The organism is Methanosarcina sp. KYL-1 (genome assembly GCF_024372725.1).
In the GTDB taxonomy this organism is placed as follows: Archaea; Halobacteriota; Methanosarcinia; order Methanosarcinales; family Methanosarcinaceae; genus Methanosarcina.
In genome coordinates, this window is record NZ_VOUA01000001.1 from 285,817 (window position 1) to 399,584 (window position 113,768).

The 113,768-nt window shown below is 45.8% G+C and carries 114 protein-coding genes, 1 tRNA gene and 2 pseudogenes (1 of these 117 running past the window's edge); 41 read left to right on the forward strand and 76 right to left on the reverse strand.

Features of this window, described 5'->3' with window-relative positions:
• The 9 genes from FTO70_RS01345 to FTO70_RS01385 all read left to right on the forward strand — a co-directional run.
• Positions 1–145 carry the 3' portion of a V-type ATP synthase subunit K gene (locus tag FTO70_RS01345; protein WP_255333892.1) on the forward strand. 107 nt of this gene lie to the left of the window's left edge, so the window shows 145 of its 252 coding nt (coding positions 108–252); its start codon lies off the left edge, out of view; the stop codon is at positions 143–145.
• 201 nt (positions 146–346) lie between these two features.
• On the forward strand, positions 347–898 hold the full coding sequence (locus tag FTO70_RS01350; protein WP_255333893.1) for a V-type ATP synthase subunit E: 552 nt from the start codon (positions 347–349) through the stop codon (positions 896–898).
• A gap of 6 nt (positions 899–904) precedes the next feature.
• A complete protein-coding gene (locus FTO70_RS01355; protein ID WP_255333894.1) occupies positions 905–1,984 on the forward strand; it encodes a V-type ATP synthase subunit C in 1,080 nt (359 codons plus the stop codon).
• The gene (locus tag FTO70_RS01360) at positions 1,984–2,289 is read left to right on the forward strand and encodes a V-type ATP synthase subunit F (RefSeq protein WP_255333895.1); all 306 of its coding nucleotides are present in this window, start codon (positions 1,984–1,986) and stop codon (positions 2,287–2,289) included. Before FTO70_RS01355 ends, FTO70_RS01360 begins: the two co-directional genes overlap by 1 nt.
• Positions 2,280–4,016, forward strand: coding sequence for an ATP synthase subunit A (locus FTO70_RS01365; RefSeq protein WP_255333896.1), 1,737 nt, complete (start codon positions 2,280–2,282; stop codon positions 4,014–4,016). The genes FTO70_RS01360 and FTO70_RS01365 overlap by 10 nt, the downstream gene beginning before the upstream one ends.
• 2 nt (positions 4,017–4,018) lie before the next feature.
• The gene (locus FTO70_RS01370) at positions 4,019–5,401 is read left to right on the forward strand and encodes an ATP synthase subunit B (RefSeq protein ID WP_255333897.1); all 1,383 of its coding nucleotides are present in this window, start codon (positions 4,019–4,021) and stop codon (positions 5,399–5,401) included.
• A 5-nt stretch (positions 5,402–5,406) separates the two neighbouring features.
• A complete protein-coding gene (locus FTO70_RS01375) occupies positions 5,407–6,030 on the forward strand; it encodes a V-type ATP synthase subunit D (RefSeq protein ID WP_255333898.1) in 624 nt (207 codons plus the stop codon).
• A 317-nt stretch (positions 6,031–6,347) separates the two neighbouring features.
• Positions 6,348–8,648, forward strand: a complete 2,301-nt coding sequence (hypF, locus tag FTO70_RS01380) for a carbamoyltransferase HypF (RefSeq protein WP_255333899.1) — start codon at positions 6,348–6,350, stop codon at positions 8,646–8,648.
• 63 nt (positions 8,649–8,711) lie between these two features.
• Positions 8,712–9,167: a DUF1699 family protein gene (locus FTO70_RS01385; RefSeq protein WP_255333900.1), complete on the forward strand. Its 456-nt coding sequence runs from the start codon at positions 8,712–8,714 to the stop codon at positions 9,165–9,167.
• Between the two features lie 32 nt (positions 9,168–9,199).
• Here the strand turns inward: FTO70_RS01385 and FTO70_RS01390 are convergent, their stop codons facing one another.
• On the reverse strand, positions 9,200–10,945 hold the full coding sequence (locus tag FTO70_RS01390) for a chromosome segregation ATPase (protein WP_255333901.1): 1,746 nt from the start codon (positions 10,943–10,945) through the stop codon (positions 9,200–9,202).
• 859 nt (positions 10,946–11,804) lie between these two features.
• Between FTO70_RS01390 and FTO70_RS01395 the strand changes: the two genes are divergently transcribed.
• The 4 genes from FTO70_RS01395 (at position 11,805) to FTO70_RS01410 (ending at position 17,576) form a co-directional block, all read left to right on the forward strand.
• Positions 11,805–12,599: a corrinoid protein gene (locus FTO70_RS01395; RefSeq protein ID WP_255333902.1), complete on the forward strand. Its 795-nt coding sequence runs from the start codon at positions 11,805–11,807 to the stop codon at positions 12,597–12,599.
• A 90-nt stretch (positions 12,600–12,689) separates the two neighbouring features.
• On the forward strand, positions 12,690–13,724 hold the full coding sequence (locus tag FTO70_RS01400) for a uroporphyrinogen decarboxylase family protein (protein ID WP_255333903.1): 1,035 nt from the start codon (positions 12,690–12,692) through the stop codon (positions 13,722–13,724).
• Positions 13,725–13,890: 166 nt separating this feature from the next.
• Positions 13,891–15,255: an MFS transporter gene (locus FTO70_RS01405; protein WP_255333904.1), complete on the forward strand. Its 1,365-nt coding sequence runs from the start codon at positions 13,891–13,893 to the stop codon at positions 15,253–15,255.
• Positions 15,256–16,721: 1,466 nt separating this feature from the next.
• Entirely contained in the window at positions 16,722–17,576 is an 855-nt protein-coding gene (locus FTO70_RS01410; RefSeq protein WP_255333905.1) for a winged helix-turn-helix domain-containing protein, read from the forward strand.
• A 99-nt stretch (positions 17,577–17,675) separates the two neighbouring features.
• Here FTO70_RS01410 and FTO70_RS01415 read toward each other — a convergent pair whose 3' ends face one another.
• Positions 17,676–18,101, reverse strand: a complete 426-nt coding sequence (locus FTO70_RS01415) for a hypothetical protein (protein ID WP_255333906.1) — start codon at positions 18,099–18,101, stop codon at positions 17,676–17,678.
• Between the two features lie 914 nt (positions 18,102–19,015).
• Between FTO70_RS01415 and FTO70_RS01420 the strand changes: the two genes are divergently transcribed.
• Complete coding sequence (locus FTO70_RS01420; protein WP_255333907.1) at positions 19,016–19,204, forward strand: hypothetical protein; 189 nt, start codon at positions 19,016–19,018, stop codon at positions 19,202–19,204.
• 28 nt (positions 19,205–19,232) lie between these two features.
• Here FTO70_RS01420 and FTO70_RS01425 read toward each other — a convergent pair whose 3' ends face one another.
• From FTO70_RS01425 to FTO70_RS01435, 3 genes are all read right to left on the reverse strand, one after another.
• Positions 19,233–19,451: a hypothetical protein gene (locus FTO70_RS01425; RefSeq protein ID WP_255333908.1), complete on the reverse strand. Its 219-nt coding sequence runs from the start codon at positions 19,449–19,451 to the stop codon at positions 19,233–19,235.
• 140 nt (positions 19,452–19,591) lie between these two features.
• Positions 19,592–20,461: a mechanosensitive ion channel family protein gene (locus tag FTO70_RS01430; protein ID WP_255333909.1), complete on the reverse strand. Its 870-nt coding sequence runs from the start codon at positions 20,459–20,461 to the stop codon at positions 19,592–19,594.
• The gene (locus FTO70_RS01435) at positions 20,462–21,469 is read right to left on the reverse strand and encodes a hypothetical protein (RefSeq protein ID WP_255333910.1); all 1,008 of its coding nucleotides are present in this window, start codon (positions 21,467–21,469) and stop codon (positions 20,462–20,464) included. It lies immediately after the preceding gene.
• A gap of 728 nt (positions 21,470–22,197) precedes the next feature.
• Between FTO70_RS01435 and FTO70_RS01440 the strand changes: the two genes are divergently transcribed.
• On the forward strand, positions 22,198–22,563 hold the full coding sequence (locus FTO70_RS01440; protein ID WP_255333911.1) for a DUF1699 family protein: 366 nt from the start codon (positions 22,198–22,200) through the stop codon (positions 22,561–22,563).
• A 216-nt stretch (positions 22,564–22,779) separates the two neighbouring features.
• Here the strand turns inward: FTO70_RS01440 and FTO70_RS01445 are convergent, their stop codons facing one another.
• A complete protein-coding gene (locus FTO70_RS01445; protein WP_255333912.1) occupies positions 22,780–23,673 on the reverse strand; it encodes a DHH family phosphoesterase in 894 nt (297 codons plus the stop codon).
• 375 nt (positions 23,674–24,048) lie between these two features.
• On the opposite strand from FTO70_RS01445, the gene FTO70_RS01450 reads away from it, so the two are divergent.
• Positions 24,049–24,414 (forward strand): hypothetical protein, encoded by a 366-nt coding sequence (locus FTO70_RS01450; RefSeq protein WP_255333913.1) that lies wholly within the window; start codon positions 24,049–24,051, stop codon positions 24,412–24,414.
• Positions 24,415–24,853: 439 nt separating this feature from the next.
• Here FTO70_RS01450 and FTO70_RS01455 read toward each other — a convergent pair.
• The 3 genes from FTO70_RS01455 to FTO70_RS01465 form a co-directional block, all read right to left on the reverse strand.
• A tRNA-Thr gene (locus FTO70_RS01455) sits at positions 24,854–24,925 on the reverse strand.
• A 187-nt stretch (positions 24,926–25,112) separates the two neighbouring features.
• Complete coding sequence (locus FTO70_RS01460) at positions 25,113–25,625, reverse strand: chorismate pyruvate-lyase family protein (RefSeq protein ID WP_255333914.1); 513 nt, start codon at positions 25,623–25,625, stop codon at positions 25,113–25,115.
• A gap of 68 nt (positions 25,626–25,693) precedes the next feature.
• Positions 25,694–26,008, reverse strand: coding sequence for a DUF5611 family protein (locus FTO70_RS01465; RefSeq protein ID WP_255333915.1), 315 nt, complete (start codon positions 26,006–26,008; stop codon positions 25,694–25,696).
• Positions 26,009–26,309: 301 nt separating this feature from the next.
• Between FTO70_RS01465 and FTO70_RS01470 the strand changes: the two genes are divergently transcribed.
• Positions 26,310–26,711, forward strand: coding sequence for a pyridoxamine 5'-phosphate oxidase family protein (locus tag FTO70_RS01470; protein ID WP_255333916.1), 402 nt, complete (start codon positions 26,310–26,312; stop codon positions 26,709–26,711).
• A gap of 153 nt (positions 26,712–26,864) precedes the next feature.
• On the opposite strand, the gene FTO70_RS01475 is transcribed toward FTO70_RS01470, so the two are convergent.
• From FTO70_RS01475 to FTO70_RS01500, 6 genes are read right to left on the reverse strand one after another with little or no spacing between them, the layout of a single operon-like run.
• Positions 26,865–28,307, reverse strand: coding sequence for an ATP-binding protein (locus FTO70_RS01475; RefSeq protein ID WP_255333917.1), 1,443 nt, complete (start codon positions 28,305–28,307; stop codon positions 26,865–26,867).
• Positions 28,308–28,315: 8 nt separating this feature from the next.
• Complete coding sequence (locus FTO70_RS01480; protein WP_255333918.1) at positions 28,316–28,888, reverse strand: SpoIIE family protein phosphatase; 573 nt, start codon at positions 28,886–28,888, stop codon at positions 28,316–28,318.
• Entirely contained in the window at positions 28,885–29,175 is a 291-nt protein-coding gene (locus FTO70_RS01485) for a hypothetical protein (protein ID WP_255333919.1), read from the reverse strand. The genes FTO70_RS01480 and FTO70_RS01485 overlap by 4 nt, the downstream gene beginning before the upstream one ends.
• Before the next feature lie 8 nt (positions 29,176–29,183).
• Positions 29,184–29,585, reverse strand: coding sequence for an anti-sigma regulatory factor (locus FTO70_RS01490; RefSeq protein WP_255333920.1), 402 nt, complete (start codon positions 29,583–29,585; stop codon positions 29,184–29,186).
• Positions 29,578–29,943, reverse strand: coding sequence for an STAS domain-containing protein (locus FTO70_RS01495; protein ID WP_255333921.1), 366 nt, complete (start codon positions 29,941–29,943; stop codon positions 29,578–29,580). Before FTO70_RS01495 ends, FTO70_RS01490 begins: the two co-directional genes overlap by 8 nt.
• A gap of 5 nt (positions 29,944–29,948) precedes the next feature.
• Entirely contained in the window at positions 29,949–30,743 is a 795-nt protein-coding gene (locus FTO70_RS01500) for a PAS domain-containing protein (RefSeq protein ID WP_255333922.1), read from the reverse strand.
• 382 nt (positions 30,744–31,125) lie between these two features.
• Between FTO70_RS01500 and FTO70_RS01505 the strand changes: the two genes are divergently transcribed.
• Positions 31,126–31,431 (forward strand): hypothetical protein, encoded by a 306-nt coding sequence (locus tag FTO70_RS01505; RefSeq protein WP_255333923.1) that lies wholly within the window; start codon positions 31,126–31,128, stop codon positions 31,429–31,431.
• Positions 31,432–31,626: 195 nt separating this feature from the next.
• On the opposite strand, the gene FTO70_RS01510 is transcribed toward FTO70_RS01505, so the two are convergent.
• Positions 31,627–32,607: a methanogenesis marker 2 protein gene (locus tag FTO70_RS01510; protein ID WP_255333924.1), complete on the reverse strand. Its 981-nt coding sequence runs from the start codon at positions 32,605–32,607 to the stop codon at positions 31,627–31,629.
• A 286-nt stretch (positions 32,608–32,893) separates the two neighbouring features.
• Between FTO70_RS01510 and FTO70_RS01515 the strand changes: the two genes are divergently transcribed.
• Entirely contained in the window at positions 32,894–33,070 is a 177-nt protein-coding gene (locus FTO70_RS01515; protein ID WP_255334033.1) for a 4Fe-4S binding protein, read from the forward strand.
• A 221-nt stretch (positions 33,071–33,291) separates the two neighbouring features.
• Here FTO70_RS01515 and nifB read toward each other — a convergent pair whose 3' ends face one another.
• The 3 genes from nifB to FTO70_RS01530 all read right to left on the reverse strand — a co-directional run bounded on the left by nifB (position 33,292) and on the right by FTO70_RS01530 (position 35,914).
• Positions 33,292–34,269 (reverse strand): nitrogenase cofactor biosynthesis protein NifB, encoded by a 978-nt coding sequence (gene nifB / locus FTO70_RS01520; RefSeq protein WP_255333925.1) that lies wholly within the window; start codon positions 34,267–34,269, stop codon positions 33,292–33,294.
• Between the two features lie 328 nt (positions 34,270–34,597).
• Entirely contained in the window at positions 34,598–34,945 is a 348-nt protein-coding gene (gene queD / locus FTO70_RS01525; protein ID WP_255333926.1) for a 6-carboxytetrahydropterin synthase QueD, read from the reverse strand.
• Between the two features lie 81 nt (positions 34,946–35,026).
• Positions 35,027–35,914 (reverse strand): 7-carboxy-7-deazaguanine synthase QueE, encoded by an 888-nt coding sequence (locus FTO70_RS01530; protein ID WP_369694311.1) that lies wholly within the window; start codon positions 35,912–35,914, stop codon positions 35,027–35,029.
• Here FTO70_RS01530 and FTO70_RS17995 point away from each other — a divergent pair.
• Complete coding sequence (locus FTO70_RS17995) at positions 35,823–36,011, forward strand: hypothetical protein (protein WP_369694312.1); 189 nt, start codon at positions 35,823–35,825, stop codon at positions 36,009–36,011. The two genes, FTO70_RS01530 and FTO70_RS17995, sit on opposite strands and share 92 nt — an antisense overlap.
• On the opposite strand, the gene FTO70_RS01535 is transcribed toward FTO70_RS17995, so the two are convergent.
• The 3 genes from FTO70_RS01535 to FTO70_RS01545 form a co-directional block, all read right to left on the reverse strand.
• Entirely contained in the window at positions 35,945–36,505 is a 561-nt protein-coding gene (locus FTO70_RS01535; protein WP_255333928.1) for a DUF366 family protein, read from the reverse strand. The genes FTO70_RS17995 and FTO70_RS01535 overlap by 67 nt on opposite strands.
• Positions 36,506–36,607: 102 nt before the next feature.
• The gene (gene queC, locus FTO70_RS01540; RefSeq protein ID WP_255333929.1) at positions 36,608–37,303 is read right to left on the reverse strand and encodes a 7-cyano-7-deazaguanine synthase QueC; all 696 of its coding nucleotides are present in this window, start codon (positions 37,301–37,303) and stop codon (positions 36,608–36,610) included.
• A gap of 80 nt (positions 37,304–37,383) precedes the next feature.
• Positions 37,384–37,605 carry a hypothetical protein gene (locus tag FTO70_RS01545; RefSeq protein WP_255333930.1) on the reverse strand — a complete coding sequence of 74 codons (222 nt, stop codon included), beginning with the start codon at positions 37,603–37,605 and terminating at the stop codon, positions 37,384–37,386.
• Positions 37,606–37,651: 46 nt separating this feature from the next.
• On the opposite strand from FTO70_RS01545, the gene FTO70_RS01550 reads away from it, so the two are divergent.
• Together FTO70_RS01550 and FTO70_RS01555 are read left to right on the forward strand one after the other, a co-directional pair.
• Positions 37,652–38,152 carry a metallophosphoesterase gene (locus FTO70_RS01550; protein ID WP_255333931.1) on the forward strand — a complete coding sequence of 167 codons (501 nt, stop codon included), beginning with the start codon at positions 37,652–37,654 and terminating at the stop codon, positions 38,150–38,152.
• 223 nt (positions 38,153–38,375) lie between these two features.
• Positions 38,376–38,789 (forward strand): putative zinc-binding protein, encoded by a 414-nt coding sequence (locus FTO70_RS01555; RefSeq protein WP_255333932.1) that lies wholly within the window; start codon positions 38,376–38,378, stop codon positions 38,787–38,789.
• Positions 38,790–38,921: 132 nt separating this feature from the next.
• Here the strand turns inward: FTO70_RS01555 and FTO70_RS01560 are convergent, their stop codons facing one another.
• On the reverse strand, positions 38,922–39,623 hold the full coding sequence (locus tag FTO70_RS01560; RefSeq protein WP_255333933.1) for a metallophosphoesterase: 702 nt from the start codon (positions 39,621–39,623) through the stop codon (positions 38,922–38,924).
• A gap of 935 nt (positions 39,624–40,558) precedes the next feature.
• Between FTO70_RS01560 and FTO70_RS01565 the strand changes: the two genes are divergently transcribed.
• A complete protein-coding gene (locus FTO70_RS01565) occupies positions 40,559–41,905 on the forward strand; it encodes a monomethylamine:corrinoid methyltransferase (protein WP_255333934.1) in 1,347 nt (448 codons plus the stop codon).
• 83 nt (positions 41,906–41,988) lie between these two features.
• Here the strand turns inward: FTO70_RS01565 and hemL are convergent, their stop codons facing one another.
• Entirely contained in the window at positions 41,989–43,257 is a 1,269-nt protein-coding gene (gene hemL / locus FTO70_RS01570; protein WP_255333935.1) for a glutamate-1-semialdehyde 2,1-aminomutase, read from the reverse strand.
• Positions 43,258–43,682: 425 nt separating this feature from the next.
• Here hemL and mtbC point away from each other — a divergent pair, with 425 nt between their 5' ends.
• From mtbC to FTO70_RS01590, 4 genes and pseudogenes are all read left to right on the forward strand, one after another.
• A complete protein-coding gene (mtbC, locus tag FTO70_RS01575; RefSeq protein WP_255333936.1) occupies positions 43,683–44,330 on the forward strand; it encodes a dimethylamine corrinoid protein MtbC in 648 nt (215 codons plus the stop codon).
• Positions 44,331–44,342: 12 nt separating this feature from the next.
• A pseudogene (mtbB, locus tag FTO70_RS01580) lies at positions 44,343–45,746 on the forward strand ([dimethylamine--corrinoid protein] Co-methyltransferase).
• A gap of 291 nt (positions 45,747–46,037) precedes the next feature.
• Positions 46,038–47,498 (forward strand): annotated as a pseudogene (gene mttB, locus FTO70_RS01585) ([trimethylamine--corrinoid protein] Co-methyltransferase).
• 12 nt (positions 47,499–47,510) lie between these two features.
• Positions 47,511–48,161, forward strand: a complete 651-nt coding sequence (locus FTO70_RS01590) for a B12-binding domain-containing protein (RefSeq protein ID WP_255333937.1) — start codon at positions 47,511–47,513, stop codon at positions 48,159–48,161.
• A 207-nt stretch (positions 48,162–48,368) separates the two neighbouring features.
• On the opposite strand, the gene FTO70_RS01595 is transcribed toward FTO70_RS01590, so the two are convergent.
• On the reverse strand, positions 48,369–48,725 hold the full coding sequence (locus FTO70_RS01595) for a helix-turn-helix domain-containing protein (protein WP_255333938.1): 357 nt from the start codon (positions 48,723–48,725) through the stop codon (positions 48,369–48,371).
• Positions 48,726–48,866: 141 nt separating this feature from the next.
• Between FTO70_RS01595 and FTO70_RS01600 the strand changes: the two genes are divergently transcribed.
• Positions 48,867–49,199, forward strand: a complete 333-nt coding sequence (locus tag FTO70_RS01600; RefSeq protein WP_255333939.1) for a CGGC domain-containing protein — start codon at positions 48,867–48,869, stop codon at positions 49,197–49,199.
• Between the two features lie 537 nt (positions 49,200–49,736).
• Here FTO70_RS01600 and FTO70_RS01605 read toward each other — a convergent pair.
• The 9 genes from FTO70_RS01605 to FTO70_RS01645 form a co-directional block, all read right to left on the reverse strand.
• Entirely contained in the window at positions 49,737–51,842 is a 2,106-nt protein-coding gene (locus tag FTO70_RS01605) for an S-layer protein domain-containing protein (protein WP_255333940.1), read from the reverse strand.
• Between the two features lie 509 nt (positions 51,843–52,351).
• The gene (locus tag FTO70_RS01610) at positions 52,352–52,624 is read right to left on the reverse strand and encodes a hypothetical protein (protein ID WP_255333941.1); all 273 of its coding nucleotides are present in this window, start codon (positions 52,622–52,624) and stop codon (positions 52,352–52,354) included.
• Positions 52,625–52,658: 34 nt separating this feature from the next.
• Positions 52,659–53,693, reverse strand: a complete 1,035-nt coding sequence (locus FTO70_RS01615; protein WP_255333942.1) for a DMT family transporter — start codon at positions 53,691–53,693, stop codon at positions 52,659–52,661.
• Between the two features lie 683 nt (positions 53,694–54,376).
• The gene (locus tag FTO70_RS01620; protein ID WP_255333943.1) at positions 54,377–55,891 is read right to left on the reverse strand and encodes an APC family permease; all 1,515 of its coding nucleotides are present in this window, start codon (positions 55,889–55,891) and stop codon (positions 54,377–54,379) included.
• Between the two features lie 286 nt (positions 55,892–56,177).
• On the reverse strand, positions 56,178–56,300 hold the full coding sequence (locus FTO70_RS01625; RefSeq protein WP_255333944.1) for a hypothetical protein: 123 nt from the start codon (positions 56,298–56,300) through the stop codon (positions 56,178–56,180).
• A 12-nt stretch (positions 56,301–56,312) separates the two neighbouring features.
• Complete coding sequence (locus FTO70_RS01630) at positions 56,313–56,606, reverse strand: hypothetical protein (RefSeq protein WP_255333945.1); 294 nt, start codon at positions 56,604–56,606, stop codon at positions 56,313–56,315.
• 2 nt (positions 56,607–56,608) lie between these two features.
• Positions 56,609–57,736, reverse strand: a complete 1,128-nt coding sequence (locus tag FTO70_RS01635; protein WP_255333946.1) for a DMT family transporter — start codon at positions 57,734–57,736, stop codon at positions 56,609–56,611.
• An 840-nt stretch (positions 57,737–58,576) separates the two neighbouring features.
• Positions 58,577–59,959, reverse strand: a complete 1,383-nt coding sequence (locus FTO70_RS01640; RefSeq protein ID WP_255333947.1) for a monomethylamine:corrinoid methyltransferase — start codon at positions 59,957–59,959, stop codon at positions 58,577–58,579.
• Between the two features lie 23 nt (positions 59,960–59,982).
• Positions 59,983–60,627, reverse strand: coding sequence for a B12-binding domain-containing protein (locus FTO70_RS01645; protein ID WP_255333948.1), 645 nt, complete (start codon positions 60,625–60,627; stop codon positions 59,983–59,985).
• A 408-nt stretch (positions 60,628–61,035) separates the two neighbouring features.
• Between FTO70_RS01645 and FTO70_RS01650 the strand changes: the two genes are divergently transcribed.
• Positions 61,036–62,391, forward strand: a complete 1,356-nt coding sequence (locus FTO70_RS01650) for a monomethylamine:corrinoid methyltransferase (protein ID WP_255333949.1) — start codon at positions 61,036–61,038, stop codon at positions 62,389–62,391.
• Between the two features lie 262 nt (positions 62,392–62,653).
• Here the strand turns inward: FTO70_RS01650 and FTO70_RS01655 are convergent, their stop codons facing one another.
• On the reverse strand, positions 62,654–64,585 hold the full coding sequence (locus FTO70_RS01655; protein WP_255333950.1) for a hydantoinase/oxoprolinase family protein: 1,932 nt from the start codon (positions 64,583–64,585) through the stop codon (positions 62,654–62,656).
• A gap of 348 nt (positions 64,586–64,933) precedes the next feature.
• Here FTO70_RS01655 and FTO70_RS01660 point away from each other — a divergent pair, with 348 nt between their 5' ends.
• The gene (locus FTO70_RS01660) at positions 64,934–65,635 is read left to right on the forward strand and encodes a class I SAM-dependent methyltransferase (RefSeq protein ID WP_255333951.1); all 702 of its coding nucleotides are present in this window, start codon (positions 64,934–64,936) and stop codon (positions 65,633–65,635) included.
• A 181-nt stretch (positions 65,636–65,816) separates the two neighbouring features.
• On the opposite strand, the gene FTO70_RS01665 is transcribed toward FTO70_RS01660, so the two are convergent.
• From FTO70_RS01665 to FTO70_RS01685, 5 genes are all read right to left on the reverse strand, one after another.
• Positions 65,817–67,565 carry a DEAD/DEAH box helicase gene (locus FTO70_RS01665; protein ID WP_255333952.1) on the reverse strand — a complete coding sequence of 583 codons (1,749 nt, stop codon included), beginning with the start codon at positions 67,563–67,565 and terminating at the stop codon, positions 65,817–65,819.
• A gap of 738 nt (positions 67,566–68,303) precedes the next feature.
• Entirely contained in the window at positions 68,304–68,453 is a 150-nt protein-coding gene (locus FTO70_RS01670; protein ID WP_255333953.1) for a hypothetical protein, read from the reverse strand.
• Between the two features lie 441 nt (positions 68,454–68,894).
• Complete coding sequence (locus FTO70_RS01675) at positions 68,895–70,817, reverse strand: hydantoinase/oxoprolinase family protein (protein WP_255333954.1); 1,923 nt, start codon at positions 70,815–70,817, stop codon at positions 68,895–68,897.
• Positions 70,818–71,274: 457 nt separating this feature from the next.
• Entirely contained in the window at positions 71,275–71,703 is a 429-nt protein-coding gene (locus FTO70_RS01680; protein WP_255333955.1) for a hypothetical protein, read from the reverse strand.
• Between the two features lie 154 nt (positions 71,704–71,857).
• A complete protein-coding gene (locus FTO70_RS01685) occupies positions 71,858–72,655 on the reverse strand; it encodes a DUF1638 domain-containing protein (protein ID WP_255333956.1) in 798 nt (265 codons plus the stop codon).
• Between the two features lie 341 nt (positions 72,656–72,996).
• Here FTO70_RS01685 and FTO70_RS01690 point away from each other — a divergent pair, with 341 nt between their 5' ends.
• A complete protein-coding gene (locus tag FTO70_RS01690) occupies positions 72,997–73,539 on the forward strand; it encodes a GNAT family N-acetyltransferase (protein WP_255333957.1) in 543 nt (180 codons plus the stop codon).
• An 89-nt stretch (positions 73,540–73,628) separates the two neighbouring features.
• On the opposite strand, the gene FTO70_RS01695 is transcribed toward FTO70_RS01690, so the two are convergent.
• Positions 73,629–73,937, reverse strand: a complete 309-nt coding sequence (locus FTO70_RS01695; protein ID WP_255333958.1) for a 4Fe-4S binding protein — start codon at positions 73,935–73,937, stop codon at positions 73,629–73,631.
• 268 nt (positions 73,938–74,205) lie between these two features.
• Here FTO70_RS01695 and FTO70_RS01700 point away from each other — a divergent pair, with 268 nt between their 5' ends.
• Both FTO70_RS01700 and FTO70_RS01705 read left to right on the forward strand, forming a co-directional pair.
• A complete protein-coding gene (locus tag FTO70_RS01700) occupies positions 74,206–74,358 on the forward strand; it encodes a hypothetical protein (RefSeq protein ID WP_255333959.1) in 153 nt (50 codons plus the stop codon).
• Positions 74,359–74,569: 211 nt separating this feature from the next.
• Entirely contained in the window at positions 74,570–74,911 is a 342-nt protein-coding gene (locus tag FTO70_RS01705; protein WP_255333960.1) for a carboxymuconolactone decarboxylase family protein, read from the forward strand.
• 43 nt (positions 74,912–74,954) lie between these two features.
• Here the strand turns inward: FTO70_RS01705 and FTO70_RS01710 are convergent, their stop codons facing one another.
• On the reverse strand, positions 74,955–75,314 hold the full coding sequence (locus FTO70_RS01710) for a helix-turn-helix transcriptional regulator (protein WP_255333961.1): 360 nt from the start codon (positions 75,312–75,314) through the stop codon (positions 74,955–74,957).
• Between the two features lie 140 nt (positions 75,315–75,454).
• Positions 75,455–75,775: a hypothetical protein gene (locus tag FTO70_RS01715; protein WP_255333962.1), complete on the reverse strand. Its 321-nt coding sequence runs from the start codon at positions 75,773–75,775 to the stop codon at positions 75,455–75,457.
• A gap of 304 nt (positions 75,776–76,079) precedes the next feature.
• On the opposite strand from FTO70_RS01715, the gene FTO70_RS01720 reads away from it, so the two are divergent.
• A complete protein-coding gene (locus tag FTO70_RS01720) occupies positions 76,080–76,466 on the forward strand; it encodes a carboxymuconolactone decarboxylase family protein (protein WP_255333963.1) in 387 nt (128 codons plus the stop codon).
• Positions 76,467–76,571: 105 nt separating this feature from the next.
• Here the strand turns inward: FTO70_RS01720 and arsB are convergent, their stop codons facing one another.
• From arsB to FTO70_RS01745, 5 genes are all read right to left on the reverse strand, one after another.
• Complete coding sequence (arsB, locus tag FTO70_RS01725) at positions 76,572–77,624, reverse strand: ACR3 family arsenite efflux transporter (RefSeq protein WP_255333964.1); 1,053 nt, start codon at positions 77,622–77,624, stop codon at positions 76,572–76,574.
• A complete protein-coding gene (locus FTO70_RS01730; RefSeq protein WP_255333965.1) occupies positions 77,625–78,635 on the reverse strand; it encodes a universal stress protein in 1,011 nt (336 codons plus the stop codon).
• 159 nt (positions 78,636–78,794) lie between these two features.
• Positions 78,795–79,115, reverse strand: coding sequence for a hypothetical protein (locus FTO70_RS01735; protein ID WP_255333966.1), 321 nt, complete (start codon positions 79,113–79,115; stop codon positions 78,795–78,797).
• A gap of 174 nt (positions 79,116–79,289) precedes the next feature.
• Positions 79,290–79,520, reverse strand: a complete 231-nt coding sequence (locus FTO70_RS01740) for a thioredoxin family protein (protein ID WP_255333967.1) — start codon at positions 79,518–79,520, stop codon at positions 79,290–79,292.
• Positions 79,521–79,724: 204 nt separating this feature from the next.
• Complete coding sequence (locus FTO70_RS01745; protein WP_255333968.1) at positions 79,725–80,696, reverse strand: permease; 972 nt, start codon at positions 80,694–80,696, stop codon at positions 79,725–79,727.
• Between the two features lie 162 nt (positions 80,697–80,858).
• Here FTO70_RS01745 and FTO70_RS18000 point away from each other — a divergent pair, with 162 nt between their 5' ends.
• A complete protein-coding gene (locus FTO70_RS18000; protein WP_369694313.1) occupies positions 80,859–80,939 on the forward strand; it encodes a hypothetical protein in 81 nt (26 codons plus the stop codon).
• 239 nt (positions 80,940–81,178) lie between these two features.
• Here the strand turns inward: FTO70_RS18000 and FTO70_RS01755 are convergent, their stop codons facing one another.
• The 4 genes from FTO70_RS01755 to FTO70_RS01770 form a co-directional block, all read right to left on the reverse strand.
• A complete protein-coding gene (locus FTO70_RS01755) occupies positions 81,179–81,439 on the reverse strand; it encodes a helix-turn-helix transcriptional regulator (protein ID WP_255333970.1) in 261 nt (86 codons plus the stop codon).
• 202 nt (positions 81,440–81,641) lie between these two features.
• A complete protein-coding gene (locus FTO70_RS01760; protein ID WP_255333971.1) occupies positions 81,642–82,025 on the reverse strand; it encodes a putative zinc-binding protein in 384 nt (127 codons plus the stop codon).
• 79 nt (positions 82,026–82,104) lie between these two features.
• The gene (locus tag FTO70_RS01765; RefSeq protein ID WP_255333972.1) at positions 82,105–82,338 is read right to left on the reverse strand and encodes a thioredoxin family protein; all 234 of its coding nucleotides are present in this window, start codon (positions 82,336–82,338) and stop codon (positions 82,105–82,107) included.
• An 84-nt stretch (positions 82,339–82,422) separates the two neighbouring features.
• Entirely contained in the window at positions 82,423–83,484 is a 1,062-nt protein-coding gene (locus tag FTO70_RS01770) for a permease (RefSeq protein ID WP_255333973.1), read from the reverse strand.
• Between the two features lie 392 nt (positions 83,485–83,876).
• Here FTO70_RS01770 and FTO70_RS01775 point away from each other — a divergent pair, with 392 nt between their 5' ends.
• The 4 genes from FTO70_RS01775 to FTO70_RS01790 all read left to right on the forward strand — a co-directional run bounded on the left by FTO70_RS01775 (position 83,877) and on the right by FTO70_RS01790 (position 85,971).
• On the forward strand, positions 83,877–84,182 hold the full coding sequence (locus FTO70_RS01775; RefSeq protein ID WP_255333974.1) for a hypothetical protein: 306 nt from the start codon (positions 83,877–83,879) through the stop codon (positions 84,180–84,182).
• A 117-nt stretch (positions 84,183–84,299) separates the two neighbouring features.
• Positions 84,300–84,461 (forward strand): hypothetical protein, encoded by a 162-nt coding sequence (locus tag FTO70_RS01780; protein WP_255333975.1) that lies wholly within the window; start codon positions 84,300–84,302, stop codon positions 84,459–84,461.
• 27 nt (positions 84,462–84,488) lie between these two features.
• The gene (locus FTO70_RS01785) at positions 84,489–84,878 is read left to right on the forward strand and encodes a metalloregulator ArsR/SmtB family transcription factor (protein WP_255333976.1); all 390 of its coding nucleotides are present in this window, start codon (positions 84,489–84,491) and stop codon (positions 84,876–84,878) included.
• A 193-nt stretch (positions 84,879–85,071) separates the two neighbouring features.
• Entirely contained in the window at positions 85,072–85,971 is a 900-nt protein-coding gene (locus tag FTO70_RS01790; RefSeq protein WP_255333977.1) for a permease, read from the forward strand.
• A 183-nt stretch (positions 85,972–86,154) separates the two neighbouring features.
• Here the strand turns inward: FTO70_RS01790 and FTO70_RS01795 are convergent, their stop codons facing one another.
• The 10 genes from FTO70_RS01795 to FTO70_RS01840 form a co-directional block, all read right to left on the reverse strand.
• Complete coding sequence (locus tag FTO70_RS01795; RefSeq protein ID WP_255333978.1) at positions 86,155–86,439, reverse strand: hypothetical protein; 285 nt, start codon at positions 86,437–86,439, stop codon at positions 86,155–86,157.
• Positions 86,440–86,552: 113 nt separating this feature from the next.
• Positions 86,553–86,915, reverse strand: a complete 363-nt coding sequence (locus FTO70_RS01800; RefSeq protein WP_255333979.1) for a DsrH/TusB family sulfur relay protein — start codon at positions 86,913–86,915, stop codon at positions 86,553–86,555.
• Positions 86,916–86,945: 30 nt separating this feature from the next.
• Positions 86,946–87,290, reverse strand: a complete 345-nt coding sequence (locus FTO70_RS01805; RefSeq protein ID WP_255333980.1) for a DsrE family protein — start codon at positions 87,288–87,290, stop codon at positions 86,946–86,948.
• Positions 87,291–87,324: 34 nt separating this feature from the next.
• Positions 87,325–87,705, reverse strand: a complete 381-nt coding sequence (locus tag FTO70_RS01810) for a DsrE/DsrF/TusD sulfur relay family protein (protein WP_255333981.1) — start codon at positions 87,703–87,705, stop codon at positions 87,325–87,327.
• 37 nt (positions 87,706–87,742) lie between these two features.
• Positions 87,743–88,540 (reverse strand): (Fe-S)-binding protein, encoded by a 798-nt coding sequence (locus FTO70_RS01815; RefSeq protein ID WP_255333982.1) that lies wholly within the window; start codon positions 88,538–88,540, stop codon positions 87,743–87,745.
• Positions 88,541–88,691: 151 nt separating this feature from the next.
• Entirely contained in the window at positions 88,692–89,489 is a 798-nt protein-coding gene (locus tag FTO70_RS01820; protein WP_255333983.1) for a (Fe-S)-binding protein, read from the reverse strand.
• 379 nt (positions 89,490–89,868) lie between these two features.
• Positions 89,869–91,086, reverse strand: coding sequence for an ammonium transporter (locus FTO70_RS01825; RefSeq protein ID WP_255333984.1), 1,218 nt, complete (start codon positions 91,084–91,086; stop codon positions 89,869–89,871).
• Between the two features lie 546 nt (positions 91,087–91,632).
• The gene (locus FTO70_RS01830) at positions 91,633–92,847 is read right to left on the reverse strand and encodes an ammonium transporter (RefSeq protein WP_255333985.1); all 1,215 of its coding nucleotides are present in this window, start codon (positions 92,845–92,847) and stop codon (positions 91,633–91,635) included.
• Between the two features lie 307 nt (positions 92,848–93,154).
• Positions 93,155–94,348 (reverse strand): ammonium transporter, encoded by a 1,194-nt coding sequence (locus tag FTO70_RS01835; RefSeq protein ID WP_255333986.1) that lies wholly within the window; start codon positions 94,346–94,348, stop codon positions 93,155–93,157.
• A gap of 11 nt (positions 94,349–94,359) precedes the next feature.
• Positions 94,360–94,704 carry a P-II family nitrogen regulator gene (locus FTO70_RS01840; protein WP_255333987.1) on the reverse strand — a complete coding sequence of 115 codons (345 nt, stop codon included), beginning with the start codon at positions 94,702–94,704 and terminating at the stop codon, positions 94,360–94,362.
• Positions 94,705–94,872: 168 nt separating this feature from the next.
• Between FTO70_RS01840 and FTO70_RS01845 the strand changes: the two genes are divergently transcribed.
• Positions 94,873–95,754, forward strand: coding sequence for a class I SAM-dependent methyltransferase (locus tag FTO70_RS01845; RefSeq protein ID WP_255333988.1), 882 nt, complete (start codon positions 94,873–94,875; stop codon positions 95,752–95,754).
• A 308-nt stretch (positions 95,755–96,062) separates the two neighbouring features.
• Here the strand turns inward: FTO70_RS01845 and FTO70_RS01850 are convergent, their stop codons facing one another.
• The 10 genes from FTO70_RS01850 to nifH all read right to left on the reverse strand — a co-directional run bounded on the left by FTO70_RS01850 (position 96,063) and on the right by nifH (position 106,884).
• Positions 96,063–97,193, reverse strand: a complete 1,131-nt coding sequence (locus FTO70_RS01850; RefSeq protein ID WP_255333989.1) for an ABC transporter ATP-binding protein — start codon at positions 97,191–97,193, stop codon at positions 96,063–96,065.
• Between the two features lie 32 nt (positions 97,194–97,225).
• The gene (gene modB / locus FTO70_RS01855) at positions 97,226–97,891 is read right to left on the reverse strand and encodes a molybdate ABC transporter permease subunit (protein ID WP_255333990.1); all 666 of its coding nucleotides are present in this window, start codon (positions 97,889–97,891) and stop codon (positions 97,226–97,228) included.
• A 188-nt stretch (positions 97,892–98,079) separates the two neighbouring features.
• Positions 98,080–98,895, reverse strand: a complete 816-nt coding sequence (gene modA, locus FTO70_RS01860; RefSeq protein WP_255333991.1) for a molybdate ABC transporter substrate-binding protein — start codon at positions 98,893–98,895, stop codon at positions 98,080–98,082.
• 168 nt (positions 98,896–99,063) lie between these two features.
• Positions 99,064–100,650, reverse strand: coding sequence for a nitrogenase component 1 (locus tag FTO70_RS01865; protein WP_255333992.1), 1,587 nt, complete (start codon positions 100,648–100,650; stop codon positions 99,064–99,066).
• A 12-nt stretch (positions 100,651–100,662) separates the two neighbouring features.
• Positions 100,663–102,186: a nitrogenase iron-molybdenum cofactor biosynthesis protein NifE gene (gene nifE, locus FTO70_RS01870; protein ID WP_255333993.1), complete on the reverse strand. Its 1,524-nt coding sequence runs from the start codon at positions 102,184–102,186 to the stop codon at positions 100,663–100,665.
• Positions 102,187–102,328: 142 nt separating this feature from the next.
• Positions 102,329–103,699, reverse strand: coding sequence for a nitrogenase molybdenum-iron protein subunit beta (gene nifK / locus FTO70_RS01875; protein ID WP_255333994.1), 1,371 nt, complete (start codon positions 103,697–103,699; stop codon positions 102,329–102,331).
• Positions 103,700–103,712: 13 nt separating this feature from the next.
• Positions 103,713–105,311, reverse strand: coding sequence for a nitrogenase molybdenum-iron protein alpha chain (gene nifD, locus FTO70_RS01880; protein WP_255333995.1), 1,599 nt, complete (start codon positions 105,309–105,311; stop codon positions 103,713–103,715).
• 2 nt (positions 105,312–105,313) lie between these two features.
• Positions 105,314–105,691: a P-II family nitrogen regulator gene (locus FTO70_RS01885; RefSeq protein WP_255333996.1), complete on the reverse strand. Its 378-nt coding sequence runs from the start codon at positions 105,689–105,691 to the stop codon at positions 105,314–105,316.
• A 27-nt stretch (positions 105,692–105,718) separates the two neighbouring features.
• Positions 105,719–106,036: a P-II family nitrogen regulator gene (locus FTO70_RS01890; protein ID WP_255334034.1), complete on the reverse strand. Its 318-nt coding sequence runs from the start codon at positions 106,034–106,036 to the stop codon at positions 105,719–105,721.
• Between the two features lie 26 nt (positions 106,037–106,062).
• The gene (nifH, locus tag FTO70_RS01895; RefSeq protein WP_255333997.1) at positions 106,063–106,884 is read right to left on the reverse strand and encodes a nitrogenase iron protein; all 822 of its coding nucleotides are present in this window, start codon (positions 106,882–106,884) and stop codon (positions 106,063–106,065) included.
• A gap of 281 nt (positions 106,885–107,165) precedes the next feature.
• On the opposite strand from nifH, the gene FTO70_RS01900 reads away from it, so the two are divergent.
• The gene (locus FTO70_RS01900; protein ID WP_255333998.1) at positions 107,166–108,353 is read left to right on the forward strand and encodes a geranylgeranyl reductase family protein; all 1,188 of its coding nucleotides are present in this window, start codon (positions 107,166–107,168) and stop codon (positions 108,351–108,353) included.
• 219 nt (positions 108,354–108,572) lie between these two features.
• Here the strand turns inward: FTO70_RS01900 and FTO70_RS01905 are convergent, their stop codons facing one another.
• From FTO70_RS01905 to FTO70_RS01920, 4 genes are all read right to left on the reverse strand, one after another.
• The gene (locus tag FTO70_RS01905) at positions 108,573–109,178 is read right to left on the reverse strand and encodes an HNH endonuclease (protein ID WP_255333999.1); all 606 of its coding nucleotides are present in this window, start codon (positions 109,176–109,178) and stop codon (positions 108,573–108,575) included.
• The gene (locus FTO70_RS01910; RefSeq protein ID WP_255334000.1) at positions 109,178–111,124 is read right to left on the reverse strand and encodes an AAA family ATPase; all 1,947 of its coding nucleotides are present in this window, start codon (positions 111,122–111,124) and stop codon (positions 109,178–109,180) included. Before FTO70_RS01910 ends, FTO70_RS01905 begins: the two co-directional genes overlap by 1 nt.
• 12 nt (positions 111,125–111,136) lie before the next feature.
• Entirely contained in the window at positions 111,137–112,024 is an 888-nt protein-coding gene (locus FTO70_RS01915; RefSeq protein WP_255334001.1) for a site-specific DNA-methyltransferase, read from the reverse strand.
• Between the two features lie 846 nt (positions 112,025–112,870).
• Positions 112,871–113,206: a tetratricopeptide repeat protein gene (locus tag FTO70_RS01920; protein ID WP_255334002.1), complete on the reverse strand. Its 336-nt coding sequence runs from the start codon at positions 113,204–113,206 to the stop codon at positions 112,871–112,873.
• Positions 113,207–113,768 lie beyond the last annotated feature (562 nt).

Below are 113,768 nucleotides of genomic sequence, written 5' to 3' on the forward strand. Positions count from 1 at the left end.
GGCTGAAAAAGAAATCGGTACCGCAGCAATCGGCGCAATGGCAGAAAACGAAGGGTTATTCGGTAAGGGTCTGATTCTTACTGTCATTCCGGAAACCATCGTTATCTTCGGTCTTGTCGTTGCATTGCTTATCAATTCTGCTTAAATTTAAGAGCGCATCCCGCTCTTAAATTTCTTAGAGCATTCGCTCTAAGCTTCCCCGGGTGCTTTTTCCTTGCCTGAGGACTTGGGCGGTTATAATGCTCTAAGTTTCCCCTTAGGTATCGTTGCACTCTAAGCAGCTTAGAGTTTTTTGCTCTAGGCTTTAGAGCACTTTTTTGCTCTAAATTTATTTGGAGGTGTAAGCATGGGACTAGAGATCGTTGTAAAAGACATCCAGGTGGGTGCACAGGCAGAGGTTTCCCGTATCAAAGCCGAAGCTGATGCAAAGGCCTCCGAGATTATTAATGAGGCTAAAGAAATACAGAAGAAAATGCTCGGAGACAGCCTTGCCAAGGTGGAAGAGGACCTCCAAAAGGTGCACCAGCAGGTTATATCAAGTGCAAACCTGGAAGTAAAGAGAATTACGCTTAACAAGCGCAAGGAACTTCTGGATAAAGTTTATAATAATACCGTTGAGTCAATCAAGTCGATGCCAGCATCCAAAAACGAAGAGCTGTTGAAATACGTTATCGACAAGTACGAAGCAAGCGGTGCTAGAGTATATTCTTCTAAGGATTCAGAAGAGACTGTCCGAAAATTAACTAAATTGACCTACGCTGGTAACATTAACTGTATCGGCGGCATTGTTCTGGAAAGCGAAGACGGAACAATCAGGTTAGACTTCACATACGATTCAATTCTGAAAAACGTGTATGAGCGTTCGTTGAAACAGATATCTGATATCTTATACGGGTGATGTTCAATGCGGCTTTTTGCGAGATATGGGGGGGATAAACCCTCAAAATCCGATAAGAAGAAAAAAGGCACTTCCAACTATGCTTATGCCGTAACCCGTGTGCGTGCGATGAAGAGTAAGCTGCTTCCCCGGGAGACATACCCGCGGCTTCTCAACATGAGCATTGACGAAATTACCCGTTTTATCCAAGAGTCTGAATACAAAAACGACGTTGATGAATTGGCAATGAAATACAGCGGTGGCGACCTGGCAGAACATGCATTAAACATGAATCTTGCGCTCACCTATCGTAAACTGCTCCGGATCACTGCAGGAGAACCAAATTACCTTGTTACGGCATACCTGAAAAGGTATGACGTCTGGAATGTAAAAACACTTCTCCGCGGTAAACTGTACAACGCATCCGTTGAAGAGATCCTGGAGTCTCTGGTTTCTGGCGGGGAGTTAACCTACACCCTCCTGTCGGAGCTTGCAGCCATGGCTACATATCAGGAGATAATTGAGGCCCTGAAAGAGTCTGAATATTACCCCCTGCTGCAGGAATTTGACGGAACCAACCTGGCATACATCGAAAACGAACTTGACAAGATGTATTATTCAGGTCTGTTTAATGCAATCGGAAAGCCAAGGTCCAAGGACCGTAAGCTCTTTGCCAGGTTCATCAAACTGGAAGTCGATGTCAAGAATCTGGGTACCCTCTTCAGGCTGAAAAAAGCGGGAGTTGAGCAGCTTGACGAGATCATGCCTCTTATGATTGAGGGCGGTCTAGAGCTGAAGATTGAAAAACTCGCATCTCTTCCGTTTGAGCAGTTTGTCGAAGACCTTCGAAAAACGCAGTACTGGGATGCTATTTCAGGTGTCGTAGGTCCGGACATGGATTCTCTGACTGCCGTGGAAAGCAGACTCACAAGGTACTATCTTGAATCCGCAACCACTTATTCGCATGTATCTCCGATCTCAATTGTGCCTATAATGGATTATATTATTCACAAGAGCAATGAGGCCAACAACCTCCGGATTATCTTCAGGGGTAAGGAGGCTGGCCTCGATGATACACTAATTAAAGACCAGTTGGTGGTTATCTAATGGAATTGGCAGTGATCGGAAAGAGCGAGTTTGTCACGGGGTTCAGGCTGGCTGGTATCAGAAAAGTTTATGAAGTCGTTGATATCCCAACCACCGAGTCCGCGGTAAAATCAGTGCTTGATGATAAGAGTATCGGGATTCTTGTAATGCATAATGATGACATTGGTAATCTGCCGGAAGTATTAAGGAAAAACTTGAATGAGTCTGTCCAGCCCACAGTGGTAGCCCTGGGAGGATCTGGAGAAGGCTCAATGAGTTTAAGAGAAAAAATAAAACAAGCGGTAGGTGTTGATCTGTGGAAGTAAAAGGTGAAATTTATCGTGTGGCTGGGCCTGTCGTCACCGCTATCGGCTTGCAGGCAAAAATGTATGACCTGGTCAAAGTCGGTAATGAAGGTTTAATGGGTGAAGTCATCCAGATAGTAGGGCCCAAGACCATCATCCAGGTATACGAAGAGACAGGAGGTGTCAGGCCAGGGGAGCCCTGTGTATCTACAGGGATGTCTCTGTCAGTGGAACTTGGCCCGGGTCTTCTTTCCAGTATTTATGATGGGGTTCAAAGGCCTCTGCACGTCCTGCTTGAGAAAATGGGCAGCTTCATCCAGAGAGGTGTCACTGCAGACGGACTTGACCACAAAAAACTATGGGAATTCAAACCCATTGTCAAGAAAGGCGACTTTGTAAAAGGTGGAGAAGTGATCGGTGTTGTTCAGGAAACCGTGAACATCGAACACAAGATCATGGTGCACCCTGATGTCTCCGGTACAGTTGCCGATATTAAGAGTGGGAACTTTACGGTAGTAGACACGGTCTGTACCCTTACTGACGGGACCGAACTGCAGATGATGCAGAGGTGGCCTGTCAGAAGACCCAGACCTGTGGGGAAAAAACTGCTTCCCACAAGACCTCTGGTTACAGGACAGAGAATCCTTGACGGACTTTTCCCTGTAGCAAAAGGCGGAACAGCTGCAATCCCCGGACCTTTCGGATCCGGAAAGACCGTTACCCAGCAGCAGCTTGCAAAGTGGAGTGACACCGAAATTGTGGTCTACATCGGTTGTGGTGAACGAGGGAACGAAATGGCAGACGTTCTGCACGACTTCCCGGAACTCGAAGACCCGCAGACCGGAAGGCCGCTCATGGAACGTACCGTCCTTATCGCTAACACTTCAAACATGCCTGTGGCTGCAAGAGAAGCGTCTGTGTACACCGGGATCACCATTGCGGAATACTTCCGTGACATGGGCCTTGACGTGTCCCTGATGGCAGACTCCACCTCCAGGTGGGCAGAAGCAATGAGAGAAATCTCCTCCCGTCTGGAAGAAATGCCTGGTGAAGAAGGTTACCCTGCATATCTGTCTGCAAGGCTTGCCGAATTCTATGAACGTTCCGGTGTTGCAAAATCCCTTTGCGGTGAAACAGGTTCCATTACTGTTATTGGAGCAGTATCTCCTCCCGGCGGTGACTTCTCAGAGCCTGTTACGCAGAATACCCTGCGTATCGTGAAAGTGTTCTGGGCTCTCGATGCCAAGCTGTCCCAGAGGCGTCACTTCCCGGCTATCAACTGGCTTAACAGTTACAGCCTGTATAAGGAAAGCCTCGACGGTTGGTTTACTGAGAACGTGGCTCCTGACTATGTGGCAATGAGGGAAAGGGCAATGGAAATGCTTCAGGTAGAATCCGAACTGCAGGAAATCGTGCAGCTTGTCGGTTCCGATGCCCTTCCGGATGAACAGCAGCTCCTGCTTGAAATTACCCGTATGATCAGGGAAATCTTCCTGCAGCAGAATGCGTTCCACCCGATAGATACCTACAGCCCGTTCTCCGAGCAGTACAGGATCATGCAGGCCATCATGAAGTTCGGAGACGCTGCACAGGAAGCCCTGAAAGCAGGTGCTCTTGTTTCGGATATTATCAAGCTGCCATCAAAGGACGAGCTTCCCAAGGTCAAGTTCGAGGAGAACTTTGATGCTTCCATGAACGCTGTCCTTGCAAAGATGGATAAGGATTTTGCAGCTCTGGGAGGTAGGTGAGCATGGTAAAAGAGTATAAGACAATCACTCAAATTGCAGGGCCTCTTGTCTTTGTCGAGAAAACAGAGCCAGTAGGTTATAACGAAATCGTTAATGTCAACATGCCTGACGGTACCACCCGCAGAGGTCAGGTGCTGGACTCTTCAGCGGACATCGTGGTTGTCCAGATTTTTGAAGGTACTGGCGGTCTGAACAAGGATTGCGGTATAGTTTTCACAGGGGAAACCCTGAAACTTCCTGCATCCATTGACCTCCTCGGCAGGATCCTTTCAGGTGCCGGTGATCCTCTGGACGGCGGGCCCAGGATTGTGCCAGACCAGCTTCTGGATATCAATGGGGCTGCAATGAACCCGTACGCCAGGATGCCTCCAAAGGATTTCATCCAGACCGGGATTTCCACAATTGATGGAACAAACACCCTGGTCCGTGGGCAGAAACTGCCTATCTTCTCTGCATCAGGTCTCCCGCACAACGAAATTGCCCTGCAGATCGCAAGGCAGGCTGCTGTGCCCGGGTCCGAAGCAGAGTTCGCAGTGGTTTTCGCAGCTATGGGTATCACCAATGAAGAAGCTCAGTATTTCATGGGCGACTTCGAAAAGACCGGCGCTCTGGAAAGGGCAGTTGTGTTCCTTAACCTGGCAGACGACCCTGCTGTCGAGCGTCTCATCACCCCGCGTATGGCCCTGACAGCAGCCGAGTACCTGGCATACGAGCATGGCATGCACGTTCTCGTCATCCTGACGGACATAACTAACTATGCAGAAGCTCTCCGTCAGATGGGTGCCGCCCGTAATGAAGTGCCCGGCCGTCGTGGATACCCTGGTTACATGTACACTGACCTTGCAACTCTCTATGAGCGCGCAGGCATTGTGAAGGGCGCCAAGGGATCCGTTACTCAGATCCCGATCCTTTCAATGCCCGGTGACGACATCACCCACCCGATCCCTGACCTGTCCGGGTACATTACCGAAGGCCAGATCGTGGTTGCCAGGGAACTTCACAGGAAGGGTATCTACCCACCCATCAACGTGCTGCCTTCCCTGTCCAGGCTGATGAACTCCGGTATCGGAGGCGACAAGACCAGGGATGACCACAAGGCTGTTTCTGACCAGATGTATGCAGGATATGCAGAAGGGCGTGACCTGAGAGGTCTCGTGGCTATCGTCGGTAAGGAAGCCCTGTCCGAAAGAGACACGAAGTTCCTCGAGTTTGCTGACCTTTTCGAAAACGAGTTTGTAACCCAGGGCAGAAACGAAAACAGGACCATTGCAGAAACCCTGGACATCGGCTGGAAGATTCTAGCACACCTGCCAATGAACCAGCTGGGTAGGATTGACAACAAGTACATCCAGAAATATCATCCTGCACACAAAAAGGCTCAGTGATTACTATGGCTCAAGACGTAAAACCAACTCGGTCGGAGCTAATTCAGCTCAAGAAGAAAATCAAGCTCTCTGAAAGTGGGCACAAGCTCCTTAAGATGAAAAGAGACGGTCTTATTCTTGAGTTCTTTAAGATCCTTAACGAGGCAAGGAACGTCAGAACCGAGCTGGATGCTGCTTACGAAAAAGGCGTGGGGAAAATCAATCTCGCATGTGCTGTGAACGGAGTGGTTTCTGTTAGGTCAACTGCTTTTACAGCAAAGCAATCCCCTGAAATCCAGCTTTCAGGGCATAACATCATGGGTGTTGTGGTGCCAAAGATCAGCTCTACTGGAGTCCGCAAACCCCTCTATGAGAGGGGTTACGGTATCATCGGTACAAACTCATATATCGATGAGACTGCAGAAGCCTATGAGGATCTGGTAGAAAAGATCATTACCGCCGCTGAGCTTGAAACCACAATGAAAAGGCTCCTTAATGAAATCGAGAAGACAAAGAGGCGTGTGAACGCTCTCGAATTCAAAGTCATTCCCGAGCTCATTTCAATCATGAAGTACATCCGCTTTACCCTTGAAGAGATGGAAAGGGAAAACACCTTCAGGCTGAAGAGGATCAAGGCAAGAGCCAAGTGATCAACCCTGACTTAAACATGGCAGCGTATAAGGATCGACCGAATCTGGTTGAAAAAGCAGTAATCAAATTAGGTGAACCCGAAAACCAGGTCCGCCTGCTTCAGGCAGCCTGGCGGATCTCCCTTTTAATGCTGGTTTTGGGGTTCATTATAATTCTGAAAACTATTCTGCCCAATTTTATGTGACCGGAATCTTCGGGATGATTTTTTCATCTCGAGACCTGGCACAAATTTGTTGCTTTTTTAGTTCTTGTGGTTTTTGAGTCTACTTCTTATTAGAAAACTATTTTTACGACGAATGTCAATCCTGAATTCTCTATGCAAAACGAAGCCAGACTTCTCCATGTTAGCGGTACGGTGCAGGGTGTGGGTTTCCGCCCGTTCGTATACCGGCTTGCAAAAGCTCACGGGCTTTTCGGGTATGTGAAAAATCTTGGAAACCACGTTGAGGTCCTTATAGAAGGCAGGCAGGAAAGCCTTGAAGCTTTTATAGCTGACCTCCTGCAAAAGAAACCTCCGCTTGCCCGGATTCTGGAGACGAAGGCAAAAAAAGTGCCTTATTGTGCTTATTCCGAGTTTTTCATCGTGGCAAGTGAATCCGGGGAATCCAGGGATTCCATAATCCCCCCGGACACGGCCATCTGTGAAGACTGCCGGGCCGAAATCTTTGACCCTGCATCCAGGTATTACCACTATCCTTTTACCGTTTGCACGAACTGCGGGCCCCGCTACACAACGGTCCGGTCCCTCCCGTACGACCGGGAACATACCACCATGGCGGATTTTCCCCTCTGCAGGGAATGTGTTACCGAGTATAATGATCCTGAAAACCGCAGGTACCACGCCCAGCCCGTCTGCTGTCCCGTCTGCGGGCCCATGCTCTGGCTTTCGGACTCTGAAGGAAAGCTGCTGGAAAAAAACTATGAAGCAATTGCAAAAGCTTCTGACCTGCTCCGGAAGGGGGCAATCCTCTCGGTAAAAGGGTTCGGAGGCTTTCATATAGCCTGCAGTGCCAGGCAGGAGGAGCCCGTCGCGGAGCTGCGCAGGCGGTTGATTCGCCCGGAGCAGCCCTTTGCGGTAATGGCAAAGGATACGGGAGTTGTGGAATCCTTTGCAGAACTTGGGAGCGTAAGCCGGGAGTACCTCACATCTTTCCGCCGCCCGATAACCGTGCTTCCGAAGTCTGAAGACTTCAACCTGGCCGGACCTGTTGCTCCAGGCCTGCACAATATCGGGGTAATGCTCCCATATACAGGGACTCAGCACCTGCTTTTTGATAGGGTGCCTGAGGCGGTTTATGTGATGACCTCGGCAAACCTGCCGGGAAGGCCCATGGTCGTTGAAAATGGAGATGCGCTTGAAAAACTCGGGGAAATTGCGGACTTCCATCTCCTCCACAACAGGGTCGTTGCAAACCGGAATGATGACACAGTCATCCGGGTTGTGAACGGCCGGGCAGCTTTTATCCGGCGTTCCCGGGGTTTCGTGCCGGAGCCCATAGAACTGCCTTTTGAGGTCAAATCTTCAATCGGTGTGGGAGCCGAATTGAATTCTACGGTGACGGTTGCAAAAGGAAAGCGGGCTTACCTTTCCCAGTATATCGGAAACACGGGCCATGTGGAGACCTCAAGGTACCATTCTGAAGTGGCCAGGCACCTGGTCCGGCTTACGGGCATAGAGCCGGAGTACTGGGCATGCGACCTTCACCCGGCTTTTTCCACCACCCGCTTTGCAAGGAGCAGAGGCGGGGAAAATGTGCTTCCGGTCCAGCACCACCATGCCCACATCCTGGCCCTGATGGCCGATAACTCCCTTCCTGCAGATTCCAGAATCCTGGGAATTGCACTGGACGGCGTAGGGTACGGCAGCGACGGTACTATCTGGGGAGGGGAGCTTTTTGAATCTTCTTATTTCGGATACGAACGCCTGGGCCATCTCCTCCCGCAGCCGATGCCCGGAGGGGACCTTGCAGCAAGAACTCCATCCAGAATGGTGCTCGGTCTACTTTCCGGCAGCCTTTCGGAAACCGAACTGAAAAAACTGCCCCTTGCTTTTCCCCGTGGGAACCGGGAGTTTGCTGCGGTGCTCCAGCAGCTAGAAAAGGGGATAAATGTTGTCCTGAGCAGCAGTACCGGGAGAGTGCTGGATGCAGCTGCAGCCCTGCTCGGGATCTGCAGAGAGCGTACTTATGAGGGGGAGCCGGCAATGAAACTTGAATCCGCTGCAAGTAAGGGCAGCTCCGTAGTCGACCTTCCGATCTCTTTCATAAAATCGGGAGAAACGGGAGTCCCTGTACTGGATACTACGGAACTTCTTCTGGGGGTTTATGAGCTGATCGGAAAATATTCTCCTGCTGACCTTGCTTTTGCCTTTGAGGAAAGCCTTGCGAGAGGAGTTTCGGAGCTTGCTGTTTCTCTTGCCGGGAAAAAAGGTATCGGGACAGTAGGGCTGAGCGGGGGGGTTGCCTATAACGACCACATTACTTCATGTATCGCCGGGACGGTGCAGGAAGCCGGGCTTGAGTTTCTTGCCCATCGCCGACTCCCCTGCGGAGACGGCTGTATATCTTTTGGGCAGGCGCTAGCAGCCGGAATCCGCCCTTTTCATACTGAGATTTGATCAGAAATACAGGAATACAAAATTAAATAAATGATCCGCGCTTAAATAAGAAAGGGAGCAGAAATGGGGCGCGGGAGTATACGCATTAGAGTAGTGACGAGCAGGGATGAAATCCTTAGCCTGGAGCCCGAGGAAACGGCGGTGCATCTTGCTTTTCGGCCCTCGGACCGGGACCTTTTTAATCTCCTCAAGACATGCCCGGAGATAGAGCTGCTCCAGCTTCCTGCCTCCTCCTATGATGGTCTTTCAAAGTTCATACGAATGTACCTTACTTCTTCAGGCATCCACCTGGTAAAAGGAGATGTCAGCGGGCACTGGCATGACCTGAACAACTATTTTGTAATCCCTGCCTATGTGCTCGAAAAAATAAATGAGCTGAAAGTTCAGGGAAGGACCGAAGACGAGATCATCGGGGAGATTACAAGCATAAGGAAAATCAGCCCCGACATGATCCTTCACCTGCTGCACGGTTTACCCCCGTCTCAGAGCCCTGAAAGCCCCAGGGCGAACAACGTTTAAATATAAATAATTCCGGGATAGTCCCGGCACCTTCACCACAGTTTCCACCACTGTTTCTTTGAAGACTTCTGTTCTTCTATCTGCCTCAGCCCATCGGCAGCAAACTTCTGCTGCATCCGGTATTTCCTGTTTTCTTCATTAAGCCGGGAGACCTCTTCTTCCTTACTTGCAAGGGTCCCTTTCATCTGCTTTATCAGCTCTTCTTTTGCTTTCAGCTGCTCTTCCAGGTTCGGTCCTTCGTGCCGTTCAGATAGTTTCTTTTCAAGCAGCCTGATTTTTTCTTCCCCCGAAGCAAGCATAGCCTCGATGGTGTTTATTCTTTTATCCTTCCCTGTGAGCTTCTCTTCAAGTTTCTTGACCTCTCCGTTATTTGCCATGACCTCCGAGGCCAGGGTCTTGAGGTCCCTATCCTTTATTGAGATGCTTTCTTGAAGTTTTTCAATGTCCGTTTCCCTTTCCGAGAGCTTTTCACCAAGAGCCTTTATTTCCTCCTGCTTTGCAGAGAGTTCTTCTAAAAGGTTGTTCACCTCTCCGGACCTTTCCGAAAGCCGGGTTTCGAACTCCTCTATTTCTACATATTTCCTTTCAAGTTTCTCCCGGAGGTCCTGCATCTCCGCATTATTTTCCTGGATCCTTGCTTCAAAAGCTATTATCGTTTCTTCTTTTTCACTCAGCTGAGTTGAAATCTCCTTTAGTTTCTCCTCTTTTTCAGTGACCTTGCTTTCGAATTCCTTTAGCTTCTCCTCTTTCTCAGCGATCCTGCCTTCGAATTCCTTTAGCTTTTCATCTTTTTCATTGATCTTGCTTTCGAATTCCTTTAGCTTTTCATCTTTCTTGGCGAGATGGTTTTCAAAGCCTTTTATGTTTTCATCCTTTCCAGCGATCCTGCCTTCAAGTTCTTCTATTGTCCCGTCTTTTTTGATTAGCTGGTTTTCAAAGCTTTTTATTGCTTCATCCTTCTCTGCGATCTGCAGCCCGAAAGATTCGAGTTTGCTGTCTTTTTCAGAGACAAGTTTCCCAAGTTCTTCCAGCCTTGTGTTTCTGTTTGCAAGCTCCCCTTCAAGGGTTTTGATCGTTTCGGAAGGGCCGGAAAGCTGCTCCTCCAGAGCTTTGATTTTTGCGGTTCCTGATTCAAGCTCCCCCTCAAGCCTGCAGTTTATTTTTTCGCTTTCAGCAAGCTGTTCCTCAAGTTTTTTCAGGTTTTCTTCCCTGTTTGCAAGCTTTGTTTCCAGGCTCTTGAGTTCCATATCCTTGCTTGTGAGCTGCAAGCGGAGGGAATTTGTGTGAGGGTCCTGCATTTCTTTTATTTCTTCTTGCTCGGGAGTTAAAGGCACGGCCTCTTCACTTTCAAAAGCCTGGACTTCCTCTTCCTCCGAAAGCAGGCTGAGCTGCCCCCTTGAGTTTTCACAAATCTCCGCCCAGGCAAGGACGCAGGCTATAGGAGTAATCCTCCTGAACACGCTATCTCCTATCTTGCAGCCGTAGACTCTGTGGGCAATATGCCCTTCCACGGTGTTAAGGTCCAGGTTCGGGTCTCCCAGCCTGGCATTCATAGCGCTTCCTTTCTTTGCCTGTCCGCCGTTTGCCTTCAGGACCTCAATGGCTTCGGAAAAGACGCTCCAGGGGAGAAACGGCTGGTTTCTCAGGTTGTCAACATAGATTCCGTCCAGTTCGGCTCGGGCTTCAAAGAATTGTTTCCCGTTCATCAGCGGAATTTGCGTGGGGTTTCCTTTTTTGAAAAATTGCTTTTTTATTTTTGAGACAACAGGGTCTTCCATGCGTGGGCCTCATGACAGTCGTAGTTTCTGGATTATAATAAGCGTAACATTTAATAAAAGTTATGTGATTCTGCCGTAAATTTGTAGAGTGAATAATCCGGGCTTCCGGCAGAGGCGGCTTAGCCTACCCCATAAAAAGGGCTTCAATGTTTAAAAGCTGGTCATATCTTCTGGAGATGGCAGTAGTTAATTACAAGTTTTCCAGGTACAATGGCAGAAGCTTGCGAATTCTGTTCTTTTGCCTCGACACTTATATATACTATGGAAATGTATGGCGAGCGTCTATCTGAATATAAATATATAGTTTATATTTGGGGCTTCATCCGGAAATTACGCCCTGCTGAAAAATCAACGGCGTTGATTCCGTAAACGGCGTTGATATGGAATATACAGTTCCGTTTTTATGAGGGGATGTCTTCTGAATTATCAGGTCCCATTCTTCAGGGGCTCTTTATCTGATCACACTCTATCTTTTTTATCCGGGGCTTCTCCTGAATAAGGATCCATTAATTTTTCAGAGATTATTCATTAAATTGAATAATATTGATTTTTTAATACTCATGCTTATTATTACCAGAGACGCTTTTCTATCAATGAGATTCGTTTTTCCGATGTCGGTTATTATATCTATTTTTGAAACTTATACTTGCTTGCTTTCTGTGAGAAAAGGAGAAGATCCGGATCCTTCCCAATACCTTTTCAGATGCAGTAAATTTCAGATGCAGCAAATTTCAGATACAGCAAATTTCAGATGCAGCAAATTTCAGATACAGCAAATTTCAGATGCAGCAACTCTTAGATGCAGTAAAATGAGTATAAAATTGTGGAGTATTGCAGAAATTTATCAGAGGTATTGAAAATGGATGATTTACCGGAAGAAGTTCAGGGAATAATTGAAGAGCTGGACGAGGCAGCAGAAGACGAGGATGAAGATGCAATAGAAGAGCTCACCCAGAAACTTCTGGATACTGGAGCTGATGTGGAAACAATCACCCTCAAAAAACTCGCTCTCCTCGTTATGGACGGCGAGGAAGAAATGACCCAGGGCTGGACAAGGGTTGCAATTCAGATTGGCCTGGACCCCTTCAAGACCCTCATCGAGGGACTCGCTACAGGCATGAGCCTGATCGGTAAGAAATACGAAAATGGAGAAGCTTTTGTCCCCCAGCTTCTGATCGCTTCGAATGCAATGTACGGCGGGATGGATCTCCTCGCTCCCCTTATGAAGCGGGACGAAAACAGCGGCTCAAAGCCCGCAACGGTTGTTATCGGCACGGTCGAGGGCGATGTCCATGATATCGGGAAGAGCCTTGTAAAGACCCTTCTCAGTGCAAACGGCTTCAACTGTGTGGACCTTGGAAATGACGTACCTGCCTCCAGGTTCATCGAAGCTGCAAAGGAGAGCAAGGCAACAGCAATTTCCATGAGCACCCTGATGACCACTACCATGGCAGAGATGCCAAGGGTTCTCAAGATGCTCTCAGACGAAGGCATAAGGGACAAGGTAATGGTGATGGTGGGCGGCGCTCCTATCACAACCGAATATGCTTCCCAGATCGGGGCTGACGTGTCCCCTCACGATGCCGCCAGTGCAGCAAACTGGTTAAAGGCAGCTGTCTTTGACTTCCCCCCTGAAAGTGTAAGATGGGGCTGAATTTTCCACAGAATTTATTTTTTGAATCGACCTGTGCGTTGAGCACAATAAAAAAAGGAGTAAAAAAGGAGTAAAAAAGGAGCTAAAAACATGGTAGCTGAGATGACATCAAAAGAAAGGGTCCTTGCAATGCTCGATAAAAAGCCAGTTGACAGGGTCCCTGTGATCACCGGCTCTACTATGGTCAAGGAATATATCGAGAAGAGCGGAAGTGTCTGGCCTGACTATCACTCCAATGCAGAGATGATGGTCAATACCGTTAGCCTGATGCACACGGATGCCGGGCTTGACAATATCGTCATGCCCTTTGGTATGTTTATCGAATCTATTGCCCTTGGCCTTGAAGTGAAAATGGGAAGAATCGATATTCAGCCCTCGGTAAGGAGCTTTTTCAACAAGCCCGAAGAAGTAAAGTACGACAACTTCCTCGAAGACAAATTTGTAAAGACCACAATTGACGCCATTAAACTGTCAAAGGAAAAATTCCCGGATGCAGCGATTACTGCCTTTCTTGTGGCCCCCGTCACCCTGGCAGGAGACCTGATGGGTGCCGAGAACCTTTCCGTGCTCAGCATCAAGTGTCTGCAGAAAGAAAAGCAGATGCAGAAGATGCATGAATGGATCGATGTGGCTCTTGAGATCAACAAGATCTATGCCGAGGCCTGCGTTGAGGCCGGAGCCGACGTTCTTTACTATTCCGATGCCTCCGCGTCCCCGAACCTCGTGATGCCTGAATTCTACTATGAAGTGGGTGTTCCGGCAGAAAAGGAGCTAGGGGACTTCGTCCACAACCTTGGGTGCCCGTGGGAACTTCACATCTGCGGTGACACTACCCCGATTATTGAGGGTATGGCATCCACAGGTGCAAACGGTCTCAGTGTTGAGCAGGCAGTAAAGATGAGTGAAGTTACAAAGATTGCAGGCGAGGTGCCTGTTGCCGGGAACATCACTCCACTCCTGATGGTTGAAGGTACGGAAGAGCAGATCACCGGAGCAGTTCGGGACGCCCTTGATGGCGGAGCAAAAGCAAGCATGCTTGGCTGCGGAACTCCCCCCCTCAGCACCTCCGACAGGCTCAAGACCTGGGTCAAGGCCGTAGCTGACTGGTCAGCAGAAAAGCTCTGATTTCGAAAATAAGATCTTAAGATCTTTGTAAAAAAAGACAGTTCTGATATCTTCTTTAAACAGAAGGGGGTCTGAAAACCCGGTTTTCCTTTCCGGAATGCTGGAGTTTCAGGCTTCTGATTCTTCTGTTATGTATTCTGTGTTATTATCGTTGGGAGCGATAGCTATGGGAATTAATCTGGAGAAAATGAACAAAGTGTTGAAGTATCGCTGGGTAGTATTTGTCATCCTGGCTCTCGCATATTTCTTCGTGTATTTCCACCGTGTGTCTACCGCAGTGGTCGCGGCTGACATTATGAACAGTTTCGGAGTAGGAGCCGCATCAATAGGGCTTCTTGGTTCCGCTTACTTCTATGCGTACACGGCCATGCAACTTCCGAGCGGCATCCTCAGTGACAGTTGGGGTGTCAAAAAGACCGCTGGTGTCTTTACCCTGCTGGCTGCCGTGGGAGCCATCCTTACGGGGGTTGCAACCAGCTTCACGATGGTCCTCATCGGAAGGGTGCTCATCGGGATCGGGGTAGCAATGGTCTACATCCCCGTGATGAAGGTCCTTGCCATCTGGTTTAAAAAGAACGAGTTTGCCTCCATGTCAGGTGTTCTCCTTGCAATAGGAAACATCGGTGCCCTCAGTGCTGCAGGTCCCCTTGCCATAATGGCAGCTGCCTTCGGAGACTGGCAGAAAGTCTTCCTCATGCTCGGTGTCTTCTCAGTGCTGCTCGCAGTGGCTATCTTCATGCTGGTAAAGGACAGACCTGAAGATATGGAATGCCCCTCAATCCCCGAGATTGAAGCCTACGAAAAAGGAGAAAACTATGTCCCTCCAAAGGCTGTTGCAAAAATCCCCATGGGAGAAGCCCTCAAGCAGACTTTCAGCTCAGGGATGAAGTTCTGGCCCCTGTCCATCTGGTTCTTCTTCATGTACGGAAGCCTGATGGTCTACCAGGGACTCTGGGGCGGCCCCTTCTTCAGGGACGTGCTCGGCTGGGACAAGGCTACCTATGCAGGTGTCCTTTCTTTCATCGCCATCGGCATGATCTTCGGCTGTCCGATTGCAGGTTACCTCTCGGACAAGGTGCTTAAGTCCAGGAAGAAAGTCCTGATTGCAGGCACTGCAGTCTACATCGTGCTCTGGGGCGTGCTCTGGTCTCAGGCAGGAAACATCACAAGCACAACCGCATACACCGTTATCCACTTCCTCTTCGGGTTCTTTGGCGGTTTCTTTGTTGTCTCCTACGCTCAGGTCAAGGAATGGTTCCCCGCATCAATCGTAGGGACCGCAACTGGTGCATACAACATCTTCCCCTTCCTCGGAGGAGCCATCTTCATGACCATAACCGGCAAGATGATGGAAGTTTCCAGCGGGACCACCGCTTCCGTAGCCCAGTACAAGTCTGTCTGGCTCCTGATGTTTGCATGCATGGTCTTTGCCTTCCTCTGCCTCCTGGTTTCCAAGGAAAGAGGCTCAGAAAAGGTTGCCCCTGTAAAAGTCTCTGACGCAAGCGAAGTTCCGGTAAGTTCGGAACGGTAAGACTAAACATTATAATAGTCGGCTGGCAACGTCTGATCCGTTGCCAGCCCAACGGGAGTGGGATTTTTCCCCGGTTGAAGGTGAATTAACCCCATTCAAAACCCCTAAATTCGAATGAATTACTCAAAAAAGTCTTTAAAACCACCAATTGCCTTCAAAAAACGTTAAAATTACTCAAAAACATCTTTAAAACCACCAATGCCTTCAAAAAACGTTAAAGTTACTCAAAAACGGTTTTCAACCCAACAATTTAACCTCCTAATAAGTTGGAATCATTCAAAAACGACTACAAACGGAGTGAGTTCATATAAAAAAATAAAGGAATTTCCCGGGCAAACTGCCTTTACACAGCAGAGCTTCAGGAATTTCTGAACTTTACTCCTCAATTCCATAGAACTCATGTTAAACAGGCTCTTGTTTCTTTTTACGGGGGCAGGACCTCCAGGAAAAGTGCAGGATCAACCATTGTATGGAAATGTATGTAAAGACAGGTTTGAAAAATGTGTGCTGTGGTGCTTTATTGTGCAAATGTTCCGTAAAAACCGACAAAGAGCCTCATTTACTCCTCTATTGAAGAGAGATAAAATTTGAAGAATCCCGAATCTGAATGCTGAATGGCGGAAGATCTCAGTTTCTAATGCAGCCTCTCTATGAGCCTGTCCTGAAGTGCTCTTCAAACAGGTTTTATTCAGTTACTCTCCCATTGAGGCTGCTCCGGCCGGCTATAGTCCGGAGAAACGCTTCCATATTGCATCTTCCGGCTTTTCAGCCGGTTTCGGAACAATATATCACGCTGATGACAGTGCTCCCAACCCTCTCCATGGGCACTGTTGTCATATATCCCCCAAAAGCAAGTAGTAAGACCTGCAATACCCCCTGTGCAGGCGCATATTTGCCATTTTTTGCGCCTGCACGGGAGAACTATTTCTGGTCGGCACTTCGGGAACTTTTGGATCCCTGACAGATTTGCCATTTTGTCTGTCCTGATGATCGGTACGTTGAACCCGGACTGCCTGACAGGGTAACTTTGATGCTTCCCCGCACTTAAACCTCCAGTGCACGGGGGTATTGCAACCTCTTCAACGGTTCTAGGTCACTTTGCCTGAGAATTCTATTTCTTCAGTTCTTCTATTTCTTCAGTTCTTCTATTTCTTCAGTTCTTCTATTTCTTCAGTTCTTCTATTTTTTGTCAGTTCCTGGAGCTTTTGAGCTTCTTAAATGGCAGAAAATTGATATAGAGAAAAGCTATTAGATACTGTTTTTTTGATTTTCTGGTTCCGTTATTTAATTACTTTTTGATACTGAATAAATAATAACTTTTTAATATCAAGATCTCTATAGTAGTGTTACTTATTAATCTTAAAATATATTCATCTATTTTCCTGGGTTGATATCATTACGTTGCTATATTGTGGTGCTGTATTTTCCCTCTTTGAAGATGATTTATAAGTTTCTGGTGATTGAGATTGGATCCCTCGTGCCTGATAAAAACAATCTTCCTTTCTGAAAAAAGAAAAAATGTACTGGTCCTGCTTTTACGCGAAGGGCCAAAAAACATCGATGAAATCAAAGAGGCACTTGACGTCAGTTCAAGCGCTTTGATGCCTCAGATTAAGAAACTTCTTAAGTGGAACCTTTTAACCTACGATCCCGCCGGAGATCTATATCAGCTCTCTGACATGGGTGCCCTGATAGTTGAAAAAATCGAAGAGTTTCTTAACATTATAAATGTCTATGTGGAGAACCATGAGTACTGGGAGTCGCGGGACCTGAGTGAGATTCCCTATCATATGCGCAAGCGTATCGGAAACCTGAAACATTGCGAGTTGCTGGAAGCGGACCGGGACTGCCTTTTTGAGTTCCATCCCACTTTTGCCGAAAACGTCCTGAACTCCAAATACGTCATGATGGCCAGTTCAACCTTCCAGCCCCAGAATGTCAGTATCTTTTCGAAGCTCCTGGCCAAAAATGCAAAAATTGCTTTAGTGCTTACGGAACAGATTTTCGATAAATTCCTTGATGATTACCCTGAGCAGTTTAACAGCTTCCTTTCCCATGAAAACATGAGCATCTCCATGCGTAACGGCCATATAGGGCCTCTTTCCCTGGTAGTCACGGATACTTTCATGGCTATGTGGCTTTTTGACAGGAACGGGAGGTTTGACGGGACTACCATGATAAGTTACGAGGACAGTGCCCTCAAATGGGGGAGGGAACTCTTTACTTATTATTCAAGCATCTCAAACCTTGTCTACATCGACCCGGACACCGGGAAAATGGAAGTTACGGGATACAACATCACGAAAGCCAATAAGTTCTGAGTCTTTTTTACGATGGGATTTACAAGATTAAAAAGGGGTTGCCTGTAAATAATACAGGCAATCTGGTAAAATTTTTAGAGTATTTTTTCCGGAGAATTGTCAGTCTTTTCCTCTCTGGTTGGATATATCTTTGATGGAAGAGGCCACGCCCCTGGCAATCCCAAAGGCGAGAAGTGAGATTACCAGGGGAATTGCAATTACCATCATTAAATTCCCTTCATCGGCGTATTTGAACATGAAATAAAACAGAATTGTGCTTATCAGTATTCCGACAACCAGCAAAAAGACAGCCGGCCCTCCGTACATCTTTTCAATCGTGTTGCTCATTATCCATCCCACTTTCAATGCGGCTTTTTTATAGGGGAGAAAATGTTTCCACTCTGAAAACATCTTGGCATATGTTAAATCTAAAATTATTGCATATAAAACTTTAGTTATTATTTTAATTTTTTTTAAGTTTTTAAATGCATAATATTTATTTAAATATATAATGAAAAAACTTACAGAGATGCGGGTTTTGTCCAATAGGAATTTCTTTCTTTTTTATATATTCTACTTCATATCTTACTTTTTATGAATCAAACATTTATAAAAAAAATGTATTATATTTCAGGATACTCTAATATCAACTAAAAAAATGAGTTTATAATTATATTTTTAATCATTGTTTTATATTTATCGATTAATATACTTTCGATGTAAATTATTTTTTGTATAGTTTCATTTTTATTCATCTCAATATATTTTGATCTGGTATTCTTATTTGTGGGCGTGGGCCTCGCTCTCACACATTATAAATTATTTCTGTAATCGGGCTAATTATTCCTCAATGTTACTCTATACTCTCTGATTCTCCAAACTCTGTAAATTATTTGTCAAATTTCTAAAATTATTATATTTAGTTAATTGAAATAACAATCTTATATTTACTTTTTTAAATATATCTATTCATTATTAAACTATTATACAAGGTGTTGTAGATAAATCGATTTATAAATACATTTAAAACTAATTCTCAAAATGAGTAAATTAATATACGATGTTGTCCATTTTCTAAATGGAGATTTTTTAGAAGAAATTGGGCTTCACTTACTCTAAAAAAGTGGTTGTTGCCCAACTTGTGTTTACAGGCCCCCTATTATACTGCGTGTTTGCAGCTCCGATAGAAACCGGCTATATGGAGGAAATTATCTGAAATGAATTTGAGCTAACTTTCAAGGGAGTTCGATGGGAGGAAGGTAATTTGGTGAAGTTCAGGGTAAAAACCTGGGTCGTTGATCTGGTTTTTATGCATATTTTGTTCTTGGTAATCCTGTACATTGTTTATGTGTATATCGTGCCGACAATAGTTCCGAGATGATAAGAAAGGAATTGAAAATCAAAGCAAAAGGGATAATCAGGCGAAAAGGTGTAAGAAGTTCGATGAAAAAGGTGATCGCATGGGAGAAGGAATGAAAGATCAAATTGGAAATAAAGAGAAAAAAAGACCTGCTTCTCAGGGTGAAGGGGAAAATCAGGCCAAAGGGATAGGATCTAAAGCTTATTATCTGGATGTGATCTTTATTCAGATTTTACTTCTGTTACTCCTGTATGGAGTAGCTGTGCTTGTGGTGCCTAAACTGACCTGAAATGCCACGTTCTCATGACACTAAAAGTCTACAGGTGCATGTTTTCATCGGGTAGAGAGTGCTTTTCTTCCTCTTTTCCAAAAATGTACCAAATTAATTTTGAAATTTTATTTTCCAGGTTTTCGGGTTTCCGGCTGATTAATGCCAAATAATGCACGAAAAGCCGGATTTCTCCGAAAAAATCTCTTTTCTGACAATTTTCCTCCTTTAATAATGGCTTTTTTCTGTGAGTCAGCTTTTTTATCATTATTCTTGTAAACAATATTTGATGGGTTGGTAATGCTGATGGGTTGGTAATGCTGATGGGTTGGTAATGCTGATGGGGTGGCAATGTCCTATTGGTTGGCCGGGCTTGTTAAAAAATCAGGATATTAAGGTATCGTAATGTTAAGGTTTATTTGAAGTTAGTTCCGGGAAATTGAAATCCTTCATTTCCGGAAAGGCTTCAAGATAATGGAGTTCTGGAACTCTGATCTCTCTTTTTCGGAATTCTTCCAGGGCCCTGGTGTGTACATCGGATTCGAACTCGAATTCATACCTCAGGTCATTGACATAGGCTTTGGCCCTGAGCCGGGTATAAAAGGGAAAGGCCTTTTGCAGGAGAGTGACCTGGCGTTTTTCGGAAATGTAAACATATTTCGAACTTATGACCGCCTCCCTCAATATTTTCATGGCAAGGCTTGCATCCGCATCACATGCTATGTACAGGTCGATTACTACCATCATTTCCGATGACCCGCTGTTTGCGCTGGCGACGCTTTCCGTAAAAATCAAACCATTGGGGGCTGAAACAAGGTTATCGTCAGGTGTAACCAGTTTTGTGGCCCTGAACCCGATATCCATGACTTCACCATAGTATTTTCCAATCCTTATTTTGTCCCCGACCTGGTAGGGTTTTTCGAAAGTAATAACAATTCCCCCTATAAAGTCCGAAAAGAGGTCTTTAAGCCCAAAGCCAAGGGCAGCCCCGAAAAGCCCTCCCAGGATCAAAAGCTGCTGCCCTGAAATTTCAAGAACGTTCGCCATGATATAATAAAACGCAGCCCCGTATATCCCGAATTTTAACAGGGGGATTAGCATTTTCAGTTTGATCCTCTGCCAGCCGGTCCTTTCCGAGAGTTTTGAGAGCAGGAGGGTCAAAAGTCTGGAAAGGAGGAATGCGAACAATAAGACCAGAAGCATGGAAACAATGGTCCCGATGCCGATTGATCCGAAAAGTGTTGAAAGCTCTTCCTGCCTGGGGACATTGTCTGCCATTTACCACACCAGCCTCAGCTTTTCGAGGTACGATACGACACTGCCCAGGGCTTCAGGCCGGACCCGGCAAAAAGCATCCCCGTCAATAAAAATGAGCTTCTGGTGTAAAAGCCTGAAAATGGCTTCATTTACCTTCTCTTCCCCATCGGAGCCTGTCATCTCGGCGATCTCAGCTCTTGTGAGGCGCTGGTACGAAAGGATGAGGCTCAACACAAAAGCCTCCTCGTATTCGAGTTCGACCTCGAAAGAAAAGCCGCCTATCTTTTCCGGCCTGGCCTGCGGGTATCCGGCCCCGAGTTCCCAGAGCCTCAATGCAACTCCGGGGTTTCCTTTCGATTCCAGGTAGAGCTTTTCAAATACCCTGTCTCCTGCACTTACTTCCTTCTCTTTTTTCAGGAAACGCTTCTCCAGGTATGGAAAATTTATTTTCGGCAAAAGCAGATCTATTTTTTTCCCCAGAAGGGCAAAAGGAAGCGGAAATTTGATAAGATACACCACTGGCTCTTTTTCGGACTCCAGTTCTTCTGTAAAGTGGATCTCCCCTTCCCCGTATCCACTGAGAATCAGGGTTTTGAGGTTTTCCTGCGTGAGGGCAGGAATTCGGACCTGTACGGGAAAATACTTTCCAAGTCCGAAAACTTCGTTCAGGTAGTTCCAGGAATACAGGTTCCAGGTGCTAATAAAAAGCCTTTCCCGGGAGCTAATCATGTCCAGAAATCCATAAAACGCATCAAAACCCCCGATTTTTCGCATGTATAGAAAGTGGCAGTCATCAAGGAGCACGACCCGCCTGGAGGTCGGAGAAAGGGAAATTTCCTTTTTATTCCTTACGACTGCCGGGAATCCCAGTTTTGTTACCCTGCCGGGGTTCTTCCTTTCTATTTCCTCAAGCAGGGTGGTTTTTCCTCCGAGTGGCCCGGCTATGAGAGCTATGTTCAATGTGTTCCCAAGTTCAAAGTCCGCAATTGCTGCCTGAATTTTTCCGATCTCTTCTTCAAATCCGAGCACTCCGAGCTCCCCTTTTCCCGAAAGTTTTGCTGGTCCCCCACCATGGTCTACGTATATTCCATGGTTTGCACATATTATATTGTCCTGCATGATACATAAATCGGGTTACAATCCGGGTCACAGCCTGAATTATTACACTCTGGGGCACCAATTCGCTTCCCGGAGGCCGTTCATATTGCGAGGGCCCGCAATGGCGCTTTTTAAGGCCCAGTTCCGAAAAATATCCTGTAGTTCAGGAAGAACTGTTCTACTAAAATTTTAGCTGGAACCCCGGAGGAAAAAACCGGATAAGGGAATCCTGAGTTTAAGCTAAAATTCCAGAGACCCGGAGCAGGTCCCCTTCAGGACTGTAAGGTTTCTTTGCGGGCTTTTACAGGTTAACTTAAGGAATCCTGTAAATGCCCTAACCCGCGCCAGAATCAAAAAATATTTCCATAATATCCATGTTCTTGCTGATTTTGCTTTTTATGTGTTCGGTGAACCTCTCTGCACAGAATCCTCAATATTTTCGAAAATGAAGTTCCTGAATTGGTTTTCTTGATTCACGTCCGGAACTTCAGGCTACGGGCAGGGTGAGCGGGAATCGCCAACATTTTAAATAAATCTGGCTATTAGAGAAAAATATTTAATGAAGAATATTTTAATATTAAATAAAAAATCACAAATAGAAAAAGGGGGAAGTAATTTTGAAAATAAGGGTTGTAAGTTCAAGAGAGGAAATCCCAGAATTGAATCCGAATGAAAGGATAGTGCATATGGCTTTCAGGCCTGCAAACAAGGACATTCTTGCACTTGTAGAGGCCTGTCCGAAAATTGAAGTCATACAGCTTCCAAAATCCTACAGGCGCACGGTTTCAAAGTCAATTGAAATGTTCCTTGAAATGCAGCGGATCGAACTCATAGAAGGGGATGTCTGGGGACACAGGAAAGACATAGACGAGTACTACAGCATACCGTCTTCGGTCATTGAGGAAATAAAGGAACTGAAAATTGAAGGCAAACCCGCCGAGACCATTGAAGAAAAAGTCTCAAAGGCGAGGAAGATTAACCCTGAAATGGTTGCTTATATCCTCAAAAAAGAAGTCATTTCCTGAACAGCTGAAAAATACCTTAAGTCCTCTTTATTTTTGGGCTCTTTATCTTTTTCTTTTCCTGATTTTTTGGGTCCGGTACGGATTTCTATCTCTTCAATATTTTGTTTCGTTAGTTTTTCTTCTTTCCAGAAAGAAGCTCAAATTATGTATGGGGAACTACGGGATCGAGAGGTTAAGGGCTTCCTCTCAATCGAAGGGGTTGTATCACTTTTGGGTTTATGTGAAAAGCAGACGTGGAAATTCCATATTCTTTTTCTGGAAACCAGCGGCGTTTCTGTGTCCTCCGCCGCCGTATTGCTGAGCAATTTCGGCACAATCAGGCGAGTCAGGATTTCCTGAATCTGACCTCAAGCTGAATACCACCGTATCTTCCACAGCCTGCCACATGATAGCAATATCATATTCAGGTTTCTTATAGATTAACTCTCCAAGCTCGGAGATACTCCCGGTAGTGTTCACAAGCCTGGCTCTCCAGTTATGGAAAGTGCAATCTACCCCACGTTCGAATGCTTTCTGAAGCTTGTAACTTTGAGATTCCAGGAGTAATTCGCCGATAGATATCATTTTATCTACAGTATCCTCGCATTCGGAACCGGAACCAAGGAGGACATTCCATGCCGAATCATCAGGGGTTTTCACCATCAGGCTGAAGCCGGCGTTGAAAGCCCTGGTCTCATCGTATTCAAACCTCCACATGTCTTTGTCCCCTATATAGGCAACAGCCGGAGGGGGTGTGAGAGTTTCAGGATGGGCGTACTCCCATGTAAGTACACAGGCTGCCTTTTCAACGGACCTGATTCCCGGGATATTGCCCGAATTCCATAGGTCCGGAAATTTCTCGATAGCGGTCTTATGATGATCTATCCATGTCAGTTTAGGCCCGCAAACCTTTACGAATTCATCCATTTTATCGCTTGTAAAATCAAGAAGCCATACTTTTTCAGCTGCCTTTATTTCTTCGTCATTCCACGACTCTTTGCCGTAATTTATAGCAACAAACTTTATGGCAAATTCATTCCTGTCATAGCAATTTCCAGCGACAGCTGCTGCACAGCACCCGTCATTATCGTCATGATAATAAATTAAAATAGTGCGTTTATCATCAGTCATTTCCTGTTCTCCTTTACTCTATAGAATCTCCTGTGAGTTAAACCAGTCGTCCAAAACTACTTTCAAGACAAACCCACAATCTCACCCTTATCAGGGACATGCTATGCTCCAGAGCCCCAGATAAATGGTTTTGTTAGGAAAATCACAGAACCGGTGTTTACGCCTTCTTTCTTCGATATTGGAAAACTCTGTTTTGGAAATATTGAATCAAGTGACAACCTATTTAAATTACAATATTTTTAAATATCTTAGAATATATAATTATCATGGGAGCCGAAAAGGGAACAAAACGGAGTAAAAACGGGGAAACACCAAACCCTCTTTCAGGCTCGATACTGGATTTTATGAAAAATTCTCTGGAATAGAGGTAACATAATGAAGGGAAGCGACAAAATGAAAGAGTTTTGCAACATCTGTGGGCGGGAACTGCTGGAAGACGTACTGGTCGTCGATACCAGCCAGGAAATGAAACCAATAAAATTCAAGGACGTTCACGGGGATAAGTCCGATCTGATATGTATCGAATGTGCAGCTAATTCGATTGAGAATCCCCCCTTCTTATGTTCGAGATGTGGGCAGCCAGTAGAATTCGGGGAGCACTTCTATATATTGAAGGTAGGAACCACAAAACCCGGGGGCCCGAAGGTGGACTCTGAAGAAGCATGCCCTGAAGATAAATACATCTGCATCAGATGTTATGATGAGTTCATGAACCTTGAAGAGGAAATAGAAAGAGACTGAATGGAAAGCCGTGTCTCTATACCCTGTTCCTGCTCTGCCTTCAATCAATCCCCTGGCAGAAATCAGGACATGTGGCTGAGATAATAACTGATATGTGGAAGAAACAGAACTGATTTTTCAGTTCTGTTCATAATTTGCTCTTATTTTCTCTTTTTTATTCGGGGCTGCTTTCGCAGATCGGAGGTGCTGAGGCTCTTTAGGGGGCTGGAAGGTCTGGCTTGGCTGGGGACTGCACTTACAGAAAGTGTCCGTGTTGAGCTTGACGTGTATTGCCCGGATATGAAGAGGCTTTACTTTGTGGATCCTGGAGGAAAAGAAAATTTTTGCTAAAATTTACTTTTTTGAAAAACAAGTGTAAAAAATGATTGAGTTTAAAAAAGAGTCATTATTTATAATTCAAAGCCTTTTAATAAAACAAGGCTTTGAACTGATAGATTTAAGCCTCGGGCGGGATTTGAACCCGCGACCTCGTCCTTACCAAGGACGCGCTATACCCCTAAGCCACCAAGGCACTGTTGCTGTAAGAGCATCTCCAAAATATCATACTATAGATATAAAGGTTTCGACTGGTAGGGGCTGAAAATGAAAAAAATCTGTCTACTGTTGTAAAATCTGTGAAAATCCGCATAAAAAATGGGGGGACTGGCAGGGTAAATTGCCCGTCTCCTTGAAAAATCTTTTCCGGTATTCCCATGGTTTCAGAGTTTCCACCGTTCGTCTATGGGGAAGCGCTCGTTGATCCACATGAGGACGTGGTTGTTGTGGACGATTTTGTACGAGCGGGAAAGGACGGGTATTCCTTCGAAGGTGGGTTCGCCTTCCAGGATTTCGAGTTCTCCCATATCCCTCCTGGTTTCGAGGTTGTGGCTGCGCAGGATGCGGCCGATGGGGATGTCTGCGCGCATAAGCTGGTCCCGCATGGTCTGAGGCATGCGTTCCAGGGGGGAAAGAGACCTTGCGTGGACGAAGACAGTCTCTCCGGCATAGAGCCTGACAGTCCTGTTGTTGACCTCACTGCCTTCTTCTACCCCCAGGAGGGCAGCCATCTCCCGGTCCGCGCGGACTATATACTGGGCTTCGGTTTTTACAGTCACAGGTTTCCGGGCCATTATCTCAAGGAGAAAGGTCACTGAACCGTCGGTCCCGCAACAGACCCGGAGGCAGGTGGGAATCTCCAGGCTCTTCAGTTTTTCCAGAAAATCGGCGTCCAAAAGAGATACCTCTGAGTGGGCAAAAAATGGAATGAATAATTGTAATCGGAAAAGTGCTTAAGGGAGAATTACTCCTCGCCTACTTCTTTTTTCGCCTGTTTCAGGCGCTCTTTTGCCGTGTACCCGGTAGCCTTTAAGAGAAAGTCCCGGTAGGCCTTGTTGGTCTGCAGGATCGTTTCGTCATCCTTCACAGTTGCATCGGAAACCGTTTCCACACAGAGCATTTTGTTCTCGATCCAGACCGTTATCTTTGACATTGCCCCGAAGGTTGTCTCAAAATGGTCTCCGTTCCGGGAGATTTCCACCGGGAAGCTTTCCTGCATTACCGAGTAGATCCTTTCACTTTCAGGTTTAAAACCGCGTTTTAACTTGTACTGCTGCATGGCTTATCCTCTTATAAGATATTTTCATCTCAGATAAAGTTTGCTTAGAGCCTGAGCCCGAATTCCCTACCCGGGGGTGAAGAGTCAGGGCAGGGCTTTACTTCCCTTTTCATCCTGTTTTTCCCATTATATCCTGTTTTTCAAAGTTACTATTGAAATAATTATAAATATTCATCTCCCCCTCTTCATAATATTGGAATTTTAATTTAAGAATTGAACTATATAATGGAATGCAAACTTAAAAAGTATCCTGTAATTGAACAAAAAAGCGGAGATCTTGAATCGAAAGGAGGAAAAGGATATGGTAAAACTTCCTGCAGATGTAAAAGAAGCGCTTGCAAACCAGCAGGTCGCCTCTCTGGTGACAGCAGACAAAAATGGGGTTCCGAATGTTGCTCTCATGGGTTTTGTAAAGGCCAGGGACGATGAAACTCTTATTATGGCAAACGTATTCTGGAAAAAGACCGAGGCCAACCTGAAGGAAAACCCAAAAGCTGCAATCAGTGTCTACATGCCCCCTATGAAAGCCTACCAGCTCAAGGGCAGTGTTGAACTAGTCAGTGAAGGGCCCTTAATGGACGAGGTTCTCGAATGGGTTGCCTCAAAGATGGCAAACCTGAAACCAAAAGGTGCAGCCCTCCTCCATGTGGAGGAGATCTACAGCGCAAGCCCGGGCCCGAGTGCCGGGGAAAGAATAGCATAAAATAAGGTCCTTTTTACTGAAGCTGTTTTACAGGCCTCCCCTCCGGAAGGTTTTTCTATTTTTTTCATCTATTTGTAATGGTGGTATTTTCGCCTCTTATTCTTAAGGGTTCAAAACCATCGATCAGTTCCGGGCAAGATCTTAATATCTTTCTTATGTAGAAGACTGTTCCCCTAAATATTCCTGAACATCCCCTGAGCTGGAATTGATAGGTAATGTGAACGTGAAAGTGCTGCCTTCTCCTATTTCACTTTCAACCCATATTGCTCCTCCATGAAGCTCTACGAACTTCTTTACAAGGGCAAGCCCAAGGCCGGATCCCTGATATTTGCGTGAAGCAGCAGAATCTATTTGCGTAAAAGGCTGAAATAGTCTTTTCTGGTCCTCTTTTGAAATCCCTATACCTGTATCCTTTAAAGAGAACTCTGCCAGGTCTCCTTTAAATGAAGCCTTAATACTTACTGTCCCATCCTCCGGTGTGAACTTGATCGCATTGCTAATCAGGTTGTAGAGGATCTCCTTGAATTTCTCCCTATCCACATGAATTACCGGAAGCTGAGGGTCAATAATTTTTTTGAGGTTTATGTTCTTTTTTGCTGCCAGAGGGCGAAGTGTTGTCATGACCTCAGCGACCGATTCAGGCACCGATATGTCTCCGTATCGAAGTTCCATCTTTCCTGCTTCGACCCTGGAAAGGTCAAGGATGTCGTTGATAAGAGTCAGCAGGTGTTTCCCGCTTGCCGATATATTGCCAACGTATTTTCTCTGCTTATCATTCAGTGAGTCGGGCCATTCGAGCAGAAAGTCCGAATATCCGATAATCGAGTTCAGAGGGGTCCTCAGTTCGTGGCTCATGTTGGCAAGGAACTTGGATTTTGTGCTGTTTGCTTCTTCTGCATCCAGTTTTGCTTTCAGCATCATCTCCTCTGCGAACTTCTGCTCGGTTACGTCTATCCCCAGGCCTCCGTACAATGTTGTCCTCTCGTCAAGATTGATGGGAAACCTTATAGTCCGGTAGAAAAGTTCTTTTCCTTCCAGGTCCACAACAGATTCGGTCTTTGTGCTGGCACTTTTTTTTTCGGTTTCCGCAACTCTGGTCCTCTCATCTGTCCGGAAGTGCTCTTTCAGATATTTATTTGTGTATATAACATGTCCACTGTCATCTTTAATATAAGCAGTAGCCGGCAGGTAATCCATAAAGGTGGAAAACAATTTTTTGTTCTCTTTTAGTTTTTGGGAGTATTTTTCAAGTTCCCTGTTCTTTTTTTCCAGTTCTTCGGCGTATTTCTGGAGTTCCTTTCGGCTTTTCTCGGAAGCTTCGATCCATTCCCTGAAGGCAAGGCCATAAGCTATCATCATTTCCATCAGGGGGGTTGAGAGAATGCGGGAGTATTCGACGAGTTTCAGGTCCGGATAATCCTCCGCCAGGCGGGAGATTGCTTCTTCATGGATCTCTGCGATGTCCTCCGGAGGTATGTTTTCCAGAACCATCTCCCGCCCAAGGTCCTCTATTTCAAACAGGTACCTTTCGTCCGGGTCCTCAAAATAATCCTTGAGAAGCTCGTAATATTTTTGTTTGAAGGTTTGAAGTGGCATAGGGAAGGTCACCGTTTTTGGTATATCACAATGGTTGCATCGTCTGTTACTTTTGCATGATCCTCAAGTATCCGGTTTGCCAGTTTTTGCACATTCCTGCAGAGGAATTCTTCATAGCCGGAAATATCAAGGTGCTCTGAGATGCCATCCGTCCACATGAGTACCAGGTCGTCATGTGCCAGATCTACAGTATTTGTATGCAATTTCCTGTACCCTCCACCAATGATGCCCCAGTCGCTACTTAATTTGGTTTTTTTTCTACCTTTAACCATCACACTGACATTTCCTATTCCCCCGTGAGTCAGTGTGGAGTTATTTTTATCAATGATGGCAATGCTCATTGCCACTCCCCTGGTATGCCTGATTGCTTTATCACATCTTGAAAATATCTGGGGCAGTGGTTCACAGAGATTACGTGATATATAATCTATAGCCGCTTTTGCAGCTTTTTCGGCTTCTATTCCGTGGCCGAGGCCGTCAGCCAGACAGAGTGTGATACGCTCATCATTTTCCCACCAGCCGTACTGGTCTCCGCAGTGGGGGTCGTTGTAGAAAGAACGAGTTGCAGTACCTATGTTCATGTTTTTCCATCCCTGTTATATCCTGATGCCTGCGCGTATCCACTTTTAGCTTGATTTCTGCCTCTTGCCTCTGATATTTGACAGCTTTCCCCATGGTCCGGAAATCCGGCAGAAATCGATAATTCATCTTGAGGGATATGATTTTGACTGATAAAGTAAAATATTAAATCTGGGTTTTTCCCGGAACTTACATTCCGTACTCCGAGTTTTTTTAAAGAAAGGTTCAGTAATGCGGACTGAAATCCAATTACTGGAATACTAGCCCTTATTCTCGATTTTTGATGCAACATCAATATTATTTATTTGCGTGTCTTCTGATTTCCATGGTGATTTTCGTATATCCGGGTTCGGATGCGATATCAAAATTATTTACAAGCCTTTTGGCGCCCGGAAGGCCTGCACCAAGCCCATTTCCAGTAGTAAACCCGTCTTCCATCGCCTGATCTATATTCGTAATTCCGGGGCCGTTGTCTTCGACGACCACCCTGAGAACCATTTCTCTTTCGTCCTGTTCATCAATGAGGGTACAGGTCCCTTCCCCTGCATACTTCAGGACGTTCCTGGCCAGTTCAGAGATGGCTGTGGCCATGCGAGTCTGGTCTGCAGAGCCAAATCCCATCTCCCTCATCATTTCTCTTGCCGCCTGCCTTGCAAACAGGAGATCACTCTCGGTCTGAAGGGGGATCCTCTTACTCACCTTTTTCACTTCCTATTAAAATGAGTATTTTATCAAATCCCTTGTCGAGGTTAAGTGCCGTTTGCACGCCGATAAGTTCCCGCCCCATTTCAACAAGGGTAAGAGCGACCATAGGCTGCATGCCGCAGAGGACGACTTCAGTCCCCATAATTCGTGCCATATTCGCGGTTTCATTAATCACTCTTGCCATGAACGAATCTACAATATCCAGACCTGTTATGTCAATAAGGACACCCTTTGCTTCGGTTTTTTCCAGCATGTTCAGCATCCGGGACTGGTACTCAAGTACCTCGTTGTCCGTCAGGTCTCCCTGAAGCGATGACAGCAGAATGCCCTTCAATTTCAATATCGGAATCATTTGCCTTATCCCTCATAAGAAACGACTTTCTTTCCAATGAAATTTAGGGCTTTTGAGATCCCGGTTTTCAGGGAACCGCAGGTAATGATATTATTAAGGTCCACTCCGAGTGTGACCAGGGTTTGTGCTACGTCAGGGCTAAAACCGGTTAGAATCGTCTCTGCACCGAGCATTTTAGCTGCATTCACAGTCTTGATTATATGTTTTGCCACAGCGGTGTCAACTAAAGGTACTCCGCTCAGGTCAAGAATTGCCACTTCTGCTTCATTTTCCACGATGGAATTGAGGAGGTTTTCGATAATCTGCTGTGCTCGCATTGTATCGACGATTCCTACGAGGGGGAGTAGCAAAACCCCGTCCCATATTTTGATTACGGGTGTGGAAAGCTCCAGTATTGTCTGGGTCTGGGTTCGAAGTTCATTTTCCATCTTCACACTGTGGCTGATGTCAACAATGTATTCGAGTCCCCCAATGATGTTTCCTTTCTTGTCTTTTAATGGGCTTGAAGTAATCTCTACGGGAATCGTTTTTCCATAGCACTTCATTTCATTGCGGGCGGTAATTTTTGTATTCTCATCCATTGCCTTTCTGGCTACACATTTTTTTGTGTTGCATAATGTTGTTTCAATAACATCATAACATTTTTTGCCTTCGATCTCTTCCCATTCTTTCCCCAGCCAGTCGCAACCAGCAGCGTTGATAAAAACAATGTTAAAATCTTTGTCCACAGCCATTACAGGAGTTGGAATAGCCTGTTTCAGATCAATTCCCATTATCTCATCTTTAACCGTAGTACTCATTATATCACTCTATTTGACCGGAGTTTTGTACCATCCTGATGAATGACAATTCACGGCTACGTTTTATTGGTCAGGTCCGCACGATAATCAGGCTTCATTTTTTTGTCTGTAATTACCCAATTCTATATATTATTTCTTTATACAAATGATTTCTATACTATCAAAAATTAAAATTTCTAACCCTGGTCATGGCAACCCAGCTCAAGAAATCAACAATAAATTCTTCATCAAGTTTGTTGGGCAATGAGGGGCTACTCCTAATCTGGGAAACAACATAAATATGATCAAACTTATCAATAATCCAGTGAATTTCATTAAAAAGCCGGATGTTCAAAAGTAATTGATACCCTATAATCCTAACACAAAGAGAAGGTGACCAAAGATGCATAAAACGCTCAATCTTGACGAGTTAATTGCCAAAAAACAGGCAGAGAAAGAGAAAAAGAGCGCCGATGAGGGGGCGGAAATAGAAGAGCTCTTCGATCTGATTATCCCGCCCGGAACTCTCGTATCCGTTATCTACGACCTCGTGGAGGAATTCGAGCTTGAACCCGTAAAAAGAAAGATATTTGTGGGCGTTGCAAATAGTGAGGAAAGGGAACTCCTGGCCCTGCGCGGCCCTCTGGAAAAGGTCCAGGCAGCTGAAAAGTTCCTCTATAAGGAAATGAAGGCCTGGGTCGATGAATAATTATTCAATCTTAATAATAATCCTATATAAATAATAATTCGATTGAATAATAGTTGGACCAGAATAATAGTTGGACCAGAATAATAATTCGATCTTAGTAATAATCCGATTGAATAATCGTTGAGCCAGAATAATTTTGACCCGTAAATTTTCCGGATAAAAGGCTACAGCAAAAAAACAGGCGGGAGAGTCCCGTTACTCGGAACCGATGCCTGTGATGCTGTCCTTTGAAAAGTCAAAAACAGTGGTCCTGCCAGTTTTATCGTATATGTCGAGCTTTGAGCCTTCTTCGATTTTTCCGATCACAGAGGCTGTTAGCCCTGCCTTTTCAAAGACCTTTACACATTCTTCTGCATTTTCTGCGGATGCGGTGAAGACGTAGCCTGTGCCGGGGTGAACTTTCAGCCACTGCTCGAAGTCCACACCTTCGGGCCTGGGGACTTTTTCCAGGTCCACGGAGGCTCCGACCTTGCTCGTTTCGCAGAGCATCCCCAGGGTCCCTACGAGGCCAGGGTTGCTGATGTCTTTGCCTGCAGTTGCAAGTTTTCGTTTTGCTATCTCCTGGGTCACCAGGTAGCGCTCCCTGACCACGGAAGGCTCCTTATAGGAGGTCGTGTCCCAGCTGTAAGGGGAGTTCGGGCCGATCTTCCCGTCCATGTCGTAAGCGGCAATTACCAGGTCTCCCGGACTTGCGGTGTCGCTCCGGATCACGCAGTCCTTTTTTGCGATCCCGATGATTGCAACGGAAAGGGAGTTATAATTAGTATCCGGGTGAAGGTGCCCTCCAACTACGGGGACCCCGAATTTCCGGACCCCTTCAGCCAGGCCTTCCATCAGTTCCCTGCAGGCTCCCGGGGAGTTTGCAGAGGCGATGTCCACCATGGCAAGGGGTCTTCCTCCCATGGCAGCGATGTCGTTTACGTTCACCACCACAGCCCCGTAGCCCGCCCACCAGGGGCTGGCGTCAAGCAGCCTTCCCCAGATGCCGTCGGCTGCAAAGAGGATTACGTCTTCTCCTCCTATGTCGATTACCGCCGCATCGTCCCCGAAGTCCACGATGGCATCTTTGTACTCCGGGCGGACGGTCTCAAAGATGGAGACGATGTCTTCTATCGGTTTCTTGCGGGTTACCCCTTCGAAATTTCTTATCCTTTCTGCAAGCTCTTCCAGGTCCAAACAAAAGCTTCCTGTTGTTTTTATTAGAGTAAAATGCAATGTATAAGTTTTAGCTCAAGTTTATAAGCGTGATTGCCCCAGGCCTCGTCGTCGGCTTCCTTTTTGGAAATCCCGGTACGGGGTTTCGGACAGTACGTATTTCCGGTCATCCTTTATCTGTTTTTCTTATCTGTTCCGGGGAAAAGAAGCGACAGCTTTTTATGAAATTATTATGTCCTAATATGTCGGTTTAATATATCTATACATATATAAAAATACCTAAACTACGAAAAATGGAGTGAAAAACATGGTAGCAAAGATTGATGCAGACTCCTGCACAGGCTGCGGAAGCTGTGTGGACGAATGCCCTGCAGCTGCAATCACCCTTAACGATGAAGACATTGCAGTTGTAGATGAAGACGAATGCCTTGACTGCGGCGCATGCGAAGATGCCTGCCCGAACGGGGCAATCACCGTCGAGTAAAGTCCTTAGAAAAGGTCTGAGAAGCGGAGTTCTTTGACTCCGCTTTTTTGGCCCCGGGCTTTTGATCTCTTTTCCTTTCCGGGGCAGGATTGATTGCTTTTTTACTTCTTGTCGAGTCTTTTCCCCTGAGCTTTCAATGTTTTTCTTCCCTGAGTTCTCAGAGCTATTCTTTTACACTTCAAGACTCTCAGATTTTTTCTTTTACACTTCCGGGGTTCCTTTCAGTCTTTCCCTTCTTCTGTTCCGTTTTTAGCCAGGTTTTCTTTTGCTTTTTCCATATCTTCTTTTGTATGGATCTTTATGAGCTCCCTGCGCTTTTCACTCATCTGGGACATGTCCTGGGAAAGGAGACCGTAGGCGTCGGACCTGCACTGCCTGCAGTGGCGCATCTGCATGACATAGGGTTCGCAGGCTTCCTGGGCAGCTTTTCTTTCCTCTGCTGTGGGCGGTTCAAGGTCTGCAAAGGCTCCCTGGTTGATAAGGGGCATGATATTCATGATGTAAACCCCGAGTTCGTTGAGTTTTCTGGCGATCTCAACCACATGTTTGTCGTTTATGCCCGGGACAAGCACGGTATTTACCTTTACAACTATTCCCGCGTCCACGGCTGCCTTGATGCCTGCAAGCTGGTTCTTTATCTGGATTTCAGCGGCTTCTACGCCTCTGTAGACCTTCCCGTGGTAGACGATGTGGTCTACGATTTTTGCCTGGATTTCAGGGTCGATTGCGTTTACCGTAACTGTCAGGGTGGATACGCCAACGCGGAGCATGTCCTGGAGTTTTTCGGGAAGCATAAGCCCGTTTGTGCTCATGCAGAGGGTTATGTCCGGAAACTCCTTCCGGATAAGTTCAAAGGTATCAAAGGACTCATCATTTGCCAGGGGATCTCCCGGGCCTGCAATTGCAACGACTTTGATAAAAGGATAGTCTGCCAGGACCTGCCTGGTCTTTTCAAGGGATTCCTGCGGAGTGAGAACCTTACTTGTGACTCCGGGCCGGCTCTCATTAACGCAATCAAATTCCCTTACGCAGAAATTACACTGGATGTTGCACCTCGGAGCCACAGCCAGATGAATCCGCCCGAATTTGTGCTGGGCTTTCTTGTCATAGCAGGGGTGTTCTGCTATTTTTCTCCTGAGCTCTTCGTTAAGTTCGAGGCCGTTACCGGTGTCATTTATGGGATTATTTTCTTCTGACAAGTGTGTTCTCCTCCTTTCGGAGCTTAAAAGTAAAGCAAAGTCTCAGTAGAGGGTTATTTTAAAAAGTCTGAAGCAACTTATAATGCAGCCCCTTGAAATACATTGTGGAATTGTTTTAAATCCTAAACATATTTTACTGATTCTTTAAAATCTTAAACTGATATTCGTGCCGAAAACACCGGAAAATAAAATATCTCTCATTATATAAATAAAAGTGTAATATTTAATAAGTTTGCCCGTGAATCCCTTCCCTTTACAAAAAAGTGGAAATTTAAACCGTGAAACCTGCTAATTAAACCGTGAATCCTGCTAAAACAGCATGTTTCATTCAGAAATTATCCATCTCGCACCACTTACCTTCCCCTTCCCAGACCCTGACCTTCAGGGGAAAACCAAACTTTTCCAGGAGGCGGGCGTGGATATTCTGACAGAGGTATTCCGAACTCGGGAACTCTATGAGGTCGTTTAAGAGCCTGTGGTCGTATTCCTGCAGAGTTTCCTTTATTCCTTTTTTCAGGTCGTAGAAGTCGATTACCATTCCGTTTTCCAGGACTTCGCCTTCGACGACGACTTCGATTTTGTAGGTATGTCCGTGCACCCTTCCGCATTTTCCGTGTCCCGGAAGGTAGTGGGCGCTGTCAATGTAGTCAATAACTCCCAATCTCATTTTTGTCATTATAAATACCCCTTTTTATTACAGCACTTTTTTGTCATTTGTCATTTGTCATTTGTCATTTGTCATTTGTAATTATTGTCATTATAAACAACCCCACATCCTGTGGGTCTGGGGGATGATGCGCGTGTCTATCAGTTCGAGCATAGTGTTTTGCAGTTTGATGAGGGCCTGTACGGAGGCCTGTGTATCCGTCTGCATTTGTGAGGGCACGGGTGCCTGAGCAATCCCCGGAGCAGGCTTTACGCTTCCAGTGATAGTTTCCGGCTGGAGGATGACACAGGAAACGTAAGCAGCAACAGCTTCTGCGGCTAAAAGTACGGTTTCGGGTTTTGTATCCCTGCTTACCACGATTTTGCAAAAGCAGTCCCTTGAAGTGTTTTTCTTCAGGACCCTGAAGCACTCTATCGTATTTTCTATATGGGCTTCCCTGGCTTCGGGGCTTATCTGCCGGAGGGCTTCCGGGAGCTTGAAGTCCCCTGCCACATACGCGACCTTTTCCCTTACTTTCCGGGCCTGATCCGGCAGGGTCATGTTGGATTCAAGGTAAAGGGGCGCGGATAGGTCCAGCTTTTCTATAAAATCTGCGTGCAGGAGAGGTTCTCCTCCGGTAAGGGACACAGAATGGAGCTTTGTAAATGGCCGGAGCATCGCTTCAAGCCGGCAGGTGCTGATAAGGTTCGGGACTTCTTCAAAGTTCCCGCTGCCTTCAACCTTCTCATAATCACAGGCGCCGGAATCGGCATGGTCCGTATCGCAGTATTTGCATTTCAGGTTGCAGCCGGAAAAACGGACGAAAGCCTGCCTTGCTCCAACGTAAGGGCCTTCCCCCTGCACCGAGCAGAAGACCTCCCGGATAGGAGCGCTTACAGGAGCATTTATAGGAGCGCTTACAGGAGCATTTATAGGAGCGCTTACAGGAGCATTTATAGGAGCGTTTACAGGAGCATTTACAGATGTTAGGTCACGCATTGTCAGGTCATGCACTGTTATGTCGGGCATTTACACAACTCCCAGGGGGCGGGATTTTCTCAGGTCCTTTTCGATGTCCTCGAATTCCCTTACGTAGCGGGCCCCTATTTCCTGCATGAGGCGAGAAACATTTTCTTCGTCCCCGAGCCCTGCCTCTTCCAGGTTTCCGTACACGTCGTGGGAAACGTTAATCCCGAAATGGGCCTTCTGGGAGACCGCCGAGGTGCTGGCAATGGATACCGTCAGTTTTTTTCCTTTCAGGAAGAGGTCATCCCCCTCCCGTGTGGTTTGCACCCCGACGTCCGCAAGGTATTCCCTGACGATTGCGGTAAAGAGGCGCTGGCGCGCATAAACCAGTTTCAGGTCCGTGGAGTCAAAGTGTTCGATGATAAAACTCACCATATCTTCGGACCAGATGGACTCGTTTTCCCTCCTGTCTTCCAGGTCGATCATATGCTCGATTTTGACATCGCAGGAGCCCCTGAACACGACAATTGAGTCTTCCTGCACCCCGAAGCTGTTGTAAGCCCAGAGGGAGGAGATCTGGCTCCCGTCGTAGTCGAATTTTTCGGGTAAGACAATGCACTTCATGTTAATTTCCCTTCAATATTTCCGGGTCTGTCTTTTTACCGGCAACGTTTTCCTGTTTTGCCCTTTCCTGTTTTATCCTTTTTCAGGTTAGGCCCTTCAGGTTCAGGCCCCGAGCTTCTCTAAAAGCGGGTCCTTCATTCCGGCAGCCTTAAACGCCCGTGCCCTTCTCACGCAGCTTTCACATTTCTGGCAGGGGACCTCTCCGCCGTGGTAGCAGCTCCAGCTGTATTCCAGGGGAGCTTTCGTTTCCAGGGCTTTTCTGACAATCCCGGGCTTGTCAAGCTCTATCAGGGGGGCAAGCACTTTCACCCCGTTCTGGGTAGAGTAAGAAAAGGCGTGGTCCATCGCCTGCACGTATTCCAGTGAGTTGTCCGGGAAGGTCCCGGCTTCCTCTCCGTTGAAGCCTACAATAAGGTATTCGCAGCCCTTGCTTTCGGCAAAGCTTGCTGCAATGTTTAACATGACCCCGTTCCTGTTGGGGACCCAGACGGCTTTTGCCGAGGCTTCGGTAATTTCGGCAGGGGCGTTTTCTGTGATATCTTCAAAAGACAGTTCAGGGACATCCGCTTCCCTGTTTACCAGCGAAGTGGACGTGATGCCGGCAAGCCAGTCCAGTTTGATAACCTGCTGTTCGATTCCGAAATGTTTGCAGACTTTCCCCGCATGTTCGATTTCCCGCTCGGCGGAGCGCTGCCCGTAATCAAAGGTTATTGCCATTTCAATTTCAAGGCTTTCGGCTGCAATAGCAAGTGCAGCAACCGAGTCAAGCCCGCTGCTCAGGAGGGATATAGCTTTCATCTGCAAACCACGGCGTATTATTTTAGGGTAAAGTTTATTTTAGGGTAAAGTTTCCCCGGATAATTCTTTTTCTTAATTAGTTAGTGTTCTCTGGATATTCGATGGACCTTCTCTGGATATTCTTTGAATATTCCAATAATATTCCTCGAGTATTCTTCAGGTATTATCCGATAATGCAGAGAACTCCTATTTATAATTGGCTGTTTCCCCGGAGACAGTTCCCATATCCTGTTTCCTGCTTCAAGCCCGCATCGTTTCCTTTCCCCGAATGATTCTATTTCCCTGCCTTCAAAACGGGGCATCTGTTAAATCCTAGTAAATCTAATATTATGAAGGAGGTGGGATCACTTGATCGGAATCATGTCGGATTCACATGACAACCTGAAAGCAATCAGGAAAGCTGTGGAATTTTTCAACAAAAAGCAGGTGAAAGCAGTGCTCCACGCAGGGGACCTCGTTTCTCCCTTCACCGTGAGGGCCTTTAAGGAACTTGAACCGAAACTCTATTTCGTTTTCGGGAACAACGACGGGGACAGGGTGACCCTGACACGGTGGTTTGAAGAAATCGGGGCTGTCGCCTCCGGGGACTTCGGGAACCTTACAATCGACGGGCTGCACATCGCTCTCCTGCACGGGACAAATGAGGCCCTGGTAACAGCCCTTGCCAAATCCGGGGACTTTGACGTGGTGGTCCGGGGCCATACCCACGATCCCGGAGTCCGGATGATCGACGGGACCCCTGTGATAAACCCCGGGGAATGTTCGGGCGTGCTTTCCGGGAAAGCCACTGTAGCAGTAATTGAAATTGCAAACCTGAATGTCGAAATCACGGAACTGGACCTGGACTGACCTTTTCGGTCTTTCATCCAGCCCCTTTTTTCAAAAACGCTTTTCAATAACTTTTTTCAGCTTCCTCTCCAGGATTCAGGCCTGTTTTCCGCTTCCCAAGGGTCGGTTTACAGCCACGATTGGAAATTTACGGCGTCTGCCAAAAATAGCAAGTTATATTAAGTCCTTGAATAAACTCTATTTCAATAACTTTTGAAATAACTTATTTTCAGGGGTTTAATACATGGAACCTGCAGAAAAAAATGATCTGGAAACTCAATCTGGCAGTGAGAAAGGACCTTATCCTCCTTCCAGGGGAAACGGGAGGACCCTTATTTTTGCCTGTTCGGGCCTCTCAAACACGGGAAAGCTCACCATGCAGGCAGCGTCAAGTCTGGCTTTCAGGAGGCCCGGGGTGTACAGGGCTGCAGCGGCGCATAAAGGGGCCGATGCTGCCGAGGATGCGGTCTCAGAGGGTTTCAGGGTCCTTGCCCTGAACGGCTGCGAGGACAGCTGTGCTACGAAAAAGCTTGAGGAAGCGGGCTTACAGGCCGATTGTACTCTGATGGTCACGGAACTGGGGATTGAAAAAACCAATCCTTCGGACATTAAAAACGAATACATCGAAAAGATTATCAAAGCAATCCGGGAGGCATGAACTCCTTTTTGCGCCTCCGCCAGCTTTCCTGACGGCGCCTCTCCATAATGAATGAAATTAAGAAATGGATGGAAAACAGATATTTTTCGGGTACTCGGGTTTTTCCGGCCTCTTTTCAGCTCCCGTCTCTTTTCAGCTTCCTCTTCTGAGAATCGCTGTCAGTTCGTCGGCGTTAGGCATCCTTTTTTCTATTTTTGCGCAGACAGCTTCGATGTCGTATTCCAGGCGGAGGAGTTTGACTTTCCCTGTTTCGGTATCGAAGACCGCACAGCCTGCCCGGGTGTCCCCGTCCCTTGGCTGGCCCACGGATCCCGGGTTTATGATCGTCAGGTCTCCTAGCTTCCGGTTCAGGGGGATGTGGGAGTGCCCGACTACGAGAAATTCGGCATCCATCGGTTCCATCGGCTCTGCAAGCATTTCCAGGATCTTTTCGTCCGGGGTCTCGGGCTTTATGTACTCGAACATGGAACGGGGACTGGCATGCGTTAAGAAGAGTCTCTTTCCGTCGATTTCCTCTTTGAGGACAAGGGGGAGTTTTTGCAGGTACTCCATCCGTGAGTCGTCAAGGACTCCCCAGGTGTATTCCCGGGTCGCGATTGAGAGGTGCTTGTACTTGTACCCGCACTGGCAGTCCATCTTAAAGGCAACGGCGTTGTCGTGGTTGCCCCGGATGGTTGGAATTCCTTCTTTTTGCAGGAGGTCTATGCATTTGTCCGGGTCAGGCCCGTAGTCCACAATGTCTCCGAGGCAGATAACCCGGTCATGCGGGACTTTAAGGACGGTCTGCAGGGCTTCGTAGTTTGCGTGGATGTCGGCGATCAGCAGGAGTTTCATGGGGTTTTGTCTCCTTTCTAAATGTATGTTTTTTTTCTATTTAGAAAACGGCGTTATATTATATATTTTTATGACTCTGAGGTCTATGTGGGATAGGTATTTAAGAAAGACATTTTTAAAAAAGACATTTTTTGAATGAGTCCGACAAAAAATAAGGGGGAAATGAAAAGGATGTGCTTTAAGTGGAGGTAGAGGGGAGAGGATGGCAAACCTGCTCCCCTCTTTTTCACAATGTGCCGCCAAAAACTCATGAACCATCTAAAAAACTACTTTTTTGACAGGCGTATTATGAATTAAACTCTTGCTGGATTTGTAGTTAAGGCAGACGCTTATTGAGCGAGTTTATATTTTCTTTTTGGTCTTTCTTCGTGATTCAGGTGATACTTGTTTTTAGTTTGTAGAAACCTTATAACTCAACCTTTTCAGATGGTTTGATTAGGCGATTTTGGACTTTTGAGCCCAAATCTAACCTAAAGAAGTCATTTTTGAAGATTTCTACAAACTTCTATACCTCTCATTTGACTTCATCTTCTATGTATTCTTTTTACTATATAAATATTTCTTTTTTTAACGAAAAATTTATATATAGCTTTATATTTTTTTCGCGTGCTATGTTACACTACTTGTAAATATGCCCGATGATCTAATTCATGAATTTTTCTCGGAAAACTTAAACCTTTAACTGTATGATAGCCTTTCGGCAGAATTTATCCTAAAAAAGTTATGGAATGTATTTTCTATATTCTTTGGCTCTCTCGGTCCTTATAGCTATATTTATATACCTTTTTCAACCTTTAATCCTTATATTTAATGTTTTTTGAAAAGGTATATATTTAGTATTTTTCATTTATTTCAACCGAAGCTTTACTTTATATATTATTCTCTGGTTATGTATGTATGCAGTTCATAATATCATCTTATGAGAAGGGACCACTATGGAAGAATTGATTTATCGAATGTTTTCCGGGAAGAAAAGGGCGGAAAGTGAGCATGAACGTTTGATCTACAAAAATACTTTGGATCTGGTTGATTCTCACAACATTTTTTTTGAAGAGGATACCCTGGTCCCGCATGATGTAAAAATGGCTGATCGGGTGTTTGATGCGGCTGTCAACTTACTTGAGGAGGTTGGTATCTATTGTATGGATACCGGGCGCACCCTTGAGCTGGATAAAGCCGAAATCAGGAGAAGTTTGCAAAATGCATGTCCTGAATTTACTATGGGGTACGGTGCGGAAACAACCACGGTGTCTTTCAGGCATGTGATGGATGAACGTGTTCCGATGATCTGCGGAGGTCCGGATGCCGTTCCAATTACAGAGGATATGTTTATTCCGGTTCACCGTTCATATTCAAAAATAAATCTCGTTGATTCCATCGCCCCTGCTTCTTTTCACAGTATGGATATTGAACGCCACAAATTCAAAGGTACTCCTCTTGCCATGCTCGATGCCCATAAAGCTGTGAAGTCAATTAAGGAAGCTTGCAGGCTCGAGGGCCGTGGAGGCATATGCTGTTTTACTCCTCCTTTTATTGATGATCCAAAGGCTGCTATCTCCATAGCCAACCCTGAATTTATGGGGCTTGGTGACATTCAGGAAATTTATCCTCTCACGGACTTGAAGGTAAATCTTAATGAAATTTCGAGGGCAATTCACCATCAGAGTATAGGTTCATACTATAACTCTGCTTCAATCCTGATCATGGGGGGAATAACTACTGCTGTTCCGGAGCAGTTTGCGATTGAAATGACGGCTGAGATTTTGAAAAATAAAGTTCTCTACAGGTCTCAAATGTCTTCCATCCATCCAAATCATTTGCAAAGCCCGGCTTCACGTTCTCCGGAAGTGCTGTGGGCTTCTTTTATCACCTCTATGGCAATTTCCAGGAACACACGTTACATTCACGGTACTGTTATCAATAACTTCTCAGGTCCATGTACGGAATCCATGATGTATGAAACTGCGGTTCAGGCAATTGGGAGTACTGTATGCGGAAGCGATTATCTTTCGGGGCCCGTTTCAAACGCAGGGAATGAACTGAATCATTCGGGAGGCCTGGATGCTCTTTTCATGGCAAAGATTGCAGAACTGGCAACGGCTCTTTCTCTTGATGATGCAAACTATCTATGCACAGAAATCTACCAGAAATATAAAGGCGAAAAGCCTGAGTTTGGCAAACCCTTCGAAGAGTGCTATAACCTGAAAACAATAGAGCCTTCTGAAGAATATTATACCATATATGAGCAGGCTATGGGACAGGTCTATGATCTTCTGGCATGATGTCTCATGCCTGCCGCATTTTAATGAAAATTTATAATATATGTAGACCTGCCTGTCATTACTCTATTTCTATATTTCTTTTTTCAGAGGCATTCTCTGTATGCTTCAAGAACCTTTTCAATGTCTTCTTCGGAATGTGCGGAAGATATAAAGTTAGTTTCAAGTTGTGAGGGTGGCAGGAATACTCCAAATTTGAGCATTCGGTGGAAGAAGTTAGGATATTCTTTCAGGTCGCAGGTAAGTGCATCCCTGTAGTTCCTGGGTTTTTTCCCAAAGAATACCTTGAACATTGAGCCTATTCCTGACACCGAGTATCCGGGTTTTTTGTCTTCAACAATTTCGGAAAGCGCAGTTCTCAGTTTTTCTCCTTTTGCGTTTAACTTTTCGTGAACATTTTCCTTTCCAAGGAGTTCAAGTGTTGAGATTCCAGCTGCCAGGGAGCAGGGATTTCCACTAAAGGTTCCGGCCTGGTATACAGGGCCCGAAGGGGAAACCATTTCCATTATTTCCTTTTTCCCTCCAAATATCCCTATTGGGAGCCCTCCTCCTGCTACCTTCCCAAGTGTTGCAAGGTCCGGATTAACGCCGAAGTATTCGGAAGCTCCTCCCATTGCAAGCCTGAAACCCGTGATCACCTCGTCAAAGATTAAAAGCACTTCGTTTTCTTCCGTAAGTTTTCTTATTTCATGCAGGTAGTTTCCTTCCGGGGGGATGGGGCCTGCGTTTCCCATAACAGGTTCCATTATCAGTGCTGCCAGATCCTCCTTGTTTTTTTCTATAAGCTCGGCCATTGCCTCGATATTGTTGAATGGTGCCTGGAGGGTATATTTTGTAAAATCAGATGGAATTCCTGCGGAATTTGCTTTACTATATGTGCTTACTCCTGAACCGGCTTTCACAAGTACTGCGTCGTGGGCTCCATGGTACCCTCCTTCTATTTTTATGAAACTGTTTTTTCCTGTGTATCCTCTGGCCAGTCGAAGTGCGCTCATAGTCGCTTCAGTACCTGTTGATACGAAACGCATCATTTCAAGACTTTTACAAGAGTTGGCAATTTTTTCTGCAATTCTCACCTCAAGTTCGGTTGGTGTTCCGTAGATCCATCCTCTATTCAACTGGTCTACGATTGATTGTTTTATGATGGGATGGTTGTGCCCCAGAATTACTGGACCGTGGGCCAGGCAGCAATCTATAAATTCGTTTCCATCTATATCATAGAGTTTTGATCCCTTTGCGGTCGCCACGTAGAATGGATAGGGTTTTATCGCGCGTACCGGGCTGTTTACTCCTCCCGGGATTAATTTTCTTGCTTTCTGGTATTCTTTTTCGGATTTTTCCGAATTTTCAAGCATCAATTTTTCCTTTCTCACTTTTGCTGCCTCTTCTTTTGCTTGTTCTGAAACCTTTTTTCCATATCTTTTTTTCATTAGTGAATAATTTTTTTTATAACTTAATTTCCTCAAATTTTGTGTTCTAAATCCGAACATCCTTGCTTGATTCGGATTAGTTCATTTTGGGTGTGAGGGTCTTTAATTTTTCCTTCCGGGGTGCTGGTATAATTGTTCTTCATTACCCTTCGCTTTTCTTTTTTATTTTATATATATACCTTTCTCTTAAAATAGAAAATTTTATATATTAATAAATTAGCAATACTATTGCATTGATGTCTGACATTACGCGAAGCGCAAATTCGGACGTTCTGCAAAAAATTTCCAACTCTATGGTCAGTAACGTGAGAATTCCGATAACTCTTCAATATCTTGGAGGATTGTAGTGAATGACAAAAGATGAATTATTTTCGGAGCTTTCCAATGCAGTAATCTCCTGTAAGAAAGATAAGGTCCTCGAGGCCGTTGAAAAAGCGCGGCGTGAATTGGATCCTTCAGAAATCATTGACAAAGGGCTGGCAGCCGGAATGAATGAAGTGGGTATTCTTTTTGAAAAAGGCAGGCTTTTTTTGCCCCACGTTATGATGGCAGCCGATGCAATGACTGCTGGTGTAAAACTGCTCGAAGACGACCTCCCTGCCGGTGCTGTAAAAGGAAAACTTGGGACTATAGTGAACGGAACTGTCGAGGGGGACGTACACGATATTGGAAAGTCCATTGTTTCCACCATGCTGCAGTCTGCAGGGTTTGAAGTGCATGATGTGGGAAGGGATGTGCCTGTTCAGGTCTTCATCGATAAAATCCGGGAAGTAGATGCCGACATGGTGGGGCTTTCTGCCCTGATGACAACGACCCTGCTGGGTCAGAAAGAAGTCATTACCTGTCTGAAAGAGGAAGGGATTCGTGACAGGGTAAAAGTAATGGTAGGGGGATCTCCTGCTACCCAGGCATGGGCCGACAAAATTGGTGCGGACTGCTATGCAGAAAACGCAAGTGAAGCTGTGATGAAAGCAAAGGAACTTCTTTGCGGAGCATGAGGTGGTATAAGTATGGCTACTGAATACATGACCCGCATGGGGGACGGTCGCAGAGTTTTCATGACCCGGGAAGATATCCTGGCTGACATTGAAGCTGGAGTTGCGGAAGGCGCTGACAGTGCTGAGGTGCCTGCTCTTTCAGAGGAGGAGATTGAACACCTGCTGGAAATTGTATGTGCTAAAGAAAGGATTGTAACTGTTGAACCCGGAAATGAAATTGTCATGTCGCAGGACGGGGGTGCAATCTCAATAGACTCCGAACATACAAGTGGAGTTCCCAGTGGTCGGATCCTCGCGACCCTCATGTATGAAAGGGGCTTCTGTATGGATTCCATTGACTTTGGGCATACCGATTACAGCTTCAAGCCTGTAAAACCGTTGATTTCCGTGGAGTGCCAGCAGATGAGGTGGGTTCAGGAAGCAGTTACCGTTCCTGTGCTTTATGGTGCAATGCCCAATATGGGGCTGTACTATACTCCCGATGGCCCCTATGAAAATCCGGGAGACCTTATGAAAGCTTTCAAGATCCAGGAAGCAAGGGAATCCATTGAAAAATCTGCAGATCACCTGACAAGGGACATCATCTGGATCGTTCAGAAAATGATGAAGTCCGGGGGTGCAGACGGGATTAACTTTGACACTACCGGGGCTGCAGGGGATGGGGATTTCTTTGCTGCTCTCCGCGCAGTTGAATTCCTGAGAAAGGAGTTCCCTGAAATGTATATTGAAATGGGTATGGCAGGTGAAAGCATGCTGGGGATCCATGGGGAGCTTGAGTATAAGGGTAAAGCCGTGGCAGGCCTCTGGCCTCACAAACAGGTAGAGCTCGCTGCAGAGGCAGGGGCCAATGTCTTCGGGCCGGCTGTCAACACAAACACTACCAGATCTTTCGCCTGGAACCTTGCAAGGGCTGTGACCATTGTAAAGGAAGCTTCTAAGGTTTCTCCTATTCCCGTACACGTCAACATGGGTAACGGTGTTGGTGGCGTGCCTATGTTTGAGCTCCCGACACTTGATGCTCTCTCAAGGGCAAACAAAGCCATGGTCGAACTGGCACATGTGGATGGCATATAGTCCGGATCCGGTGATTCCTTCAGTATGCGTGGTGTTCATGTTGCCACCTCGGGAATGACCGGTATGAGGGCTGCAGGCGATCTTGTGGCCAGGGTTGAGTTTGCAAAGAGCATGAAGATTGGCGATGCAAAAGCCTACGTGGCAAAGAAGCTTGGGGTTGATGTGATGGACCTTGCCGATGAGAATGCTATGAAGGAAGTCAGGGAGGAACTGGGGCTTGGAACTATGACCGAGTTCAGGGAAACGCCTAAGGGTATTGCTGCAAAGATGAATATCGAGAAAGTGCTTGATCTTAAAATCAACTCATGTGAGCTTTTCCGAAGCCTTGCAGGGTTTATTTAAGTACAGTACTTTTCTTTTTTCCTTTTTTTGGCCTGGGTCTCTTTCTCTACTTGATGGTTTTTTTATTTCCTGCCATCTCAGTTTTTTAACCTTTCGGTGAAAGGTTTTACTATAATATATATAGTTTTCGTATAATTAAGAAATATTTATATATTATTAATTTCTCATATATCTTGAGGTATTGTCTGGCTGTGATCAGAATCCTCTGTCAAAAATGTGTTTCCTCGTTAATATCAAATAAATGAATAGGTGGCTAAAAAAATGATTAACAAGTCCTACTCCGGTAAAAATTTGCTGGATGGTCTTTATCTTGGAGTACTTTCGCAGGATGAACTTAAGGCCATTCACGCTGCAACAGTAGACATATTTTCTGAATACGGAATCCTGGTGACCGATTCCGAAGCAAGGCAGATCTTCAAGGATGGAGGCTGTGATGTTGATGAAAACACAAAGATGGTAAAGATCCCTGAACATGTTCTTGAAGAGGCATTAAAGAAGGCCCCCTCCAGGTTCAAGCTTTACGGAAGGGACAAGAAATACAATCTTGTACAGGAGGCAGGCGGAGATACCCTCTGGACTAATTTCGGTATTGGCGTTAAGATGAGCGTCTATGACGAGTCAAAAGGGCGCTGTGTTGTTAGGAGCAGTACGGCTCAAGATGTTGCAGACACCGCAAAGATGTGTGATTGGGCGGAGAATATGGACTTTTACACAGTTGCCGTGGCTGCTATGGATTGGACTGGCAAGGGTGCAGCTGACGTACACTCGACATACGAGGCCATTACAAACATTTCAAAGCCTGTGCTCCTTGCTCCGGAAGCCGAAAGCTTTGACTACTACATGGACATGATGGCAGCCTACTACGGGGGGGATATGGAAGAAGCCATCAAGAAACCTATCTGTTCCATGGCAGCATGTCCAACAAGCCCCCTGGAACTGGGTGACAATGTGTGTCAGATGACTATCAAGAGTGCCCGCATCAAGTTCCCGAACAATATTATCAGTATGGCTATGTCTGGGGCCTCTTCTCCGGTCTTCCTCGCTTCTACCCTTGTTACCCACAACGCAGAGGTCCTCGCGACTCTTGTGCTTGCACAATTGACAGAGCCCGGCGCACCTTTCTGGTACGGTAGCTCAACCACAGGATTTGACATGAAGAGGGGCACGGCCCCGGTGGGTTCTCCTGAACTCGGGCTGCTCAGCGCAGCTGTCGCAAAACTTGCCCAGTTTTACAACCTTCCTTCCTTTGTGGCAGGCACCTAGGCCGACTCCAAGCTGCCTGACGCCCAGGCAGGGCACGAGAAAACTCTTACAAGCCTTCTTCCTGCCCTTGCCGGTGCAAACTCCATTTACGGAGCAGGCATGCTTGAGCTAGGTATGACCTTTTCTATGGAACAGTTTGTGATAGACAATGACATTATAGGTATGATTAAGAAGAGCATGGAAGGAATTCCGGTTTCCGGGGAGACCCTGGCTGTCGAAGCTATCAAGAAAGTGGGAGCTGGAAATAACTTCCTCGGGCATAAGACCAGCCGGCAGAATATAGACCTGCCCTCCAACCCCAGGCTTTTTGACAGGCGTATGTATGGGGACTGGGAATCGGCAGGTTCAAAAGACACAATGGCAGCTGCACATGAAAAAGTTGTAGACGTCATGAAAAACCATGTGGTCAAACCCATCGATTCTGATATCCTGAAGGATATGTGGGCCATAGTGAAAAAGGCCGATAAAGAACACGGCAGGCAATTGTGAGGAGATTCATAAATGGCAACAAAAGAAGAAATTATTGCAAGGGCAAAAGCTGCAGTCCTTGATTTTGATGACGAAGCAGCAGAAGAAGTAGCTCAGGAAGCACTTGACGCAGGTATTAATGTCATAGAGATTATTGAGAATGGTTTTTCAGCAGCGTTGGGGAATGTCGGTGAAAGGTTCGAAAGTGGTGAACTCTTCCTTCCTCACCTGATTGCGGCTTCTGATGCCATGGGTGCAGGTATGAAGGTCCTTGCCCCTGCAGTTGAGGGGAAAATTAAGGGAGAAAAGATCGCTAAAGTGGTGCTCGGAACCATTGAAGGCGATATCCACTCCATCGGGAAAGATATTGTCGCTGCAATGCTCAAGATTGCCGGATTCGAAGTTATCGACCTTGGAAGGGATGTGCCTATAGATAAGTATCTGAGTGCCGCAAAAGAAAATAGTGCAGATGTTGTCGGTTCTTCCGCTCTCATGACGACCACAATGGTCAACCAGATCAAACTGGAGGAAGCTCTAAATGAAGCAGGCATTCGCGGTCAGGTCAAGACAATGGTCGGTGGGGCGCCTGTTACCCAGACCTGGGCAGATGAAATCGGTGCTGACATCTATGCCGAAAACGCCAGAGACGCGGTAAGTCAGTTAAAGGGTATCTTTGCTAAATAACCCGTAGATACAACCGCCTGTTTATGGGCTAAAAATAGATAAGTGGAGGGTTTTTTCTCCACTTTTTGTTGGTTGTGTGTTTTGATTGATTGTGGGGGAAGTCTTTCCCACTTCCCCCCTTCTAATTCTACGTGTTAATCTAAATAAATATGTTTACAAAATTAAGAGTTGTGAAGTAATCCGTAAATCTTCAAATTATTTTTTTCTTCACATACTGCAGCCTCTGCACAACGCTTCGTCACATCCCATGTCCTTAAACTTCCATTTTGCGCTCCATTTTTTGAGCTCCCATATTACCTGCATGAACTCTTCTCCGCATTCCGTGAGAAAGTACTCGGATTTCCCGGGCAGAACGGTTGTATCAATTCTTTTTTCTATCAGTCCTTCCTGTTCGAGTTCGCCAAGGCTTGTGGAAAGGGCGGTTGGGGTTATGTTTCCGAGTTTTCTCTTCAGCTCGTTAAAGCGTTTTTCTTTCTTTTCGCCTTTGTAAAGTTCCAGCATGATTTCAATGGTCCATTTTTTCCCGATTATGTGGCTTGATTGGTATATGGCGCATTCTTTCATAGTACAGAATTATAGACTGCCCACTATATAAACTAGTATAATTATTGTATCTAATATTAAATCTATACTTAGTACTCAAAAGATACCATATGCCTTTGAAGGCAGCCTGGAAATATCTCAGAACAAAAAGGAGTGATATCCGTGACAGAAGAAATAAAACTCACAAAAATTGCAGTTGTCAGATGTGAAACCGTTTCAGAAAGTTGCCCGGGAACCGGTTGTTTTGCAGCCTTCAACGGGAAAATGGCCAGTTTTGCTGACTATGGTGTGAACGCGCAGATGGTTGCTTATTTCACCTGCGGGGGCTGTTCAGGGCGCAGGGTGGCTAATCTGATAGGGGAAATCAAAAAAGTTGAACCGGACGCCATTCATCTCAGTACCTGCATGGTAAAAAGCAGTGCCTGTCCCAACCTTGTTTACATCAAGGGAGTATTCGAGGAGGCAGGTATTAAAGTTGTGGAAGGAACTCATTGATTTTTCGTGACATTATTCTGGATTTCCGGGAAAGGCTGCGTTTCCCTTTCCTCTAATTTTTTATTCCCTGTACGTAGCCAGCAAAGGGATTTTTCTCCCGCTGGCTCTTTGTAATTCCTTTCGCCAGGGGTTTGTAAACCTTGTTTGCAAGGATCATAATGCCGGTTTTTCTGTAATATCAAAAACACTCATATGATTCAGGTCAAATTCATTATCTTCAAATCCTTTTTCAAAGCAATGATCTAAGAAGTGGATTCAAATCTACAGAAAATTCGGAACACTGCCGATGGAGAAAAGATAATTCTTTTTATTACGGGTTACTTTTATGCATTGAGTTTTGCTATTTAAGCCTGAACTTCGCACGCATAAGTTTTTTAAGGAATTAAAAAATAGGAGAAAAGTGGGGTCAGGCAGTGAATTAAAAATTCCGTGATTCCTTTCGTCCCTTTAACCATTGTTTGCGGCTCTGGTGTAGTAAGGGGTGAAAGGGCTAATGTTTGATTTGTGGAATATTTTAACACTGCTTGAGATTCCCACTTATTTTTTCTTTGAGGATGCGGCTAACAGGCAGATTCCAAGCAATCCTGTCAGGATCCCGAAGCCAGGAGACTTTTCTGCATTTTCGGCTTCTCCTTTTTCAGTTACGGTGTTTTCGTCAGCCGTTTCACTTTCGTCTGTCCCTCTGGGGAGAGGTCCGATTTCGGTGCTTTCTTCGGCGACTTCCGTGCTTTCGGTCTCTTCAATATCATCTGCCGATAGCTCTTCTCCGTCTTCTTCCTCAGCTTCAATACTTACTGCTTTTGCCGGGTAGATGTAATACTTCCCTGCTCCTGCGATGTCCACGTCCGAGCTTGTGAAATAGAGGTCGTCTGTGAGGTACGTTACGTCGTCCACTTCGAGGCTGATGGCATTTGAGTTTTCGAGCACGATTTCATCGGATTCTGCCACTGTACATTCGAACTCTCCCAATGTGAAGTCAGTGTCTATTGTCAGGACTTCTTCTTTGTCAATGAGCCAGGTGTATTTCAGCTTCACAACGCTGTCTGTTGCTGACTGGAATACTTTGTCCACATATGTGACGAAGTATACTGCATCTTCCTGGTCTGCAAAGTCCGCAGTTGCCACAAAAGCCCTTTCTTCACTGTCTTCTTCGGTGTCCGCGTTAAGAATGGCTGTCTCGAGTTCCTCTCCGTCCTTCTGGAGGGCGAGCCATACCTTATTTCCGTCAACGTCTACCTGCTTGCATTCGAGTGTGTATCCTGCTCCCAGGTCCCAGGTCTCTCCTGCCTTCAGGGTCTGGATGTCGTCCGAGCCCTGTTCGAGGAGGAGCTTTGTAATGGTTGTTGCGTCCCCGTTAATTGCCACGTATTTTTCCCCGATCCAGGGGAGAAGGGTATAGCTTCCGTCCTCGTCTACCACAACCCCGCGCTTGCTCATGGCTTTGTACTGCTTGGCGTAGGGGGCCGTGGAGTAGGTGAGTTCTCCGTCGTCAATGGTATATTCGTTATCAACACCAATTGGGCCGCTGTTGCTGTCTGCTGCATTTTCGTAGTAGAAGCGCTCTGTCCAGGACTCGTAGTTGTCGATATCAAAATAGAAAGAGCCCCAGCTTGAAGCGTCCCAGGAAATCCCGTCTGCAGCTTCCACAATTGTACCCCTTACTTCATATGTTCCGGGGCTTGTGGCTTCCTTTGCAGGGTAGATATAGAAGTTTCCGTCCCCTGCAATGTCCACATCGGATATGCAGATGTAGAGCTCGTCGGTAATGTAGGTTATGTCATCAATGTTGAGGGAAATCGAATTTGAGTTTTCGAGCACGATTTCATCGGATTCCGCCACTGTACATTCAAACTCTCCCAATGTGAAATCCGTGTCTATCGTTTGAATCTCGTCCTTGTCAATGATCCAGGTGTATTTCAACCTCACAACACTGTCTGTTGCTGACTGGAATACTTTGTCCGCATATGTGACGAAGTATACTGCGTCTTCCTGGTCTGCAAAGTCTGAGGTTGCCACAAAAGCCCTTTCTTCACTGTCTTCCTCTGTGTCGGTGTTAAGGATTTCGGAGTCGAGTTCTTCCCCATCTTTCAGGAGAGCGAGCCATACCTTATTCCCGTCTACATCGACCTGCTTGCATTCAAGGCTGTATCCTGCTTCCAGGTCCCAGGTCTCTCCTGCCTTCAGGGTCTGGACGTCGTCCGAGCCCTGTTCGAGGAGGAGCTTTGTAATGGTTGTTGCGTCCCCGTTTACTGCCACGTATTTTTCCCCGAGCCAGGGGAGAAGGGTATAACTTCCGTCCTCGTCCACAACAACCCCGCGCTTGCTCATCACCTTGTACTGCTTGGTGTAGGGGGCCGTGGAGTAGGTGAGTTCTCCGTCGTCAATGGTGGCTTCGTTTCCGATCCCCAGGGGGCCGTTGTTGCTGTCGGCATCGTTTTCATAGTAGAAGCGCTCTGTCCAGGACTCGTTATTGTCAATGTCCGCATATAAAGCGCCCCAGTTTTCGGCGTTCCAGAACAGATCCTCGGATCCGGTGTCCAGAATTGCTCCCGGGATTTCAACTGAAGCTGCCAACCCCGAAGGAAGCAGCGACAGGAGAACCGTCAGTGCTAATATTGTAGGAAATACTCCATTTTTTTGCATGTTTGATCCCATTTCTTCAATTAGTATTTTTATGCTCCTTTTATACCACATTCTATTTTCAAAATTCTACTATATATTACTTTTTATTTTAATCAAAAGTTATTTATACTACTTTCTAGAAAAACAATCTAACTTGCGAAGAGGTTCCCTAAAAGCTTTCAATCAAGGTAAAAATTATATACTATTTTTCTTTCCGGTTTTGAATGTTTATTTTGAAATATGATTTTTTTCCCGGTTGGTCTATTGTTTCATAAGTGTTTAGAAAAAGTACTGCACCTGAAACACTATGTTGTTTTTAAAAAAGGATTAAAATAGGGATATCTACAATTTACCGGTTGATCTCCCAACTTTTGCTTATATTTTACTCATGAAATTTCTTGCAAGGTATAACACGGTCAGATCTATGAAAAGCAGAATGCAAAAAAATATATAATCTGCTCCTTCAAACGCCCAAATACCTTCAATGTGAATCATCCTGCGCCTCCTTTCTGCCAGAAAATTTCGATAATTTACATTAAGTATTCAAGGGCTCTGGACTTTCCTTCCTCTGAGATTTTGAATCTGTACAGCACTTTGCCTTTCCCGAAGTGTGTGCCGTCATCTACTGCCACTTCCGTGACATGGAACAGTCCACTGGAAACAAGTTCTGCTGTCCAGAAACGCACGGTCCATCGCCAGCGCTTATTGCTTTTTCCATACTCCTCAAGAACCTGGCTGACAAGCTCGTAGTCCCATGCCTCATCTTTTTTCTCATAGAGGAGCTGGAGAAGTCTACTTTTCATTGGAAGTTTCATTTTTCTTCTCCCTTTCTATTTTTCAGGAACTTTCGACTTCTCTGGTTGTTTCGAGAATGGTGTCTTTGCTTTCCCAGTACATGACAAAGGTCCCTCCTATTGTGATCAGGGACCCGACGAGGAGCCACCATTTGAATGACTCTCCAAGGAAGAGGGAGAGTGACATAATTGCAAATATCACGTAAAAGGTGGAAATGCTCTGGCCCCGCCCCGCTCCTATTAGTACGTAGGACTTGTACATCCCGATATAGGCGGCTGCAAAGGATGCGGATGCGAGAGCTTCCCAGAATATAAATTGTGGGTTTGTGTATGCGGCAATAAACACCGTGCTTATGGTATCAAACCCGAATATCAGGGAGGCGGCTGGAATCATTATGCAGATCCATATCAGGGCATCCCATATCAGGCGGACTGTAACGCAGGCTTCAGTGTCGCAAAGGTCTGAAGTGCGTCCTGCAACGGTAGCTTCCATTCCCCACCCAAAGGCTGCCATCAATCCTCCAACATATCCAAGCCATGAGCTGCCAGAGTTTGAAATTTCTTCAATCAGTTTAAGGGGATTCCATATGAATGCCCCTCCGATGATTGTGAATACTATGGCAGTTATTGTCCTTTTGTTTATTTTTTCCTTGTACCAGAGTCTTGCCGTAAGGGCGGCTATCGGTCCGCAAAGCAGGGCCGCGGATGCAGAGAATGATCCTCCTATATATCCAACTGCAAGCGTGCTTCCGTAAAGTGCAAATACGCCTCCGCAAAAACCGGCCAGCAACAGCCATTTTGATATTTTGGGGTTAAAGAAGGTCCTGTAAACTTCCGACATTTTTCCCTGCCCGACAACGAAGAGAAGTGCAAAAATAAAAGGGTCTCCGATAGACAGCCCGGCTGATGCAAGGAGGGTGGCTATAAAATGCCCGTGTTCACTCGGAAAAACCGTCGGATCATTAAGTGGGTATACATGCCATAGAGCTGAAAGTGGGATGTATCCAATTCCCCATAAAAATGCCCCTATCAGTGCCCAGGTAAACCCCCATTTTATTCTGTTTTTCTTTTCATTCACTATGCAGCTCTCAATGTCAATATTTTCCCAACTAAGCTGCTTTTTCTGATTTTCATACTCTCCGTTTTCAAGGCATGTTTTTATTCTAACCCCTCCGTTTTTGCACAAAATTATTCTTCCTTTTTTGCAACTCTCCGGTTTTGGTCGTGGGGGTGAGTTCCTGAAAACCGTAGGCATAAGAATCTCTTTGTATCTTTTCCCAAACACGTGGAATGTGCTCGTTTTTCAGATTCTATCAATAACTCTCCTCATGACCCTGTTTTTTATCAGGTTTATCAGGCTTCTTAAATCCATTTTTTTTCAATTGTTCAATTTGCTAAGAAATTTCAACTCAATCCCCTTATTTTTTATATCGATGTCAACTTTAATATTAATTTTTTTATATTTCGCTTTTTTTGTATATTATATATTCGTTTTTCTATTCAAATAGCATCATTTAAATATTATGAATTTTCTTTTACACAGTTCTTCCCCCGGTTATTTTCTTTAATATAATGAATTTTCTTTTTGCATTTCCATCTGGGCAATGTTATCGGAATCAATATAATTCAGGGAAAAGGGTTAATGAAAATATGATATTGGAAGATGATGGATTAAGTGAGTATAAAAATAGGGAAATTTGAAAAAAGGATGAGGAATAAAATAGTTTGAGCATGGTCCATAACCATGCTCTTCTAAATTTTTTATGCTTCTTTCATATGAGATATGGGGTCAGTTCTCATGGACGATGGCTCTTTTCCTGAATTCGGGTTTTTTGGTGCAAAATCCAGCTCTTTTTCTCCAAAAATCATATATTCGCGCTCTTCTTCGCTTATAGAATTCCTCTCGTTTGTTGCCATGTAGTAAAACACCACTCCCAGTAACATCCAGGCGAGGAATGTGGCCCATTCAACGGAATTTATTGCGCCAGGACTTCCAGGTACAACCATCATCATTACCATTAAGGCGGTAATGAGAGTTGCTAAGTATCCTGTCTTGATGCCTCCGGGCATCTTAAAGGGCCTTTCCATTTCGGGTTCGATTTTTCTCAATCTAACGGCTGAGAGGCAGACAAAAAGCCATGCGAGCATGAAGGAAAGTGCGCCCACACTCATTACAGGAATCAGAATGGCAGTTCCTACGAATGGGGCAATTATAGTGATTATACTCACAAAAATTATGGCATTCTTTGGGGTCCGGCATCTCTCATCAACTTTTCCAAAGTATGTGGGGATGAGTTTTGCGCGTCCCATACTGAAAATCAGCCTGGTTGATGCAACGAAGAAAGCATTTAACGTGCTTAGCAACCCGCAGACAGCTCCAATTAAAACAAGTCTGCCGATGAAGGGGGCTACACCCATTATCGCGTCGGCGGCCGGATACTCAAGATTTATGAGGCTTTTCCAGGGCATAAGCAGGGCAACGACAAATATTATGGTGCTGTAAAATATTGCCCCTGATAAGGGTGTTATGCTCAGGACTTTTCCCAGGTTATGGTAACTTATTCCCGACTTACTTTCTTCTGCTCCCTGGGGAATTGTATCAAAACCTGCTACGAAGAAGGGGGTGATTGCAAGCACTGCAATAATGCCTCCCAATGTTCCGAATCCTTCTATGGAATGTCCCATGTAGGGCTGGAGGTTTGAGGCATCTCCGAGTAAAACGCCGGCAAATGCATAGGCAATTCCACACAGTATCAGGAGTTTTGTGATGGAGGACTGAAATTTAGCAGCTTTTTCGACACCCTTGTAGTTAATGTACGCGATAGAGAGGGCCACAATCAGCTCCAGCATAAGGAGGGGAAAGTATACTTCAAATCCCATTATTTCATAGAGTGGCATTGTTTTTAGTCCGGGGAAGATGCTTGATGCAATGGTGCCGACAGCTACTGCTTCCCAGGGGCAGAGAAATACATAAGCAAATGATAGTATCCATCCAGTATAAAAAGAGGCTTTAGGGCCAAATCCTCTGTAGGTATAGGCGATCTCTCCTCCTGCCACTGGCATGGAAGAGACCATTTCTCCATATGTCCATGTGACTGGGAGCAGAATTGCTCCTCCTATAAGAAATGCAATTATTGCGGCCAGAGGCCCTCCTGCAGTCCCTATCCAGTCGCCAACACAGACGACCCAGCCAATCCCTACCATTGAACCGAAGCCCAGGGTGAAATAATCGAAAAGTCCCATCGTTTTCTTCAGTTCGTGCCTTTCAATATGCATCTCTGATTTGCCATCTCCTTCATTTTTATTATCAAGAATATGAATTCCTCCGGTATGCAGATGGAAAAGTGCAGTCTACGCTATCATATGTTAAAATTTGAAATTGAATCAGTACCGGGAATCTGGTTTTCATGGCATAATGGTGCCATGAACAGGCATTTTAAGAAAAAATGGAGTTTTTGAAGCCTGAATTCGCGACAAAACCAGTTATGCCTTTTTTCCCTTTCACGGTTTAGTATCTCGGTGTTTTCCGGATTATTCCTTAAAAATAAAGGTTTGAGAAGGCTCAAACCTTGCTCATGAAGGTACGTGAAAGGTAGAGGATTGCAACATCCAGAGCTATCAACAGGAATGCAAAAAGGTAGTCAGCCCCGTTAAACGCCCAGATTCCGTCTATGTGGAATAACATCTTTATCACCTCTCAGATCAGGAGTTCCTCAGCCCTTTCTTTCCCAAGTGCTGTCATCTGGAACCTGTACAGTACCTTGTCTGTCCCGAAGTGGCTTCCGTCGTCAACGGCAGCTTCTACGACTTTGAAGATATTTGAGGCCGCAAGTTCTATTGTCCAGAAACGAATGACCCATTTCCAGTAATCTGTGGTCTTTCTGGACTTCTCCTGAATTTCATGTACAAGCTCGTAATCCCAGGCTTCGCCTTTTTCATAAAGCAGTTTTACAAGCATGCTCTTCATTGTCAGTTTGCTGTCGTCTGCCATATTCAGGCCTCCTTAACGACTCTGGTTCCGTCTGTCATTGAGTCGCTGCTTTCCCAGTACATATATACGGTACCGAATACAGCCAGTGCAGAGCCGGCTACAATCCACCACTTCAGAACGTCTCCCATGAAGAAGTAAAGGGTAAGGAATCCTGGAATTATGTACAGGGTTGCAATGCTCAAACCGCGGCCTGCACCAATCAACGGGAAGGATCTGTACATCCCCACATAGGCTGAGAACAGTGACATTACATAGAGCACTTCCCATATCCAGTATGCGGGGTGCTGGTATATGTGTGCCATTGCCCCGATCATCGTGTCAAACCCGAAGAGCAGGATTGCAAGGGGAAGGCAAAAGAAGGTCCACCAGAAGAAATCAAAGATTCCGCGGCATGTCATGTTCATGGAATAATCGTATACATCGGCTACACGTGCAACAAACACTCCTTCAAGGCCCCATGCAAGTGCTGCCAGCATACCGCCAACGTAACCGATCCATGCATCCTTGGTTGCCGGATTTGCAAGGTCTTGAAGCAATGCATAAGGGTTGAATACAAAAATCCCACCAAGAACGATAAATAAAATCCCAATCATTGCTTTTTTATTCAATTTTTCATGATACCATAAGTTTGCAACAATTGCAGCAATCGCACCCGTGAGAAGGCTCGCTGCGGCAGCAAAAGAGCCACCTGCATAAGCAACGGCAAGCTGGTATCCTCCTACTCCTATCGGGCTTGCAATTAATGTCGCAAGGAGCATGGTTTTCGAAATTCTAAGATTGGATATTGCCTTTGGCACATCGGATAGTTTGCTTTCTCCAAGATCCCAGAACAACGTGGTAACAAAGACTTTAGTAATTCCGGCTCCAAAGGCGATTGTAACCATTGCAACAAGGTATCCTGTATATCCTTCGGGAAAAACTGCGGAATTACTCATATCGGGGATTTTCCAGACTGCTACGGACGGGACATATCCCATTCCCCATATAATGGCAGCCAGGATTCCCCAGATGAATCCCCACTTTATTCTGTTCTTTTTCTCCTTTCCAATCAAGTCGCCAAGCTTTGAACTTGCATATTCTGCATGTTCTTTCGTGTTGAACGGCCTTTTGTTTTCTGACACGTTTTCCATGTTATCCTCCTGACCTGCTTTGCAGAAGTCTTGTCCAGCTTCTTCTTTTGTAATTATCTATTATATATAGTTTTTTATTTTACTCGAAATCTATTTATATCACTATTTATTCAACAATTATTTTTTCATGCTTGAGTTTGCAGAGTGTATGACGATCTAACTGCATATCTGTCTTCTATATTTGGTTATGTGTAAAAAATCGATCTCAATTGGCTCTTCTATTGTTTATGCAATCCTGCCTGGTTGGTGGGGTGCAACAAAATTTTTCCAAGCTTTTAAAAAATGATCTTTTTCACAAAATGTTAGAATGGATCGTGTGGATTATTCCCCTTATTTTACGGGTTCAGAATATTTTCTTCATAAGAGGCTTAGGTGGGTGTTTCCTTGAACCTTTTCCTGTCGGGTAAATCCAGTTTGTAACTTCATCCCTCTAATTTCTCCTTTTGTCTGCCGTCTTTTTTCTTCTTCAATATATTCTATTTAAACAATTTCATTTCATTAGAAATCTTTATATATACTAATTTTCAAAATCCGTCTCTCACGTTTCAAAATCAGCTGGTTTTATACTTCAAAAGTCGGGATGGGCCTGTCTCCAAAAGCTATGGATTAACCCCAATGTTATCTTAAATTCCTGGTAACTATTCAGTCTACATAACGCAGTCAATTGATGTTGATTTTGATGTCCCCGCCTGAAAATTGGTTTCGCCTGAAAATTGGTTTCACCTGAAAATTGGTTTCACCTGAAAAAGAGATTATAACTGAAAAATAGTTGCAGGCTTTTTATTTTCATTTTTACCCCTCCCCGGGGGGAGGGGTTGCTTACTCTTGTTCTTGTTTTTCTTATTCTTTTACTTCCAGGCCCATATCACTAATTTTTGCCTTTGTCCCCTCCCAAAGGTCTACGAATTCTTTTGAAGGCCTGTTGGTTCTCAGATCATAGCATTCGTAGAACTTCTTTCCGGGCTCCGGCTTGAAGGTTGAAGGATTGTCTCCTCCGTACATTTTAATGAATTCCACGACAAATTCATTTGCTTCCTTCAAACTCATGCCTGCAAATGCACTGCTTGCTCCGTCAAGGATCCTTGAATTCATTCCCGAGTATTCGTTTTCGTGGATTGCGTCGCATGAAATTGCACCCTGGATTGCATCGGAGCCGGCAGAGACTGCTGTGCCGCCTATTGCAAAGGTTTCATAAATCATCCTTTCCGTACACATCCCTGATGAGGCTCCACAGTATACCTGTATCAATGCATTTGTATTCTGGGTCATTGCAGCAGTCATTGAACCTATTGCAAAAATGCCCTCATTGAACACCTGATGTCCTGTAACAACATCAAAGGGTGGAGTGACATAAATACAGGGTCCGCCGAGTAGGAGGAAGGATGCAATGCATTCTGCTGTCAAGCCGATTGCGGTTGTTTCTGGCCCTCCCAGATATCCTCCCAGCAGGGGTGCCATACAGTTGGCTATTCCAAGGTTGTTATACTGACAGTATAGGGACTTTTTAAGCACGTCCCAGTCCACTTTCATGTCATTCAGGAGGGAAACCAGCAGCCTGTCAGAGGAGCGGAGTCCTTCCGGGGCATGCCCGAAACACTGCCCCTCGCTGCTTGATGCGCTCATAGTCCCCGTGATCGAGAGCCCCGGCCTTCCGGCTCTGCGGAGTGCCTCCCTCGTCATCTCGATTTCTCTTCTTGCGGCAATCATTTCTGCCGTGGTATTGGACTTTATTTCTGAACCGTTGATTGTTTCCAGAGTTGCTGTGTGCAAACCTCTCACGCAGGGTTCCTGGGCAAAGGACTGCATGAGGGGGATGTAGTATTCTTCTGAAATGGGGGCTCCACACGGTCCTCCGATTATTGGGGGGAGTCTCTTGCTTTCAAAACCTCTTTTTACCACCTGGCATTTTTCATTTCCTTCTCCCATTGTATATTCCCCGGGAAGGAGCCTGAGGTGGTGCTTTATTTCAGATTCTTCGAATTTTATGATGCGCCCTGTTGATTCATTATAAAATCCTACATCAACGAGAAGGTCTACTGCTGCATTAAATATGTTTTTTATGTAGCTAGGGTCTGAAGGAACAATTTCCTCCGGGGTAAAAGAAATATCGTACTCACTCGCGAGTTCGTACAGTTTTGTGGGTAGGGTTATATTTGAAAATTCAGTCTCATCCTGCTGTCTTCCTTCAATTGAACGTATGTATATGTCCCATGGGTCTAACATGTTATCACCTTCTTCCTTCTCGATTACGCCTTAGCGATCAGTTTTTGTGCAACTCTTACAGCATCCATTGCGTCTTCCGCATATGCATCGGCCCCTATCTGGTCGGCATATCCCTGGCTTACGGGAGCCCCTCCGACCATGATCTTAAACTGCTCCTCACATCCCATGCTGTTTCGAAGTTCCACTACGTCCCTCAGGTATGGCATGGTTGTGGACATAAGGGCGGAACACGCAACAATGTCTGCCTTATTTTCTTTTGCGGCTTCGAGATACTTTTTTACGGGGACATCTTTTCCGAGGTCGATAACTTCCATCCCTGCAGTTTTCAACATGACGGCGACAATGTTCTTTCCAAGATCATGGATGTCTCCTTCGATCGTACCAATAATTACTTTTCCAGCGCATTTAGCTTCGGATACGTCCAGAGCATCGATCAGCATCTTATTTGATTTTTCCATTATGCCGGCAGCAAGTACGACCTGGGGCAGGAAAAATTTCCTCTGGTTAAACCTTTCTCCTACTTCGATCATCGCATCTGCCAGAGTCTTCATAACCGTTGAAGCGCTGATATTGTTATTCAGGCACTCTTTGACGGCACTGGTTGTTTTGTCAGAGTTTATTGCTAAAAGTGAATCATAAACTGATTTGAGTAATTCTTCTTCTGCCATGTTCCAACCTTTTTATTTGATTTATTTTATCAGTAAAATATTAGGGTTTTTATCAACCAATCAATACTTTTTTGTTATATTATTTATAATTTTCTATTCAATGCGAAATGTTTATATATAATTTAGTTTCACTACTTATTTGGTTACGGAATTTATATGCTCAAATATTGTGAACTACCATGATGAACGGGAAACTCTCTGAAAATTTCAATTTAATTGATACTCCTTCGAGAAATAATATGTTCTTTCACATGGGGACATAGGATTCATTTTTCTCCTTCCGCGGAGCTTCGGAATCTGTTCTCTCTATATTTTTTCAGGGTTTTGCCTGAAGTAAAAATCAAGATGATCCGGACAGTTATGAGAGTTTTAATGTCTTAATATAAGATAAATAAAGGAAGACGTTGAATGGAATATTTCATTTCCAAGATGCTGAATGGAAAAGAAAGAACTGAAAGTGAACATGAGCGTTTAATTTACCGAAATTCCCTTGAACTGGTTGAAGCCCATGATCTTACTTTTGATCCCGAATATCCGGTACCTGTGGATATGAGACTGGCAGACCGTGTTTTCAGTGCAGCTCTCAACTTGCTGGAAGAAGTTGGAGTTTATTCCACAGATACAAAGAGAGTGGTTGAGTTCTCCAAAAGTGAAATGAGGCAGTGCATCAGAAACTCCCCATTTTCTTTTAGAATAGGGAGCAATGCAGATTCAACAGAGGTCAGGTTCAGAAATGTGCTTGATGAACGGACCCCGTTGATTATCGGGGGGCCCTGTGCAGTTCCTATAACTGATGATTTATTTCTTCCGGTTCACCGGTCTTATGCAAAAATAAATCGGGTTGATTCGGTTGCACCTGCTTCGTATCATTGTTCTGAATATCCACGCTACAGGTTAAAGAAGAGTCCGCTTAACATGTATGAGGCTCATAAGGCGGTTAAGTTGATCAAAGAAGCCTGCAGAGTTGAAGGGCGCCCTGATATCTGTTGCGTAAGCCCTCCTTTTATTGATGATGTTAGAACCGCGCTTTCCATATCAGACCCTCAGTTTATGGGTAGGGGGGACCTGGAGGAGTTGTATCCGAAACCCGATTTGAAAGCGGATCTTGATCAGATGGCGAGAGTCATTCATTATCGTGGTGTGGGGGTGTACTATGTGTCCTCCTCCATGTTATTGATGGGTGGCATCACAAGTGCCACTCCCGAACAATTTGCAATTGAAATGACTGCAGAGATCTTAAAAAGCAGAATCCTTTACTCTTGTCCCCTTAGTTTTGTTCATCCTAACCATCTTCGAAGTCCGGCTTCCAGGTCTCTGGAAGTGTTGTGGGCTTCCTTTATCACTTCCATGGCAATTACAAGGAACTCTGATCTTCTTCACGGCATTGTGGTCAACAATTCTTCCGGTCCCTGTACAGAGTCAATGATGTACGAAACTGCCGTGCAGACGATAGGGAGCACTGTTTGCGGTGCCGATTCGCTCTCTGGCCCGGTTTCAAATGCAGGTAATGAACTGAACCATGCTGCGGGTCTGGATGCTCTTTTCATGGCAGCGGTTTCTGAACTCTCGGTATCCCTCTCTCTAAAGGATGCAAATGATCTATGTCTTATTTTGTTCAATGAGTATCGGGACAAAAAGCCTGAGTTTGGAAAAAAGTTTGATGAATGCTATGATCTCTCAAGAATTGAGCCTTCAGAAGAATATCTTGACATATACGAGAGGGCAATGGAACATATATATGAACTGATAAGTGAAAGCCTGTGAACTTCTAAGAACTTGAAATCAACGTCATTCTGCAGTTTTGTGAACAGGCTCTTTGTATATCAAGAACTGGGATTTATTGAATGTTGGTTCTTTGCCTCCTGGTTCTTATCCTAAAGTTAAATAACCATTCCTGACATTGGATAAACTGACATTGGATAAAATAAGATTTATCAGGCATGACCTGTTTGTCCTGATAAACCAAACTCTCTAAAATCAGCTTACGTTTTCCAATTTTGAGCATACCCGTCTGGAAATTGCAAATTTACCCCTCTTTAGCTTCCCTTATCCCCACGCCCATAACCATCAGTTTCGTCTCCATTGGGGGGTGGTTCCAGCCGTCGGGGGAGATCGTTTTTTTCTCAATGGAAATCTCGACCTGGGGTCCGCTTAAGCCGCAGTCTTTCATGTAGTCCCCAATAAGCTTTTTTCCGAGGGCTGTGGCTGTGTCAAGGGCATCGGTGTAGATTTCGAACTTCAGCCTGCCTGTGGGGGAAAAGACAAGAAAGCCCTTATCGGGAGACATCAGGCTTTCGGGCCGGATCAGGATTTCAACCCTTTTGATGCCTTTTCCCACCAGGGCTCCTACTGCGTTTCCCACCTCGGCGTGTTCGGGGACCTGGACTTCCGCATCTATGAGCTCTTTTATTTCCTCTCTGTATGCCCGGACAGGGCCTCCGAGCAGGACTATGGGAATTCCCAGTTTGAATTTTGCAGGGTAGTTTCCGTCAAGGATTTTTTCAACGGCTGTTTCGGGGACTCCTGCCAGGATATAGGAGAGCAGGTGAAGGGTCATGCTCATTGCAACCTGTTTTTTTACGGCAGTGCAGAACTCGTGGGGGGTCATGCGCATGAGCCTTGAAAGGCGTTCGGCCCCTATGCGGGAAGCTTCTTCGTTCCAGTCCGTGTAGTCCCCAAGCACATGCAGGGCATCGGTAGGGGTAAAGCCGATTGCCTGGACAAGCCGCTTCTTTATAAGGGAGTCAAGGGTCTGGGGGATCGGGTCTTTTTTGATAAGCTTTCCTATCTCGTCGATGGAGAGGGGTTCGTCTCCGAGTACATTCAGGATTTCGGCTTCCGAAACGCTCAGTTCCCCTGCAGGGTAGCCGGACCGCAAGAAGAATTTTGTGGGCTGGACGTTTTCACAGAGATCTTCTCTGGCAGGCATGGGGGTCCTTTTTAACATGTTCAGGAAATCGGGGTACTGCATCGCGGCCACCGAAAGGGGTATGACTCTCCGCGGGCCGATGAAAAGTTCTCTGTTCATCGTCCAGACGTGGCTGTCCCCGCCCATCGCCGTGGTCTCCATTTTAATTGCCCTTACGCGGGTCTTCCACCCGCCCACAACGGCGCCTTCATCGCTCAGGTCGGGCACGCCCCCGCAGATCGAGGAAATGTCCGTGCTTGTCCCGCCCACGTCCACAACGGCGCAGGTCTCAAGCCCCGAGAGGTAGGAAGCCCCGACAAGGCTTGCCGCAGGCCCGGAAAAAATGGTCTCGATGGGCTTTTGCAGGGCATCCCTGATCCCAACCACGGAACCGTCGCATTTGAGCATGAGGAGCCTTGCATTGATGCCCCTTTCCTTTATGTCGGTAATGATTGACTGCGCAAACTGCCGGGTTATGGGGATTAGCTGGGCGTTTAGAAAAGCGGTTACTGCCCTTTCGTAAGCTCCCAGTTCCTGGGAGAGCTCGTGCCCGCAGACCGCAGGCAGGCCCGTAAGTTCAAGGACCCGGTCCCTTGCTTTCAGTTCATGTTCGGGGTTCCGGGTGCTGAAGTAAGAAGAAATGGCAAAAGCAGACACCTTGCCCTTTACCTTCAGGGCAAATTTCTCAATGGCCTCGAGGTCCAGGGGTACGTTTTCTTCCCCGTTATGGTTGTGTCCGCCTGCGGCAAAAAGGACATGTTTTGTGGGCAGTTCCTTTTCAAGGGGGTGGTCTCCTATAAGGATCAGGGCAACTGGGAACCCCGTACCCTCCAGGATCGTATTGGTAGAAAGAGTAGTTGAAACCGAGACCAGTTTTACATTTTCGAGATGTTCAGGTTCCAGGCCGTTAAGCACGTTTTTAATGCCGGTCAGGGGGTCAGGGTAGGTAGTAAGCGCTTTGTTTGAAGCTATAATGGCGCCGTCAGAGTCTCTTATGAGCACTGCATCCGTGTAAGTTCCGCCTGCATCAATCCCGAGGCTGTAATGCATGATGAAAATGACTCCTTTGTATATTTGTTTTTGTTTTTGGGTTTATTGCAATTTGGTACTTCTGTGCAATAACCTGGCTATTTTAAAACTGATTATGGGTTAGGTATGCCGAACATCAGATAAAAGGAATTGCTTATCACTGTGAACATTAAATCCAGAGATCGGAAGCGATTTTTTATATCTCTCCTGTGAAATTCAAGTAAATCCGGGTTTGAAACCGGATTGCCCGGTAAAATTCATTTAGATGAAAAATCGGATCTCTTTAAGGAAAACTATTAATAACTTTATTTCTGGAAAACAGGGAAATAATTCTCAATTAGATAGTGAATTTCAGAGGACTCTGCTGCTATGGCTCCTGCAAAACCTGCCCAAAACGCTACTTCTCATCTTCCCGAGGATTACGATGCCCTGATCTCCGATGTTCTTCCTTACTACTCATCTTTTCATCAGGAAACCCTCAATTTCGTCAAATCGCTGCCGTCCATCCCGAAGGTATGGATGGATGCCGGATGCGGAACAGGGTCCCTGGTCAATAAGGCAATTGGGGACTTTCCCGATACAAAATTCCTTTTACTTGACCCTTCGGAAGGCATGCTAAATCAGGCAAGGGAAAAACTAACGTCCTGCCCTGCCGAAAGGCTGGAATTTCTGAGAGCTTCCCCCACACAGGAATTCTCTCAAAAATTAGAGGAACAACCGGACGTTATCACTGCTATACAGTGCCACCACTACCTTAGCCGCGAAGGCAGGGCCGAAGCCACCAGGGTGTGTTATAAGCTGCTAAAAGAAGGTGGAGCTTACATCACCTTCGAAAACATCAGGCCGCTAACGGAAGAGGGCATAACAATAGGAAAACGATACTGGGGCAACTTTCAGTTAACCCGCGGCAGGAGCGAGGAAGAAGTCGGAAAACATCTTGAGCGCTTTGATACTGAGTATTTCCCCCTAACTGTCGAAGAACATCTGGAACTGTTAAGAGAAACAGGATTCAAGATCGTGGAGTTGTTCTGGTACTCTTACATGCAGGCTGGTTTTTACTGCATTAAATAATTCATTCAACTGTTTTGCAGAGTATCATCCATTTATGCTGTCGCTTCGAATATCCGAAGTTAATAAGAACCCGGTTAAAATAAGATCAAGTAAAATATATGTCCTGAAAATTTGTCGGAGTTCCTGAAGCTTTGCAGCCTCAGGAATCCTGAAAAAAAGAATTTAAGTAATACGAAAAATCTTAGTTTTTCGGAGTTCTTGAACTTCTTGAATTTCTCGAACTTCCGTTGGAACCTCTCGAACTTCCGTTATAATTTCTTGAACTTCCTGCATTTCTCGTATTATTTGTGCCGCGGGAGTCCCCGCGAGAGTCACTGCGGGAGTCACCGGCATTCTTTGAGCTTCTTCCCCTGGATTTCTGGGCAAGTTCAACAAAGGGTTTTTTCCCTCTTCTCTTGTTTTTGAAGATTTCAAGCAGGGCTTCAGCCTGTTCAAAGGGCACGGTTACGAAGGAAAAGTGGGGGAAGATCTCAACATCTTTGATTCCTGCCTCCATGTCTCCGGTTTCCTGCTGTATGAATTCGCAGAGTTTCTCGGGGGTCATGCCGTCAGCTTTTCCCATAGCTATGAATAGCCTGGCTTTGCCTTTCTTATCGACATATGAGCTGCCGGAAATCTCCGAATAAACGCTTTCGTCAAACTTCTCCTTGAAGGTGTACTTCAAAAGGGCGGCCAGGATTTTCTCTGCAGGGTACTCTTCCAGGAGCTTTTCGCTCATCTCAAGGCAGTCCCCGTAGTCTTCGGACACTATGGTGGCTTCGAGCTCGGTTTTTACTCTTGTTTTCTTGGCCTTTATCACGTCTTTTATTTCAGGCAGACGGCCTTTTTTCATCTCGGACTTTGAAGTCTTTTTGATATAGGTGAGGCGCCTGTATTCCGTAGACGTTACAAAGGTTATTGCAGTCCCCTGTTTTCCGGCCCTTCCTGTCCTTCCTATCCTGTGCACGTAGGACTCAGGGTCCTGGGGCAGGGAATAGTTGATGACGTGGGTCAGGTCAAGGATGTCAATGCCTCTGGCTGCAACGTCGGTTGCGACCAGGATATTTAACTTCTGCTTCCTGAACCTGTTCAGGATTTTTTCCCTTTCTTGCTGGGAGATGTCCCCGTGCAGGGCATCAGCCGAATAGCCACGGTCGCTGAGCTTCTGGGCAAGCTGGCTGGTATCTGTTTTTGTCCGGCAGAAGACAAGCCCGTAGAATTCGTCTTCAATGTCGATAATCCTGCAGAGGGCTTCAAACTTATCGTGTTCCTTGACCTCGAAATAGATCTGTTCGGTCAGGTTTGCGACAAGTTCTTCTTTTTCGATTGAGACATGCTCGTAGTTTTGCATGTACTTCTTGACAATGCCAAGGATTGGTTTTGGCATTGTTGCAGAGAAACAGAGCATCCTTTTTTCAGGGCCTGTTGCCTTCAGGATCTCCTTTATGTCGTCAATAAAGCCCATGTTAAGCATTTCGTCGGCTTCGTCAAGCACGAAGTAAGAAATGCTGTCGAGGTTCAGGCTCTTTCTGTTGATGTGGTCGATGACCCTGCCGGGGGTCCCTACAACGATGTCCACTCCGCTTTTCAGTGTCCTTAGCTGCTGGGTCATGGACTGTCCCCCATAGATAGGGGTGATGTGCAGCTTTTTGTCCCCTTTCAGGGAGTTGAGCTCTTCTGAGACCTGGATTGCCAGTTCCCGGGTCGGGGTAAGGATTATTGCCTGGACCTTTCCTGACTTTTCAGGTATTCTTTCAATAATCGGGACACCGAAAGCTACGGTTTTTCCGGTCCCTGTCTGGGCCTGCCCGATAATGTCACATTCTCCTTTCAAAAAGAGGGGGATGACTTTTTCCTGAATTGGGGTTGGTTCTTCAAACCCTTTCTTTTTCATGGCTTTCAATGTGCTGTCCGAAAGCCCAAGTTCCTTGAATTTTGCTAATTTTTCCATGTACTCACTCTAGAATTGACCATTTTTGCTTGCTTATTTTGCTGATTGCAGATCTTGCCTGTTACATATTTTCTTAATTGCGGTTTTTCTGGCTGTGCGGTCTCTTGTGCACAGCTTACAGTCTAACCATACGGCAGGCCAGTTCCCGTAACAGTTAGAACCGCCGGTTTCATCTCTGCAGGTCAGCAAGGGCTTTTGATGGTTTTCTTTCGTTTTGTTCAAAGCCGGGCGGCATGAACTCCATCAAAAGCTTAAAAGGCAGGAAGCCTTCTGAAACAGCCGTATACGTTTAAATATAAACGTACGATGAAAGGTGGTTGAAAACCAGGAAAGTCAATTTTTTAGTATAAACAAAACTTAAACAGTTAAAATACGGTTTTCTTGGATAAGTTCCGACTATAGCTTTTGACATCTTCCCCTGGATGCAGACAGGTACGGGAATCCCGAATCAAGCATAAACAATGCATTACATGGAGTTCCTGTATATAACCTTTCTCTATATCTGGCCTGATCCCTGTCACGGCTTTTTGCCCGAATATCCGGAGGCCCGGAAACCCGGGAATCCATGGGCAGTAAAGTTTCTTTACAGAATACTTTACAGAAGGAATTATTTGTCCGTACGGCCAATTCCTGTGCAAAAAAGCCTTAAAGCCCTGCTGCAGGCCCCTCTCTGCAGAATCTGATGCGAATAATTTCCCTGTCCTCGGGCACATTCGGGATATCAGGTGCTCTTGAGCGTTATTCTGTTCTTAATTCACTTATCGAATGCATGAGCAGGAATAAAATGGCCGCAATAAATGCCCCTGCCAGTTCAGGCATGAATTCATTTGAAATCATTGCTAAGAGGGTAAAAACAAAAGTGAGTATAATTAATGTATAGTTATTCATATATCAAAATAGTCTTATTGGTATAAATTCTTTTTCGCGGATCTTCTGGATTTTTTCCTTTATGGTCGTTTTTTCTAAAACTATTCAAGGCAGAAATATGCCTCTTATATTCGTTTTTTGTATAATTATTTTATATTTAAATTCTTATGGATGTGTGAAAATAATAAAAAATTAATATCTAAGTACTGGTCAAAAAAGAGTTTAATCGTATATCAATAATTCCTTCATTGATGCCGGAAAATAATGCTGTTTTTATGCGCTTGCACATTTACGTCCTCGTGGACTATCTAGAACTTGCATATTTCCGTTTTTATGCAGGACTTACGCACTTGAGATACATAATAAAGTACAATAGACGTTGTGGTTAAATTTAAGATTTAGACAGTTTAAGGTTTAATTCTATTGATTTCTCAGCTCAACCGCGTAAGTCCTATTATGCATTCACGCGCTTGCGTAGTTTCCGGTGCCCAGGAAGACCAGTTTTGTCTCCATGGGGTTTTTCCAGCCATCAGGCACGATTTCTCTTTTGTCTATTTCGATCCGGATCTTGCCGGGGTCAAGGCCCGAGTCGGCCATGTAGTCCATTATCAATTTTTCTCCCAGGCTGTGAGCATGGTCAAGGGCTTCTCCGTAATGTCCGAACCTTTCCCTTCCCCTCTCCGAAAAGACGAAGAATTCCAGGTCAGGAGCTGCCATGGATACAGGCCTTATCAGGATTTCGGCTCTGCGTACTCCTTTTGCGGCAAGGGCTCCGGCTGCGTTTCCTGCTTCCGCATGTTTCGGGACTACGATTTCCGCATCAAGGATATTCTTCAACTCTTCCTGATAGGCGACAACCGGGCCCCCGATAAGGACCACCGGGACTTCCACTTTGAATTTTGCGGGAGATTCGAGGTCAAAGATTTTCCTGACCTCGGTTTTATCGACTCCATCCAGGAAGAACGATATGAGTCCCGAGGCCATGTTTCTGGCAAACTCTTTCTTTATATGCCTGGCAAATTCCTCTTTTTCCATCCCCACAAGGGACCCGAGCATCGCTGCTCCTATTTCCGAAGCCTCAGTTTCCCATTCTGTATAGTCCCCGAGCACGTGGAGGGCGTCAGTAGGGGTAAACCCGACTGCCTGGATCAGGCGCTTCTGGAGCAGGGAGTCCAGCTGGTAGGATGCAGGATACTTTCCAAGGCGGGTGTACATCTCGGAAACGGATGTAGGCGTTTCGCTTACCGCATCCAGGACTTCCTTTTCCCCTTTGCTGATCTCTATTGGCCTGTACCCTGTCCTGATGTAGAACTTTGTGGGCTGGAAATTGATCCCCATGATTATTTTCGAGGGCATGGGGTTTACTTTCAACTGCTGCAGGAAACCCAGGTAAAGTGAAGCCGCCCTGCAGAGCGGAATTACCCGGTGGGGTCCGATGGTAATCTTTTTTTCTTTGACCCAGACGTGGCTGTCTCCCCCCATTGCCGAGGTCTCCATTTTTATCGCCCTGACCCGGGTCGTCCAGCCTCCAACTACGGCTCCGGCTTCGCTCATCTCAGGGACCCCGTTTTTGATCATGGAAATGTCCGTGCTCGTACCTCCCACGTCGATCATGGCGCAGGTATCCTTTCCGCTCAGGAAAGCGGCTCCCACCAGGCTTCCCGCAGGGCCCGAAAAGATGGACTCGATGGGTTTTTCCAGGGCCTTTTTGATTCCCACGACGGACCCGTCGCATTTGAGCATCAGGACTTTTGCCTCCATCCCGCGGCTTTCTATTTCTTTTACCACGGTCTGCATGAATTTCTCGGAAATCGGGATTAACTGGGCGTTAAAAAAAGCAGTTACAGCCCTTTCGAAGGCTCCCAGGTCCTGGGAGAGTTCGTGGGCACAGACCACGGGCAGGCCGGTAAGTTCAAAAACGGCTTTCTTTACGGCAATTTCGTGTTCGGGGTTTCTTATGCTGAAATAGGACGAAACCGCAAATGCCGATACCTTTTCTTTAACTTCCAGGGCGAATTTCTTCACAGCTTCAAGGTCAAGGGGAGCGGCCTCTGCCCCGTTGTACCCGTGCCCACCGTTTACCTGAATATAGTGGGGGGTCGGAAGTTCTTTTGTGAGGTCATAGTTCCCGACAAGGATCAGCCCTACCGGGAAGCCTGTCCCTTCCAGGATCGTGTTGGTGGAAAGGGTGGTAGAAACCGATACGACTTTTACGTTTTTTATGTACTCTTTGTCCAGCCCGTCAATTGCGTTTTTAATGCCTTCGAGCGGGTCAGGGTATGTCGTAAGCGCCTTGCTTACCGCGATGACGGTGTCATCCCTGTTCCTGACAATTACGGCGTCGGTGTAGGTACCTCCTGCATCAATACCAAGGCTGTAGTGCATTTTTCTAACTCCTTTTTAGTTTTTACTGGCATTTACTGGTATTCGCGTATTGCAGGTTAGATATCCCAATTCTTTTAAATACTTTTCCAATTTCTTTATTCACTGTTAACTTTAAAAATTCATTATCAATTGCCAACTTTTTACTTTTATCCGTTAAGTTACGCTTAAATAATTTTCTATTAAGCTCGTGCAGTCGTGCCCGATTAATACTCCATTCTCCACCTTTCTCATGGAAAATCTTCTGCCAGTTCTTTCTGTTAATTTTTTGCACTTAAGGTTAAAGACTGCCAGAAAAAAATGGGCTGAAAAGGACTGAAAAAAACGGGTTAGAATAAAAGTTGAATTGGGAATAACATCAACCGATAATAAGAGACACTAAAAGTAGAATTAATGAAGAATTGAAGGAAAGGAATATGGAAAGGAATATGGAAAGGAATCAAGGATGGGGGTTCAGGCTTCAAAACCAGCCCTGGAGGTGGAGCTCGTCAGTAAGCATTTCTTTTAAGAGGTTCAGCCTGTCTACCGAATTCTTTATCTGTTCAGGCTTGTCGAGGAGTTCTTCGCACCCGGTTTCTTCTTGAATGGTGGTGACCCTCAAAAGTTCGGCAAAGTTTACGCATTCGTCCAGGAAGCTGTTAAAGAGCCTGCGGGATTTCATAAAGTAGTCAGAGGTCCTGAAGTCCGGCTGGAGGGTTTTTTCGTATTCTGCCCTCTGTTTTATTTCCGAGGCCTGGAACCGGGCTTCCACATAGTCCCTTGTATTGAGGGAATCGCCGATGTCCCGGAGGACGGCTCCTATGTGCTGGATGAAGTAGGCTACTTCAAAAGCCCACTGCTTATCGTAATTTGTCTGGGGGCCGGGATTGAAAAAAGGGGTGGTATCCATTGCCGGTATCTCCTGCTAATTTTTCCTTTCGCCTTCTCACAATATTAACAGTCTTGACAGCCTTAACAGTCTTAACAGTCTGGGACGGATTGAATAAAAATTTAACTATGTTTTCCGGTTGCACCTTACGTTTTTTCCGGAGTCGGTTAAGTTTTCATTCTTTTTTTCTTCTGAGGATTTCTTCCCTTGCCCTCTTATAACAGTTTTCGATAAGTTCCGGGCTGCCTTTCATCTCCACTATTTCAAAACCAAAGAGGTCTGCAAATTCCCGGACCTTTGCCTCAAACTCTTTTTCATAGTGAAGCCCCGTATCCACCTTTGCAACGTTTTTGTATCCTGAATAATCAAAGACCATCTTTGTCATTTCTACGTTTTCAGGGTCAGGGGTAACCCTGGATGCGACCAGCATCTCTTTCCAGTATACTGCCCCAACCGGGGTCAGGAAATATGTGCCCGTACCTTCAGCCTGCAGTTTTGAAAGGAAAGCCCCCCTGCCTCCGAGTACGGCTCCTACGCAGTCGTCTACAATTCCCCCTCCCTTTTCTGCCAGGATAAAAACCGGAAAGCCTGAGGCCTCAAAGTCCTTTTCAATACTTCCCAGCACGTTTCCGCAGAGCCCGTAGAGTACGAAGGCCCCGTCGGAATATTCCCTTATCTCCTCCACACTCTCGTAGACCGCTTCTCTGAGCCTATCGGGAAACCCGTCCAGGGCAAATTCGAGCAGGTCCACAATAAGGGTGAAACCGCTGCTCTTTTCCCTTTCGGATTTTTTCGGGATTTTTTCCAGAGGCAGGACCCTGTAAGGATAGCCTATTTCTTTCAGTTTCCTGACAAGTCCTTCATTGTTTTCGTTTTCGAGGACAATAACCTCTTCCAGTTCGGGCCCCTTTTCTATCAGGTACACGACCTCGTCCTCAAAAATCCGGCATCCGATGATTGTCATTACTGGCATGGTGAATCGTCCTTTTTTTCAGGCTTTTTGGATCAGATTACTAATATATATCCGGATTCATATATTGGTTCTTCTTCTCCTTCTTCTCTTCCTTCTTCTTCTCCTTCTTCTCTTTCTTCTCTTCCTTAAATTCCCTTAAGTTCCTGCTTTCAAAATTCTTCGTGATGCGTTTTTTCTTTTTACCTGCCCCTTCAGGTTTTTTCTTACTTTCCTAAAATGTATATATTGGAGATTTGATACTATTGGAGATTTGATACCTGTTGGGAGAAATTTTCAATAAACTTCTGGATTCGGATTATTTAGTAAGTTGATAATTTAGTAAGTTTCAGGAACAGGATATGATGGAAACACGCTACAGTGTCAGAAAAGCCAATCTTTCGGACCTGCACAAAATTAAGGCTCTTTACAGGACAGTTGCAGCCCTTTCCGGCGGGATTGCAAGGGAAGCCGATGAAGTTACCTGGGATTACGTCCGGAACTTTATAGAAAAAAGCCTTGGGGCCGGCGTTATTCTGGCAGTTGAAAACCCCCTGGACCCTGAAGAAATCATCGCAGAGGTCCACACCTATACACCCGGGATAAAGGTCTTTGCCCACGTTTTTGGCGACCTGACCATCGTTGTGCATCCGGACCACCAGGAAAAAGGAGTCGGAAAACTGCTCTTTGCCACCCTGATGGAAGAAATCGAATCCAGGCACCCGGAAATCGTCAGGGTGGAACTTATTGCCAGGGAAAGCAACGAAAAGGCCATCAGGTTTTACAAAAAGTTCGGTTTTAAGGCCGAGGGCCGGCTTGAAAACAGGATTTGCGGCAAAACAGGAAAGCTGGAAGCCGACATCCCCATGGGCTGGGTCCGGCAGGGGCCGGGGCAAGGGCCGGGGTAGCAGGCTTGAAGCCCCCGGTTCCGGGAGGATGCGGGAGTGAAGCAAGTACGGGTTTTTGGGGATAAATTAAGGCTGGCTTTTCCGGCTGCTTATTCAACGGTTTTCGGTTTGCAGACCATGGCTCCGGGTTTGCAGACTTTGTGGCAGGCCCCGTCTCCCACGCACCTTCCGTCATTTACAGGCACGGCAACTCTTTTTCCTTCGATTTCCTGCAGTTCGTATACCCCTTCGGAACACACACGGACGCACTTCCCGCAGCCAGTGCACTTTTCACGGTCAACGTATTCGATGAAGGCGGGAATCCATTCACTGCCATCTTTCCGGATGCCGGTCACGTATTTTTTGTTTTTGTCCATTCCGCTGCAGCAGGAGCAGGTTGGGGTAGAAAGCGTTTTCATATCAGTTACCTCCGGACTAATAACCATAATAACAACCATAATTCACCATTAGAAATACTGTTTTTGCTGTATTGATTCCTCATCATTGAAGAACCATCCTTACATCAGTACTTTTTTCCTTATTTCAGTTCTTTTCTTCTCATGTCAGTTTTTTCATATCAATTTTCTTTGATAATAGGCTCATGGTTTTAAGATTTGTTTTTCCCAATATTCATTAAGGGTTATTAAGGGTTTTTCGAGAAATTCAATGGTTGAAGGAGGATGAGAAATGGAAGATGAAAAGGAAGCGGTTCAGGAAGAAGAAAATCCTGATACAGGTACAGAAACCGATGACGAAGACCTTTTGTACACGCATAAGCCGGAATCCCGGGATAGCGGCATGCGCTGGAATAACACCTTATGCAGAAAGCCGGGACGCTGAAACTCAAGAGTATTGCCTGAGCCTGGTGGTTTTCATACTAATTATTCAACATCAAGAAATTCAACATCAAGAAATTCAACATCAAGAAATTCAACATCAATAACTCAACTTCATAAAATTAGCTTCAAATTGAAAAGGTTTTAAAGTATAATTTGTACTAATTAAAGTATAATTTGTACTAATATATTTGTCTAAACCGGAGGATAATATTATGTCATTTTTGAATGAAATGTTGCCTGAAACAGCGGAAGCTTTTGGACAGATGAGGAACTCTATTTTTAAGGACGGTTTCCTCGACATTAAGACAAAAGAGCTGATCGCCGTTGCTTCCGCGGTCCTCATGCGCTGCCAGTTTTGCGTTGACGTGCACTCCCAGCGGGCTGTTGCTGCAGGGGCTACGAAGGGAGAGATCGCAGAAGCCATTTCAGTTGCCATGTTTGTGGCTGCCGGGTCGCAGGTCGGGTGGACGAACATATACGGGGAAAACGTATACGATAAAATTTTTGAAAAGGATAAGGAAGAAGAGGACTGCTGCTGTTGCTGTGATGACTGAAACCTTCCCTTCCACTTATTTGATTTTTTTTCTTTCTTTGAGTTTATTCCGATTTTTTGTCCTGCATTTGCTTTACAGTCTTCAAAATATTCCCAAATTCCGGGTTAAGCCTGTAAAAGCGCCATTTTGAGCTGTTGTAGGGTTCGATGATCCCGCAGTTTTTCATAATTGTAAGGTGGTGTGAGACCAGGTTCTGCCTCTCATTCAATTTGAATATCAGTTCGCAGACGCAGTGGTCTCTTTGGGAAAGGAAGTATGCGATTTTCAACCTTATCGGGTGCCCGAGAGCGCTGAATACCTCGCTCGCTTTTTTTATGTCGTTCTCAAGGAAATCGACTTCTTCGAGCATCTTTTCTTCCCATTCTTTTTTTATTCCGGGGTCCGCAGGGCAGCAGTAACTCATAAAGAAAAGAAGTTAAGCTTTCTAAATAAGGTTTTTCACTTCACTATAAAGGGGCCTATATTTAAAAAATTAAAAAGGAGGCAGATTTTTCTTTTCTAAAGGAGGTAGATTTTTCTTTTCTTATACTTCATTAAACTTCATCAAACTTCATCAAACTCGATACTGATGCTGCCTGCCTTTTTTGCGAGGGATTTTGCCAGGAAGCCGCTTTCAAGCTTGCAGAGGTTTAGCACTGCACAGGGTACCAGGCAGTTTGAGGAACACTGGGCTTCCTTTGCCCGGTCAATAACATAATTGTCCTTGATGTCCATTGTTTCCATCATGGGAATTTCCATGTGGGAAAATTTCTTTATTTTTTCGCAGGGGGTTTCAATGTCCACTATGATTTTTCCGCCTTTCATGTTTCCACGGACTTTGTGGACAAAACCGCAGAGAGTGGAATTTACGGTAATTTCTGTCAAACTGTCACCTTGGAATGTTTTTGGGTTATGTGATGTTTTTATGATTTCTCTTCTCGGTTAACTTCTGGTTAACTTCTTTCTATGCCTGTTATACTTGCTTTTTCTATTTTTTATCATTTTCTTCATTTTCTGAAGCAGGCTTAATCTGAATAACAATGACGTGTCAAGAAAATACACATCGGTTAACCAATCCAGTGTATTTGATAAAAGGTATATCAAGTCAGTGGAGTACATCAATTTTTGTTGATATTTGGCTTTCCGTATTTTATAAATTCAAATCCTTGACTAAGCTGGAGGAATTAAGATGTCCTTTATGAACGAATTACTGCCTGATACTGCTGAAGCTTTCGGAAAGATGAGGGATTCCATTTTCCAGGGTGGAGAGCTTGACCGCAAGACAAAGGAACTTATCGCCGTCGCTTCTTCTGTCCTCATGCGCTGCCAGTTCTGTACTGATGTCCACTCCCAGAGAGCCCTTGCCCACGGAGCAAGCAAAAAGGAGATTGCCGAGGCGATTGCCGTTGCCATGTTTATTTCCGCCGGTTCCCAGCTAGGCTGGACGAACATTTATGACAAAAACGTGTACGAACTTATCTTTGAAGACAAAAAGCCCGAAGAACCCACAGAACCTAACTGTTCCGAAAGTCCTGAAAAACCGGGAGAAGGGAATGGGTGCTGTTGCGGAAACTAAGGAAGAATTGAAGTTTTCTGCCCAGTATCCTTTTTTCTTTTTTCCAGCTTCCTTTTTTGCTTTCCTTTCTCTCATTCCCTTTTTTGTTCTTGTTTTCCCTTTTCCTTAAAACCTGAATTTCTCCCTATTTTTGTCCATAATTTTCACAAGGGAGAGCATCACCGGCACTTCCACAAGCACCCCCACAACCGTAGCAAGGGCAGCTCCGGACTCCATCCCGAAAAGGATAAGGGCCACTGCCACTGCCAGCTCAAAAAAGTTGCTGGCGCCGATGAAGGTGGAAGGGGCAGCTTCCCTGTAAGGGATTTTCAGGGCTTTTGCCCCTGCATACCCGATTCCGAAGATAAGGTAGGTCTGAAGCACCAGAGGAATTGCAATCAGGAGGATGTGCAGGGGGTAGTTTATGATGTTTTCCCCCTGGAAGACAAAGATCAGGACGAGAGTGATTAAAAGCCCAGCCGGAGTCACCCACTGTGTCTTCCTTATCAGGCGGTTTTCAAACCAGGAGATGCCTTTTTTCCTGATCACGACCTGCCTTGTAAGCACTGCAAGCCCGAGGGGAATTGCCACATAAAAGAGGACCGAAACAAAGATGGTCATGAGGGGCACAGGAAAGTCCGTGGTGACCCCGAGGAGGAACTTACCGAGAGGGGCAAAGAGGACCAGGATAATGAGGTCGTTTACGGAGACCTGGATCAGGGCATAGTTGATGTTTGCCCTGGCAAGATAGGTCCAGACCAGCACCATTGCCGTGCAGGGGGCAAGCCCGAGCAGGATCATGCCTGCGATGTACTGGGCCTGGAGGTCGACAGGGACCAGGTTTGAAAAGAGCACACGCATGAAAAGCCACGCAACAAAGGCCATCGTGAAGGGCTTGATTACCCAGTTTACAGCTAGCGTGAGGAGAAGGGGCTTGAGGTTTGCTTTCACGCTCAGGAGTTCCTCAAAGTTGATTTTCAACATGACAGGGTACATCATGACAAGGAGCACAAGCGCCACAGGTATGGAAACATTTGCAACCTCGATTTCCCCAAGGGCATCCGCAAAGCCGGGAAAAGCATAGCCTATGGCGGTTCCCAGGACGATACAGATTGCGACCCAGACTGAGAGGTATTTGCTGAAAAAATCAAGCTCCCTTTCTTCCTGTTCTTCCGGCATTTACGCGCCCCCTTCCTTTCCTTCATTTTTTTCTCCCCTTCCTGCCCCTTCTTCTTTTTCTCCCCTTCCTGCCCCTTCTTCTTTTTCTTCCCTTCCTGCCCCTTCTTCTTTTTCTTCCCTTCCTGCTCCTTCTTCTTTTTCCTCCCCTTTTTCCTCTCCTCCCATTCCCTTTCCTGAAGGGATCAACAGGACTGGTTTTATGGTCTTCCTTAGTACGTTTTCTGCAGTGCTTCCAAGCAGGAGTTCCTCAATAATCCCTTTTCCACGGGAGGTCAGCATTATCAGGGTGACTTCTTCTTTTAGGGCGAGCCTGGCTATTTCATCCGACGGGATACCTTCAATTACCCTGTGGCTCACATCAAAACCCTTTAGCTCATCTCCGATCTTTCGAAGCATCTGAAGCACTTCTTCCCTTTGCTCTTCCAGGAAGTCCAGGTCTTTTATGTTCTCTATGACGTGCACGAGTAAGACTTCCCGGGTCATCCCTGCAAAAGAGGAAAGCACTCTTATGGCCCGCATGGCTTCAAGTGAACAGTCCATGGGCACAAGTATCCTGGAAAAGGTTGCAGTGCACGTTTTTGCATAGGTTTCTTTTCCTTCTTTCAAGGCATCGTACTTTTCTACAAGGACCATCTTTTTTGATTTCCGGACGATATATTCCGTGGTCCTTCCGAGCAGTTTCCCCCTGATTATTCCGGGGGTCGTCGTCCCCATCACGATAAGGTCAACGTCCTCCCTTTCGGCAACCTCCGCAATAGTCCTTTTGACGTCCCCAACCACTACCAGGGTTTCGGCTTCCAGTTCCATTTCCCGGACAAAGTCTGCGTACTCCCCAATCTTTTCTTTTGCGTTTCGCTCAAACATTGGGGTGAGCCCGTGGGCTTTCAGGATGTCCACAACGTGAAGCAGTATAACTTTCTTCAGCCCGACATGCTGCAGTTCCCCTATGCAGCCGAGCAAATCTTCAGTTTCGATAGTAAAATCCGTCGGAACAAGTACTGTGTTTATCAATTAATACCCCCCAACTCTTTACAAACTCAGCTTCCCCTCCACAGAATTCTGAGTTCTCAGGCAGGCTTACAGGTTGATTCCTGCAGCCTCTTTTCTTGCTTTCTTTTTGCGATATTGGCCCGGTTTCTATATCATTTTATACTGTTTTGGTAACCCTTTTCAGACCTCATCAAATTCGATGCAGAGGCTGCCCGCCTTTTTCGCCAGGGACTTTGCCAGGAAGCCGCTTTCCAGCTTGCAGAGGTTAAGTACCCCGCAGGGCACCAGGCAGTTTGAGCAGATTTTTGCCTCTTTCGCTCTGTCCATCACATAGTTGTCTTTGATGTCCAGAATTTCCATCATGGGAATTTCCAGGTGAGAGATTTCCTTTATCTTTTCACAGGGAGTTTCTATATCAACTATGATTTTTCCGCCTTTCATGCTTCCGCGGAGTTTGTGAGTAAAGTCGCATATTGTGGAGTTGACAGTAATTTCAGACATAGGACCACCTCATGATTTTATTTTCCCCTCTTTCATTCCTTTCCCATAAGTATGGAAAAAGTGCTTAATCAATTCTTTCTCTGAGCTTAGATGTTTGAAAAGAAATCAATCGGGATTTTGTCAGTTTTTCTGGTTTTTTCTGCTTTTTTTCCGTGTTTTGTCGGGTTTAAAAACTCAGGCAATCCATTTCAGGACTTCTTTTTCATCCGGGACCTTTCCTGCAAGCTTTACTTCTCCGTCAATCACGACTGCAGGAGTAACCATCACGCCATAGTTCAGGATTGTTTCAAAGTCCTCTACTTTTACGACTTCGGCTTCCACACCGTTTTCTTTAAGGACTTTTTCAACGGCTTCTTTTGTCTTCTTGCATTTGGGGCATCCGGTTCCAAGGATTTCGATTTTCATGTTTTTTCACCATTTTTTCATCTTTTGATTTTAGGTTTTGATTTTAGGTTTTGATTTTTGGTTTTGATTTTAGGTTTTGATTTTAGGTTTTGATTTTTGGTTTTGATTTTAGGTTTTGATTTTAGGTTTTGATTTTAGGTTTTGATTTTAGGTTTTGATTTCCAATCGCTCTTCAATCACTCAATTTTCAAATATTCAGGTAGTTCACAGCAGTATGTTGAACAGGTAGCCTGTAAAGATAACCGAGACTGCCACAATCGATACAAATATTGCAATAAGTTCGTTTTTCAGAACCTTTTTGAGGATTATCATCTCGGGCAGGGAAACGGCTGTAACTGACATCAGGAAGGCCAGGGAAGTCCCGATGGGGAGCCCTTTTCCGATCAGGCTTTCCACAATAGGGATCATGCCCATGACGTTCGAATACAGGGGCACTCCCAGGATGACAGCGATAGGCACTGCAAGCAGGTTGTCCTTGCCTGCGTATTTTTCAAGGATGCCTTCCGGGGCATATCCGTGGAAGATGCCTCCTATGCTGACTCCGATAATCACGTAGATCCAGATCCTTCCAACGATGTCTTTTACGCCTTCAAAGGCGATGCCTGCCCTTTCTTTTGCGGTCAGGTTCTCATGTTCAGCCGTCGACTGCCCCACTTTGATTTTGTAGACAAAGTCCTCCACGTATCTTTCCAGTTTCAGGACCCCTATCAGGTAGCCTCCGAAAACACCCAGCACAATGCCGGATACCACGTAGATTGCTGTTGCCTTAAAGCCGAGGGTTGCCCAGAGCACGGCCACAGCCGCTTCGTTTACCAGGGGGGAGGTGATCAGGAAAGAAAAGGTAACTCCGAGAGGGACCCCCGCTTCCACGAACCCTATGAAAAGGGGTACCGAGGAGCAAGAACAGAAAGGAGAAACCGTGCCTATCAGGGACGCCACCAGGTGGTAGCGGAGCCCTTTCTTTCCTCCGAGTATCCTTCTGGTTTTTTCGGGGGTAATATAAGTCCTGATGTAGGAGATTGCGAAGATCATCACGGAAAGCAGGACGAAGATCTTCATTACGTCGTAAATGATGAAGTTGATACTGGCTGCAAGGTGCGTCTCGGGGGCAATCCCGAAGACCTCATAGGTCAGTTTGTCTGCAATCCATTGCAGAGGATAGAATATGTCAACCATTTCGGGTTCCTTCTTTTCTTATCGTTCTGTTTATGTCATGTACCATTATTTTGTTATATCAATATATATTGATATAATTGTAATTTGATATATAACTTTCGCATCGAATAAAACCCTTTTATAGGAAACGAAATATCAAACTCTTAACAAAACCTTCCTGTAATACTCAGGGAAAATTCAGGAGCATGTCCATGGCAAAATGCGCTATCTGCAAAAAGGAAGAAAATTCACTGCTCAAGGTAAAGCATAAGGAACTTGGAATGGTAAAACTCTGCTTTGAATGCTGGGGGATTGAATACGGTAATCAGAACCTCCTCCCCTCATGCGGGGGCGGCTGTGATTGCTGCCGCTTTTAATAATGTCTCAATTTTTCCGGACCTGCTATTTATTGCCAATGTCTGTTCGTGATGAATTTGATTGGGAAGTTCCCAGAATAGAAAGAGCGTCAAAAGTGTATCCGAAGCGCAGCCGGAAAAAAGGACTTATTCTTCTACTATTTTCAAGATCTTTTGGACCTTTTCGTTGTCTATGGAATAAAGCCTCATCTTCCCGTCCTTTCTCACCTTGATAATGCCCCAGTCCTGCAGCTTTGCCAGGTGCATCGAGGTGTTGGACTGGGTCTTGCCTATGAGGTCAGGGATCTCGCAGGCGCATCGCTCTCCTTCCAGCAGGACCTTAATTATTTTGTACCGCGTTTCTTCACTTAAGGCTTTGAAGAGCTGTACATTATCTTCATCGCTCATATCAATGAATGGTGATATGTTTGGATATATAGTTTTCTGAGCTTTGATTGTTGAAATTCTGATTAATTTAAAAAAGGTGGTAAAAACAAGACAAAAAGGGAAAAACAGAACAAAAACAAGACCAGGATAAGACAAAAACGAAAAATCTGAACTATGATTTAAAAATGTTGATCATCGAATTAAAAAGAAAAAAAGGGAGAGATCACTCGGACTGCAGGATCTCCATCACTTTTTCGAGAACCTCTGCGACTTCCTCGTCCGAAGGGTTCCTGTCCTTTGTTTTCTTAACCCCGAGTTCGGAAATCACGATCTGGCGGTCAACCTTGAAGCCAGCCAGTTCCATGGTCTTTGTTGCGCAGTTTACGGGGCAGCCGTCGATGGTCAGGATCCGGTCGGAAGCTTCGGCGGACTTCATGAGTCCGGGGGCCCGGGCTCCGATTCCTGCGGTGCACATCAGGTTCCCGATCCCCTGCTTTTCGAGTTCAATTGCGATTTTGTTTGAAAGCTGGCCTACATTTGCGGCTCCGACGCAGGGAAAAATTGCCACGTTTGCCGAGCCACAGGAGCATTTTGTTTCTTCAACCATAAGTGTGTCACCTTTTTTTCGTTTTAACCTTAATTATAAAGTTCTAATCCGTATGGTTTGTTCATCAGTTATATCTTTCTTATTCGGTAATCCACTTCTTGATCTCTTCAAGGCTCGGGACCTTGCCTGCGACTTTGACATCCCCGTCAATCACGAGACCCGGGGTAACCATGACTCCGTAATTAAGGATATCGTCAAAATCCTCTACCTTAACAACCTCTGCGTCTACACCTGTTTCCTTTACTGCCTTTTCTGCAAGTTCTTTAAGTTTCTTGCACTTTGCACAGCCTGTACCGAGTACTTCGATTTTCATGTTTTCACCTGTGATCCTTATTTTTTATTAAGTATTTCAACCAAATTTGAAATATTTTCCGCATCTTCATATTTTCCGCATTTGTCATGCCAGCAGGCTTCCGTAGATTAAACCCGACACGGTTGCAATCAGTACTACAAGGGAGATGTAAAGTATTGCACGCTTCGGCTTCATAATCCTGTTAATCACGATCATGTTAGGGAGGCTGAGAGCCGGGCCTGCAAGAAGCATTGCCAGGGCAGGACCTTCGCCCATACCGAGCAGGGTCAGGGCCTTGATGATCGGGACTTCGGTCAGGGTTGAAAAGTACATCAGGGCTGCTGAGACTGAGGCGATAAGGTTCGAACTGAGGGAGTTTCCCCCAACCAGCGATGCAACAAATTCCTCTGGCAGGACTTCAACGCCTATCCCTGCAAAGAACACTCCTATCAGAAGCAGGGGAGTGATCTGCTTTATCAGGAACCAGGTTTCTCCCATCCAGCTTGCCCTCTCTTCAGGGCTGAACCACTTTAAAGAGAAGTAAACCGTAATCGCGATCAGGGGGATCCAGATTAAGAGAATCAGCGGGACCCATCCCAGGACCTTTACCGAGAAAGAGACAAGCTCGGGAGAGACAAGAATTGCGAGCAGCAGTATGAAGATCTGGGCGCTGTGCTTGTGTTCGTCCCCGCCAAAGGTCTTGATGGATTTACGGTCCCCGTTATTCCTCTCGAAGACAAGCGCCATGATAAGTCCTATGAGTATGGACATCAGGATGGCGGTAAATGCCCGTGCTGCTCCCAGGTCGTATCCCAGGATCTTTGCGGTATAGACAATCGCAAGGATGTTGATGGCCGGCGCCGAGAAGAGGAAGGTGCTTGCAGGACCTATGCCTGCTCCCCTCTTATAAATCCCTGCAAAAAGGGGAAGGACGGTACAGCTGCAGACCGCAAGCAGGCAGCCGGAAACAGCAGCTACCGTGTAAGAGACGTACTTTGGGGCGTCCGCTCCGAAGAACTTCAGCACCGATTCCTTGGAAAAGAGAGAGGCAATAGCACCTGCCAGGAAAAAGGCGGGCACAAGGCACATCAGCACGTGCAGGGCCAGGTATTCCTGAACGGACTGTAAACCGATCCCTAATAGATATATAAGGTAATCCAACGTCATTTTTTTCAGATCCTGATCTGTTGGTTGTCCATTATCATTTTTTTAAATCCTATACTGTTATTTCAAATATATTTGAAATAAACTATATAAAATTTCCCATTTCAAATTATTTTGAAATAACCCCCTGTTTTCTGTTAGTATTCAAGGAATATACAGAGGTAGTTGTGTTAGAGATAGTTAAATTCTTTGGGCTCAATCTTAGGTCGTTAATTGAGTAATTGATTGGACTGAAAGCTTTGAAAGCATTCGTTTATTCCGGATATTTCAAAGGACTGTCGTTTTTTCTGTTATTTTTGAAGACACTATTTTCTGAATTAGCAATCTTTTTATATCATATCTACAAATCTAAATATCAATAAATCTTGATATGATTCAAAAGTAGGTGTGATTAAATGGGCAAACTTGGAAAAAATTTGCTTGGTAAACTGGTTGGAAGCGGCAAAAGTTGCTGTTGCTGTGGTCCTTCTATTGTAAGTGTCAGAAAGGTCCGAATTGGCGGCAAGGATATGGAAATTGCTGGGTTGGAAGAGGAATTTGAGAGCTATTGTGCTGCAGGCAAAGCCCCGGAGGACGTGGACAATGAAGAACTTATGCAGAACCTCTTGAAAATAAATGAGATTCCTGAAGCAGAAATGAAAAACTTCAAAGCTGCAGTTCTAAAAGAATATAAAAAATACTACCAGGATAAAATAGCTTAAATCATATCGATATTTGTAGATGCTATTTTTCATTTTGTGGATGCGGATTTGTTCCATATACTGAATATGGATTTGTTCCATATACTGAAAATGGATTTTGTCTAGAGGTTTCGGAAAATGAGCTTTGAATGCGCAATCTGCGGAAAAGAAGAATACTCTTTGCTAAGGGCTAACCACAAAGAGCTAGGAAGCATAAAGCTCTGCGTAGAGTGCTGGTCAGGGGAACATAGTAAAAAAAAGCTTCTTCCCTTAGAAGGTGGCTGCGGCTGCGGCAGGTAAGACCAGGAAACTTAAAGGAGGCCAGGTGTGAATAGAGAACGTTGTGAAGTGGAAACCGAAAGATTGAGGCGTTTTTTTATTGATGGGGACCAGTTTGAGGCAAGGGCGCAAAAGCTCAGTTCTCTGGTAGACAGGCTGGATGAGGAAGCTTTTTCTTCGGAAGTCAAAATTTTTAAGGCACTCGCAGACATCAATCGTCTTAAGATTGTAAAGTTATTGAAGGAAGGGGAACTCTGTGCCTGCGAACTGACGGTTGCCCTTGGCAATTCCCAATCGACTGTTTCTCACCACCTTTCAGTATTGAAAAATGCTGGTGTTATCAAAGAAAGAAAAGAAGGGAAGTGGTCTTATTTCCGCCTCTCGGATGGTGCAGTTATCGAACTACTTAACCAGGCAAAGTTGCTTATAAATGAGTAAACGCCCTGAGTAAATGTCCTGATAAGCCTTCTGCTAAAAAATATAATCAGGAAGCGAAGTTGACCCCTTCAAAAAGAAGTTTTATCTTCAAAAAAGTTGGGTCCCAGAGAAAATAGCTCTGGTAATTTCAGGTTTCCAATAGCTGTAGCTTTCGATGATTTGAAGAAAAAGTAAACTTTGAAGGAAGATCAAAATGTTTTGGAATAATTTAACTGTGGCGGCTAATTTCTTCATTGAAATCGCCTTAGAGCTTATTGTTTTATTCATAGGGATAACCTTTCTCGTGGGACTTATTCAGGAGTATTTGCCGGACGAAACCATAAAAAAGGCTATGGGAGGACGGAATAAAGTTGTAGGCAGTGTCCTTGGGGCAGGATTTGGTGCACTCACTCCTTTCTGCTCCTGTTCAACCATACCGCTTCTCCTGGGGATGCTCAGGGCCGGGGTGCCCTTCGCTGCAGCAATGGCATTTCTGTTCTCATCACCCTTGCTAAACCCGGTAATAATATCCCTGTTTATCATTCTACTGGGCTGGAAGATAGCCACCCTCTATTTTGCCGTCACCTTCGTGGCTACAATTGTTATCGGCCTCTTGCTTGATGGGTTCGGCTTCTCAAGTCAGGTTAAGTCAGTGGCCGTTGTACGAAAAGGCTGTGACTGTCAGCAGGCAACGGACGCGAAATCGAGGATACAGCGGTCTGCAGGATTCGCATTCAGCCTGTTCCGTCAGCTCGTGCCTTATCTCCTCCTTGGAGCGGGAATTGGGGCATTCATTCACGGATTCGTGCCCACGGAGATTATTACCCTTCTCGCAGGCCCGAGCAATCCTCTGGCAGTTCCAGTGGCTGCAATTATTGGCATTCCTATCTATATCCGGGCGGAGACCATGGTCCCGATCGGATTGGCACTCACTGAAAAGGGAATGAGCGTGGGAGCCGTCCTGGCATTGATTATCGGAGGTGCAGGAGCCAGCATACCCGAGCTGACCCTTCTTTCAGCCATATTCAAGAAGAGGCTGCTGGCAGCCTTCGTGGTGACGGTCTTCTCCATAGCTGTGGCTGCTGGATGTCTGGCCAATCTATTGACTTTGTGAAAGTAATCAAAGAAAAATCAGGAATGATGCCATGCAGATAGATCAAAAATCTTGCATCATTTCCCAAAAATGTCCGGGAGATCCAGTCTTTTATCTCATCAGTTAATGCCTGCGGGTGAAGAGTGAAGGTTTCTGATATGTTTGCTATATCCTCTTCCCTTCTTCTACAAAGAAGGTAATTTTTCACTTTCTTGCTGCCTTTTGCGCCTCTTTTGCAAGCTCTTTCATCATCTCCCCGACAAGCGTTGCCTTTTCACAGTGTGAAGCCTCTTTCGGGCTGCAGTTCATGAGCACGCTCATCACCCGGTCAGCTGTCCGGAAATAACCAAGGTCTTCGAGCCTGACCAGGAGGTCGGATAGCTGTTCACTGAATTCCCGGCATTTTTCGTGGTTGCAGACTGCCTGTTCATGCAGAGTGCACACACACTCCAGGGCTTTAATTATTTCATTCGGGAGATTTTCGGTCATGCGGAACGATCCTGTTCGGCAACCCTTTTTGAAAAATTTAAAAGCACTAAAGAATTGAAAACAAAATCCAACTTAAAATTTGCAGTGTCAACTATTTAAAATGTATGCAACATTTAAAATGTATACGCTTGCCTGCAGTGTTCCATCAGGTCCTCTGTCAGGGCAGCATAAAAGTTCTCCGGGACTGTTGCCTTTTCTCCTGTCATTTTTTCCCCACCCATTTTTTCCCCGCCCATTCCGGTAATTCCGGCCATTATACCTCTTGCTTCCATATCTTCTTTGCAGGCGTATACTTGGCCTCCGGGTAGGTTTGCTGTGCCGGTAAGCAGGTGATAGACGCCGTCTCCTGCCAGGTACAGCCTGGCGTTTCCGGAGCGAGCAGCCAGTTTGAGGCAGAGGTCCGACCTGGGGCTGAAGGGCGGCTTTGTCAGCAGGAACACGTCCTGATCTTCTGTATCCGGTGCTTCCAATTTCATTTTTTCTGGTTTCATTTTTAATTCGCCACCTCAGAGCAGGATTACACAATCAGAGTTTTCCATTGCTTCCAGCAAGTCCTCTTCATCGACCAGTTCCACAGTTTCTATCAGGGTCTCTCCGAAAAGGCCTCTTTCCACAAGGGAGGGTTCGTGAGCCAGAACCTTTAATTCGTCATATGAGTAGAGAATATCCGAAAGGTTTGGTACTCCAAGCTTTCTGCTGTCCTGTCCGGCAGCTACAAGATAAACCCCATCTCCGTAAAGGCCGAGGGTCACATGCATCCTGTTAAGGCTTACTGCAGCCGCATTCAATGCTCCGAAGGCTTTTTCGCTGCCGTAGGGGGCAGTGTCCAGCAAATAGAAAACTGATTTCATCGGACAACCTCATAAAAACCCTATTCTTTCAGCCTCATCTTGACAGTGAGATTACTCTATCGCTCTTACTTAGCATTTCTGAAAGTTCATAGAGGCTGGAAATTTTTATTCCAGGTATGTAGTCTCTGCAGTTACTTCTGCTCGCAGTTTCCTCTTCTGCTATGTAACCTCTCGCAGCAGCACACCGTGCACAGGCTCTGATTACAGCCCCTCTCTCTGCAAGTGCGGTGAAAAGTTCGCCTGCGTTGATAAAAAAGGACGGATTCTGGCCTTTTTTGGGGATATGCACTGCATCAAGGTACAGGAATATGTTTACTTGATATCGTTTAAGTGCTTCATCGGCGAGTTTGCAGGCGATCTCTGCGTATTCGGAAATATAAGGGCCATCAGTGAGCACTATAGTAAGTGTCTTCAAAATTTCCTCCAATAAATTGTGTTTTAAGTAAGAGGGTTCAAATGTAAGAGGTCAAAATCTGCAGATGTTCCTGATTATTTGCATACTGTGGTTCTTTAAGGAGTGTACACCTGTCCAGAGTGACCTGTCTTGCCATTAGCTTTATGGCAAAGCTGTAGCAGCCCTGTTCGCCGCACTTGCCGCAGTTTGTCCGGGGCAGGTATTTGTAGACCTCCATGAGATCTACCCTTACCTTTTCCCTGGGAGCTGGAGCTACACCTTTTGCAATAGCTTCATTGATAATGCTCTTCAGGCTTTCAAGTACTTCTTTAGCTTCATCCTCATTTTTAATCATCCTGATGGAGACTTTTCCACTACCGTAAATAGTTGTGATAATTTCTCCTTTTTGAATTATCAGGCTATCTTTTCTATCCGAATAATTACTTCTGGGAAAGAGGGGCTCAAGGAGTTTCAGGATTCCACCAGGAGGTGGAAGCATATTTGCACTCACCCTGAGTCTTGAGAGATCTGCTATGCAGGGCGAAAGCTGCCTGATCGCTGCAATCTCCACTGGCTTTGCCTGGGAAAAGTCTGCAGTTTTCTCCTCACTCTTTCCTGTTTTATTCTTCAGAAACTTCCTGCCATATTCACTCAGCTTCACAGTCCCTTCTTCCAACTCAATCAGACCCGCCTGTTGTAAAATCTTGAGATGAAAGTCAAGAGTCGTTGTCCCGATTATCTTTCCCAGTTCCCAGGTACTTATATCTCCATTTGCCAGGAGGTTAATTATCTTCCTTCGGGTACCGTTGGCCATAGCAAAGTTCACGAGTTTTGTCTCATTCGGATTTTCCGGCATCTTTACCACCTACTGGGAACTATTGAAGCCCGATTCTGCAACTCCTTTATGCTTCATCGGTCTCAAGAAAGCCTTTCTTTTCTCCGAAAGCCCTATGAAAAACTCCTGCCAATAAACAAGGAAGATGTCTGCCCTTTTTCATAAAACCGGATCAGATATATGCAGACAGGACCTGCAGGTGTTCCTGGTTTACCGCATATTCCGGGGTTTTGAGGGGTGTGCACTTGTCCAGGGTGACTTCCCCGGCCATGAGCTTTATTGCAAAGGTGTAACAGCTCTGTTCCCCGCATTCTTTGCAGTCGGTTTTTGGCAGATACTTATAGATCTCCATTGGTTCGACCCTGACCTTTTCCCTCGGAGCCGGAGCAACACCTTTTGCTATTGCCTCGTTTATCGTGCCCCTCAGGCTCTCAAGCATCTCTTTTGCCTCTGCTTCGTTTTTGATCATGGTCATGGTGACTTTTCCAGAGCCGTAGATGGTTGTAATAACTTCCCCATTTTGAATTATCAGAGCGCCTATTCTATCCGAATACCTGCCTCGGGGGAAAAGGGGTTCCAGGGTCTTTAGGGCTCCCCCCAGGGGCGGGGCCATGTTTGCAATTGTCCTGAACTTCGTTGAATCCGCTATGCAGGGCAGAAGCTGCTTAACTTCGGCAATCTCCACGGGTTTTGCCTGTGAGAGGTCTGCACCTTTCTCCTCCCCTTTTTCAGGTTTGCCCTCAAGGAAGTTCCTTCCGTATTCGGTAAGACTTGCAGTTCCCTCTTTTACTTCGATCAGGCTTGCCTGCTGCAATAAGTTTAGGTGGTAGTCGAGCATTGTCTTCCCGACCTCTCCTCCTATTTCCTCTGTACTTCTCTCGCCGTCCGCCAGGAAGTTCATTATCTTCCTTCTAGTGACGTTGGCCATTGCATTGTTAACCAGCTTTATTTCATTCGGATTTCCCGGCATCTTTAACACCCACCAGAGTTCTGAAAATTTAGTCCCATATTTTTCTCGATGCTCATTGCTATCAGGCATCATCAATCTCAAAAACAAAGTCAAATTCTTCTAATCAATTATGGAATCTTCTTATTATTCTATAATTAATTATGGAATTCACTTCTTAAAAACCCGGAAGCCCAATATCAAAAAAGCTTGATACGAAAATCTCTGAGTTGCCGATTTCTGTGGTGATAAGACAAACCAGCGGCTGTTTAAGGCAGCGGTGCAGTTAAACCAGAGGAGAGCCGGAGTTGAATAAAAAGAGGGGTTGGGGATGTACCCTGAACCCCTTTCGCTTAATCAAATCTTTTGCTTAATAAAATAAACCTGCTAATAAAGGATTTTTTCAGAAAACTCCCGTATCATAGGCACATTCGCCATGAATTGAAAGATCCAGACCTGCAAGTTCTTCTTCGTCCGAAACCTTGACAGGGGTTATTACATCTATCAAAATCAGCATAATGTATGTGAACACAAACGCATAGATTGAAGTGATCGCAACAACCACCGTTTCTTTGATAAAGAATGTAGTGCCACCGTAAAGCAGCCCGTCTGCTCCAGCCGGGTTTATAACAGTTGAAGCAAAAACTCCAAGGAGAATTGTCCCGGTCACACCACCAATTCCGTGGACACCCCAGACATCAAGGGCATCATCCCATTCCATCCTGTTTTTGATATGGACCGCAAGGTAGCAGACAATAGCTCCGATAATACCCATTAATGCAGCTACAGGCATACTAACAAGGCCTGCTGCAGGAGTAATTGTTGCAAGACCTGCAACTGCTCCTGTCATGAATCCTACAAATTTTGGCTTTCTTTCTCTGTACCATTCTATTATCAGCCAGGTGATTGCTGCAAAAGAAGCTGCGATATCGCTGTTCAGGAACGCAAGTGCGGTAATTCCGTCAACATTGAGTTCACTGCCAGCGTTAAAACCATACCAGCCAAACCATAGAAGTGCAGTTCCTATAGCCATTAAGGGTATGCTGTTTGGTTTTGATTCCTTATACTTTCTTGAGCCCACGAAAAAGACTGAGGCAAGGGCTGCAGCTCCTGCTGTAGCGTGAACAACTATTCCGCCTGCAAAGTCAAGGACTCCAATTTCTGCAAGCAGGCCGCCTCCCCATACCATATGGGCAAAAGGGTAGTAAACAAAGAGCTGCCAGACAACCAGGAAAATAAGATAAGCCTTAAAAGTAACCCGGTTTGCGAATGCTCCTGTAATCAGGGCCGGAGTAATTATTGCAAACATCATCTGGTAAGCCACGAAAACAAGTTCCGGAAATCCTCCGTTTTTAAATGGAGTAATCGGAGTAATCCCATGCAAGAACATCTTGTCCAGGTTTCCTATAATTGCGCCTTCTCCCCCGCTGAAGCACAGAGAATACCCGACAACAAACCATAAAATAGTTGTTATTCCCAGAGAAACAAAACTCTGCATCATAATTCCTAAAATATTTCGCTTACAAGCGAGCCCTCCATAAAAGAATGCCAGACCGGGGGTCATAAGCATTACAAGGCTTGTTGCAAGCAGCATAAAACCTGTTGAACCAGTATTTAACATTTTTTCATCCCATCTTTTTTATATGATAACTAGGAAGCCTCATACACGCCTCCTCTTTCCTAGTTATTTCTATTTAGCTCTTTCCAGCCTTTTGATGCAAAATCTAATCTCAAAATAGATTTTCTGGTAAAAATGGTTGAGAAATAAGGCTGTATCAGTGCAGAAAAGGCGGAAAAGGGGCCGAAAAAAATACTCGAAACAACTAGTAGTAAAAAAACGTATTGGCTTCTGAAGGCTTTTAAAATTGAAAAATATAAGAGCCAGGGTTTACCCTGATTCCTTTCACTTGAACCTCTCCGAAAAGTGTTGTTACATACTGTAACTTTTACAGTTGGCAATACGCACAACTTAACTGATACTCGATATTATGACCAATTGTAACTTCTACAACATGCCATTATTGACTTTTCGGATAGGTTCTTATTCAAACAAACCTGCTGATAAAGGAACTTCTTAAAGGGAATTTTTTTTAGAGAACCATGTTTTGTAAGCCCTTTTACTGTAAATACAGATATCCATTTTTATACAGATTTTAAGGGGATTTTATCAGTGAATCGCATCGTAGGCACATTCCCCATGCATGGAGATATCCAGTCCTGCCAGCTCTTCTTCATCCGAAACTTTGACCGGAGTTATTACATTTATGAGCATCAGCATAATGTAGGTAAATATAAATGCATAGATTGAAGCCCCTGCAACAACTGCGAGTTCTTTGATAAAGAATGCAGTGCCGCCGTAAAGCAGTCCGTCAGCTCCTACCGGATTTATGGCAGTTGAAGCAAAGACTCCAAGGAGAATTGTCCCTGTCACTCCTCCTATTCCGTGAACGCCCCATACGTCCAGGGCATCATCCCATTTCATCCTGTTTTTAATATGTACTGCAAAGTAGCAGGTAATAGCTCCGATGATGCCCATTAATGCAGCCACATGCAAAGAGACAAGGCCTGCTGCAGGAGTAATTGTTGCAAGCCCTGCAACAGCTCCTGTCATAAGCCCCACGAATTTTGGCTTTGTTTCCCTGAACCACTCTATTATCATCCAGGTAATGGCCGCAAAAGATGCTGCAATGTCGCTGTTCAGGAATGCGAGTGCTGTAATCCCGTCCACATTGAGTTCACTGCCAGCGTTAAATCCGTACCAGCCAAACCAGAGAAGTGCAGTTCCGACAGCCATTAAGGGGATATTGTTTGGCTTTGAATCTTTATACTTCCTTGAGCCTACGAAAAATACTGAGGCAAGGGCAGCAAATCCGGCTGTCGCATGAACCACGATTCCGCCAGCAAAGTCGATAACTCCCATTTCTGCAAGCAGGCCGCCTCCCCAGACCATATGCACAAAAGGATAGTAAACAAAGAGCTGCCAGACGACAAGGAAAATTATGTAAGCCTTAAAAGTAATCCGGTTTGCAAATGCTCCCGTAATCAGGGCCGGGGTAATGATTGCAAACATCATCTGGTAAGCTACGAAGACGAGTTCGGGAAATCCGGCATCTCCAAACATATCAGTCGGAGCAATCCCATTCAAGAACATTTTGTCCAGGTTTCCTAAGATTGCACCTTCTCCTCCGCTGAAGCAGAGAGAATATCCTACGAAAAACCATAATATAGTTGTCAGCCCGAGAGAAACAAAACTCTGCATCATAATCCCTAAAATGTTTCTCTTACAGGCAAGCCCTCCGTAAAAGAATGCCAGACCAGGGGTCATAAGCATTACAAGACTTGTCGCAAGCAGCATAAAGCCTGTTGAACCAGTATTTAACATCTTTTCATCCCATCTTTTTTATATGATAACTAGGAAGCCTCAAATCTCTTACCTCCTTCCTACTCTATTCTACTTAATTTTTTCGACTTTTTCAAATAAAAATAATAGTATTAAAATAATTCTTAGATTATAACCGATTCAAAAAAGGCTGAATAATGCCGAAAAGACAGAAATAGATCAATAAAAGCCTGGGATAATTGACTCTAGAAAACGTATCAAATTGTTTTGGTTTCATGAAATTGATTCTTTTCTATCCATGAAACCGAATCAAAAATCAGAAAGGTACAGGTGGTGGGTTTGCCTGTACTCAAATGTTATATGCTGCTTCTCCGTGCTGTGTCCGGTCAAGCCCGATATTTTCTTCGCTCTCGCTTACCTTGAGCCCTATCGTCCTGTGGAGCACAAACCCGATGATGAAGGTGCAAACACTTGCGTAGATAAGCGTGATAACAACTCCTTCTACCTGGAGCAGCAGCTGCTCGGGGTTTCCGAGCAGGAGCCCTGCAGACCCCACGCTTGCAAATATACCTGTCAGAATCGCACCTGTTATTCCGCCTACCCCGTGGACTCCAAAGGCATCAAGAGAGTCATCATACCCGAACCTTCCCTTGAGCATTACGGCCTGGTAGCAGATAAAGCTTGTAATCGCGCCTATCGGAATTGCTGCCATGGGGGTGACAAAACCTGCAGCCGGGGTTATGGCAACAAGCCCTGCCAGGATCCCTGTTGCAAACCCGAGGGCAGTAGGACGCCCCAAATGGATCCATTCCATAGTCATCCAGACAAACCCTGCGGCTGCGGGCGCTACGAGTGTTGTAATGAATGCAAGGGCTGCGATCTCATTTGCAGCAAGGGACGAGCCAGCATTGAACCCGAACCATCCGAACCAGAGAAGCCCGGTCCCCAGGAGAGTAAGGGTAACGTTATGCGGCTTTATCGAATCTATTCCGTACCCTCTCCTCTTGCCAAGGAAGAGCAAAATCGCGAGGGAGGAGATGCCTGATGTTACATGGACTACAGTGCCGCCTGCAAAGTCAAGGGCTTCTCCTGTAAGGAACCCGCCGCCCCAGACCCAGTGGCAGACCGGCGCATAGACAATAAGTCCCCAGAGTGCAATGAATGCAATGTATGACTTAAACTTAACACGCCCTACAATGGCACCTGAGATCAGGGCAGGCGTAATTATTGCAAACATTCCCTGAAACGCGACAAATGCATATGTGGGAATTGTACCCGTTACCGAGTAGGGATCAATTCCTTGCAGGAAGATGTGATTGAGGCCTCCTATGAACCCGTTTCCGGTCCCAAACGCAAGTGAGTAACCTATTACCACCCATTCGAGAGCCATGACGCCCATTGCAACAAATGAATGCATCATGCTGCTCAGGACATTCTTACGCTGAACCAGTCCGCCGTAAAACAGTGCAAGCCCTGGAAGCATTAACAATACAAGGGCAGATGAAATCAACACCCATACGGTATCTGCTGCTACGATTGCCATCCTCATCCACCTCAAATAGCAGCAGGTCCGCTTTCGTCCGTGCGGATCCTTATAACATTTTCAAGCGGGAGCACGAATATCTTGCCGCTTCCTACACTGTCGTCATTGCCCTTTGCTCCCCTCTTTATTGCTTCAATCGTTGGTTGCAGGAAATCATCGTTTACTGCAATTTCAAGCCTGATTTTCTCAAGAAGTGTTATTTCTCCTTCCATCGCCCTGTAGATTTCCATATGCCCTTTTTGCGCTCCATATCCCAAAGCGGACGAGACCGTCAATCGGTTTACTTCAACTTTCTGAAGTTCACGTTTGACTGCATCAAGCCTCTCAGGCCTTATCATTGCTATTATGTACTTCATCGGAACCACCAACAGGTTACCTATATCCTATATTCTAATATTTTAAGTTATCGTATCCCGTGAAAAATAATCACGTAACTACTGTGTAAATTTGCACAGTATTTTTCCTGTTTTCCAAAATCTCTCCCCGTACGAGAGCTTTTATTCCCTGAACTCAAATTCAGAAGTATGTTCGAAGAAATTGGCAGCGTAAGAAACGAAGCTGATGAAACGTCCCTGCAGATCCTGGCCCTTTTCCGGGACAGCATAAGCGAGATCCGCTTAAAAGAACCGGAGTCAGTATCCGCATATTTCAATCCCGGCTATTCCACTTATCTGGTTGTCCACACCCCTCTCAATATCCAGTACCCTGAAAAAAGGAAAGAATGGAACCTGCGCTTTTCCGGGGACCTCGGGGTCTCAGTCGTTGAACTGGTGGTAGCAGAGGCCGGAAGTGCTTATGTGCGCGGGCTCATGGCTGTAAACGGTTCAAAAATCTATGCTGTCCTGCCCTTTACGGCAATTGATGCGGAAAAAGCTGAAAAGGCACTGTTTCCTGAAGACCGGATGGGGCGCGTGAGGGCGCAGGTGCTCCCTTCAGTCCTTCCCGGGGTCAAAGGGGACATCATCCTTGACATTGGCTGCGGTTTCGGAAGCCTCACGATGGAGCTTGCAAAGCAAAACCCCGACTCAACGGTCTACGGGATCGACCTCCACGACTCCCTGACCGGCCAGGCGCAGATGAATGCAGAAGTTCTGGGTGTCCCGAATGTGGAGTTCAGGACAGGAAGCGCTTACGCCCTTCCTTTTGGTGCCGGTTCGATGGATTCGGCTACCTGCTTCTTCATGCTCCACCACCTTGAAGACATTAAGTTTGCCCTGTTTGAGATCAGGAGGGTGCTGAAAACTGGAGGGCAGCTGACTGCTGTCGAGCCCATGGAGCAGCATCACCACCACGGGCCTCAGCTTTCGGAGGCCGCCTGGAAAGAGCTCTTTGAAAACGCGGGTTTTGACGTAGAGGCGGAAAGCAGGGCAGGTGCAGTGGTTTTAAGAGCAGTAAAAAGAAGCTGAAGCGGGAAGACAAGGCTTAAGCAGGTGCCGGCGCTCTTCCCGGCTGCGAAGCAGACGGTCTTTTTCAAAGATCTTTTTTATTTTTTTTATGGGAGGGGAGAGGCGCCGCCAGGCAAGCTGGCGGTGTGTTTCTCTTACACAGGGGCTAAAAAACGGTTAAGGGGTTGATGAAAGTAGTTCCCGGGCAAATAGGAGGCAGCATTTCCCTATAGCGAAGAGCCGAAATCCTGCCCGAAGTATTAACCGGGGCATTTTCCTGCCCCGGATTAAAAAAAGGACTTGTTAAGTCCCTTAAATTTTTAAGTCCATTAAAAGACGATCATATCCGATGCTCTGAGCCTGACCATGCATTCGTCTCCGGTCCCAATTTTTAATGAGTCAAAGACGTGGTTTGCGACCTCTACTTTCAGGATGTCCTCGCTGTCTTTGAGTATGAGGGACATGATCCGGCTGGTGCCTTTGTTCACCACGTTCATTATTATGCCGTCGAAGAGGTTTTTCCTGTCTTCCTGGCGGATGACGTGCATGTTTTTCCTGTCCACAAGCTCGACGTTCTCAGGCCTGATGCCCCAGCTGACCCTGTCTCCTGCTTTTCGTTCTATATAGGGGGCGGTAATTTCCGTTCCGAGGGACCACAGGAATGTGCACTCGGCTCCGTTTCCGTGTCCTTCTACCACGGCATTATCAAAGAGGTTTGAGAACCCCACAAGTTCGGCCGCATAGCGGGTTTTCGGGTGGTAGAATATGTCTTCGGGGGAGCCTATCTGCTGCACCCTGCCGTCTTCAAAGACTGCCATCCGGTCTGCCATAGTAAAGGCTTCTACAGGGTCGTGGGTAATGAAGATTACAGGAATCTTGAGCCTTTTCTGGATATCTCTCAATTCTTTTCTGAGTTTCAGGCGGACTACGGTGTCCAGGGCTGAAAAAGGCTCGTCCAGGAGCAGGACTTCCGGATTGGGGGCAAGGGCTCTTGCAAGTGCCACTTTCTGCTTTTGCCCGCCGGAGAGTTCGTCCGGGTATGCAAACTCAAGTTCCTCGATTCCCACAAGGCCCAGCATCTCATTCACCCTCTCCGCTTTTTCCGCAGGGCTCCTGCCTTTAAGCCCGAACTCGATGTTCTGGCGCACATTCATGTGCGGGAAGAGAGCGTTTTCCTGGAACATGTACCCGATTTTCCGCTTCTGGGGAGGCAGGTTTACTCTCTTCCTGCTGTCGAAGTACACTGCCCCGTTTATCCTGATAATCCCTGCGTCCGGGGTCTCAAGCCCTGCAATGCAGCGCAGAGCAGTGGTTTTTCCCGAACCGGAGCAGCCGAACAGGACCGCAAAATCGGAACCGGCATCAAAGCTGCAGTGCATTGAAAAGCTGGGTTTTTCCCCCTTCTTTTTCCTGTGTTTCCTTCCGTAGAATTCCTTTTCAATGTCAACTTCAATAGTCATTCAGGCCCTCACCTTTTAGTCTCACCTTTTTTTCATCGTTCTCCCAGTTTGTTGGTGGCTGCAATCGTTATAAGGGATATGGCAACCAGGACGAGCACCAGCAGATTGGCAAGTTCGCTGTTTCCCGTCTGGTATGCGTTATAAATGGAAAGCGACATAGTGCTTGTTTTCCCGGGAATGTTTCCGGCAACCATCAGGGTTGCCCCGAATTCTCCCACGGCTCTTGCAAAACTCAGGACACAGCCCGCAAGAATCCCTTTTTTTGCAAGGGGCAGGGTTATGAAGAGCGCGGTTTCGAGTTCGCTTCTCCCCAGGATGCTGGAAGCTTCCTCCACACTCCGGTCCACGGCTCCTATAGCTGAAGTTGCAGTCTTTACCATCAGGGGCAGGGACACCACAAAAGCCGCAATTGCCGCCGCCTGCCAGGTAAAAAGGATCCCGTTCCAGCCGAGCAATAAAAGTTTGCTGCCTATTGCTCCGTTTTTCCCCAGAAGGATTACCAGAAGATACCCCGTGACAGTTGGGGGCAGGACCATGGGAAGGGTTACAAACGCATCAGCCAGCCATTTTCCGGCAAAATCCCGCTTTGCCAGCAGGTAAGAGATGCACACTCCCAGCACTGCTACAAAAAAGGTCGTAACCAGGGCAATCCTGAGAGTAAGCAGGAGAGGAGTCATGACCGTTTGAAGCGTTTCCATAGATATCCCTAGTTCCTCTTTGGGATCACAGAAAATCGGAGATTTTCTGGGAGTTGCACTGTAAGTGCAACAGCACGGGGTCCGTTTCGCTCGCTTTGCTCGCTCAAGCGGACTAAAAACGCCAGGGCAACCGTAAATGGCGTAACCCTATCGTTCTTTTTTCCCTGTGCTTCCTTGCTTTTTGTGGTTTAAATCTTCGTTATTCCAAAGCCGTATCCTTCCAGGATTTCCTGTCCCTGCTGTCCGGTTACGAAGTCAACGAATTCCTGTGCTGTCTCTTTATTTCCCGACTCGCTGAGGACTGCTATCGGGTAGGAAATCGAGGCGTTTACCGGAACCGTATAAGTTATTTTGTAGAGGTCTTTCTGTCCGCTTTCGGCATCGGTACGGTATACAAAGCCTGCTTCAACTTCTCCCGTTTCCACGTAGGTAAGTACCTGCTTTACATTTTCTGCAAGAATGACTTTTCCTTCGATTTCGTCCCGGAGTCCGGTTTCCTCAAGAGCCTGTTCCGTATATTTTCCTACAGGGGCAGTCTCCGGGTTTCCTATTGCGATTTTCTCAACGCTACCTTCGGTGAGGTCTTCAAGGGACGCAGGGTAAGTTCCGGATTCTATGGAATCCTCCGGCACTACCATCACCAGGGTGTTGGATGTGAAGTCCTTTCTCGAACGTTCTTCAATCAACCCTTTTTCCGAAAGGATGTCCATGTGGCTTTCGGATGCCGAGGCAAATACATCGATTGGAGCCCCGCCTTCGATCTGCATCCTGAGGGTCCCGGAACCCGCAAAGTTCAGTTCGACATCGGTGCCCGGTTTTGCGGCTTCAAACTCCTCCGCTATATCCGTAAACGCCTCAGTCAGGCTTGCAGCAGCCGAAACCGTGATGATGGTCGGCTGCTCTTCTTCAGTTTCCGGGGAAGCAGCAAGGAAGACGACTATTCCGAGGCAGATGACTGCTGCAATGATTGGAAGTATCAGTTTTTTTATTTTAGTTTCGTCCATTGTACTTCTTCCTTATTTTTCTGTAAAATCTGAACTTTGTACCCTTTCTTTTTCGTTATGTTCAGTTGGAAATAACGCATATATAGTTTGTGATTCACTTCCCAAGGAATATCAAGAAATGGATACAGAGTCAACCTCATTTTACATAACTGCTCATACCTGGCCTACTTACAGGACCTTCGGTACCCGGTCTGCATCTGCTACGGGGTCCGGCTGCACGGGTGCGGTGAAGGTATCCGTCGCTTCAAGAATGGCATTGGTAATCCTGTCGAGCAGTTCCATTGCGCCCCTGTATCCGACGGTAAGGATGCGCTGGGCTCCCACCCTGTCGTGGATAGGGAGGCCCACCCGCACCAGGGGAATGTCGCAGGCTTTTGCAATGTATCTCCCGTTTGAGTTCCCTATCAGGATTTCCGGCTTGCTCTGCTTGACCGCGTCGTTGAAAGTGTCAAAGTCAATCCCATCGAGGACCATAGTCTCCAGGTCCGGCCGGATTTCTGCAAAAGCCTCCCGGATGCGGAGTCCAAAGTCCCGGCTTTTGCTCCCGGTAGCTACGAGCACGGGATTCATCCCGAGTTCCAGCATAAATCTTGTAAGGCTGAATACGGTATCAGGGTCCCCGTAGACTGCTGCCTTTACCCCGTAGAGGTACTTGTGCACGTCTACCATGGCGTCCAGGAGCCTTCCCCTTTCCTTCTGGTATTTTTCAGGAACCGGGCAGCCAAGGATGCGGACCAGTTCCGTAAAGAAGCGGTCGGTGTTTGAAAGCCCTATGGGAATGGGGACATTATGTCCGGGAACCCCGTGGGAAGCTTCAAGGTATCCCACAGCCAGGTTCGTGCTGACAACGCCCAGGCCGAGGCTTGCCCTGCTGTTCGGCATGTCTGTAATTTCGGCAAGAGGGGTACCTCCTGAGGCTATTTTTGGGAGTTCGTCCCTTAAAGGCGCATCAAAGGTCTCGGAAATGTCGGGCAGGAAGATGTGATCCCCTGCAGTTTCTGCAAGGATTTCTTTGAGTTCCCTCACGTCTGCGGGGGAGAGGCTCTCGACAGGGATAAGGTTGAGTTTTCCGTTTCCGGCTTCTTCAGCATCAGGTGCTTCTTTCATACCGGGACTTTTTGCTTCCCCGACGTTTTCCTCTGCCTTTTCTTTTTCCAGGATTTCCGTATACTCCATAATTTCCATGTTTTCCATGTAATCCATGATCTCGATGTCTTCCGGAATTTCCGGTTTTTCCGAACCTTCTGGCTTTTTTGGGCTTTCCTGGCTTTCCGGCTTTTCCGCAAACTTCCTGACAACGGCGTCCAGGGCTTTTATGTAGCCGCTTACGTGGCTATCTCCGTAACTGGGAGTGGAAACCGGAATGATTATGATGTCTTTTTCCGGGTCGTCTCCGATCCCTTCCTCTTCTTTGAATTCCCTGATTATTGCAGGGACGTCATCTCCGATGGTTTCGGCAAGGCAGGTGGTGGCAACGCCGATTACTTTCGGGGAATACCTGTTGATGACGTTTCTCAGACCTTTCTTCAGGTTTTCCCTGCCCCCGTAGACCGCTCCCTTTTCGCTGAGGGAGCTTGAGGCAATGTCTACCGGTTCCCTGAAGTGGTGGGCAAGGTGCAGGCGCATGTAGGTGCTGCAGCCCTGGGAACCGTGGTAGAGGACCATGGTATTTTCAATCCCTTTAAATGCAAGGGCACTTCCCATTGGCTGGCACATGACACAGGGGTTCACGGTTGCATAGTTTCTTTTAGTCATCTCAATGCCTCCTCATACCTCGCTCTCAACTGCAACATCCTGATTCGGTTGCAAAAACTCCGGGTCCACGGCCACATCTTTATACTTTTTTGCGCACGGTTCACCGGAGGCCCTCTCTTTTACCCCCGCTCTTTCTGACTCCGAGGTTTCGGGTTTAAGGTTCCTCTGCCTGACAGCTTTCCAGACAGGGCTGTTGATCGAGGCGTCCACTTCCTTTGCGAAGTTTACAAAGCCGTCAAAGCCTTCGAACTCCATCACCCTGTCGTGGTTGAAGTCGCAGAAGGCAACTCCCAGCTTGTATGCGATAAACCTCTCCTTTACGCCTGCAACCATCAGGTCGGCTTTCTGTTTCACGAGCAGGTCTGCAAGTTCCAGAGGGTTTGCATCGTCCACAATGACCGTCCCGTCCCGGACCGAATAACTGATCTGCTCGTAGTCTTCCTTTTTCCCGGTCTGGGTCCCGATGATGACCACTTCCATGCCGAGTTCCGCAAAACCTTTGATAAGCGTGAGGGCTTTTGCAGGGCCTCCCATGTAGATGGCGGCCTTTTTCCCTTTGACACTCTCTCTGACCCGGGAAATTTCAGGCATTATCCGGTTCTTTTCGGTCTCCAGGATTTCTTCTGCTATCTTTTTCATCTCTTCGGAGTCAAAGTATTCCGCAGTCTTCCGAAGAGCAATGGAGATATCTTCGGTTCCGAAGAAACTCACGGTTAAGTATGGAATCCCGTACTCTTGCTGCATCCATTTTGCAAGGTAGGTCATTGACCCGCTGCACTGGACTAGGTTGAGGTCGGCTTCCGCTGCCCTTGAAATGGATTCGGCAGTCGAATCTCCGGTCATGGAGACTATGACTTCGATTCCCATCTGTTCAAAGAGGGGTTTTACGAGCCAGACGTCCCCGGCCACATTGAAGTCTCCAAGGATGTTGATCTTTGGCTTTTTGACTTCAGGGCCTTCCTTTGGCTTCTTTACTTCCGGTCTTACTATAAGCTGCTTTAAGGCATCGCAGGCAGCCTTGTATCCGTCAGACTTGTTACCTTTGAAGCCTTCGGATTTTACAGGGATTACCGGGATATTGTGCTTCTTACTTGCTGTCTTGCAGACCGATTCCAGGTCGTCTCCGATGATTCCTACAATGCATGTGGAATACACGAAAACGAGCGGGGGGTGGTAGATACCTACCAGCTCATCGATCGCATTTGAAAGTTTTTTCTCTCCTCCGAAGACAACATCGATCTCCTTCATGTCCGTACTGAAACTGCTGCGGTTCGTTTCGACCCCGCTGGACTTTGCCCCTCTTATGTCCCAGGTATAGCCTGCACAGCCTATAGGGCCGTGGACCAGGTGGACTGCGTCGGTTACGGGGTTTAAGACAACCCTTGCTCCCGAATATACACATGCCCGCTGGCTGATGGCTCCTGCAAGGGAGGTATTGTCGCAGGCAAGGGGAATTATATCCCCTTTTTCCTGCTTTCTGGTGATGTACGGTTGCCTTTCTTCGAGAGTATCCACTATCCCGGTTTTTCCTTTCATCTCTTTCACTCCCCTCTGCTTCTGCTTTTCAGATTTGCAGCGGCTGTTTCTCCAGTTCTTCTGATTTTTCCCAGTTCTCTTCTGGAATTCTCAGTTCTCTTCTGGAACTTAATTTGAAATTAGTATATTGAAGTCGGGCCCCTTACTGGATGGTTTCAAGCAGCCAGTCAGGTGCATCTCTGTCTTTCCTGTCAAGCAGGGTGTTTCCTATGCGCTCCACCAGTCGTGCAGCTCCGGCGTACCCCATGACCGGGAAGTAGTGCAGGTTTGCCCGGTCCATGATAGGGAAGCCTACCCTGACAAGGGGCACGTCCTCTGCCCTGGATATGAATTTCCCGTATGTGTTGCCGATGAGGAGGTCCACGGGCTTTCGCTTGATGATCTGGTGGAGCATGAAGAGGTCCCCGCCCGAAATTACATCGGCGTCCGGGTATTCGGAACCTATGAGTTCTTCTACTTCTTTTTCAAATTCCGAGTTCTGAGTGCCGGTGAGCACCACGCTCGGTTCCATGCCCATTTCCAGCACCAGGCTCGTGAGGCCTGCAATAATGTCCGGGTCCCCGTAAATGGCTACCTTCTTTCCGTGGTAGTGGGGGTGGGCGTCAGTCATCATGTCTACAAGTCTTCCCCTTTCGTCTTCAAGTTCGGGGGGAATCGCCACGTTGGAAAGTTTTGCCGCGTTCATGATGAAACGGTCGGTGTTTTGGATTCCTATGGGGGTGGGCCCTATTTTTGCCGGGACTTTGTAGCGGCTTTCCAGGATCTTTGCAGCAGCTCCTCCTGCCATCCTGCAGAGGGCGATGGTCCCGAGGGAGTTTGCGGAATCTTCGATGTCCCCTATCGGGGTCCCGCCTTTCGGGTACATGCCCGCCTCTCCTGTGAGAGGGGCGTCAAAGACATCGGTGGTGTCCGGAAAGACAATGCTGGTGATTCCCATTATCGAGAGTAAGCGCTTGATCTCCCTGATGTCCGCAGGTTCCACAAATCCGGGGATGATGTTGAGTTTCCCGTTCGGCTTGCTTTTACTGGCAAAGGTGGTCACGAAGGACTTTACCATATTGTCATAGCCGGTGATGTGGGTGCCCACGTAACTCGGGGTGGATGCTGCACAGATCTTGATTGATGGGTCTATGAGTTCTTCGGCCCTTACATCTTCTACGATTACCCCTACGTCGTCGCCTATGGTTTCTGCCACACAGGTGGTGTGGATGGCAATTACTTCGGGTTTGTAGATTGCAGTCAGGTTTCCGAGGGCTTCTTTGAGGTTTGCTGCTCCTCCGAAGACAGCGGTTCCTTCCGAGAAACTGCTGGTCGTCCCAACGGGGTTTTCGCGGTAGTGCCTGCTAAGGCACATACGCAGGTATGAAAGGCAGCCCTGTGAGCCGTGGCTGTGTGGCATACAGTTGTGGACACCGAGGGCTGCATAGACTGCGCCTATTGGCTGGCAGATTTTTGCAGGGTTGATGGTTACTGCTTCTCTGGTTATTTCTTCACATGGAGTGTAATCTAACATTTTTCGTCCCTCCTTACTCTGCTCCTTCTCCTTTCCATGGCGGGCGGATGAACCTCCATGTGGGGCTGTGAAGCGCCATATCGATGTCATACGCGAAGTTCAAAACCCCGGAAAAGCCGGTGTACCTTCCGCTGTAGTCATAGGAGTGAATCTGCCTTGAGGGGATTCCCATTTTCTGGGCCCAGTACTTGTCCTTGATTCCCGAACAGAAGATGTCGGGTTTAAGGGCTTTTACAAGGGCTTCGGTTTCGTGGTGGTTAAGGTCGTCAACAACAAAGGTTCCGTCCTTCATTTCAGGGAAAAGCCCCTCATAGTCCATGAGCCCTATTTTCTTTTTCAGCTCTTCGATCCGTTCCGGGCTTACTGCGGGCTTGATGCTTTCGTCCCTTTCATAGTGCACATCCTCAAGAATTGATCCAAGCGCATTTTCTTTGATCTGGGGTATGATCTGCCTGCCTTCGTAGTCGTCCCTGTGGGCGAACTGGTAGCCTGCAACAACTACTTTCATGCCAAGCTCTTCGAAGAGGTTCGCATAGTGGTGACTCCTGGAGCCTCCGGAATAGATGAAGGCGGTCTTTCCCTGGAGTTTTTTCCTGTACCTCTCGATTTCATCCCTGTACTTTGCCGTTTCTTCGGCAATGAGTTCCTCGGTTTTCCTGGTAATTTCCGGGTCGTCAAAAAACTCTGCCATTTTCCTGAGGGATTTTGCAGTAGCTTTCGTGCCTATGTAGTTGACCTTCAACCACGGGATCCCGTATTTTTCTTCCATCATACGGTTGGTATAGTTGATGGAACGGTGGCAGAGCAGGATGCTGAGCTTTGCTCTGTGGGCCTGTGCAAGTTTATGGAATGAACCGTCTCCGGTGAAAGTGGAAACAATCCTGTACCCGATTTTTTCAAGGATCGGCTTGACTTCCCAGAAGTCTCCTCCTATGTTGTATTCTCCGAATACATTGATGTCAAAGGGAGTTGGGTTTTCAAGTTCCTCGGTTCCGATCAGGTTTTCCATTAGGGCATTGCTTGCAATGTGGTGGCCTGCCGACTGGCTGACTCCTCTGTATCCTTCGCAGCGGGAGGGGATGACTTTGATCCCGTACTCTTTTTCAGCTTGCCTGGCAACGGCCTCGATGTCGTCTCCGATAAGCCCTACAGGGCAGGTTGCAGAGATGCTGATTGCTTCAGGCTTGAAGATTTTCATAACCTCATCAATGGCTTTCTTGAGCTTCTTCTCACCACCAAAGACGATGTCAGTTTCCTTCATGTCCGTGCATACGCAGTAATTGCTGAAGTTATCTTCACCCTCTTCTGCTTTTGCAAGGTTTCTCCTGGTGCCCCAGGTGAAGTATGCACAGCCGATCGGGCCGTGGACCAGGTGGACCATGTCCTTGATCGGCCCGAAGACCACACCTTTCGAACCTGCAAAGGCGCATCCGCGGTTTGTGATGATACCGGGGATTACCTTATCGTCGGCTTCGATGTGCTGTTCGGCGGAACAGTCCCTGACAACTATGTGTTTTCTTCTGTTCCTGGCTGCTTTTTCCGGGAGCGCCTTCAGCATGTCATCGACAAGCTGCTGTTTGTCTTCAATTCCTGGGTCTATCTCGGCTCCCATTCTTACACCAACTCCTTGTTAACGGTCGCTTCTCCGCTTTCTCCGGTCCTGATGCGGATTGCTTCAGTAATGTTCGACACGAAAATCTTTCCGTCTCCAACATTTCCGGTCTGGTTAACCTCTATGATTTTCTGGACCACTTCGCTTACGTTTTCGTCATCCACAACGATGGTGAACATGCGTTTTGGAATGAAACGAATACAGGTTTCTGCTTCCTTTTCCGGGTCCGGAAGGGGCGGGTTAAACTCAAAGCAGAACCCTTTTTGCTTTCCACGGCCCATGACCCTTCTTACGGTAAAAGAAGGAAAGCCGCATTCCAGCAGGGCATCCTTGGTTTTCTGGACCCTGTTCATCCTGATTATTGCCGTAATCTCTTTCATGGGGATTTCCCTCCGAAAAGCCGGGCTTTAAAGCCCGGCTTTTCCGGTTCTTATGGTGTAGGCTTCTTCCACGGGGTTTACGAAGATCCTTCCGTCCCCATACTTCCCGGTCCTTGCAGCTTCCATTATGGTCTGGATGACTTTGTCCTTGTGTTCATCTTCGACTACCATCAGGAGCATGGTTTTCTGCAGTTCGTCGTAGTGGATGTCTGCAATGTGGATCCCTTTTTGCTTGCCCCTTCCGAAGACTTCCATTTTTGTAAGGGAGATACAGCCCTCTTTTTCAAGGCTCTCGATAACCTTTGACTCAATGCCGGGTCGGATGATTGCGCGTATCATTTGCATTGTTTTCATCTCCTCTGGATCTCAACTTACAGCTCGACAATTCCGAATTCCACCATCATGGCTTCCAGCTCTTCCATGGGAAGCGGGGTCGGGACAACGAGGTTGGTGTTGTTCTGGACGTTGTTGGCAAGGGTCAGGTACTCTTTGGCCTGGTTGCATTCGGAATCGAAGTCAATCACGGTCTTTCTGTTGATTTCTGCCCTCTGGACAATGTTGTCCCTGGGCACGAAGTGGATTAACTGGCTTCCCAGTTTCTTTGCAAACGCCTCAAGGAGTTCACGCTCCCCATCCACATTCCTGCTGTTGCAGATGATGCCGCCAAGACGGGCTCCTCCTTTAGCAAACTTGGCAAGCCCTTTGCAGATGTTGTTTGCTGCGTAGATGGCCATCAGTTCTCCGCTGGCCACGATGTAGATCTCCTTGGCTTTCCCTTCGCGGATAGGCATGGCAAAACCTCCGCAAACGACGTCTCCAAGCACGTCGTAGAACACATAGTCAAGATCTTCGGTGTATGCTCCCAGGTTTTCAAGCAGCCCTATGGAAGTGATAATCCCTCTGCCTGCACATCCCACTCCGGGTTCGGGCCCTCCGGACTCCACGCATTTGATGTTCCCAAAGCCTGGCTGTACAACGATGTCAAGGTTGACTCCTTCGTCCCCTTCACTCCTGAGGGTGTCAAGCACGGTCTTCTGATTCAGGCCACCAAGCAGCATTCTGGTAGAGTCTGCTTTCGGGTCGCACCCTACAAGAAGAATTTTGTTTCCCATGGTCGCAAGGGCCGCAGTCAGGTTTTGCGTGGTAGTGGATTTTCCAATACCGCCCTTTCCGTAGATTGCTATCTGTCTCATATTTTTTCAAACTCCTTTAATCTCTTTTACTCGGCAACCGGAAACCGGTAACCGTTGTATTATCCTATATTATATATAACTTACCACTAATTCGAAATATCTCTTTATTGATTCGCCTCCTTGATCTCCTTCTCCCCCTTCTTCTCCCCCTTCTTCTCCCCCTTCTTCCCCTCCCCCGGTTCCCCCCTTAGTTGCCTGTTACTCCGGCTTTTGGGAAAGGGTTAATAAACAATTCAACAGTAAACTTCAGAGCCCAAAATAACTGACCGGAAGACCCTTGCATGATCCCCGAAGCCTCTTATGACATCATCGTTGTCGGTGCAGGCCCTGCTGGCTCCACCGCTGCCATGTACGCCGCAAGGAGCGGCGCCTCGGTCCTTCTTCTCGATAAAAAAAGGGAAATCGGAAGCCCTATTCAGTGTGCCGGTTTTCTCCCTGATGCCTCCGAAGTCCAGGCCCTTCTCCCGAAGGCCGACCTTCCGGAAACCCTGAAAAACTATCCCGACTCCTGCGTGCTCCGGCAAATCAAAACCCAGTGCATCATCCCCCCTAACGGCAGTGTAAAAGAGTTCGCTGTCAGGGGCACAGTCCTCGACCGCCGCCGCTATGATCAGTTTCTGGTTGAGCAGGCTGCCCGGGCGGGGGCAGAACTTATGGTAAAGACCCGCGCAACGAAGGTGGAAGGCACAACCATTGAAACTTCGGGGATCTTCGGGAAACACACGGTCAAAGCAAAAGCGATTATAGGAGCAGACGGCCCTAATTCCCTTGTCGCAAAATCAAAGGGCCTTGCCTGGAAGCCGGAGTCAAAAGAGACTTCCGTTGCCATTGAGTACCAGGTCAGGAACGTTGACATTGACCCCGATGCCCTTGAGATGTACTTCGGAAAAGACTACGTCCCGGGGGGCTACGCCTGGATTTTCCCCGAAGGCGAGGACCGGGCCAACGTTGGAATCGGAATCCGGTCCGGGATGGCCGAAAAAGGGGTCTCTGCAAAAGAGTACCTGCACCGCTTCATGCGGAACCATCCTCTGGCAGCTCCGAAGCTTAAAAACGCCATCATAATGAACGTTATCGCAGGCATTATTCCCGTAAACGGAGCCCCCGAAAGCACCGCAACCGAAGACTCCCTTATCGTGGGCGACGCAGCCGGGCACATAATCGCAACAAACGGGGGTGGAATCCCCCCTGCAATGATCGCCGGAAAAATAGCCGGGGAAACTGCAGCCGAATTTGCGGCCGGGAAGTGCCGGCTTGAGGAATATGACCGCCGCTGGAGGGCCCAGTTCGGAACCGCCCTTGAAACTTCGGTCCAGGCGAGGCAGCTTATGGACGGGATAATGAAGTCCGACACCTTGATGAATGCGGCTTTCAAGTTCATCTCCCCCGAACAGATGAAAGCCATGCAGTGCGGGAAAATGCCCGGGGCTGTAAAAATGGGGCTCCAGGCCTTGAGCAGAAAGAAATAAGTGACTCGGAATAAACGAATCCATTGGTCATCGGTTAAGGAATTTTCTTGCCTGAAAGCTATCGATTTTGCACCAGAAGCCTGCCTTAAATTTTGGCCTCTTTACATGAAATCGATACCCTGTTCCAGCCCGCAACACTTTATAAATTTCGGGAAATGTTGTGAAAATGGAGGCGATTTGTCACGCTTCCTCACTTAACCGAAGACGCATTAATTTGGATTATGTAAACGGCATCATCTGAACTATCTGAGTTTCTAATCCTTGTCTTTGCAATTCGTATGCAACAAATGGCGCATGTCGTTTCAAAAAATCAAAATCTGAATTGTGGATATATTCCTTTAACCAATGCATTCGATCTTCTATAAAGCACTCACTGTTTAATCTAAGGGTGTCAATAGTTCTTTCAACATTATCATGATCACTTCTTAATATATTTTGATTTGGACGCACAAGAAGTGACGGAAAATCAAGTAAAAACCAATTATAATGAATTTGAAAAGGATCGAGTATGTTTTCATTAGACTTGTTATTGTTTGCTTTATCGCAGGATAATCTGTAGTTGCTCCACTCGTAAGCCAAGTGTGGGTTATTGGATTTTGGGATAAAATGGTCTACTGTGGCACTTGATTTTGAAACCCATATCCCCGTATATGCACATATTCCTTCATATGCACTATAAAGATTTTGGGAGCACCGTGTCCAATAATTATTATTTTTCCACTGTTTGTTTGTCGGATCGCGAACACGATTTAAAAACTGCATTCCTGGTGTTCGGACTTCAATATTGAAATTTGAAGGTTCGAGTTGTGGTTGAACAGGAATCATTACTTCACACCATACTTCTCTGCAAAATATTTCCAGCGTGGCCAAAATTCGTCTGTGCCAGATAAGTATTTTTGTAGTTCGTCATTGATTATCTTAACGTCTTTCGTTTCTGGGTTCGGGTTAAGTTGTATTTTTTTTGCTTTTTCTATTGCTTCATCTGCTTCTTGCGAGCGAGCATGCCTCAACCCAAAAATTTCGGACTGCAACCAATTATCAATTTTTCCATATCTTATAAATGAAATTTCTTTCAATTCAACTTCGTCGCCCAGCAAATCTAGGTGAAATAGTTTATCAACATCTCTATCAAAAAACGGTTCTGATGATGCCATGACAAGTGGTGAATGAGTAGCTATCATAAATTGAACTTCTAAATCGGGGGATAATATTTTAACTACGTCTATTAAAGCAGGAATTATGGTTCTTTGCCATTGAGGATGTAAGTGAGATTCCATCTCATCTATCAAAAGAATCATTTTTTTCTGAGGTTTCTTTTTTATTTGATGCGATGTGGTTTTATGCTCTATCCAAGCCCAGGTGATAAGATATGCCAGTGACAGAATTCGACGTACTCCTGCAGAGACATCTACTATCGGGACGTCACCGTATGGGTGTTTTATGGTTGGGATCTCTCTCGCATCAGTTGGTAGCCGAATAGGTTTTCCGGGTGTCATGGGTTTGGAACCAGTTGGAGAAAGACTTTTTAATGCAGATTTTAAAAGATCAAAAGCTTCGCTTTCTTTGTTTGCACTCCAAGTCATCCAATCTCGGATTAACCCATTACAAAGAACTCCCTCGATCCCATATGGTTTTTGATATTGTTTTCCATTCCAAACTTCTTTTTCGCTTAATTTTAAGTGTCCCTGCGGAAAATCCATTGGATCTACAGATATTGCATATTTATCTAAGGACAGCTGCGCACCGGATTGCCAAATGCTTTCATATAGGGTGATTTTTGCAGGGTCACAAATTGCAAAAGAATTGTCTATCCTAGCGTATATCAAAAGTCCAGGCAAGATTCTTCTTTTTACGTCAGTAATCCAACGTGCTCTTTCCCAATCATATTCTGATTTAATTTTTTCAGATATATCTGATGAACCAATATCGAATTGAATGCTTGCGTTAGACCAGCGGGCACCCAATTGGGGGTGAATAGGTTTATTTGCCCAATTCCCACTTAAGGCCCACCATGCACAATCAAGCAAAAATGTTTTTCCCAATCCATTGTCACCAGCGATGATATTTAAGCGTTCTCCGGGTTCAAATTCAAGGTGATGCGTGGGGCCGACACCAGTAAGTGAAAGCGACTTCAAGAAACCACCTTCCTCTAGTGGTGCTCGGGGGTAATTTCCTATAATCTTCTTTAATTCAGTCCAATCCAACGGCTCACTGCAAAAAAGGTTATTTTTGTCCAACTCATCTGGTATGGACATTTCAAACAGAATTTCCTCTTCTTCTTTCGTTATGTTGAATTGAGTTTTAAATTCTTTAATCACATCTTGAGTGGTTGTTGAATCAGGCCAATCTTTTTTTCTATAAATCCATACAGCCATATAATATACAGGTAAACGAATATCATCTTTTAGAAGAGGTTTCAGTTTGATTACATAGTCTTTGTTCCATCCATATCCTCCGCCTGTATCATGTTTTAGGGCATCTATAATAATTCTATTTCTAGTTCTTACACTCTGCAACCCCGCATCTGGATACTTCGCTGAAACCCACATTTTTGATTTATCAGATGTACGACCGGGTCTAAAATAACCATCGTACTCTTCAGTGGGGCGGTAATATTTTTCTAGAAAGGTTCTTTCTATCCCATGTGTATCTTTCAAATTTTCAATAGGCAAATCGATTTCCTTGTAGGCGAGAAAAGTGATCAAAAAAAATGGATGAATATCTTTCAAGTGCTCCAAAGCATTTGTTATTTCACTCTTACAAAAATACAACCCGGTGCCCCCTTATAATTCCTTTAAACATTCGACCATGAATTCACAATATTCATTGCTTAGATCAATACCTGTCGCAGGTCTGCCAGATTCTACAGCTATTCTTATGGTGGTTCCTGATCCTGCAAATGGGTCTAAAACTAAGCCATTTTCTGGACAACCTATATCTAAACATCTCTTTACTAATTTATCGGGGAATGCAGCAGTGTGTTTCCCTCGCGAAATAGGGTTTGGTTTGTCCGGAATGTGCCAAACATCCTCTTCGCCTTTTATAGCAGCTCTATTAAAATAATAATGTCTATCTTTTACGAACATGAATATAGTCTCATATTTTCGTCGAGGTCTGTCCTTTACGGATTCAGGTAAGCATTTTTCTTTAACCCAAATTATTGGACTGCGAAGAACCCAACCCCTGGAAATCATTTCTAATGCCACACGCCAAGGTATGCCTATGGTTGTTTTTCGGGGCACCCCTAATCCGCTTGCATCAACTGCTCTCAAGCCGAATCTTCTTGCTCCGCTTTTAGGGTCTGTTCCATGGGATTTTCCTTTCCCCGAATAATAGGTGTCTCCTATATTAAGAAACAGCACTCCATCATCAGTCATAATATCCCAAAGCCCATCCATAACTGTTACTATTGCATTTACATAACCATCTATGGTTTCTTCATGACCAATTTGTCCCTCTACACCATAGTCCCTCAACCAATAGTATGGCGGAGATGTTATAACACAATTAAATTTGTGGTGATTGTCTTGAGATAATTTCTCTAAAACTTTTGTTGCATTTCCTCTGTAAATTTCCCACGGTATGCCTTGTTTCGATGCTCCGTGCCAATGGTCAATATTTCTTTTATAGAATATTGATTTATTTTCGCCACCATCTGTTTTTTCATGCATCATAGATCACCGCATTATTCCTTTGCTTAATAAATTATTTTATATCTATTATTTATTTCCGTGAGGGAATTGGTGAAAGTATGAAACATAACTGCTATTTATTGAGTACTCTCTTAAATTTGATACACTTACTTTCATCGTCCTATTCAAGCATGTCTCAAACTTTATACTATCTACATTTGGAGACCAAGTAGTTGGGATAGACGTCTTTACCAATGTTCCCGGTTTTTTGATAAGTTAAACTTTAGTCAAGTTTTTATTCTTTTTACTTCCCAATGCAACTTCCTATATTTGGTTGTACCATTTAAATTTGTGGTTATAACTAATCTTATTGGGTAGTAAATCGAATTTTGTCTGATTTTTAGTATCCTCTTCAAATTGCAGGGAAAAAAGTAAATTTCACATATGTATTGAAAATCGATAAATTTAAAGCAGTTATAAAAACAGGTTCATGTGACCGATTTCACTTCCTATCAGTGTAATAAAATTGTTGCATAATTTTCTTGTTGGAAATTTCTCCCTTGAATTTGAAGAGGATACAATTTTTACAGCATTTGATATCTTGCATTGAATCTATTTTTTACATAATCCTCAGTGTTCCTTTATTTGTACATGCTCAATAATGCTTCTATGGTTCCACTTGACTTCCCTGTTCCCCAAAGCAGTCCATTTTGCTCAGCAAATGGCCTTTTCTCTGAAGTCCCTGAAATTGAAGAAAAGAGTCAAAGACAATGAAAATTTAAAAATAAATCCAAGAGTCCAATGCCTTGAAAAACTTGAAGATATTTTCTTTCCAGAAAGCAAAACAGATTCAATTAAGCTTTTTACATGAGCTTTAACGCACATTCAAGTTTCATTCTCTTCTGTTTCCTTTTCCATTGCCTTTCCGGCCCTCCTCAATTCGGTTTCGGCATCTTCTTTGTTGTACTTCGCTTCCGGGTAATTCGGCCTGATTTCAAGGGCTTTATCAAAAGAGGCAATGGCATCTTCATACCGCATCAGGACCGCGTATTCGAGCCCCCTCAGGTTCCACGCTCCTGCAAAGTCCGGTTTCAGCTCTATAACCTTGTCAAAATATTCTATCTTCTTCTCGGGGTCGGTTTCGCTGACGGCAAGCTGGTACCATTCCTCGGTGGTTTTGCCTTCGATTTTCTTCTTGAGCAGTTTATCCAGAAATCCCAACGGCATCCCTCCCAATTAAACATAGGTTTTATCGGTAGAAATAGGTAGTGCCGATTTCCCTTTTTTATTTTGAGTTTCAGGTCCCACGGCTCTCAACGGCTGAAAAGTGGCCGGCCTTTTCCAGAAGTAACTCCCTGAAAATGAGAATTAAGGCCCTGAACTTTTGATTTTAGATGCCAATCTCCTTGAAGGCAGCTTTTCACCAAATATCTTTGTCTTCTTTTCGAATCCAGGCGCCAGTGCACAGGTTCAAAATCGGACTCTTATATTTTTCAGAATTCTTCTCTTCAGTCATCAGGTTGACTTTTTTGGTTATTCCAATGTCCTTTTTCCGTCATCAGGTTAACCTTTTTGGTTACCGGAATAACTACTCTGTCATCCTGCCGCTCCCTTTGTTTATCCGTATACACTTTATGGAAAAAGCCGGCTGCAAAGAACCGGGCGAGGGGCAGATGCGCCTGAAAAATAGGTCAAAAAAGGGTTTTTGAAGTAATTGAACTATTGGATTGCAGTTGCTTTTTCGGGACTATAGCCATTTTATCTGGAGGGAAATTTCAACATA

Excerpts from the sequence above, each read along its gene's own strand:
- FTO70_RS01350 (WP_255333893.1), top strand. The coding sequence starts at position 347 with ATGGGACTAGAGATCGTTGTAAAAGACATCCAGGTGGGTGCACAGGCA.
- FTO70_RS01355 (WP_255333894.1), top strand. The coding sequence starts at position 905 with ATGCGGCTTTTTGCGAGATATGGGGGGGATAAACCCTCAAAATCCGAT.
- FTO70_RS01360 (WP_255333895.1), top strand. The coding sequence starts at position 1,984 with ATGGAATTGGCAGTGATCGGAAAGAGCGAGTTTGTCACGGGGTTCAGG.
- FTO70_RS01370 (WP_255333897.1), top strand. The coding sequence starts at position 4,019 with ATGGTAAAAGAGTATAAGACAATCACTCAAATTGCAGGGCCTCTTGTC.
- FTO70_RS01375 (WP_255333898.1), top strand. The coding sequence starts at position 5,407 with ATGGCTCAAGACGTAAAACCAACTCGGTCGGAGCTAATTCAGCTCAAG.
- hypF (WP_255333899.1), top strand. The coding sequence starts at position 6,348 with ATGCAAAACGAAGCCAGACTTCTCCATGTTAGCGGTACGGTGCAGGGT.
- FTO70_RS01385 (WP_255333900.1), top strand. The coding sequence starts at position 8,712 with ATGGGGCGCGGGAGTATACGCATTAGAGTAGTGACGAGCAGGGATGAA.
- FTO70_RS01390 (WP_255333901.1), bottom strand. The coding sequence starts at position 10,945 with ATGGAAGACCCTGTTGTCTCAAAAATAAAAAAGCAATTTTTCAAAAAA.
- FTO70_RS01395 (WP_255333902.1), top strand. The coding sequence starts at position 11,805 with ATGGATGATTTACCGGAAGAAGTTCAGGGAATAATTGAAGAGCTGGAC.
- FTO70_RS01400 (WP_255333903.1), top strand. The coding sequence starts at position 12,690 with ATGGTAGCTGAGATGACATCAAAAGAAAGGGTCCTTGCAATGCTCGAT.
- FTO70_RS01405 (WP_255333904.1), top strand. The coding sequence starts at position 13,891 with ATGGGAATTAATCTGGAGAAAATGAACAAAGTGTTGAAGTATCGCTGG.
- FTO70_RS01420 (WP_255333907.1), top strand. The coding sequence starts at position 19,016 with ATGGGAGAAGGAATGAAAGATCAAATTGGAAATAAAGAGAAAAAAAGA.
- FTO70_RS01425 (WP_255333908.1), bottom strand. The coding sequence starts at position 19,451 with ATGATAAAAAAGCTGACTCACAGAAAAAAGCCATTATTAAAGGAGGAA.
- FTO70_RS01430 (WP_255333909.1), bottom strand. The coding sequence starts at position 20,461 with ATGGCAGACAATGTCCCCAGGCAGGAAGAGCTTTCAACACTTTTCGGA.
- FTO70_RS01445 (WP_255333912.1), bottom strand. The coding sequence starts at position 23,673 with ATGACTGATGATAAACGCACTATTTTAATTTATTATCATGACGATAAT.
- FTO70_RS01450 (WP_255333913.1), top strand. The coding sequence starts at position 24,049 with ATGAAGGGAAGCGACAAAATGAAAGAGTTTTGCAACATCTGTGGGCGG.
- FTO70_RS01465 (WP_255333915.1), bottom strand. The coding sequence starts at position 26,008 with ATGCAGCAGTACAAGTTAAAACGCGGTTTTAAACCTGAAAGTGAAAGG.
- FTO70_RS01470 (WP_255333916.1), top strand. The coding sequence starts at position 26,310 with ATGGTAAAACTTCCTGCAGATGTAAAAGAAGCGCTTGCAAACCAGCAG.
- FTO70_RS01475 (WP_255333917.1), bottom strand. The coding sequence starts at position 28,307 with ATGCCACTTCAAACCTTCAAACAAAAATATTACGAGCTTCTCAAGGAT.
- FTO70_RS01480 (WP_255333918.1), bottom strand. The coding sequence starts at position 28,888 with ATGAACATAGGTACTGCAACTCGTTCTTTCTACAACGACCCCCACTGC.
- FTO70_RS01495 (WP_255333921.1), bottom strand. The coding sequence starts at position 29,943 with ATGATTCCGATATTGAAATTGAAGGGCATTCTGCTGTCATCGCTTCAG.
- FTO70_RS01500 (WP_255333922.1), bottom strand. The coding sequence starts at position 30,743 with ATGAGTACTACGGTTAAAGATGAGATAATGGGAATTGATCTGAAACAG.
- FTO70_RS01505 (WP_255333923.1), top strand. The coding sequence starts at position 31,126 with ATGCATAAAACGCTCAATCTTGACGAGTTAATTGCCAAAAAACAGGCA.
- FTO70_RS01515 (WP_255334033.1), top strand. The coding sequence starts at position 32,894 with ATGGTAGCAAAGATTGATGCAGACTCCTGCACAGGCTGCGGAAGCTGT.
- queD (WP_255333926.1), bottom strand. The coding sequence starts at position 34,945 with ATGACAAAAATGAGATTGGGAGTTATTGACTACATTGACAGCGCCCAC.
- FTO70_RS01530 (WP_369694311.1), bottom strand. The coding sequence starts at position 35,914 with ATGCGTGACCTAACATCTGTAAATGCTCCTGTAAACGCTCCTATAAAT.
- FTO70_RS01535 (WP_255333928.1), bottom strand. The coding sequence starts at position 36,505 with ATGAAGTGCATTGTCTTACCCGAAAAATTCGACTACGACGGGAGCCAG.
- queC (WP_255333929.1), bottom strand. The coding sequence starts at position 37,303 with ATGAAAGCTATATCCCTCCTGAGCAGCGGGCTTGACTCGGTTGCTGCA.
- FTO70_RS01545 (WP_255333930.1), bottom strand. The coding sequence starts at position 37,605 with ATGCCCCGTTTTGAAGGCAGGGAAATAGAATCATTCGGGGAAAGGAAA.
- FTO70_RS01555 (WP_255333932.1), top strand. The coding sequence starts at position 38,376 with ATGGAACCTGCAGAAAAAAATGATCTGGAAACTCAATCTGGCAGTGAG.
- FTO70_RS01560 (WP_255333933.1), bottom strand. The coding sequence starts at position 39,623 with ATGAAACTCCTGCTGATCGCCGACATCCACGCAAACTACGAAGCCCTG.
- FTO70_RS01565 (WP_255333934.1), top strand. The coding sequence starts at position 40,559 with ATGGAAGAATTGATTTATCGAATGTTTTCCGGGAAGAAAAGGGCGGAA.
- hemL (WP_255333935.1), bottom strand. The coding sequence starts at position 43,257 with ATGCTTGAAAATTCGGAAAAATCCGAAAAAGAATACCAGAAAGCAAGA.
- mtbC (WP_255333936.1), top strand. The coding sequence starts at position 43,683 with ATGACAAAAGATGAATTATTTTCGGAGCTTTCCAATGCAGTAATCTCC.
- FTO70_RS01590 (WP_255333937.1), top strand. The coding sequence starts at position 47,511 with ATGGCAACAAAAGAAGAAATTATTGCAAGGGCAAAAGCTGCAGTCCTT.
- FTO70_RS01595 (WP_255333938.1), bottom strand. The coding sequence starts at position 48,725 with ATGAAAGAATGCGCCATATACCAATCAAGCCACATAATCGGGAAAAAA.
- FTO70_RS01605 (WP_255333940.1), bottom strand. The coding sequence starts at position 51,842 with ATGCAAAAAAATGGAGTATTTCCTACAATATTAGCACTGACGGTTCTC.
- FTO70_RS01610 (WP_255333941.1), bottom strand. The coding sequence starts at position 52,624 with ATGAAAAGTAGACTTCTCCAGCTCCTCTATGAGAAAAAAGATGAGGCA.
- FTO70_RS01620 (WP_255333943.1), bottom strand. The coding sequence starts at position 55,891 with ATGCATATTGAAAGGCACGAACTGAAGAAAACGATGGGACTTTTCGAT.
- FTO70_RS01625 (WP_255333944.1), bottom strand. The coding sequence starts at position 56,300 with ATGTTATTCCACATAGACGGAATCTGGGCGTTTAACGGGGCTGACTAC.
- FTO70_RS01630 (WP_255333945.1), bottom strand. The coding sequence starts at position 56,606 with ATGGCAGACGACAGCAAACTGACAATGAAGAGCATGCTTGTAAAACTG.
- FTO70_RS01635 (WP_255333946.1), bottom strand. The coding sequence starts at position 57,736 with ATGGAAAACGTGTCAGAAAACAAAAGGCCGTTCAACACGAAAGAACAT.
- FTO70_RS01640 (WP_255333947.1), bottom strand. The coding sequence starts at position 59,959 with ATGTTAGACCCATGGGACATATACATACGTTCAATTGAAGGAAGACAG.
- FTO70_RS01645 (WP_255333948.1), bottom strand. The coding sequence starts at position 60,627 with ATGGCAGAAGAAGAATTACTCAAATCAGTTTATGATTCACTTTTAGCA.
- FTO70_RS01650 (WP_255333949.1), top strand. The coding sequence starts at position 61,036 with ATGGAATATTTCATTTCCAAGATGCTGAATGGAAAAGAAAGAACTGAA.
- FTO70_RS01655 (WP_255333950.1), bottom strand. The coding sequence starts at position 64,585 with ATGCATTACAGCCTCGGGATTGATGCAGGCGGAACTTACACGGATGCA.
- FTO70_RS01660 (WP_255333951.1), top strand. The coding sequence starts at position 64,934 with ATGGCTCCTGCAAAACCTGCCCAAAACGCTACTTCTCATCTTCCCGAG.
- FTO70_RS01665 (WP_255333952.1), bottom strand. The coding sequence starts at position 67,565 with ATGGAAAAATTAGCAAAATTCAAGGAACTTGGGCTTTCGGACAGCACA.
- FTO70_RS01670 (WP_255333953.1), bottom strand. The coding sequence starts at position 68,453 with ATGAATAACTATACATTAATTATACTCACTTTTGTTTTTACCCTCTTA.
- FTO70_RS01675 (WP_255333954.1), bottom strand. The coding sequence starts at position 70,817 with ATGCACTACAGCCTTGGTATTGATGCAGGAGGTACCTACACCGACGCC.
- FTO70_RS01680 (WP_255333955.1), bottom strand. The coding sequence starts at position 71,703 with ATGGATACCACCCCTTTTTTCAATCCCGGCCCCCAGACAAATTACGAT.
- FTO70_RS01685 (WP_255333956.1), bottom strand. The coding sequence starts at position 72,655 with ATGCCAGTAATGACAATCATCGGATGCCGGATTTTTGAGGACGAGGTC.
- FTO70_RS01690 (WP_255333957.1), top strand. The coding sequence starts at position 72,997 with ATGGAAACACGCTACAGTGTCAGAAAAGCCAATCTTTCGGACCTGCAC.
- FTO70_RS01695 (WP_255333958.1), bottom strand. The coding sequence starts at position 73,937 with ATGAAAACGCTTTCTACCCCAACCTGCTCCTGCTGCAGCGGAATGGAC.
- FTO70_RS01700 (WP_255333959.1), top strand. The coding sequence starts at position 74,206 with ATGGAAGATGAAAAGGAAGCGGTTCAGGAAGAAGAAAATCCTGATACA.
- FTO70_RS01705 (WP_255333960.1), top strand. The coding sequence starts at position 74,570 with ATGTCATTTTTGAATGAAATGTTGCCTGAAACAGCGGAAGCTTTTGGA.
- FTO70_RS01710 (WP_255333961.1), bottom strand. The coding sequence starts at position 75,314 with ATGAGTTACTGCTGCCCTGCGGACCCCGGAATAAAAAAAGAATGGGAA.
- FTO70_RS01720 (WP_255333963.1), top strand. The coding sequence starts at position 76,080 with ATGTCCTTTATGAACGAATTACTGCCTGATACTGCTGAAGCTTTCGGA.
- arsB (WP_255333964.1), bottom strand. The coding sequence starts at position 77,624 with ATGCCGGAAGAACAGGAAGAAAGGGAGCTTGATTTTTTCAGCAAATAC.
- FTO70_RS01735 (WP_255333966.1), bottom strand. The coding sequence starts at position 79,115 with ATGTCTGAAATTACTGTCAACTCCACAATATGCGACTTTACTCACAAA.
- FTO70_RS01740 (WP_255333967.1), bottom strand. The coding sequence starts at position 79,520 with ATGAAAATCGAAATCCTTGGAACCGGATGCCCCAAATGCAAGAAGACA.
- FTO70_RS01745 (WP_255333968.1), bottom strand. The coding sequence starts at position 80,696 with ATGGTTGACATATTCTATCCTCTGCAATGGATTGCAGACAAACTGACC.
- FTO70_RS01755 (WP_255333970.1), bottom strand. The coding sequence starts at position 81,439 with ATGAGCGATGAAGATAATGTACAGCTCTTCAAAGCCTTAAGTGAAGAA.
- FTO70_RS01760 (WP_255333971.1), bottom strand. The coding sequence starts at position 82,025 with ATGGTTGAAGAAACAAAATGCTCCTGTGGCTCGGCAAACGTGGCAATT.
- FTO70_RS01765 (WP_255333972.1), bottom strand. The coding sequence starts at position 82,338 with ATGAAAATCGAAGTACTCGGTACAGGCTGTGCAAAGTGCAAGAAACTT.
- FTO70_RS01770 (WP_255333973.1), bottom strand. The coding sequence starts at position 83,484 with ATGACGTTGGATTACCTTATATATCTATTAGGGATCGGTTTACAGTCC.
- FTO70_RS01775 (WP_255333974.1), top strand. The coding sequence starts at position 83,877 with ATGGGCAAACTTGGAAAAAATTTGCTTGGTAAACTGGTTGGAAGCGGC.
- FTO70_RS01780 (WP_255333975.1), top strand. The coding sequence starts at position 84,300 with ATGAGCTTTGAATGCGCAATCTGCGGAAAAGAAGAATACTCTTTGCTA.
- FTO70_RS01790 (WP_255333977.1), top strand. The coding sequence starts at position 85,072 with ATGTTTTGGAATAATTTAACTGTGGCGGCTAATTTCTTCATTGAAATC.
- FTO70_RS01795 (WP_255333978.1), bottom strand. The coding sequence starts at position 86,439 with ATGACCGAAAATCTCCCGAATGAAATAATTAAAGCCCTGGAGTGTGTG.
- FTO70_RS01800 (WP_255333979.1), bottom strand. The coding sequence starts at position 86,915 with ATGAAATTGGAAGCACCGGATACAGAAGATCAGGACGTGTTCCTGCTG.
- FTO70_RS01805 (WP_255333980.1), bottom strand. The coding sequence starts at position 87,290 with ATGAAATCAGTTTTCTATTTGCTGGACACTGCCCCCTACGGCAGCGAA.
- FTO70_RS01815 (WP_255333982.1), bottom strand. The coding sequence starts at position 88,540 with ATGCCGGAAAATCCGAATGAGACAAAACTCGTGAACTTTGCTATGGCC.
- FTO70_RS01820 (WP_255333983.1), bottom strand. The coding sequence starts at position 89,489 with ATGCCGGGAAATCCGAATGAAATAAAGCTGGTTAACAATGCAATGGCC.
- FTO70_RS01825 (WP_255333984.1), bottom strand. The coding sequence starts at position 91,086 with ATGTTAAATACTGGTTCAACAGGTTTTATGCTGCTTGCAACAAGCCTT.
- FTO70_RS01830 (WP_255333985.1), bottom strand. The coding sequence starts at position 92,847 with ATGTTAAATACTGGTTCAACAGGCTTTATGCTGCTTGCGACAAGTCTT.
- FTO70_RS01835 (WP_255333986.1), bottom strand. The coding sequence starts at position 94,348 with ATGGCAATCGTAGCAGCAGATACCGTATGGGTGTTGATTTCATCTGCC.
- FTO70_RS01840 (WP_255333987.1), bottom strand. The coding sequence starts at position 94,704 with ATGAAGTACATAATAGCAATGATAAGGCCTGAGAGGCTTGATGCAGTC.
- FTO70_RS01845 (WP_255333988.1), top strand. The coding sequence starts at position 94,873 with ATGTTCGAAGAAATTGGCAGCGTAAGAAACGAAGCTGATGAAACGTCC.
- FTO70_RS01850 (WP_255333989.1), bottom strand. The coding sequence starts at position 97,193 with ATGACTATTGAAGTTGACATTGAAAAGGAATTCTACGGAAGGAAACAC.
- modB (WP_255333990.1), bottom strand. The coding sequence starts at position 97,891 with ATGGAAACGCTTCAAACGGTCATGACTCCTCTCCTGCTTACTCTCAGG.
- modA (WP_255333991.1), bottom strand. The coding sequence starts at position 98,895 with ATGGACGAAACTAAAATAAAAAAACTGATACTTCCAATCATTGCAGCA.
- FTO70_RS01865 (WP_255333992.1), bottom strand. The coding sequence starts at position 100,650 with ATGACTAAAAGAAACTATGCAACCGTGAACCCCTGTGTCATGTGCCAG.
- nifE (WP_255333993.1), bottom strand. The coding sequence starts at position 102,186 with ATGAAAGGAAAAACCGGGATAGTGGATACTCTCGAAGAAAGGCAACCG.
- nifK (WP_255333994.1), bottom strand. The coding sequence starts at position 103,699 with ATGTTAGATTACACTCCATGTGAAGAAATAACCAGAGAAGCAGTAACC.
- nifD (WP_255333995.1), bottom strand. The coding sequence starts at position 105,311 with ATGGGAGCCGAGATAGACCCAGGAATTGAAGACAAACAGCAGCTTGTC.
- FTO70_RS01885 (WP_255333996.1), bottom strand. The coding sequence starts at position 105,691 with ATGAAAGAGATTACGGCAATAATCAGGATGAACAGGGTCCAGAAAACC.
- FTO70_RS01890 (WP_255334034.1), bottom strand. The coding sequence starts at position 106,036 with ATGCAAATGATACGCGCAATCATCCGACCCGGCATTGAGTCAAAGGTT.
- nifH (WP_255333997.1), bottom strand. The coding sequence starts at position 106,884 with ATGAGACAGATAGCAATCTACGGAAAGGGCGGTATTGGAAAATCCACT.
- FTO70_RS01900 (WP_255333998.1), top strand. The coding sequence starts at position 107,166 with ATGATCCCCGAAGCCTCTTATGACATCATCGTTGTCGGTGCAGGCCCT.
- FTO70_RS01905 (WP_255333999.1), bottom strand. The coding sequence starts at position 109,178 with ATGATTCCTGTTCAACCACAACTCGAACCTTCAAATTTCAATATTGAA.
- FTO70_RS01915 (WP_255334001.1), bottom strand. The coding sequence starts at position 112,024 with ATGCATGAAAAAACAGATGGTGGCGAAAATAAATCAATATTCTATAAA.